Source organism: Streptomyces sp. NPDC025618 (assembly GCF_055558795.1).
In genome coordinates this window covers 1-104,299 of the sequence record NZ_JBVHLW010000024.1, presented here as the reverse complement: position 1 = coordinate 104,299, position 104,299 = coordinate 1, and the positions used below count along the sequence as shown (strand labels likewise).

The window sequence follows — 104,299 nt, the reverse complement described above, 5'->3', positions numbered from 1 at the left end:
GTTGTCCTCAAACTCCCCCAGCTACCTCCCCCAGACTCCGTCCGGGGGTGCCCCCAGAGGTGCCCCCAACGGGCTGGATATCCAGCCCGTCCGGCGCCGACCGCCCGTCCCGCCCAACCCCGACACCCGTCACCTTTTCGAGCGCGTACGTCAACTCACGTCCCGCGATAAACCTCGAATCATTCGCTCAAAAGGGTGACTAAATGTCGCCATATCATTACCCCTCGCTACCATCTGCGACATGAACCAGGCCGCCCGCCGCATCGGCAGAACTCTCGCCCTCGTCCTCCCCGTCGTGCTCGTGCTGTCCGGGACACTCGCGGTCACCCGCGTCCCGTGGGCCGCGCCGAGTGCCGACTCGCAGGTGCTGACCGCTTCGTCCGACACCGCCTCCACCCAGGCCAAGGCAGCCCGCGCGCCGTACGAGGTGCTGCGCGACCAGCTGCTGACCGAGCTCCAGGTGAAGAACCCGGGCACCGCGCTCACGCACCTCCAGGCCGCGACCAACGGCCGTCCGTCCCTCGCCCAGCACTGCGCCGAGCTGGCGCGTGCGCTCGGCCGCGCCGCGGTCGCCAAGTACGGCGCCAAGCAGGCCCAGAAGTTCTCCCGGCCCGTCTGCGACACCTCGTTCGCCTCCGGCGTCGCCCAGGCCCACTGAGCGCCACCCTCGGGCCCGGCCGCCGCACCACCCGTACGGCCCGCCGTACGGCAGCACCCCGCACGCCCGCGCGCACCGCCGCCCGCACCCCCGCCCGGGCCACGGCATATCGTGCGGAGCATGACAGGCACGCACGCGTACCCGTACCCCACCCAAGCCGTCGTCCTGGCCGGAGGCCAAGGGTCACGGCTTCGCCCGTACACCGACGACCGCCCCAAGCCGATGGTCGAGATCCCCGGCACCGGGACCCCGATCATCGGCCATCAGCTGGCGTGGCTCGCCGCCGAGGGAGTCACCGACGCCGTCGTCTCCTGCGGCCATCTGGCCGAGGTTCTCCAGGAGTGGCTCGTGTCGGCCGATCTGCCGCTCCGCGTGACCACCGTGGTGGAGCGGGAGCCCCTGGGCCGCGGTGGCGGCCTCAAGTTCGCGGCGGCGTCGCTGCCGCACCCCGACCGCCCCTGGTACGCCACCAACGGCGACATCTGGACCCGCTTCTCGCTCCGCGAGATGGCCGCCTTCCACCACGAGCGTGACGCGACGGCCACCCTGGCGCTGGCCCGGCCGCGGATCCCCTGGGGAGCCGTGGAGACGGACGAGTTCGGCAAGGTCCTCGACTTCATCGAGTCGCCGCCTTCGCCGTATCTGATCAACGCGGGCGTCTATGTCTTCTCCGCGGCCTTCACCGCCCTGCTGCCCGATCACGGCGACCACGAGCGCACGACCTTCCCCCGCCTCGCACGCGAGCGCAGGCTCGCGGGCTACCCGCTGCCGCACGGCGCGTACTGGCGGGCCATCGACACCGCGAAGGACCTGACCGAGGCCGCCAAGGAGCTCGCGGGCTGACGAGCGTACGAAGCCGACGAGCGCATGAAAGCGCCCCCGCACCCTGGCCGGGTGCGGGGGCGCGGTGCGCCGTGCCTCAGCCGAGGAGGCCGCCCAGGGCCCCTCCGCCGCCGGTCGAGCCGCCGGAGGAGGAGTTGCCGGAGGAGCCCGTACCGCCGCCCGTGGAGCCGTTCGCGGCGGACGATCCGGAGGGGCTGCGCGGCGCCGCGGGAGCGGCGGGCCGCTCGTGCGTCTGCGGCGTGGAGCGCGCGCCCTGGCTGGCGCCCGGGTGCCCGGCCGCGCCCGCCGTGCTCTCCGGGGCCCGCGCGGTGCCGGGGACGGCGGGCGCGGTGGCGGAGGGCGTGGCGGTCTTCTTGCCCGAGGGGGTCGGCCTGGGAGTGCCGGGGGTGGCCGACCCGCGGCCGCCGTGGGTCGGGGCGCCGGTGCCCGGGGTCTGCGGGAGCGGCGTGCCGGGGAGGTTGTTGACGGGCGGGTCGCTCGGCCCGGGGGTCCGCACCGTCTCCGAGGAGCGCACGGCGCCGCCCAGCGTCGAACCGACGATCAGGGACAGGCCGATGACGACGGTGGCCATGACCGTGCCCCGGCGCAGCACGCGCCGGCGCAGGTCCCACAGCTCGGCGCGGGGGCCGAGGCGCCGCCACGCCTCCCCGGCGAGGCGGCCGTCGATGGAGTAGAAGGGCGCTCCGGCGATGACCAGGGGGCTCCACGCGGCGAGGTAGACGATGTCGGGCGCGTTGTAGACGGGCACGGTGCGCCAGCTGACCGTCATGAGAAGGACCGCGGAGAGCAGGACGCCGATGCCCGCGGCGAGCCGCTGCCAGAGGCCGAGGATGGTGAGGACGCCGACGACGACCTGGAGGAAGGCGACGGTGAGCCCGGAGCCCACGGGATGGGCGAGGGCGAGGCTGCGCAGCGGCGCGGCCATGGGCCAGGGGTGCAGCGCGGTGAGCCAGGTGACCATGGAGCCCCGGCGGCCGCCGTCGAAGTAGACGGGGTCGCAGAGCTTGCCCATGCCCGCGTAGATGGAGATGAGGCCGAGGAAGATCCGCAACGGCAGGAGCACGACGCCGAGGTTCATCCGGCGCCCGGGGTAATAGGCGTGCCGGACGGCGTCGTTGCCGCCGCGCTCGCGCCTGCTCCCGGGGTCCTCGCCGTCGTCCTCGTCGAACTCCTGGTATTGGTACTGGTCTTCGTCGTACGCGCTGTCCGTGGGGCGCACCCCGCGCAGCAGTTGGGTCTGGGGGCCGACCGCGTCGACGAGCTCGCCGGGGCCGGTGTGCTCGCCGGAGCCGCGGGGGCCGACGACCGTCGGCGAGGGGCCGTCGACGCGGATCCGGGGCAGCACCTGGGTGGAGCCCGCGTCCTTGCCGGCCGCGGTGTCCACGGGCCCGGCCGCGGAGTCCCTTACGGCTTGCAGGAGTTCGGTGGGCGCCGCGTCGCCGGGCTGGGTCCGGCCGCTCCACACCACCGGGGCGCGGCGCCTGGCCGCGCCCTTGACGGTGGGCAGCTGTGCCGTGTCGGCGACCCCGGCGAACTGTCGGGCGACGCGCGGCGGCCGGGCGAGCTGCACGCGGAAACTCATATGGTTGACGACGATCTGCGCCGGGTCGGACGGCACTTTCACCGTACTCAGCGCGGGCTGGTCGTCGTACCCGGAAGAGCTTCCCCCCGTGGGTGTGCGGGGTGTTCTGGTGTCCACACTCATCTAACCGAGTGACTTCTGATTAGGACACTGCCTTGACCGGTTCGAACTGTCCGAGGCCCGTCAAGATCATGAGACGCCGAACGCCGGAAGGGCTGGTTTAACCGGCCCTTCCGGCGTTCGATGTCATTTAGTGACCGCGAGCGGTCACAAAGGGTCAGGCGCGGCGGCGCGACGCCTCGTAGAGCACCACACCCGCCGCGACACCGGCGTTGAGGGACTCCGCGCCACCCGGCATCGGGATCCGCACGCGGAAGTCGCAGGTCTCGCCGACGAGGCGGGACAGACCCTTGCCCTCGCTGCCGACGACGATGACGACCGGGCCGCCCAGCGCCTCCAGCTCGTGCAGCTCGACATCGCCGTCGGCGGCCAGGCCGACGACCACGAGCCCGGCCTTCTGGTACGACTCCAGCAGCCGCGTCATGTTGGTGGCGCGCGCCACCGGCGTACGGGCGGCCGTGCCCGCGGAGGTCTTCCAGGCGCTGGCGGTCATGCCGGCCGCGCGGCGCTCGGGGACGACCACGCCGTGGCCGCCGAACGCGGAGACGGAGCGGACGACGGCGCCGAGGTTGCGCGGGTCGGTGATGCCGTCGAGGGCGACGATCAGCGGGTCCTCGCCGTCGTCGAACGCGGCGGCGGTGAGGTCGTCGGGGTGGGCGTACTCGTAGGGCGGCACCGACAGGACGAGGCCCTGGTGGTTGAGGCCGTTCGTCATCCGGTCGAGCTCGGGACGGGGGGCCTCCATGAGGTTGAGGCCCTTGTCCGTGGCGAGCTGGAGCGCCTCGCGGACGCGCTCGTCGTTGTCCAGGTACTGCTGGATGTAGAGCGTGTTCGCGGGGACGCCCTCGCGCAGCGCCTCGACGACGGAGTTACGGCCGACGACGAGCTCGTTGGCGCCCTTGGGGCCGCCGCGGCGCGGGGCGGGCCGCTTGGACTCGTGCCGGACCTTGGCGTTGGCGAGACGGTTCTTCTTGTGGCCCTTGCGCTCGGAAGCGGGCGGGGTCGGCCCCTTGCCCTCCAGGGCACGGCGCCGCTTGCCGCCGCTGCCGACCGTCGCGCCCTTCTTGTTGGACGTGCGGCGGTTCCTGCGCTGGCTGTTGCCGGCCATGGGTGCACCTGTTTCTTCACTGCTCAGAGCCACCGGGGCGGCTCTTGTAAACGTACGTACGAAAAGTGTCTCTCAGGACGGGCGGCGTCGCTCGGGTGCCAGGCCCGCTACGACAGGGACCAGCGGGGCCCGGACGGGGTGTCCTCGATGGCGAGGCCCGCCTGCTGGAGCTGGTCGCGGATGGCGTCGGCGGTGGCGTAGTCCTTGCGGCCGCGGGCGGCCTGGCGCTGTTCGAGCACCAGCCTGACCAGCGAGTCCACCACGCCGTGCAGATCGTCACCGCGGCCGCTCGCGGCACCGGCCCACTGCGCGTCGAGCGGGTCGAGGCCGAGCACGCCGAGCATGGCGCGGACCTCCGCCAGCCGGGCGACGGCGGATTCCTTGTCGTCGGCGGTCAGCGCGGAATTGCCCTGGCGCACGGTGGTGTGGACGATCGCGAGGGCCTGCGGGACGCCCAGGTCGTCGTCCATCGCCTCGGCGAAGGCGGGCGGCACCTCGGCGGCGGGCTCGACCGGACCGGCCTTCTCCACGACCCGCTGGATGAAGCCCTCGATCCGCGCGAAGGCGGCCTCCGCCTCGCGCAGGGCCTCCTCGCTGTACTCGATCATCGAGCGGTAGTGCGGGGTGCCGAGGTAGTAGCGCAGGACGATCGGGCGCCAGTGCTTGACCATCTCGGAGACGAGCACGGAGTTGCCGAGCGACTTCGACATCTTCTCGCCGCTCATGGTCACCCAGGCGTTGTGCACCCAGTAGGAGGCGAAGTCGTCACCGAACGCCTTGGCCTGGGCGATCTCGTTCTCGTGGTGCGGGAAGATCAGGTCCAGGCCGCCGCCGTGGATGTCGAACGCCGCGCCCAGGTACTTGTGCGCCATGGCCGAGCACTCCAGGTGCCAGCCCGGCCGGCCGCGGCCCCACGGGGTCTCCCAGGAGGGCTCGCCGGGCTTGGCGGCCTTCCACATCGCGAAGTCGCGGGGGTCGCGCTTGCCGGTCTCGCCCTCGCCGGACGGCTGGAGGAGGTTGTCCAGCTCCTGGTTGGAGAGCTCGAGGTAGCCGGGGAAGGAGCGCACGTCGAAATAGACGTTGCCCTCCGCCTCATAGGCGTGGCCGCGCTCGATGAGACCGCGCATCATCTCGACCATCTCGGTGACATGGCCGGTGGCGCGCGGTTCGTACGTGGGGGGCAGGCAGCCGAGCACGTCGTAACCGCTGTTGAAGGCGCGCTCGTTCTCATAGCCGATCGACCACCAGGGGCGGCCCTGCTCGGCGGACTTCTTGATGATCTTGTCGTCGATGTCCGTGACGTTGCGTACGAAGGTCACGTCATAGCCGCGGTGGGTGAACCAGCGGCGCATGATGTCGAAGTTGAGACCGGAGCGGATATGTCCGATGTGCGGAGCGGCCTGCACGGTCGCGCCACAGAGGTAGATCGAGACGCAGCCCGGCGTGAGCGGGGAGAAGTCACGGATCTGCCGGGCGCTGGTGTCGTACAGGCGAATGGTCACGGAACCAGGGTAGTGGGCTCCGGGCAGTGCCCCGGGCAAACGGCCGGTTCGTTCGTCGGACGGAACGTTTTGCCCCTTATTTGCTTATTGCGCCAAAAATATAACTTCGCGTGGTAACTTCCGCGGCACGAAGCCAACTTCTCGGTGACGACTTCTCGTGGGACGCCGCGGAAACCTGGAGGGGTGTTGCACTCCACTCTGCCGGTACAACAGGAGCACCCCGAACGGCCGGGCCCGCCCGCCGGGCCGCTGGAGACGGCGCGCAGACCGGCGGGCGGTGAGCGGCGCGGGCGGCTGGCCGCGCTGGACGGGCTGCGGCTGTTCGCCGCGCTGATGGTGGTGGCCTATCACTACGTGGCCTTCGGCAGCGGGATCTGGGAGCGGCCGTCCGCGGCGGTCTTCCCGACGGCCTTCCTGCCCGCGTCCTACGGCTGGCTGGGCGTGCAGCTGTTCTTCCTGATCAGCGGCTTCGTGATCTGCATGAGCGGCTGGGGCAAGAGCGTCGGGCAGTTCGCCGTGTCGCGCGTCACGCGGCTCTTCCCCGCGTACTGGTTCGGGGTGCTCCTCGTCACCGTCGCCGTCTATTTGTGGCCCGCGGTGGACGAAACCCTCCGTTTGAGGGATGTCGCTGTCAACCTGACGATGCTGCAATCGCCTCTGGGGGTGGACTCGGTCGACGGCGTCTATTGGACGCTCTGGGTCGAGATGCGCTTTTACCTGCTCTTCGCGCTGATCGCCTGGCGTGGACTGACCTATCGGCGGGCCGTCGGTTTCTGCGTGGCCTGGGGATTCGCCGGGGTCATCGCCGCCGCCGTGCACAACCCGGTGCTCGACCAGATCCTCATGCCGGAGGACTGCTGGTATTTCATCGCCGGTATCGCCTTCTACCTGATGTACCGCTTCCGCCCGAACATGGCGCTCTGGCTGATCGTGGGCGGCTGTTTCCTGATTGCCCAGCACGCCCTTGTCGACGCCCAGGCGCGTGCGGAAGGCCACATGGGCCGGCACGTGCCGCACTGGCCGACGACGGCCCTGCTGACCTTGTTCTTCGTCGCGGTCGGGGCGGTGGCGCTCGGCCGGACCCGGCGGCTGGACCGGGGGTGGCTGACCACGGCCGGAGCGCTGACCTACCCGCTCTATCTGATCCACGAACGCGTCGGCTGGCTGGTCGTCCGGCACACCGCCGGCCTGGTGCCGCGCTACGTCCTGCTCCCCGCCCTCGTCCTCGGGATGCTCCAGGCCGCGTGGCTGGTGCACCGGTACGTGGAACGCCCGCTGGCGGGGGTTCTCGGGCGCGGTCTGCGCCGCGCGGCAACGGATATCCGGGCGGGGTGACCTGCCTTGTACGGATATCCGTGGACCCTTGTGAAGATCACGTCAGGCCGGGGCTTGGAAATACGCGAGAGACAGGAGATAACTGTCACGGCAGCACGGGGGCTTCCTATGTCAGCATGCCTACGAATGGGCCTGCGTAGGATGAGCCGACTTCAGCCAATCGGAGAGGACGACATGCGTTTCGCCAGACGAGGTGAACTCGATGGCGGCCGGGCAGCCGTCCCGCAGTCAGCACCGCGGCTCTATGTCCTGGACGGGCTCCGCATCATCGCGGCCCTGATGGTCGTGACGTTCCACTACGTCGCCCTGCGCGGCGGCTGGGGCCGTGACACCCGGGAGATCTTCCCCCATCTGCAGATGTTCGCCCGCTATGGGTGGACAGGTGTCGAGATCTTCTTCCTGATCAGCGGGTTCGTCATCTGCATGAGCACCTGGGGCCGCTCCCTGGGCGACTTCGTGGTCTCCCGGGCGTCCCGGATCTATCCGGCCTACTGGGTGGCGATCTTCCTGACCGCGACGGTGGTCACCCTGTGGCCGCAGGTGCGCCAGGTCCAGAACTGGGACGCGGTCCTCACCAATCTGACCATGCTCCAGACGGGCGTCGGAGTCTGGGATGTCGACGGTGTCTACTGGACGCTCTTCATCGAGCTGAAGTTCTACGTGCTCTTCGCGATCGTCGTCGCCACCGGTGTGACGTACCGCAAGTGCGTGCTCTTCTGCGGCATCTGGACGGTGGCCGCGGTCACCTCGTCCAGCGTCGACAGCAAGATCCTCGACATGTGGACGATGCCGCTCTACGCGCCGTACTTCATCGCGGGCATCGCCTTCTACCTGATGTACCGCTACAAGCCCACGGCGCTGCTCTGGGGCATCGTGGCCATGTCGCTGCTGCTCGCCCTGCACCACGTGCCGCGGCGGGTGGCGGACAACGCCAGCCACGCGGTCCCGACCTGGCCGGCCTCGCTGATCATCGTCGTGGCCTTCGCGCTGATGGCGCTGATCGCGCTGGGCAAGCTCAACCGCGTGCAGTGGCGCTGGCTGTCGACGGCGGGCGCGCTCACCTATCCGGTGTATCTGATCCACCAGTACATCGGCATGACCGTCATCTACGCCCTGCGCGACCGCATCCCTCCGCACGTGCTCGTACCGAGCCTGGTCGTGGTGATGCTGGGCGCGGCGTGGCTGCTGCACAAATATGTGGAGCGGCCGCTGGGCAAGAGGCTGCGCAAGGGCCTGCTGAAGGGGATGGACGAGATGCGCCGCCATTCGGCGCCGCCCGCTCCCGCCCAGCCGGCCGCGCAGACCCGGGAGGGCCTGCCGATGCCGAAGCGGGTCCGGCTGTACGAACCCGCGGAGCCGGACCGCGTGGGCGTGGGCAAGTCCGACCTCGTCTGACCCGCGCGCCCCGCCTTCCGATCGCACGCCCCGCCGAGCGGACCGGTCCACCCGGCCCGCCCCCGGCGGGGCGTCGTCAGATCGAGCCGACGACCTTGCGCGGGCTCACCCGCACGACCACGCGCTGCGCGTCCTCGGCAGCCGCCGGGTTGAAGTCCGCGTAATCCTTCCCGGTGTATTTCCGGGACAGCGTGTTGATCAGCTCCTGGGCGCCCTCGGTGGTCAGCGTGGCCGTCCCCCGCACCTCGGCGTAGGTGTAGGGCGCGTTGTGCGGGTTGATCAGCACGGTCACCCGCGGGTCCCGCCGGATGTTCTTCTCCTTGCGGCGGCCGACGGTCGTGGAGATCAGCAGGTCGTCCCCGTCGCGCGCGATCCAGGTGACGGACAGCTGGGGGCTGCCGTCGGGCTGGACGGTGCCCACGGTGGCGAAGACGGGGGTGTCGTCGAGGAGCTTCTTCAGGTCGTCGGAGAGTGCGGCGGACACGGCGCGGATCCTTCCCTCGGGGGACGGCTGGGACGAGCCTCACGCACAGCGACCGGCTGTCACCGTGCGTCGCCCACCGTATGCCCCCGAGGGCCGGGCCGGTCAGATCCTGGGAAAGACCAGCGCCGTGGCGACGGCAGCGAGGCCCTCGGCGCGGCCCGTGAGGCCCAGACCGTCGCTCGTGGTGCCGGAGACCGACACGGGGGCCCCGATCGCCGCGGAGAGGACCTTCTGGGCCTCCGCGCGCCGCTTGCCGATCTTCGGGCGCACGCCGATCACCTGGACCGAGACATTGCCGATCTCGAAGCCCTCCGCGCGGACGATCCGCGCCGCTTCGGCCAGCAGGGTGACGCCGGACGCGCCGGACCACTCCGGGCGGTCCGTGCCGAAGTGCTCGCCGAGGTCACCGACGCCCGCGGCGGAGAACAGCGCGTCGCACGCGGCGTGCGCGGCGACGTCGCCGTCGGAGTGGCCCGCGAGGCCGTGCGTGGCGCCCTCCCAGAGCAGGCCCGCGCACCACAGCTCGCGGCCCTCCTCGAAGGCGTGCACGTCGGTGCCGATGCCCACGAGCGGGATGATCTGCGCGGAGTGATTAATACCCATCATTGGCCCTCCTGCGGGCGAGTACGGCCTCGGCCAGGACGAGGTCCAGCGGCCGGGTCACCTTGAACGCCTCCTCGTGGCCGGGCACCACGACGACGGGCCTGCCGAGCCGCTCCACGAGCCCGGCGTCATCCGTGGCGCCCTCACCCTCCGTGGCGATCTGCTCGTGCGCCTCGTCGAGGGTGCGCCGGTCGAAGCCCTGCGGGGTCTGCACGGCCCGCAGCAGCGCCCGCTCGGGCGTCCCGACGACGGGCTCGGGCTCGCCCGCGACGTCACCCGTGCGGGGCTCGACCTGCTTGACCGTGTCGGCCAGCGGCAGCGCCGGCACGACGGCGGGGGCGCCGTCCCGTACGGCGGAGATCACGGCGTCGACGGTGTCGACGGGCACCAGGGGGCGCGCGGCGTCGTGCACCAGGACGATCTCGATGTCACCGGGGAGGGCCTTGAGGCCGAGGCGGACGGACTCCTGCCGGGTCTCGCCACCGGGGACGACCAGGATCTCGGCCGCGCCGTGGCCGGTCAGCGGATGGTCGTCGAGGAGGTTACGGACCTCGGGGGCGCCGTCCGGCGGGGCGACCACGACGACGAGGCCCACGGCGCGGGAGGCGGCCATCGCCCGTACGGCGTGGACCAGCATCGGGGTGCCGCTCAGCGTGCGCAGGGCCTTGGGGGCACCCGGGCCGAGGCGGACGCCGCGCCCGGCCGCGGGGATCACCGCGGCGGTACGCGAAGGAGTGACGGCGGGGGCTCGATCAGACATTGCGTTGGCGTTCAGGTTTGCTTCCTCGGCCGAATTGGGTATGGCCTCAGCGTGCCGGGCACGACGCCCCGACCAGCCCCTTCCGTGACAATGGTCGGGTCGGCTGCCCGGGCCCGGCACTCCAGGCACGGCGTGGAACCCCGGCGCCGGAGCAGAGATGCCGCAGCGCCCGGCGGATGACAGCCGTCATCGCGCGGGCACCGCGGCACTTCTTTCGTCCGGCACCTGCTGCATTGCGCGCAGCGCTGCTGTGCTCCCTCAATGACGAGTGGAGCGCTGCGTCAGGACGCGAGAACCTCGTCGAGCAGGGCCTCGGCCTTGTCCTCGTTCGTGTTCTCCGCGAGAGCGAGCTCGCTGACCAGGATCTGGCGCGCCTTCGCGAGCATGCGCTTCTCACCGGCGGAGAGGCCGCGCTCGCGCTCGCGACGCCACAGGTCGCGCACGACCTCGGCGACCTTGATCACGTCACCGGACGCGAGCTTCTCGAGATTTGCCTTGTAGCGACGGGACCAGTTCGTCGGCTCTTCCGCATACGGTGCGCGCAGCACCTCGAAGACCCGGTCCAGCCCATCCTGGCCGACCACATCGCGCACACCGACGAACTCCGCATTGTCCGCCGGCACCCGAACCGTCAGGTCACCCTGGGCGACCTTCAGCACCAAGTAGGTCTTGTCCACGCCTTTGATCTGGCGAGTTTCGATGGCCTCGATCAGCGCGGCCCCGTGATGGGGATAGACCACGGTGTCGCCAACCTTGAACGTCATGTGACAGGTACCCCTTCCGTGGCTATCCAGTCTAACACGGGAACTGCCCGTTCTGAATGGCGTTTCCGCAGGTCAGGGCATATCTCGGGGCTTGACAACAGCAACCGGAACGTGCTGCGGGAGGGTTCCGGAAGCGGGTATTCGCAGGTCGGAGCCGTTCTTCGGGCAAGGCGAAACGGGCACGTTACACGCGTGCGGAGTGGCTCGCGAGCGGTCGAACGTCCCGTTTTGCCGGGGTCCGGTCGGCGGACTTCCGCTACTCCGTTCGGGGCCTGACTCACTTCCGCGGCCGGATTCCGGAATTGATCACGGGCGTCTTGATCAATTCCGGGACATCTTCCCGGGCCTCCCGCATTCCTTGCCGATAATCCCCCGCATCACCCGTCACTCGGCTCCGCGTGCGTTCGGGGCGGATATTCGGCCATGCCGCCGACGGGGGCCGAGTTGACCATGGGGGCGGGTCGGGTGCGAGGGCCCGGACGGGGCTCGGTAACCTAAGCGCGCTGACACACCTCTTACTTCGTCCAAGGAGATGCCGCCGCCGTGAGCAGCAGCCTTCGACGCGGCACCCTCGCCGCTTCCGCCCTCGTGCTCTCGATCGCCTCGCTCTCCGCCTGCGCGGCGGGCAACAGTGCGCAGACGCTTGAGGTCAAGCCGGACAACGCCGCCACCTCGGTCGGCGACATCAAGCTCCAGAACATGAACGTGATCACCCAGCCGGACCTGGACGCCAAGGGCCCGGCCGTGATCACCGGCAAGCTCTTCAACAACGGCCGCAAGGACCAGACGCTGCGCGGGATCTCCCTGGTCGGCAAGAACGCGACCGTGAAGATCACCCCCGCGGGTGGTTCCGGCCAGCTCGTGGTGCCCGCGGGCGGCTCCGTCGTCCTCGGCGGCAAGGGCAACGCCTCCGCGGTCCTGCCGAACGGCCGTGAGGCGCTCAAGGACGGCGAGCAGCAGAAGCTGAGCTTCGACTTCAGCGACACCGGCGCGGTGAACATCGGCGCCTTCGTCGTGCCCGCGAAGAGCTTCTTCAAGGAGTGGGGCCCCGAGGCGCCCTCCTCCGCCCCGGCGCAGTCGGGCTCCCCGGCGCAGTCGGGCAAGCCCGGCAAGCCCGGCGCCGAGGGCTCCACGGGTACCCCGGGCGGCCAGCAGGGCGCCGAGAAGCCGGGTGCCGGTGAGCCGTCGCAGGGCGGCCAGCAGCACGCCGGTCACTGATCCCGGCCGACTGATCCACGCCGAGGGGCCCGGAAGCGCGCGCTTCCGGGCCCCTCGGCGTCGGTACCGGCGCGCGGGCGGCCGTGCGGCCCCCGTACGCCCGCCTGTCTACGGCTCGAACTTGTAGCCCAGGCCGCGGACCGTCACCAGATAGCGCGGCGCGCCCGGGTCGGGCTCGATCTTGGCGCGCAGCCGCTTGACGTGCACGTCGAGGGTCTTGGTGTCGCCGACGTAGTCCGCGCCCCAGACCCGGTCGATGAGCTGCATGCGGGTGAGCACCCGGCCCGCGTTGCGCAGCAGCATCTCCAGGAGGTCGAACTCCTTCAGCGGCAGGTCGACCTTGCCGCCGGAGACGGTGACGACGTGCCGGTCGACGTCCATCCGGACGGGGCCGGCCTCCAGGGCCGCGGGGGTGACCTCCTCGGGCTCGCCCCGGCGGCGCAGGACGGCCCTGATGCGGGCCACCAGCTCACGGGAGGAGAAGGGCTTGGTCACATAGTCGTCGGCTCCTATTTCCAGGCCGACGACCTTGTCGATCTCGCTGTCCTTGGCGGTCACCATGATGACCGGGACGTTGGAGCGCCCCCGCAGCTGGCGGCAGACCTCGGTGCCGGGCAGGCCGGGGAGCATCAGGTCGAGCAGAACCAGGTCGGCGCCGTTGCGCTCGAACTCGTCCAGCCCGTCGGGCCCGGTGGCGGCTACGGCGACCTCGAACCCTTCCTTGCGGAGCATGTAGGACAAAGCGTCGCTGAAGGATTCCTCGTCCTCGACGACGAGCACACGGGTCACGGGTGGACCTCCGGTCGGGTCTCTGTGGGGGCAACGGGGGTCGTTCCCCGAACACGGGTCACGGAAGCACCTCCGGAGTGGGAAGGTGCTCGCTGATGAGGGAGTCGTCGGTGCGGCGGGGGCCGCGGCGGTCGCGGTCGCGGACCGAGCCGGCCTCCGGGAGCCGCAGGGTGAAGGTGGAGCCCTGGCCCTCGGCGCTCCAGACCGTGACCTCCCCGCCGTGCGAGGCGGCCACGTGCTTGACGATGGCGAGGCCGAGGCCGGTGCCGCCGGTGGCGCGCGAGCGCGCCGGGTCGACGCGGTAGAAGCGCTCGAAGATCCGCTCGCGGTCCTTCTCCGAGATGCCGATGCCCTGGTCGGTGACGGCGATCTCGATGAGGTCGCCGCCGGGTGCGGCGATGTGGCGGGCGGCGATGCCGACGCGCGTACGGGCGGGGCTGTAGTTGACCGCGTTCTCCACGAGGTTGCCGAGCGCGGCGGCGAGCTGGCCGCGGTTGCCCCACACGTGCAGATCGGCGGTGCCTCCCGCGGCCATGGTGATCTGCTTGGTGCCGGCCTGGTGGCGGCAGCGGTCGATGGCCTCGGCGACCAGCTCGTCGACCCGGACGGGCTCGGAGTCCTCCAGCGGGTCGTCGTTCTGCACGCGGGAGAGGTCGATGAGCTCCTGGACGAGGTTGGTGAGCCGGGTGGCCTCGATCTGCATCCGGCCCGCGAAGCGGTTGACGGCCTCGGGGTCCTCGGCGGCGTCCATGACGGCCTCGGACAGCAGGGAGAGCGCGCCGACCGGCGTCTTGAGCTCGTGGCTGACGTTGGCGACGAAGTCCCGGCGGACGGCCTCGATGCGGCGCGCCTCGGTGAGGTCCTCGACCAGCAGCAGCACCAGCCGGGAGCCGAGCGGAGCCACTCTGGCCGAGACGGCGAGGGCGTCGCCGCGACCCGTGCCGCGCCGCGGCAGGTCGAGCTCGACCTGGCGTATCTCGCCGTCGCGGCGGGTGTCGCGCGCCATCTGGAGCATCGGCTCGACGGCCAGCTTCCCGCCGCGGACCAGCCCCAGGGCGTACGCCGCGGAGCTGGCCTTGACCACGGTGTCGGCCTCGTCGAGGACGACGGCCGAGGAGCGCAGCACCGACAGCACGGTGTCGACGCCGGGAGGGAGCACGGCGTCGGTGTGCAGGGAGCTGCGGGTGGGCCTCGCCTGGTCGCGCTCGCTCCAGCGGAACGCCAGCATGGCGATCACTCCGGTGCACAGACCGGCGATCGCAGCCGCTGCGGCGACTGCCGCGTTCACGTTCATGAGTCAAGGTTATGCGGGGTCCAGGAGGCATCCACAGCCAAACGAGTGCCATCTCGAACATACGTTGCCGAGAGTTCACCTTCAGGACAGCGCGGATTCACTCCGGAGGCCGCGGGCCGTAGCGTTCCGGCCGGAACGTGGGATCCGCCGGCGGAAGCGGTGCGGGAAGGCGCCGTGCCGCACATCTCCGCACGGCGTTCCATCGAGCAGGAGAGAAGGTCAAGGATGCGGGACGCGTACCACGAGGAGCTCGACTCGATCGGCGAGGGCCTCGTCGAGATGGCCCGGCTCGTCGGCTCCGCGATCGGGCGCGCCACCACGGCGATCCTGGACGCGGACCTCAAGCTGGCGGAGTCCGTGATCGCCGCCGACGCCAAGGTGGACGACCTCCAGCGGGACCTGGAGGCGCGGGCGATCGCCCTGCTGGCCCGCCAGCAGCCGGTCGCCACCGATCTGCGGATCGTGGTGACGTCGCTGCGCATGAGCGCCGACCTGGAGCGCTCCGGCGACCTCGCGCAGCACGTGGCCAAGCTGGCCCGGCTGCGCTTCCCGGACACGGCGGTCCCGCGCGACCTGCACGCCACGATCCTGGAGATGGGGCAGCTGGCGCAGCGCCTGATGGCCAAGGCGGGCGAGGTGATCATCACCAAGGACGTCGACCTGGCGCTCCAGCTGGAGCAGGACGACGACGCGATGGACCTGCTGCACCGCGCGCTCTTCCAGCACCTGATGGACGACCGCTGGCAGCACGGCATCGAGACGGCCGTCGACGTGACGCTGCTGGGCCGCTACTACGAGCGGTTCGCCGACCACGCGGTCTCGGTCGCCAAGCGGGTGGTCTATCTGGTGACGGGTGAGCACGCCGACGAGCTGACCCAGGGCGAGGGGCGCACAGGAGCAGTGGACGGCGCGTGATCGCGGAGAGTGCGCCGTCATGCCCTCCGTGCGCCCGGACATGCGTACGTCAGGGGCATTGACGGGCGAAGCGGACCGTCCTTGACTGAGGGTCAGGCAGACCACCCTTCGAGGAGGTACCGCATATGACTCACACCCCTCCGACTCCGGCCTCAGGCTGCCAGTGCGGGCCCGGTTGTTCGTGCGGCTGCCAGTCCGGCGGTCCGTGCCAGTGCGGTGGCGGCTGCGGCTAGCCGCGCACGCGCACGTCACTCACGGAAGCGGGCCCCCGGCCGGATTCTCTCCGGCCGGGGGCCCCTTTCCGCGCTGCCCCTGTCTTACGTGTCCGGTGCGGGAGCGGGCGGCGGGGGCGGCGGGGGTGCCGGCGGGACCTTGGGCTCCGTGCTGCCGGTGAGATAGGCGTAGACGACGATGTTCGCCAGGTAGGTGTGCTTGTTGCGGTCGTAGTCACCGCCGCACGTGAGCAGCCGGAGCTCGGGGCGGTCCGGGTCGTCCTTGTAGCGCGGGCCGTAGACCTTCTCGTCGTCCCAGTGGTCGTTGGGGACGACGGAGACGTCCTCGACGGTGAACTCCGCGGTGGAGCCGTCCGAGCGGGAGACATTGATCTTCGTGCCGGGCTTGGTGTTGCTCAGTTCGTAGAAGACGGCCGGGGCCTGTTTGGTGTCCACGTGGCCGACGAGGACGGCGACGCCGGGGGTGCCGGGCTGGGGGCCGTCCCGGTACCAGGCCACGGTGTTGGCCCGCTCGTAGGGGGGCGCTTCGACACCGCCCTGTGCGTCGAGGCCGTGGGCCTCGATGGGGGCCTTGATCCCCAGCGGCTTGATGACCAGTCCTTGGGGGCCCGCCCCCGGCAACGGTTCGTGTACCGGGGGCAGGCCGCGCGCGGGAGGGTGGCTCTTGGCCGCGGCTCCACCGGTCTTCCGAGCCTTGACGATCGCCGGCTCGTCGGTGTCACCGCCGCCCACCAGGCACAGGGCGAGCGCGACGGCCGCCCAGGCCACCCCTGTCAGCAGGCGCTTCGTGAAGCCGCCTGTGCGCGGTTCTGACATGTCACCTGTTTCTTCCCGTCACATCACTGCTTGGCCGAGGCGGCCCGGCGGCGGTACCAGAACATGCCACCGGCTATGCCGGCGGTGGCTCCCGCGGCGAGGATGAGGACGGGGGTGTCGCTGGACGACTCCGTGGAGGAGGCCATCAGCGCGGTGGCTCCACCACCCGCGTGGGCGTGCCCGTGCGGACGGTGCTCATCGTGCCGGCCCTCGTGGTCGTGACGGCCCTCGTGACGGCCCTCGTCGTGACGCCCGTCGTGGCGGCCCTCGTGGTCGTCACGGCCGTCGTGCCGGCCGTCGTGACGGCCCTCGTCGTGACGCCCGTCGTGCCGGCCGTCGTGGTCGTCACGGCCGTCGTGGTCGTGCCGCCCGTCGTGGCGACCGTCGTGGTCGTCACGGCCGTCGTGCCGGCCGTCGTGGTCGTGACGCCCGCCGTCGTCGTCGCAGTCGTCGTCGTCCCAGCGGCCGTCGTGACGCCCGTCGTGGTCATGACGGTCGTGGCGGCCGTCGTGGTCCCAGCGGCCGTCGTGGTCGTCGTCGCAGTCGTCCCGGTCGTGACCGTGGCCGGTGGCGGGGACCGTGGTCTTCTCGACCGGGGTCGCCAGGTTGCCGAGGTGGCCGAAGGCGTAGGCGGGGGCTGCGGGCACCGCGCAGGCCGCGACGACCGCGGCGCCGCACAGAGCGGTACGGATTGAATCCATGGTGTTACCTCCTTGACAAGAGGCTCACCCCGCTACTCACGCGCCGCATCCGCACCGTGGTTCTCTTGCTCCATTCGGTGACCAACTCGCTCTCCGTGACCACGCGCACCATCGCGAAAAGGCCCCCTGCCGACGGTGAAACCGCAGGCAGGGGGCCTTTTCCGGACGCGCTCAGGGCACGGCGCGTCCGTGGTCGGGGAGGGTTACTTCTTCTTGCCCTGGTTCTTCACGGCCTCGATGGCGGCCTTGGCGGCCTCCGGGTCGAGGTAGGTGCCGCCGGGGACGACCGGGCGGAAGTCGGCGTCGAGCTCGTAGGAGAGCGGGATGCCGGTGGGGATGTTCAGGCCCGCGATGTCGGCGTCGGAGATGCCGTCGAGGTGCTTGACCAGGGCGCGCAGGGAGTTGCCGTGGGCGGCGACCAGGACGGTGCGGCCGGCCAGCAGGTCCGGGACGATGCCGTCGTACCAGTACGGCAGCATGCGCGTGACGACGTCCTTGAGGCACTCGGTGCGCGGGCGCAGCTCGCTCGGGATCGAGGCGTAGCGCGGGTCGTCGCTCTGCGAGAACTCGGTGCCGTCCTCGAGGGCCGGCGGCGGGGTGTCGTAGGAGCGGCGCCAGAGCATGAACTGCTCCTCGCCGAACTCGGCCAGGGTCTGGGCCTTGTCCTTGCCCTGGAGGGCGCCGTAGTGGCGCTCGTTCAGCCGCCAGGAGCGGTGGACGGGGATCCAGTGGCGGTCCGCGGACTCCAGCGCGAGCTGCGCGGTGCGGATGGCGCGCTTCTGGAGGGAGGTGTGGACCACGTCGGGGAGCAGACCGGCGTCCTTGAGCAGCTCGCCGCCCCGGACAGCCTCCTTCTCGCCCTTCTCGTTCAGGTTGACGTCCACCCAGCCGGTGAACAGGTTCTTCGCGTTCCACTCGCTCTCGCCGTGGCGGAGGAGGATCAGCTTGTACGGTGCGTCGGCCATGCCCATGAGCGTAATCGACGGCAGGGGTGGTGCCGCCCGCCCCTGCCGTGGTACGGACGATTGACCGCCGCCGTCAATTCAGTGGCGCGCGATGATCCCCCCTCTGTAAGTTGCGGGTTTCGCAGGAGACACTTACATATCGGGGGTTGGGGAATGGCCGTAGCGAGCGTCGGGCGCGCCGCGAGGGAGAGCGTTTCGGGGCTGCCCCGGGAGTTCTGGTGGCTGTGGACGTCCACCCTGATCAATCGCCTGGGAGCGTTCGTCTCCGTCTTCCTCGCCCTCTATCTCACCGTCGACCGGGGCTATTCCGCCTCGTACGCGGGGCTGGTGGCCGCGCTGCACGGTCTCGGCAGCGTCGTGTCCTCGATCGGCGGGGGCGTGATGACCGACCGGCTGGGCCGCAGACCGACGCTGCTGATCGCCCAGACCTCGACCGCGGTGTCGGTGGCCGCGCTCGGGTTCGCGCAGAGCCCGGTGGCCATCGCCGCGGTCGCCTTCGTGGTGGGCATGGCCTCCAACGCCTCGCGGCCCGCGGTGCAGGCGATGATGGCGGACATCGTGGCGCCCGAGGACCGCGTGCGGGCCTTCGCCCTCAACTACTGGGCCATCAACCTCGGCTTCGCGATCTCGTCGGCCGCGGCCGGGTTCATCGCGCAGTACAGCTATCTCGCCGGCTTCCTCGGCGAGGCGCTCATGACGCTGGTGTGCGCGGTCCTCGTCTTCGTCAAGCTCCCCGAGTCCCGCCCGGCCGCCGCGAAGGCGGCCACCGGCGAGGAGGGGCCCGCGGTCAGCATGGGCACGGTGCTGCGCGACGGGCGCTACATGAGCGTGGTCGGGCTGTCCTTCCTGCTCGCGCTGATCTTCCTGCAGTCCTCGGTGGCGCTGCCCGTGGCCATGGCGAAGGACGGCTTCTCGACCACTGACTACGGCATGGCCATCGCCGTCAACGGCGTCCTGATCGTGGCGCTGCAGATCCCGGTGACCCGCTTCATCGAGCACCGCGACCCGGGCCGGCTGCTGGTGATCTCCGCGCTGCTCGGGGGCTACGGATTCGGGCTCACCGCCTTCGCCGGCGGGTCGCTCGCGGCCTACATGCTGACCGTCTGCGTCTGGTCCCTGGCCGAGATCGTCAACTCCCCCACGCAGATGGGCCTCGTCGTGCGCCTCTCCCCCGTCCACGGCCGCGGCCGCTACCAGGGTGTCTACGCCCTGTCCTGGTCCGGCGCCGCGCTCGTCGCCCCGCTGGCGGGCGGCACGGTGCTCGACCACTACGGGGCGGACGCGCTGTGGGCGGGCTGCGCCGTCGTGGGGACGGTGGCGGCCGCGGGTTACTGGGCGCTGACACGCACGCTCTCCCGGGGCTCCGCGCCGGAGCCGGACCTCCGGGTGGAAAGCGCGCCCGCGCCCGAGGGAGCGAGCATGTCAGGGGCGTGAGGGGCGCGGGGCTCAGCCCCGCTCCTCCCGCGTCAGCCCCGCTCCTCCTGCGTCAGGCGCGCGAACGCCTCCAGGTTGCGCGTCGACTCGCCGCGCGAGGTGCGCCACGCGTACTCCTTGCGGATCGCGCTCGCGAAGCCCATCTCCAGCAGGGTGTTGAAGCTGCCGTCCGCGTTCTCCAGCACCGTGCCCAGGATGCGGTCGATCTCGTCCGGGGTGACCGCGGCGAGCGGCAGGCGGCCGACGAGGTAGATGTCCCCGAGCCGGTCCGTCGCGTACGCCACCCCGTACAGCCGGGTGTTGCGCTCCAGCAGCCAGCGGTGCACCGCCTCGTGGTTCTCGTCGGGGCGGCGTACGACGAAGGCGTTGACCGACAGCGAGTGCTTGCCGACGATCAGGGACACGGTCGTCGACAGCTTGCGGGTGCCGGGGAGTTTGACCACATACGTACCGTCAGCGGGGCTCTCCCATTCGAGGCCCGCCTCGTGGAACGTCTGCTCGATGACGGATTTCGCGTCAGACATGCGACGAGCGTAGGCGACGCCGCCGGTCCGAGACCGCGGCGGAGTACACGTCCGCCGTGGCGGCGGCGGCCGTGTCCCAGCCGAAGGACCGCGCGTGCCGGGCCGCGGCCGCGCCCATCGCGTCCGCCAGCGAGGGCTGGTCGGCGAAGCGGCGCAGCGCCCGCGCGTAGTCGGCGGGGTCGTGGCCGTCGACGAGGAAGCCGCTGACGCCGTCCCGCACGGCCACCGGCAGCCCGCCCACGGCCGCCGCGACGACCGGCGTGCCGCACGCCTGCGCCTCGGCGGCCACCAGGCCGAAGGATTCGCTGTACGACGGCATGACCAGCACGGACGCCGCGCGGTACCAGTCCGCGAGCTGCTCCTGGCCGACCGGCGGCCGGAACCGTACGACATCGGTGATGCCCAGCCGGGCGGCCAGCTTGTGCAGTTCCTCCGGCTTGGCCAGGCCGCTGCCGCTGGGCCCGCCCACCACCGGGACGACCAGCCGCCGGCGCAGGCCGGGGTCCTGGTCGAGGAGCTCGGCGACCGCGCGCAGCAGGATGTCCGGCGCCTTCAGCGGCTGGATGCGCCCGGCGAAGAGCGGGATCAGGGCGTCGGCCGGGAGCCCGAGCCGCTCGCGCGCCGCCGCGCGGCCGCCGCTCGGGGTGAAGCGGTCGAGGTTCACACCGGGGTGGACGACGGCGACCTTGCCGGGCTCGGCGTCGTAGTGCCGCACGAGTTCCTCGGCCTCGCCGTCCGTATTGGCGATCAGCCGGTCCGCCGCCCGGACGATCTGCGTCTCGCCGATCACGCGCGCGGCGGGCTCGGGGGTGTCCCCGGCGGCGAGCGCGGCGTTCTTGACCTTCGCCATGGTGTGCATGGCGTGCACCAGCGGCACGCCCCAGCGCTCCGCGGCGAGCCAGCCCACGTGGCCGGAGAGCCAGTAGTGCGAGTGCACCAGGTCGTAGTGGCCCGGCCGGTGGCCCGCCCACGCCTGCATCACGCCGTGCGTGAACGCGCACAGCTGCGCGGGCAGCTCCTCCTTGGCCAGCCCCTCGTACGGGCCCGCGTCGATGTGCCGCACCAGCACGCCCGGGGCCAGCTCCACGGCGGGCGGGAGGGCTCCGGTGGTGGCCCGGGTGAAGATCTCGACCTCGATGTCGAGCGTGGCCAGGCGCTTGGCGAGCTCGACGATGTAGACATTCATGCCGCCCGCGTCGCCCGTGCCCGGCTGGTGCAGCGGGGACGTGTGGACGCTCAGCATCGCTATGCGGCGGGGCCGCCGAGGGGTGCCGATGCGCCGCAGGGGGCTCTGGGCGAAGGTGCCGAGCGCGCGGCCGCGGCGTGCGCCGAGCCTGGATGCGTACTGGCTCACCGGGTGAGTCCTCCGTCCGCTTCGTGAGGGGCATGCAGCGCGTTACACGGGGGCAACGTCGCGGAGGTCGCCTCCCATTTCCCCTTTACCAAAGTGTGACCCGGGAACGGAGGGCTGACCTACAGTTGAGCGCATGGCCAGCCGTACCGCCCCCGCCCGCCGTCCCATAGGGACGGCCACCCGGGGCACCACCAACCCCAACCGGCTGCGCCGCATGGACCGCTGGATCGCCCACACCCACGGCCCCGCCCTGCGCCGGAGCGGTGACCCCGTCGCCGTCGACCTCGGCTACGGAGCGGCCCCCTGGACCGCCGTCGAGCTGCTCACCCGGCTGCGCACCGCCTGCCCGGGGGCGGAGGTCGTCGGCGTGGAGATAGACCCCGAGCGGGTCGCCGCCGCGAAGCCGTACGAACGCGACGGGCTGGCCTTCGCCCACGGCGGCTTCGAGGTCCCCCTCGGCGGCGGCCCGGGCCGCGCGCCCGCGCTGATCCGGGCGGCGAACGTGCTCCGGCAGTACGACGAGGACGAGGTCGCCGCCGTCTGGTCCCGCCTCTGCGCGCGCCTCGCGCCGGGCGGCCTGCTCGTGGAAGGCACCTGCGACGAGATCGGCCGCCGCCACGTCTGGGTCGCCCTCGGCCCCGAGGGCCCCCGCACGGTCACCTTCGCGGCCCGCCTCGGCTCCCTGGACACCCCCTCCGACCTGGCGGAACGCCTGCCGAAGGCGCTCATCCACCGCAATGTCCCCGGCGAGCCGGTGCACGCGTTCCTGCGGGACTTCGACCGGGCGTGGGCGGCGGCCGCGCCGTATTCCGCGCTTTCCGCCCGGCAGCGGTGGATGCGCACGGCGGCTTCTCTGGCCGGGTCGTGGCCGCTGACGGATGGGCCGGGGCGGTGGCGTCAGGGGGAACTCTCGCTTCGCTGGGACGCGATTGCTCCGCGATAGCGGGTGTTTTTCCGGCCTTCGGTCGCGTCCTCAAACGCCGGACGGGCTGGATTGCGCACTCAGATCAGCCAAATCAGCCCGTCCGGCGATTGAGGACAACGCGCGAAGCGTGTTGCTGGGGGTCCGGGGTCTCCCTGGTTTCGGGCAGGAGCGGGGCTGGGGAAAAAGCCCGCCGCAGGCGCAACCCCCCTCACCCCACCCGCAGTACCCCCAGCAGCGCGTCCACCAACCCCCGGTCCCGCGCCTCCGTGAGCCGTCCCCGAGCCACCTCCGGCGCAAGCCAAAGAAGCTCATCCACCTCCCGGTTGGGGACAAACACCCCGGAAACCGCCTGCGCCCCCCAATACCGCACTTCCTTCTCCCGCCCGTCCACCTCATAACAAACCGTCGGCAACGGCGCCCCCAGGACGCACACCATCCCCGTCTCCTCCAGCACCTCCCGCACCGCGCAGCCCGCCGCGTCCTCGCCCCGTTTGAGCTTGCCTTTCGGGTGCGACCAGTCGTCGTAGCGCGGGCGGTGGACGAGGGCGATCTCCAGGCCGGCACCGTGCCGCCACAGCACGCACCCCGCCGCGCGGATGACGTCGTCGCTCACAGCGCCGCTCCCCCCATGCGCTGCCAGACCCGGCCGAAGGTGAAGCGGGCGGCTTCGACCTCGTGGCGCTGGTCGGCGTGGAGGACGCCGAGGGCGTAGGCGGTGGCCGGGGCGATGCGCGGGGTGCGGGCCGCGGCGGCGGCCGCGGCGGCCGCTTCGGCGGCGTCGCGGTGGCGGTCCAGGGCCTGACCGGCGTTCAGCAAGCTGACGGAGAGGGAGGGTTCGGCCTCGCCCTGCCGGTGCTCGTCCAGCACCTCCTGCGCGTACCGCCGCAGCCGTACGAGCTTGCGCACCTGGTGCCACGGGGCGTCCTGGCGCGCCTCGGCCGGCGGCGCGTCGGAGGACGGCAGGGCGGCGAGGCCGTGGGTGAGGGCCTCGGCGTTGTACGGGTGCCCGGCGACGGACAGCGGCAGCTGCTCGACGGCCTCCACCAGCCGCCGCTGGGTCTGCTCCACGAGCCGGGGCAGCGCCTCGCGGGCGAGGAGGTCGTGCGCGGCCGGGTCGAGCGGCACCTCGGAGGCGAGCACGGCGGCCGCGTCGGCGACGGCGTGGAACCGCGAGGAGCCGAAGGTCTGCAGCGCGGCCGAGTGCGCCCGGGTCCGGGCCAGCGTCAACTGCCGCTCCAGCAGCGCCCCGGCCCGCGCGGCACCGACCGTCAGCCCGCTCCAGGCCCGCTCCTCGCAGGGCGTCGCCCCGGACAGCCGGTGCAGCGCCCCGCGCAGCCGGGCCAGCCGTGCCGCGTAGGCGTGTTCGCGACCCAGCGTCTCCGACAGCCAGACCAGTTCGGAGCTGAGGTGGTCGGTCCAGGCCGCGTCGGTGAGCGGGCGGTAGGCGCCCAGGACACCGGCGATGCGGCGGGCCGAGCGGCGCAGCAGCCGGGCGGCCTCCGTCGCGTCCTCGGCGCCCGCGCCGCTCTCGGCGTGCAGCCGCAGGCTGCGCAGGAACTCCACGGCCTGGCCGTGCAGATAGGCCGCGAGCACCTCTCCGGAGGTCGCCGTGTCCACGGCCGGGTCCGGCGCGGCCGGCCGCCGCGTCGTCGTCATGTCCCCTCCCCCGGCCACGGTGACCGTAAGCGGCTGGTCATGCGGTCGCTGAGCCACGCCGGCGCCTCCGGGCGTCAATGAGCATCTCCTGTACGTTGCGCAGCGGCTGCCCGTCGGCGTCCGTCGCGTGCCGCCGCCAGCCGCCGTCCGGGCCGAGGTGCCAGGAGGCGGTGGAGTCGGACATCCCGGTCTCCAGCAGCCGGCCGAGCGAGGCCCGGTGCGCGGGGTCGGTGACCCGCACCAGCGTCTCGATGCGCCGGTCGAGGTTACGGTGCATCATGTCGGCGCTGCCGAGCCAGACTTCGGGGTCGCCACCGTTCCCGAACGCGAAGACTCGCGAGTGTTCGAGGAACCGGCCGAGGATGCTGCGCACCCGGATGTTCTCCGAGAGCCCGGTCACCCCGGGCCGCAGCGCGCAGATGCCGCGCACCCAGATGTCCACCGGCACGCCCTCGCGCGCCGCGCGGTAGAGGGCGTCGATGACGGCTTCGTCGACCATCGAGTTGACCTTGATGCGGATGTACGCGGGCCGCCCGGCCCGGTGGTGCCCGACCTCCTTGGCGATCCGGGCGATCAGCCCGTCGCGCAGCGACCGGGGGGCGACCAGCAGCCTCCGGTAGGTCTCGCGCCGGGAGTAGCCGGACAGCCGGTTGAAGAGGTCGGAGAGGTCCGCGCCGACCTGCGGGTCGGCGGTGAGCAGCCCGAGGTCCTCGTAGAGGCGGGCGGTCTTGGGGTGGTAGTTCCCGGTGCCCACGTGGGAGTAGCGGCGCAGGGTGTCGCCCTCCTGCCGCACCACCAGCGACAGCTTGCAGTGCGTCTTCAGGCCGACCAGGCCGTAGACGACGTGGCAGCCCGCCTCCTCCAGCTTGCGCGCCCACTTGATGTTGGCCTGCTCGTCGAAGCGGGCCTTGATCTCGACGAGGACGAGCACCTGCTTGCCGGATTCCGCGGCGTCTATCAAGGCGTCCACGATGGGCGACTCGCCCGAGGTCCGGTAGATCGTCTGCTTGATCGCGAGGACGTCCGGGTCGGCCGCCGCCTGCTCCAGGAACGCCTGCACGGAGGTGGAGAAGGAGTCGTACGGGTGGTGCAGCAGCACGTCCCGCTCACGCAGCGCCGCGAAGATGTCGGGCGCGGACGCGGACTCGACCTCGGCGAGGTCCCGGTGGGTGCCGGCCACGAACTTCGGGTACTTCAGCTCGGGCCGGTCCAGGGACGCTATGCGGAAGAGCGCGGTCAGGTCGAGCGGACCGGGCAGCGGGTAGACCTCGGCGTCGGAGATCTTCAGCTCGCGCACCAGCAGGTCGAGGACGTACGGGTCGATGGTCTCCTCGACCTCCAGCCGCACGGGCGGGCCGAAGCGGCGCCGCATGAGCTCCTTCTCCAGCGCCTGGAGCAGGTTCTCCGCGTCGTCCTCCTCGACCTCCAGGTCCTCGTTCCGCGTCACCCGGAACATGTGGTGCGCGAGCACCTCCATCCCCGGGAACAGGTCCTCCAGGTGCGCCGCTATGACGTCCTCCAGCGGGACGTACCGCTCCGGGGACGCCTCCAGGAAGCGCGACAGCAGCGGCGGGACCTTCACACGTGCGAAGTGGTCATGGCCGCTCACGGGGTTGCGCACGACGACCGCGAGGTTGAGCGAGAGCCCCGAGATGTACGGGAAGGGGTGCGCCGGGTCGACCGCCAGCGGCGTCAGCACCGGGAAGATCTGCTGCCGGAAGAGGGTGAACAGGCGGCCCTGCTCCTTCTCGGTCAGCTCAGGCCAGCGGATCAGGTGGATGCCGTGCTCGGCGAGCTCGGGCGCGACGTCCTGCTGATAGCAGGCGGCGTGCCGGGCCATGAGCTCCCGGGAGCGGGTCCAGATCTGCTCCAGCACCTCTCTCGGCTGGAGCCCGGACGCCGAGCGCGTGGCCACCCCGGTGGCGATCCTGCGCTTCAGCCCCGCCACGCGCACCATGAAGAACTCGTCGAGGTTGCTCGCGAAGATCGCGAGGAAGTTGGCCCGCTCCAGCAGCGGCGTCGCCGGGTCCTCGGCCAGCTCCAGCACCCGCTCGTTGAACGCCAGCCAGCTGCGCTCCCGGTCCAGGAACCGTCCGTGCGGCAGCGGCTCCTCTCCGTACGCGCCCTCGAGCCCCTCGTCGCCGTACGCCGGGTCCCCGTACGTCCCCAGATCCGAAGCGTCCAGATCCGGCTCCAGCCCCGGAGAGGCCGGTGCCGCCACCGCGTAGGGCCTGTGCGCCGCGATGGAGCCGACGGAAGGCTGCGGATTACCGAAACCGTGTGCCTGAGCGCTGCTCGACGAGGTCATGTCTTCATTGTTCCGCGCGGACGCGCCGGCGGCGCGTAGCCGGCGGTCTGGTGCGTGGGGCACGGCGGGCTGCATTCGGCAAGAGTCGCAACCGGTGTTGAATTGGGGGTAACGGTCACATGACGTGCCGGTGCGGTTGCGCTGGCGCTGGCTTGTGGCGGGGTGGTGGGGGCGGGTCGTTTGTCGGGTGCGGGTTGCTTGCGCCTTGCGGTTCGGGTGGCCTCAAGCGCCGGCCGGGCTGGGGTTGTGGTGGGTGCCGGGGGTGGGACTTCCGGGCTGAGGACCTGGAACGCGGTGCGGGCACCGTGCTTCGTATGGAGTGCCGTACCGACGCACCGCGTTCCAGAACCCCACCCTCCAGCCCCACCCCCTCCCACCGGAGAGCACGTGCGGGACGTATCCACTTCAGGGTTCCCAATCAGCCCGTCCGGCGATTGAGGACAACGCGCGAAGCGCGTTGCTGGGGGTCTGGGAGCTTGCCCCCAGTTTCGGGAAGGGGCGGGGCTGGGGAACAAACAGCCCGTCCGGCGTTTGAGGACGCGGCCGCAGGCCGCTCCCGCCGCAGGCGGCGAACCGGCCCGCAGCCGGGAAGGGGCGGGGCTGGGGAAAAAGCCCGCCGCAGGCGGCGACCGGCCCGCAGGCTTAGGTGCGATCAGGAAGGGGCGGGGCAGGGGAAAGACCCGCCCCGCGGCTCCGCACTGGGCGTCAAAAGCGAAGGCACCCCAGGCGAGCGAAGATGAGCCAGGAGAAGTTCCTCCAGAGACGGCTCCGCACTCTGCCAAGAGCCGAGGACCGGACGACCCTCCGGCCGGATGAGAGCGGTCAGTTGACGACCCGTCCGCCGCGCCTCCACCACCGTATGCGCGGCGAACGGATCGTCAGAACCCTCGCACCGCCCCACAAGCACCGAATGAGCCGCCACCAGATCCTCGACCTCGCCCGCCAGCCGCACCCGCCCGTCCGCGATCAGCAGCAGGTAGTCACAGATCCCGTCGAGCTCGGCGAGGACGTGCGAAGCCATGACGACCGTCACGGAACGTTCGGCGGCGGCCGTCATCAGGGCGGTGGTCGTGCGATGGCGTGAGAGAGGGTCGAGGTCGGCCATCGGCTCGTCCAGGAGCAGCAGTTCGGGCCGCTTGCCCAGAGCGAGGGCCAGGGCGACGCGGGTGCGCTGGCCGCCGGAGAGGTCGGCGACGCGGGCGCCCATCGGCGGGCCGTCGTCCGCCAGGAGCGCCTCGGCGGTGGCCTGGTCCCAGCTGACGGGGTTGAGCTCGCGGCCCATGCGGAGGGTCTCGGCGACGGTGAAGCGGGGATAGAGCGGCTTGTCCTGGGAGAGGTACGCGACGCGGGGCCGCACCCCTTCCTCGCCGGGGCCGCCGCCGAGGACGGTCAGCGAACCCTCGGTGGGCCTGCGCAGCCCGGCGGCCAGGGACAGCAGCGTGGACTTGCCCGCGCCGTTGGGCCCGACCAGCGCGCAGACGCGGCCCGCGGGCAGCCGGAAGGAACAGTCGCGCAGCGCCCAGCCGCGCCGGTGTCTCAGCCCGAGCCCGACCGCTTCCAGGGCGGTCAGGCCGGGACGGAAGGTGAAGTCGGTCATGGGGCCTCGAAGCGCTCTTCCAGGACGGAGCCGACCAGCGCGGCGACGTCCTCCCGGGCGAGCCCGGCCGCGCGGGCGCGCTCCATCCACTCGGCGAGCTCCGCGCGCAGCGGCGAATCGGCACCGGCCTGCGGGCGGGCGAGCGACCGCCGTACGAACGTCCCGAGCCCGGGGCGCGCCTCGACGAGGCCGTCGCGGGTGAGCTCGCGGTAGGCCTTCAGCACGGTGTTGGGGTTGATGGCCGTGGCCGCGACGACCTCTTTGGCCGTGGGCAGCTTGTCGCCCGGCGCGAGGAGGCCGAGCCGGAGGGCCTGCTCCACTTGCTGGACGATCTGGAGGTAGGTGGCGACCCCGCTGCGGCGGTCGATGCGGAACTCGACCACGAGCACCCTTTCACTATTTGACTAGTGAAAGGGTGGGGTACGGGGCTGGTGCGTGTCAAATGGGCGGGCTGCCGCCTGCGGCGGCTTGCCCCCCCGGCTGCGGGTCCGTGGCGCCTGCGGCGGGCTTGTTCCCCAGCCCCGCCCCTTCCCGGAACCGGGGAGACCCCCGGGCCCCCAGCAACACGCTTCGCGCGTTGCCCTCAATCGCCGGACGGGCTGAAAGAAAAGACGGGCGCACCTCCGGCACCCACCACAAACCAGCCCGGCCGGCACTTGAGGCCACCCGAACCCCAACCACGAACAACCCGCAGACAAAGATCAGCTCTCAGTCCGATACATCAGATCCGTCTCATGCACCCCGAACCCCAACCCCTCATAAACCGCCACAGCCGCCAAATTGTCCGCGTCAACATAAAGCATCGCCGTAGCCAACCCCCGCCCCTCCAGATGCCGCAGGCCGATCGTCGTCAGTGACTTCCCCAGGCCACCCCCCTGGAAGCCGGGGCGGACCCCCAGCACATAGACCTCGCCCAGGCCCTCCGCCGCATGGACCTTCGTCCAGTGGAAGCCGACGATCTCGCCGGCGCGCTCCGCGAGGAAGAAGCCCTCGGGGTCGAACCACTCAGCCGCCTTGCGGTCGTCGAGGTCCCGCTGCGTGAGGGAGCCCTGTTCAGGGTGGTGGGCGAAGGCGGCGGCGTTCAGGGAGAGCCAAGCCGCGTCGTCCTCGCCAGGACGGAAGGTGCGCACGACCACGCCCTCCGGCAGGACAGGGTCGGGAAGGTCCAGACCCGCCAGCGGACGTCGCATCTGGCGGAGCTCACGGAAGAGGCTCAGGCCCAGCACCTGCGCGAGGTGGCGCGCGGCGGGGTGGCCGCCGTGGGCCCAGATGCGCAGCCGCTTGCCGGACTCCGCGAGGAGGGCGCTGCCCAGCGCCCGCCCGTGCCCACGGCCGCGCCGTGAGGGGTGCACGACGAGCTCGCCGGCGGGCGCCTCCACCGGGTCGCTGTCCTCCAGCTGGCCGTAGCCGATGAGCTCGCCCTCCTCGTCGCGCAGCAGTACGTGCCGTACGCCCGCGCGGCGCCCGTGGAGCTGGAGGCGGCCCTGTTCCGAGACGGCCGGCTGGCCGTCGACGGCGGCGGCCTCCTCGATCAGCACCAGCACCTCCCGCGCCACCTCGGGCGCGAGTTCCTCCGTCACCTCGACCGACCGCTGGCCGCCTGTGTTGTTCACGACGTCACTCATGGGTCGAGCCTACGACCTCGGCCATCAGGAGCTACGGAATCGTCACCTCAACCCTCCTGACGCGCTACGCGCGTTGACTCTAAGCTTCCGGCGACCAGTAACAACCGCATATGCACAAAGGGGAACAAATGCACGCGACGCCGCCACGGAAGCGCCGCTCCAGACGGCTGACCACGACCGTCGCCGTACTCGCGGCCACCGCCGGTGTCCTGGCGACGGCCGGCCCGGCGAGCGCCCACCACTCCCGTACGGTCGACGTACAGCTGCTCTCCTTCAACGACTTCCACGGCAACCTGGAGCCCCCGCAGGGCTCCTCGGGCACCGTCACGGAGTTGCAGCCCGACGGCAAGAAGAAGGCCATACCGGCGGGCGGCGTGGAATACCTCGCCAACTCGCTGCGCACGGCCCGCAAGGGCCACCCCTACTCCGTGACCGCGGCGGCCGGTGACCTGATCGGGGCCAGCCCGCTGGTCTCGGGGCTCTTCCACGACGAGCCGAGCATCGAGGCGATGAACAAGCTCGGGCTGGACGTCACTTCCGTCGGCAACCACGAGTTCGACGAGGGCCGCGCCGAGCTGACACGGATGCAGAAGGGCGGCTGTCACCCGAAGGACGGCTGCTTCGAGAAGGGCAAGAAGTTCCAGGGCGCCGACTTCCCCTACCTCGCGGCGAACGTCACGGACGAGAAGACCGGCAAGCCCATCCTCAAGCCGTACACCGTGTGGAAGCACAACGGCGTGAAGATCGGCTTCATCGGCGTCACGCTCAAGGGCACGCCGGACGTCGTCACCGCGGAAGGCGTGAAGGGCCTGAAGTTCGGTGACGAGGTCGAGACGATCAACAAGTACGCCAAGGAGCTCGACCGCCAGGGCGTGAAGTCGATCGTCGCCCTCATCCACGAGGGCGGCCTGCCGGCCTCCGGGGCGTACAACTTCGACTGCGACACCCCGGGCGCGGGCGCCGGGATCTCCGGCCCGATCGTGGACATCGCGAAGAAGATCACGCCGAAGGTCGACGCCCTCGTCACCGGCCACACGCACGCGGCGTACACCTGCACCATCCCCGACCCGTCGGGCGCGCCCCGCACGGTCACCTCGGCGGCGTCCTTCGGGCGGCTGTACACCGACACCACGCTGACGTACGACCGGCGGACCAAGGACATCGTCCGCACCCCGGTGAAGCACCCCCGCGCGGCCAACCACGTCGTGGACCGCGACCAGCCGAAAGCCCCGGACATGACGGCCCTCGTCGACCGCTGGCGGAAGCTGTCCGCGCCGGTGGCGAACAAGCCGGTGGGCTACATCTCCGCCGACATCAACGGCCGCGGCTCGCAGGACTACGAGAAGCCGCTCGGTGACGTCATCGCCGACGCCCAGCTGGAGGCCCTGGCCCCGGCCGACAAGGGCGGCGCCCAGATCGCGTTCATGAACCCCGGCGGCATCCGCTCCGACCTCGCCTACAAGGCGTCGGGGGCGGAAGGGGACGGCGTCGTCACCTACGGCGAGTCCTTCACCGTGCAGCCCTTCACCAACATGATGGCCACGGCCGACCTCACCGGCGCCCAGCTCATCTCCCTGCTCCAGCAGCAGGTCAGCGGCGTGAACGAGGCCGAGCCGATCATCCTCCAGGTCAGCAAGGGCCTCACCTACACCCTCGACATGACGAAGAAGGGCGCGGCCCGCGTCGACGTCTCCTCGGTGAAGCTCGACGGCGCGGCGATCGACCCGGCGAAGACCTACCGCGTCGCGGCGAACGCGTTCCTCGCGGGCGGCGGCGACGGCTTCCCGGCGTTCAAGGAGAGCAAGAACCCGCGCATCGGGGCGTCGGACCTCGACGTCTTCAACGCGTACCTGACGGCACACTCATCGAAGACGACCCCGCTGGCACCGCCGAAGGCGGACAGGATCACGGTGGTGAAGTAACGCTCTGACCTTTAGCGGTCAGGCAGCCTTCAAACCAACGGACGGGCTGGATATGCGACTACGGTCCGCATATCCAGCCCGTTGGGGGCACCTCCCAGCGTTAGCTGGGGGAGCTTGAGGACAACGCGCGAAGCGTGTTGCGGGGTCTGGGGCGCGGCCCCCACGCGGCGGAGCCGCACATCAGACGCAGCCGGGAAGGGGCGGGGTAGGGGAACGAAGCGCCGCAGGCGCCACCGGCCCGCACCCACCCCACCACCTCAAAGATTCTGAACCTCAGCCCCCGCCTTCACCAACAACTGCTGCCCGATATCGAGCAAGGCCCGCCCCCCGGCAAGCTCCTCCCCGATCCGCCGCTCGTCGGGATCCCGGGGATCCCGCGTGGCCTGCCCCCGCCCCCTCAACTCCGTGCCGTCGCGCAGCCGCAGCAGCGCAGCCGCGCGCGTGTGCGTCTCGTCCTCGTCGAACTCGACCTCGACGTGCCAGCCGGCCACCTGCATGATCACTACCTCCGCGACGTCGTCCGGGAAGCCCCGGCCGGCCGGAAGCGCCCGCCCGCGGCTACCAGTCAGTACCCTCGACGGGACCGCCTCCCCGCCCCAGCGGCCGAAGATCACCCATCCGGTCGCCGACCGGTCCTTACACCGGGCATACCCGCTTCTGTCGGGCTTCTCAGAGCCCACTCAGACTGTTTTCATCTAGCCGGAGCACAGTCATATCCATGACGGACAACGACCGCCGCAACGGCGCACAGGAACCTGACTTCCAGCAGCAGCCCTTCGCGTACCCGGCGCCGCCGTCGTACGCCCCTCAGCAGCCGGTCACCACGGCGTCCGGCGTCACCGTCTGGCCCGGCGACGGCAGCGCCGCACACGGCAACGCCATGCACGGCAACGCCGCCCACGGCAGCGGCGGCACAGGCGGCCCCGGCGACGGCGGCTACGCCGGCTTCGACACCCCCGGCACCCCCGGCAACGGCACCCCCGGCAGCGGCAGCGCCCACGCCTCGCCCCGCGCCCGCCGCCCCGTCGCGCTCATCGCCGCCTGCGCGCTCGTCGCGGCCGTCGTCGGCGGCGGCTCGGCCGCCCTGGTCGGCGAGCTCGCCTCGCGCTCCGGCACCAGCAGCCACTCGACGCCCGTGCAGAACGCGTCCTCCAAGACCAGCGGCGTCTCCGCCGTGGCCAAGGCGGTCAGCCCGAGCATCGTGGAGATCAAGGCGCAGACCACCTCCGGCGAGTCCACCGGCTCCGGCGTGATCGTCACGAGCGGCGGCGAGATCGTCACCAACAACCACGTGGTCGCCGGTGCCGACAGCGTGAAGGTCTCCTTCAGCGACGGCAGCAGCAAGACCGCCAAGGTCGTCGGCACGGACCCCGACAAGGACCTCGCCCTGATCAAGGTGGACGGCGCGAGCGGCCTCAAGGCGGCGACCCTGGGCGACTCCGGCAAGATCCGGGTCGGTGACGACGTCGTCGCGATCGGCTCCCCCGAGGGCCTCACCGGCACGGTGACCAGCGGCATCGTCTCCGCCCTCAACCGCGACGTCACGGTCGCCAAGGAGCAGGGCCAGGACCAGGGGCAGCGGCAGGGGCGCGGCGGCTTCCCGCAGTGGCCGTTCGAGTTCGGCGGCAACCAGTACAACGGCGACACCGGCTCCTCCAAGACCACCTACAAGGCCATCCAGACGGACGCCTCGCTCAACCCCGGCAACTCCGGCGGCGCGCTCATCAACATGAGCGGCGAGATCATCGGCATCAACTCCGCGATGTACTCCTCCGCTTCCTCGGCCGGCCAGGGCGACTCCGCGGGCAGCGTCGGCCTCGGCTTCGCGATCCCGATCAACACCGTCAAGGCCGACCTGGCGAAGCTCCGGGCGGGCGGCAGCTGAGTTATCCACAGGGCAGGAAACCCGCCCCCGCCCGGCGTGCGACGCTGAGAGGGACAGGAGACGCCACCCGTAGACCCGTGAGGTAAGCCGATGAGCCCCGCCGAGCACGGCGACCAGCCCGCCCGCATCCTGATCGTGGACGACGAGCCCGCCGTCCGCGAGGCACTGCGCCGCAGTCTCGCCTTCGAGGGGTACGGCACGGAGCTGGCCGTCGACGGGCTCGACGCGCTGGAGAAGGTCACGGCGTACGACCCGGAGCTGATCGTGCTCGATGTGCTGATGCCCCGGATGGACGGCCTGACCGCCGCCCGCCGGCTGCGCGCCTCCGGGGTCACCGTGCCCATCCTGATGCTCACCGCCCGGGACACCGTCGGCGACCGCGTCACCGGCCTCGACGCCGGGGCGGACGACTATCTGGTCAAGCCCTTCGAGCTGGACGAGCTGCTGGCCCGGATCCGCGCCCTGCTGCGCCGCAGCTCCTACGCGGCGGCGGCCGTGGAGGCGGTCTCCCACACGCTCGCCTTCGCCGATCTCCACATGGACCTCACCACGCGCGAGGTGACCCGCGGCGACCGGCCGGTCGAGCTGACCCGCACGGAGTTCACGCTGCTGGAGCTGTTCCTCGCGCACCCGCGGCAGGTCCTCACCCGGGAGCAGATCCTGAAGTCGGTCTGGGGCTTCGAGTTCGAGCCGTCCTCCAACTCCCTTGATGTGTATGTGATGTATCTGCGCCGCAAGACGGAGGCCGGTGGCGAGCCGCGGCTCGTCCACACGGTGCGGGGCGTCGGATATGTCCTGCGGGCGGACGGCGGCGGGTCCGAATGATCGGCCGTTTCCGTCGGCTGCCCCTGCGCTCACGGCTCGCGCTGCTCTCGGCGGCGGCGGTCGCCGTCGCGGTCGCGGCGGTCGCGGGGGTGTCCTGGGTGGTCCTCAAGCAGCAGCTCGAACAGCAGCGGGACACCACCCTGACCAACGTCCGGCCGACGGACGAGACCGTCGTCGACCTCCAGCGCACGTGCGGCGCCGGGCAGCGGGCGACCCCCAGCCAGTACACCTTCCAGATCATCACGACGCGGGGCGCGATCTGCACGACGCCCGGGAAGTCACCCGTCGAGGTCTCCCCGGAGGATCTGGCCGTCGGGCAGAACGGCCCGGATCCGGTGCTGCACGACGGGCGGGCGAAGAACGGCCAGGAGATGCGGGTCGCCACCTCGTCGAGCACCGTGCCCGGCGTCTACGCGGTCTCGATCGCCCAGCCCTTGAGCGACATCGACAAGCCGCTCAACAAGCTCGCGCTCGTCCTCGCCTTCACCGCCGGGGTCGGCGTCCTCGGCGCCGCCACCGCGGGCCTGGGCATCGCCCGCGCCGGCCTGCGGCCCGTGGACCGGCTGACGGACACGGTCGAGCACATCGCCCGCACGGAGGATCTCGCCGTGCGCATCCCCGTCGAAGGCGAGGACGAGATCGCCCGGCTGTCCCGCTCCTTCAACTCCATGACGGCCGCCCTCGCCTCCTCCCGCGACCGCCAGCAGCAACTGATCGCGGACGCCGGGCACGAGCTGCGGACGCCGCTGACGTCGCTGCGCACCAACATCGACCTGCTCGTGCGGAGCGAGGAGACCGGCCGGGCGATCCCCCCGGAGGACCGCAAGGCGCTCCTCGCCTCCGTCAAGGCGCAGATGACCGAGCTCGCGGCGCTGATCGGCGACCTCCAGGAGCTCTCCCGCCCGGACGCCGCGCCGGACGGCGGCCCGGTGCAGGTGATAGCCCTCCACGAGGCGGTCGGGCGCGCGGTGGAGCGGGCCCGGCTGCGCGGCTCGGGTCTGAGGTTCGCGGTGCGGATGGACCCCTGGTTCGTACGGGCCGAACCGGCCGCCATGGAGCGTGCCCTGGTCAACCTCCTGGACAACGCGGTGAAGTTCAGCCCGCCCGGCGGCACGGTCGAGGTCACCCTGACCGGCGGCGAGCTGACCGTGCGCGACCACGGCCCCGGCATCCCCGCCGATGAACTCCCGCATGTCTTCGAGCGCTTCTGGCGCTCCCCCTCGGCCCGCAGCCTCCCCGGCAGCGGCCTGGGCCTCTCGATCGTGGCCCGCACGGTCCGCCAGGCCGGCGGCGAGGTGTCCCTCGGCCCGGCGGAAGGCGGTGGCGCGGTGGCGTCCGTACGGCTGCCGGGCGCACCGGTGGCGCCGCCCGGTCTCTGACGGGGGGTTTGCGCCGGGCGCGTATTGCCTAGGTATGCGCCATGGCTGAGGACAATGTGGCACGTACGTATTACGACACCAGTGACGTCGACGGCTTCTACGCGCAGGCGTGGGGCGGCGAGAACATCCACGTCGGGATCTACGACAACGCGCACGAAGCGGTGGCCGTGGCGGCCCGCCGGACCGTCGAGCGGATGGCCGCGAAGACGGCCGGCACGCTCGGGTCCGGCAGCACCGTCCTGGACATGGGCTCCGGTTACGGCGGCGCCGCCCGGCAGCTCGCCGAGACGTACGGCTGTCGCGTCACCGCGCTCAACATCAGCGAGGTGCAGAACCGCCGGAACCGCGAGCTCAACCTCGCGCGCGGGCTCGACGGCCTGATCGACGTCGTGACCGGCTCCTTCCACGACGTCCCCGCGCCCGACGGCTCGTTCGACGTCGTCTGGTCGCAGGACGCCCTGTGCCACAGCGGCGACCGCCCCACCGCGCTGCGCGAGGCCGTGCGCCTCCTCGGGCCCGGCGGGCAGCTCGTCTTCACCGACTTCATGGCCGCCGTGGACGCCCCCGCCGAGGAACTGCGCCCGCTCACCGAGCGGCTGGCCATCGAGGAGTTCGCCACTCTCGGCTTCTACCAGGACCAGCTGCGTGAGCTGCCGCTGGCCGATGTGACGTTCGAGGATCTGAGCGACCACCTCCAGACCCACTACGACCGCCTCACCGAGGAGGTCCTCTCCCCCTCCCCCACCCTCGCGGCCTCCGTCGACGCCGCCTACCTCGACGGCCTGCGCCGGAGCCTGCCCCAGGTGGCGGCGGCCTGCCGCAAGGGGCTCATCGTGTGGGGCATCTTCCACGCGAAGCGGGTCTGAGCAGCCGGTTCGTCTCGAACACCCGGCCGGATCGCCACCAATTCGCGTGCAGTCAGGGGCACTTGCCGAGCGTCGTGCGGATGGGTCGTCGTGATCCGCCTAGCTTGCCGACATGCAATGGGCACACGATCACGACGACCACGCCACGCTGACTTCTCAGACCGCTACCACGTTCACCGCCGACGGGCCCTTCTGGCCGTCCTGGATCTCGAACTCCACATCCTGCCCCTCGGCCAGCGTCTTGAAGCCGTTGCCCTGAATCGCGGAGAAATGGACGAACACATCCTTGCTCCCGTCCGCCGGGCTGATGAAGCCGAAACCCTTCGACTCGTTGAACCACTTGACCTGACCCTTGAGCTTCGCCATTACGGATCCTCACTGTCGGCGGACTGGAGATCACCGTCTCACGTGCCACTGACAAGAGGGGTCACTTTGGCCCGACCGGCGCTTTCGGCACCCCGCTTCGCCCCGAGTTCGCACCACAGCCACTTCCCACGGAACCCCGTCCCGTACCAGCGGTGCCCATAGGAGGTGCTCCCCCAGTTGTCCGCGCAGCGCCGGACGATCAACAGCCCCCTGCCGTACGTCGTGTCGGTGCGCCGGGGCTCGACGGGACGCAGCACTGGCTGCTCGAACGGCTCGGGCACTTCGGGGTTGGTGTCCCACACGCTGATGCGGATGCCGGGGGTGGCGAGTTCACGGATCCGCAGCTCGACGGCGCCGTCGGAGTAGCGGTACGCGTTGGTGACGAGCTCCGAGGTCAACAGCTCGGCGTCGTCCCGGAGTTCGTTGAGCTCGTGACTGCTGAGCACGCCGCGCAGGGTGATGCGGGCGATCCACGCGGAGCGGGGGTCGTTCGGCAGGTTGAGCGTGTACGACCAGGGGTTCTCCGGGGATACGGTTGCCATGACGGCTCCTTGGAGGAGGTGGTTGGCGATTGCCGCACGGTGTCTTGCCGCGTGCTTTCGGGCACGGCGGTGCGCTTCCGCTTCCGCGGCGGGCCGGTTGGTGGCTTGGGTCACAAGCTAGCCTCGGCGATGGCCTATATTCCACTCGTCCAGCGAAATAAGGGCCAACTGACCCCGTGTGGGTGACGCTTGAGTCAGGAGAGCAGCAATGGGATCGTCAAGTAGCCCCACTCTGCGCCAGCAGCGCTTGGGAGCGGAGCTGAGGAAGCTTCGCGAGCGAGCGGGGCTGTCCACGACGGCTGCGGCGGCTGGTCTTGGCGTCAACCAGTCGCGGATCAGCAACATCGAGGCCGGTCGGTATCCAGTGGGAGCCGACCGCGTGCGGACCATGGCCCGCACCTACAGCTGCCCGGACCACGAGCTGATCGACGCCTTGGCAGGCATGACCGGCGGCCGCACCCGAGGCTGGTGGGACGAATACCGCGAACATCTACCCGCCTGCTTCGCAGACTTGGCCGAGCTCGAGCATCACGCGACAGGCTTGCGTGTGGCCTTGGTCATCCACATTCCGGCACTGCTCCAGACCCACGAGTACACCCGCGCAGTGATGCGGGACGCCATGCCGCCCATGCGGGCGTACGAAGTGGAACATCGCTTGTCTCACCGGATGAAGAGGCAGGCGATCCTCCACGGCGACCACCGGATCCCGTATTCGGCTGTCATCCATGAAGCCGCGCTGCGGATGCAGTTCGGTGGACCTGCAACGGTCCGCGCACAGCTCCGCCATCTCATCGAGATGAGCGAGCTGGACAACGTGACGATCCGAGTGATCCCATTCAGCCTCGGCATTTTTCCAGGAGCGGGACAATCCGCTGACCTCGTCCTCGGTGCCGTCCCTGGGCTCGATACCGTTCAGCTTGACGTAGTGCGCGGCATCCACTTCCTGGACTCCGAGGCGGAGTTGGTCAATTACCGGGCGATCATGGACGCAATGGAATCCATCGCTCTGGAGCCGACCAAATCAAGGGAATTCATCGACAGCATCGCGCGCACCATCTGAAGGGACGGAAGCGTGTCCGCTTACCACTGGCAGAAATCCTCCTACAGCGCGACCTCTTCGAACTGCCTGGAGATATCCGCGGCCCCGCAAGGAACCCTCCTCCTCCGCGAGAGCGAAAACCCCGGCACCGTCCTCACCCTCACCGTCACCCAATTCCGCACCCTCATCCGGATGCTCAAGGGACAGATCCGTTGACCGGCCTCAGCCGCCGCAGCCGCAGGACCGGCGGACCACCAGCGCCGAAGGGAACTGCTTGAGCCGCTCCCGGCGCGAGCCGGCCACGCGGAGGCCGTCGTCGAGCACCAAGTCCACCGCCGCGCGCGCCATGGCGATGCGGTCGGAGGCGACGGTCGTCAGGGGCGGGTCCGTCAGGGCCGCCTCCTTGACGTCGTCGAAGCCCGCCACAGCCAGGTCGCGCGGCACGTCGATGCGGAGCTCGCGCGCGGCGCGCAGGACACCGATGGCCTGGTCGTCCGTGGCACAGAGGAGCGCGGGCGGCCGGTCCGGGCCGGAGAGCAGCTTCAGGGCGACCTGATAGGCGTCGTAGCGGTTGTAGGGAGCCTGGAAGAGCCGGCCCTCCAGGGACTTCCCGGCCTCCCGCATGGCCCGGCGCCAGCCCTCGACGTGGTCGGTGACGGGGTCGCCGACGGTGGGCGTCTCCTCCGTACCGCCGAGGCAGGCGACGTACGGATGGCCGTGCTCCAGGAGGTGCCGGGTGGCGAGCTGCGCGCCGCCGACGTCATCCGTCACGACGGCCACGTCGTCGATCGCGTCGGGGCGCCGGTGCATCAGGACCACCCGGGCGTCCCAGGCGTCGATCTCGGCGGCGGCGTGCTCGCTGGGCCCCTGGCTGATCAGGATCAGGCCGGAGACCCGCATGCCCAGGAACGCGCGCAGATAGTGCACTTCGCGCTCGTCGAGATAGTCGGAGTTCCCGACGAGGACCATCTTCCCGCGCTCGGCCGCCGCCTGCTCGACGGCGTGTGCCATCTCCGCGAAGAACGGCTGCCGGGCGTCCGGGACGATCAGACCTATGAGATCCGTCCGTCGCGAGGCCATGGCCTGGGCGACCCGGTCGGGGCGGTAGCCGAGCTCCTTGATCGCGGCGAGGACACGCTCGCGCGTGGCCGGGGCCACGGGCCTCGGACCGTTGTTGATGACATAGCTGACCACCGCGGTCGACGTCCCCGCCAGTCTCGCCACATCGTCCCGCGTCACCTTGGCCACGCGCGGCAGTCTACGCGGGTCCACCTAGCGTTTGGCCGGTCGAGCACCCTGGGATTCGGGGGCCGTGGACTCTATCGCGGCCCCGTCCTCCGGCTTGCGGTCGTCGGGGCGCTCGGCGGCCTTCTCCGGCTTCTCGGGGAGCACGAAGCGATACCCGACATTCCGGACGGTTCCGATCAGGGACTCGTGCTCGGGCCCGAGCTTGGCGCGCAGCCGTCGCACGTGGACGTCCACCGTCCGGGTGCCGCCGAAGTAGTCGTAGCCCCAGACCTCCTGGAGCAGCTGGGCCCGGGTGAAGACCCGGCCGGGGTGCTGGGCGAGATACTTCAGGAGCTCGAACTCCTTGAAGGTCAGATCCAGCACCCGCCCCTTGAGCTTGGCGCTGTAGGTGGCCTCGTCCACGGAGAGGTCGCCGGTGCGGATCTCCATCGGGCTGTCGTCCATGGAGATCTGCTGGCGGCCCATCGCGAGCCGCAGCCGCGCCTCGACCTCGGCGGGCCCCGCGGTGTCCAGCAGGACGTCGTCGACGCCCCAGTCCGCGGTGACGGCGGCCAGGCCGCCCTCGGTGACCACGAGGATCAGCGGGCAGCCGGGGCCGGTGGAACGCAGCAGCTGGCAGAGGCTGCGTACGTGCGGAAGGTCGCGGCGGCCGTCGATCAGTATGACGTCGGCCCCGGGGGTGTCCACCAGCGCCGGCCCCTCGGCCGGGGCCACCCGCACGCTGTGCAGGAGCAGGCCCAGGGCGGGCAGCACCTCCGTCGACGGCTGGAGGGCGTTGGTAAGGAGCAGCAGAGAGCTCATCGGCCGCCCCCTGTCGGGGTCGTCGTACGTTTCCGGGTGTCGCGCGCGCTTCGCTCGCCCATGACGTCGGTCCTCCTCGGTCCCTGCAAAGGGGATACCACCCAGGCTGACGCACTGGGGGAGTGTGCGGCTCTGCTTCGTACGGTTTTGTGCTGGCAGTCTTCGGGGTGCGCGCCCTGGAGCGCGCTTGCGCTCATCCGCGCGGGAGCGCGTCTGAATGCACAAAAGGACCCGGGGGCTGCTCTGCCCGGATCCTCTCTGCGCAGCAGGATAGCCCACGGGGCTTTGCGGTGGCCGGACGATTTTGCATGACCTTGTGTTTCGTCGGTCACTTCGGGTGGTCGTGGGGGGTGGGGCTTGACGTGGCGGCATGGGGGGCGCGTTGAGGCATGGGGGCGCGTGGCGCTTCGGCGGGCTTTCTTCCCCAGTCCCGCCCCTTCCCGGCTGTATCTGATGTGCGGCTACGCCGCGTGGGGGGCGCGTGCCCCAGACCCCCGACTGCCGGTCCGTTGCCGCCTGCGGCGGGAGCGGCCTGCGGCCGCGTCCTCAAACGCCGGACGGGCTGAAATACAACCCGGATGTCGCCCCCGGCACCCGCCACAACCCAAGCCCGGCCGGCGCTTGAGGCCGCGCCCGAAGGGCGCTCCCGCCGCAGGCGGCAACGCACCCGCAGAAGAAACCCGCTCAGCCCCCCGCAACCGCCTCCGCGAACTGCGCCGCATAAAGCCGCGCATACGCCCCATCCGCCTCCAGCAGAGACTCGTGCGTCCCCTGCTCCACGATGTGCCCCGACTCCATCACCAGGATCACGTCCGCGTCCCGGATCGTGGAGAGCCGGTGGGCGATCACGAAGCTCGTGCGGCCCGTCCGCAGCTGGGCCATCGCGTGCTGGATCAGCACCTCCGTGCGGGTGTCGACGGAGCTGGTGGCCTCGTCGAGGACGAGGATCTCCGGCTCGGCGAGGAACGCGCGGGCGATGGTGATGAGCTGCTTCTCGCCGACGCTGACGTTGGAGCCCTCCTCGTCGATGACGGTGTCGTAGCCGTCGGGGAGGGTGCGGACGAAGCGGTCGACGTGGGTGGCCTTCGCGGCCTCGACGATCTTCTCCATGGAGGCGCCCTCGGCACCGTAGGCGATGTTCTCGGCGATGGTGCCGCCGAAGAGCCAGGTGTCCTGGAGGACCATGCCGATGTGGGAGCGCAGCTCCTCGCGCGGCATGGCGGCGATGTCGGCGCCGTCGAGGGTGATGCGGCCGCCGCTCACCTCGTAGAACCGCATGAGCAGATTGACCAGGGTGGTCTTGCCCGCGCCGGTGGGGCCGACGATGGCGACCGTCTGGCCGGGGCTCACGGTCAGGGAGAGGCCGTCGATGAGCGGCTTGTCGGCCTCGTAGCGGAAGGAGACCTCCTCGAAGGCGACCTCACCGCGCACCGGGCGCGGCTCCGCCGGGGCGGCCGCGTCGGCGGACTGCTCCTCGGCGTCGAGCAGTTCGAAGACGCGCTCGGCGGAGGCGACGCCGGACTGCACGAGGTTGGCCATGGAGGCGACCTGGGTGAGCGGCTGGCTGAACTGCCGGGAGTACTGGATGAACGCCTGGACGTCACCGATGGACAGCGAGCCGGAGGCGACGCGCAGGCCGCCGACGACGGCGACGAGCACGTAGTTGATGTTGCCGATGAACATCATCGCGGGCTGGATGATCCCGGAGATGAACTGCGCCTTGAAGCCGGCCGCGTAGAGGTCCTCGTTCTCCTTGCGGAAGGTCTCGGCGGACTCCTTCTGCCGGCCGAAGACCTTGACCAGGGAGTGGCCGGTGTACATCTCCTCGATGTGGGCGTTGAGCTTGCCCGTGCTCTTCCACTGCGCGACGAACTGCGGCTGCGCCCGCTTGCCGATGCGGGTCGCGACGATCACGGAGACCGGGACGGTGACCAGCGCGATCAGGGCCAGCAGCCAGGAGATCCAGAACATCATCGCCAGCACGCCGACGATGGTGAGCACGGAGGTGACGATCTGGCTCAGGGTCTGCTGGAAGGTCTGCTGGATGTTGTCGATGTCGTTGGTGGCCCGGGAGAGGACCTCGCCGCGCTGCTGCTTGTCGAAGTAGCTCAGCGGCAGCCGGCCCAGCTTGTCCTCGACCTGCTGGCGCAGCCGGAAGACCGAGCGCTGGACGACGACGGTGGCGATGCGGGCCTGGACGAGCGCGAAGACGGAGGCGGCGACGTAGATCAGCAGCACCCAGAGCAGGACGTTGCCGACGGCGTCGAAGTCGATGCCCTTGCCGGGGGTGAAGTCGACGGAGGAGAGCAGGTCGGCGACCTTGCCGTCGCCCTTCTGCCGCATGGCGTCGATGGCCTGGGCCTTGGTCACGTGCTCGGGGAAGCCCCGGCCGACGACGCCGGCGAAGATCAGGTCGGTGGCCCGGCCGAGGATCTTGGGGCCGAGCACGGACAGCGTGACGCTGCCCAGGGTGAGCAGCAGGGCCACGGTGATCAGGGCCCGCTCGGGCCGGAGCACGGCCAGCAGCCGCTTGCTGGAGCCCGCGAAGTCCATGGACTTCTCGGTGGGCTGGCCGCCCATGAAGCGGCCTATGCCGGCCGCCGGGGCGGGGCCTCTGCGCGGCGTCCCGCCGGACGCTTCGCCGGGCTGCCCGCCCTCCTGGCCCGGCCGCGCCGGCTTTTCCGGGGACGTCACGCCGCCTCCTCCTCGGTGAGCTGGGAGAGCACGATCTCCCGGTAGGTCTCGTTCGACGCCATCAGTTCGGTGTGGGTGCCGGTGCCGACGACCCGGCCCTCGTCAAGGACGACGATGCGGTCGGCGTCGCGGATGGTGGACACCCGCTGGGCGACGATGACGACGGTCGCGTCCCCGGTCTCGCGGGCCAGCGCGGCGCGCAGCCGCGCGTCGGTGGCGTAGTCGAGGGCGGAGAAGGAGTCGTCGAAGAGATAGATCTCCGGGCGGCGGACCAGGGCGCGGGCGATGGCCAGGCGCTGGCGCTGGCCGCCGGAGACGTTGGAGCCGCCCTGGGCGATGGACGCCTCCAGGCCGAGGTCCATGCTCTCGACGAAGTCGCGGGCCTGCGCGGTCTCCAGCGCGTGCCACAGCTCCTCGTCGGTCGCGTCGGGCTTGCCGTAGCGGAGGTTGGAGGCGATGGTGCCGGAGAAGAGATAGGGCTTCTGCGGGACGAGGCCGACGGTCTCGGAGATCAGCACGGGGTCGATCTCGCGGACATCCTCGCCGTTGACCAGGACCGTGCCCGCCGTGGCGTCGAAGAGCCGGGGCACCAGGCCGAGCAGCGTGGACTTGCCGCTGCCGGTGGAGCCGATCACGGCGGTGATCTCGCCGGGCCGGGCGACCAGCGAGACGTCCTTGAGGACGGGCTCCTCGGCGCCGGGGAAGCGGAACTCCACGCCGGTGAGCTCCAGATGGCCCGAGCGGCGCAGCCGGGTGACGGGCGCGGCCGGGGGCACGACGCTGGAGTCGGTGGAGAGGACCTCCTGGACGCGCTCGGCACAGACCTCGGCGCGCGGCACCATCATGAACATGAAGGTGGCCATCATGACCGACATCAGGATCTGCATCAGATAGCTGAGGAAGGCCGTCAGCGCGCCGATCTCCATGTGGCCGCCGTCGATGCGGTGGCCGCCGAACCACAGGACGGCGATCGAGGAGAGGTTCACGACCAGCATCACCGACGGGAACATCAGCGACATCAGCCGGCCGGCCTTGAGCGAGACGTCCATCAGCTCGGTGTTGGCACCCCCGAAGCGCCGCCGCTCGTGGGTGTCGCGGACGAAGGCGCGGATGACGCGGATGCCGGTGATCTGCTCGCGCAGCACGCGGTTGACCGTGTCGATGCGCTCCTGGACGCCCCGGAAGACCGGGCGCATCCGCCAGATGATCAGCGACACGATGATGCCGAGGATCGGGACGATCACCAGGAGCAGCGCGGAGAGCGGCACGTCCTGGTTGAGCGCCATCACGATGCCGCCGACGCACATGATCGGGGCGGACACCATCAGCGTGAACGCCATCAGGACCAGCATCTGGACCTGCTGGACGTCATTGGTCGTCCGGGTGATCAGCGAGGGCGCGCCGAACTGGCCCACCTCGCGGGCCGAGAAGGACTGCACCCGGTCGAAGACGGCGGCGCGCAGGTCGCGCCCCAGCGCCATGGACGTCCGCGCGCCGAAGTACACGGCGCCCACGGCGCACACGACTTGGACGAGGGTCACCCCGAGCATCCAGCCGCCATAGCGGAGGATGTATCCCGTGTCACCCTTGACGACACCGCCGTCGATGATGTCCGCGTTCAGGGTGGGCAGGTAGAGCGTGGCGAGCGTCTGGACGAGCTGCAGGAGCACGATCAGCGCGATGGGTTTGGAGTAGGGCCTCAGATACGCCCGCGTAAGTCGTACCAACACACATGCAGCCTATGTGAGGCCCCCGCCACACGGCTTCCCGTTTTGCAGGTGGGCGTCGTGACTCCGCATACACCCGTCATCATGGGAGCCGCACATGAAGGAAAGGGGTCGCCGTGGCGACGACACAACCGGCACGGCCGGTGGAGCTGCCGAGGCAGCCGGGGCCGGCGGGCACGATCCGCTACTGGGCCGCGGCGAAGGCCGCCGCGGGCACGGCCGAGGAGCCGTACGCGGCGCGCACCCTCGCGGACGCGCTGGACGCGGCCCGGCGGCGCCACTCCGAGCGCCCCGAATTCGCCCGGGTGCTCCAGCGCTGCTCGTTCCTCGTGGACGGCGACCCGGTCGGCACGCGCGACCACACGACCGTCCAACTGGCCGAGGGCGGCACCGTCGAGGTGCTCCCGCCCTTCGCAGGAGGGTGACCCCGGCACGATGAGCAATCAGCCGCACAACGGATACGGGCACCGAGAGCCCTACGAACCGTACGAACCACGTGAACCGTACGGTCCCTACGACCAGCAGGGCGTACAGCCTCCGGCCCAGCCGGGCTACGACGCCTATCAGCCGTACGACCCGTACGCGCAGCCGCAGCCGCAGCCGCAGCAGCAACAGCCCCAGCAGCCGCAGAACCCCTCGGCGTGGCCCACGACGCAGGGCGGGCAGCAGGGCTACGGGCAGCAGGAGCCCGTGACGCAGACCTGGCAGACCCCGACCTGGGACACGCAGACGTGGCAGCAGCCGGTCGCGCCCTCGGCGGCGGATCAGGGCTACGGCGCTTCGTGGGCCGGCGAGCCCGCGCAGGACGGCGCGTTCGCGGGCCACGGCCGCGCGGCGGTGCCGGAGGCGGACGGCTTCGGGCAGATGCCGGCCGAGCAGCCCTCCGCCCAGCCTGAGGCGCAGCCCGCCGCTTCCCCGCGGGTGCCGGCGGCGCCCGCCGCTCCGGAGCGGCCGATGACCGCCGCCGAGAAGGCCAAGGCGGAGGGCCGTCCGCAGATCCTCGCGCCGGGCTTCCAGCCCGCCGTGCTGACCACCGTGCTCGCGGGTCTGCTCGCGGCGGCCGCGCCGCTCGGGCATGTCGCGCTGGCCGTGCCGGTGGCGCTGCTCCAGGCGGTGACGGCGGCGGGCTGGTTCCGGCTCAACGGCATGTGGCCGGCCCGGCAGGGCATCGCGCTCGCCTTCCTCGGCGGTCTGGCCGCGGACATCGGGCTGCTGGCCACGGACGCCGACCAGGCGCCGACCGTGCTCATGGGCACGCTCGGCGTGTGGGTGCTGCTGACGCTGGTGCTCCAGCTGCGCAGCAACGCCGCGCCCGACGAGCGGCTGTACGGCCTGATGGTCGCCGGCGCCTCGGCCGCCCTCACGGTGGTCGCGGCCGGGCACCTGGCCGCCACGACCTCCGACGCCGTCGTGATCGGCGCGGTCGCGGTGGCGGTGACGGCACTGGCCCGCGCGCTGCCCCTGCCGTCGGTCGCCTCACCCGTCGTCGCCCTGATCGCGGCCGCGGGCTCGGGCGTCGCGACCGGTCAGCTGACCGGCTTCGGGACCTCCGCGGCGCTGCTCGCCCTGGCCGCGGGCGTCTGCGCGCTGGCCGGCCTGCGCGCGGCGAGCTACGACTACCCGTCCCGCTTCGTGCACATGACGGCGGGCGTCGCGCTCCCGCTGGCGGCGGCCGCCCCGGCCGTCTACGTGCTGGGCCGGGCCCTCGGCTGATCGTCCGCTGATCAGCGGATTCGCCGGTTTTCCGCACCGTCCGGTTAGGCTCCCTGCACAGGCAGGGGGCCTGACCTTTTACCAGGGGGAGCGAGAGAAACCGATGCGCGCGCTACGAATAACCCTGATCATCGCCGTCGTCCTGGGGGCCCTGTTCGTGGGCGCCGACCGCGTCGCGGTCTATTTCGCCGAGGACCAGGCCGCCGAGAAGATACGCAGCTCGCAGAATCTCTCGGGCACCCCCGACGTATCCATCAAGGGCTTCCCCTTCCTCACCCAGATCGCGAGCTCCTCCCTCGACGAGGTCGACGTCAAGCTCGACGGCGTGACCGCCGGGGACGGCGAGAAGTCGGTCCGCGTCACCGGCTTCAACGCGAAGCTCCAGGACGTGAAGATCAACAGCAGCTTCTCCTCCGCCGTCGCCGACCGCGCGACGGGCACCGCCCACATCTCGTACGCCGACCTCACCAAGGCCGTGAACGACCCGGCCGTGACGGTCGGCTACGGCGGCACGAACGCGGCGGGCAAGAGCCAGGTGAAGGTCACCGGCAAGATCTCGGCCATGGGCCAGAGCATCGAGCGCAGCGTCGAATCAACGGTCTCGGTGTCCGGGGGCGACACGATCAGTGTGCGGGCGGAGTCGATTCCGGCTCAGGGGTTTCCTGGCCTGGAGCAGCTGATTCGGCAGAAGATCGATTTTGATCGGAAGATCAGTGGGCTGCCGCGGGGGATCAAGTTGGACAAGGTCGTGACGACTCAGGACGGCGTGGACATCACGTTGACGGGGTCGCATGTGAACTTGGCGGGCTGACCGGGGGGCGCCTGCGGCGGGCTTTTCCCCTACCCGCCCCTTCCCGAAACTGGGGCGCGTGCCCCAGGCCCCCGAGCGCGGGTCCGCTGCCGCCTGCGGCGGGAGCGGCCTGCGGCCGCGTCCTCAAACGCCGGACGGGCTGAAAAGAAACGACGGGCGTGCCCCGAAAACGACCCGCCCCGGGAAATCCACCCTGCGAGACAGCCGCGTCCGTACGCCAGGATTCCCCGCACCCTCAATCCCACCTGCCCCCTTCCAAGCGCTCAACCGAAGAGCGCCATCCCACATCGCGGAAGAATCTGTCTCAGTATTCAACACACCGGTGACACGCCCACCCACCCCTCCCTACGATCGACCCATGAAGCGACAGGCGGACCTCACGAAGCGGCGGGCAGTCGACCTGTGCCGCGTCGCCGCCATGCTCTGTCGCGATGTCTGACGGGGGCGCGCGCCCGGCACACTCCAACGCCGCCGCCCGCCCCGCGCTCGTTCCCCCTCGGCCCGTCGAGGCCACCGCACCAACCGCTGCGCGGCACCGCACGCTCCCCTCGCCGAAGCCGGGAGCTCACCGCGCACACTTGCAACTGCCCCGGAGGAGAACAGCATGAGCCGCAGTGACGTCCTGGTGGACGCCGACTGGGTACAGGCCCGGATCGACGACCCGAAGACCGTCATCGTCGAGGTCGACGAGGACACCTCGGCCTACGACAAGAACCACATCAGGAACGCGGTCCGGATCGACTGGAAGACCGACCTCCAGGACCCCGTGCGCCGCGACTTCGTCGACCAGGCCGGCTTCGAGAAGCTGCTGTCGGAGAAGGGCATCGCGGTCGACGACACCGTCGTCCTCTACGGCGGCAACAACAACTGGTTCGCGGCGTACGCGTATTGGTACTTCAAGCTCTACGGCCACCAGGACGTGAAGCTCCTCGACGGCGGCCGCAAGAAGTGGGAGCTCGACTCCCGCGACCTCGTGGCCGAGGTGCCGCAGCGGGCGCGTACGGAGTACCGGGCGCAGCCGCAGGACACCTCGATCCGCGCGTTCCGCGACGACGCGGTGGCGGCCATCGGCACGCTCAACCTCGTCGACGTCCGCTCCCCCGACGAGTTCAGCGGCAAGCTGCTCGCCCCGGCGCACCTCCCGCAGGAACAGTCGCAGCGCCCCGGCCACATCCCGACCGCGCGCAACATCCCGTGGTCGAAGTCCGCCAACGACGACGGCACGTTCAAGTCGGACGACGAGCTCAAGGCGATCTACGAGGCCGCCGGCGTCGATCTGTCCAAGGACACCATCGCCTACTGCCGCATCGGTGAGCGCTCCGCGCACACGTGGTTCGTGCTGCACGAGCTGCTGGGCCAGCGGAACGTCCGTAACTACGACGGTTCCTGGACCGAGTACGGCTCCCTCGTCGGCGTGCCGATCGAGCTCGGCGCCAACTGACCCTTCCCCTCCCTCCCCTCAAGGAACGCTTATGTGTGGAGCAAAGGCCGGCGGCCCCGACGCGTCGACCGCCAAGCCCGGTGAGACCACCATCCAGGGCTCCGTGACCCGCGACGGACAGCCCGTCACCGGCTACGTCCGACTCCTGGACAGCAACGGCGAGTTCACCGCCGAGGTCCCGACGTCCGCGACCGGTCAGTTCCGGTTCTACGCCGCCGAGGGCACGTGGACGCTGCGCGCGCTGGTGCCCGGGGCGACCGCCGACCGCAAGGTCGTCGTCGCCGAGAAGGGCGCCCTCGCGGAGGTCGCCATCGCCGTCTGACGGCTCGCGATCGGCCGGAGGGCCGCACCCCGGGGTTGGACGCCATGATGGGGGGTGCGGCCCTTCGCGCCGTGCGGGGTCCGGTCGTACGGTGGGGGTATGTACGCGCGGCGCCGGCACTGGTACTTCGCCATGATGGGGACGTGCATCGGCATGTTCGTCCTGGCCTGGGGCGTGGTGCGGCTGTGGTCCGTACCGGCCGCGGTGGGCATGTGCCTCTTCGCCATGGTCATCCCCCCGGTCGCGGCGATCGTCGCGAACCGGCACGGGCCGGATGATCGCTGGTGGGACGATCCGTCGGGCGACCCGAAGTCTGATGAGTGGTGGGACGAGCTGGACGGCAAGCGGCGTCGTTAGGCGGGGTTTTCTTCTCCCCGGCCCCGCCCCTTCCCGAACTGGGGCGCGTGCCCCAGGCCCCCGAGCGCGGGTTTCGTTCCCGCCTGCGGCGGGAGCGGCCTGCGGCCGCGTCCTCAGACTCCCCCAGCTACCTCCCCCAGACTCCGTCCGGGGGCACCTCCCAGCGGTAGCTGGGGGAGTTTGAGGACAACGCGCGAAGCGTGTTGCGGGGCCTGGCGGCAGGGGAAAAAGCCCCCCGCCCTCACAACAACTCAGTACACCAACGCCTGCACGTCATCCCCCAGCGCCTCCGCCACGAAGACCTGAGCCCCCGCGATCCGCGCCCCCTCGATCAGATCCCCCTCTTCGATGTCGCGGCGCGCCGCGCACTGCGTGCACACCGTGATGAGGCCACCGCCCACCCGGATCCCCTCGATCAGTTCCGGCAGCGGCGCCGCGTGCGGCAGGGAGAACTCCGCCGCCCGGCCGGGGAGCGCGAACCACGACGCCTCGCCGGTGAGCCACAGGGAGACCTCGACACCACTGGCCACGGCGACGGCCGCGACCGTGAACGCCTGGGAGCAGCGCTCGGGCGCGTCCGCGCCCGCCGTGACCTTGAGGACAAGCTTCTTCTTCGCCATGCGATCACTGTAGGCGGGTCCCACCGCGTGCCACCCACCTCACAGAGCCGCTCCCGACGCGTCCGACTAGACTCGGGGGCGGTCCGTACCCCCTCTCTCCGACCGAGGAGCACGCTCGTGCTTGAGGCAGTCTTCACCACCCTGCTCGTGCTGGTCGCCGTCGGCGTGCTCGCCTTCGCCGGGCTGACCTGGAAGAAGCTCTACCAGGGCCAGCGCTGACCCACGGCCGCTGACCGCTCTCCCTCACCGTCTCCTACAGATCGTCTGAGCCCATGATCGAGATTCCGTCCGACCTCCACCCGGACCTCGTGCCCCTCGTCTTCCTCCTCGGCAAGTGGGAGGGTGCCGGCGTCGCCGACTTCCCCGGCTCCGAGAAGTGCAACTTCGGGCAGGAAGTCACCTTCACGCACGACGGCCGTGACTTCCTGGAGTACACGTCGCACAGCTGGGTGCTCGACGGTGAGGGCAAGATGGTCCGCCCGCTGGAGACCGAGAGCGGCTACTGGCGGATCGACAAGGACCGCAAGGTCGAGATCGTCATGATCCGCGACCAGGGCGTCGCCGAGGTCTGGTACGGCGAGCTGGCCGACCAGAAGCCGCAGATCGACCTGGCGACGGACGCCGTCGCCCGCACCGCGGCCGCCGGTCCGTACACGGGCGGCAAGCGTCTCTACGGCTACGTCAAGGGCGACCTGATGTGGGTCGGCGAGAAGGCCACCCCCGAGGTGCCGCTGCGCCCCTACATGTCGGCGCACCTGAAGAAGGTCGCCGACCTCAAGGAGTGGGCCGCGAGCCTGCCCGACGACATGCCGGACGGCGTCGCCTTCTTCAACCAGGACGGCACGCCCTACACCGGCTGAGCACCACCCGTACGACTCGAAGAAGCGCCCCGCGGGGGAAGTCCGGTCGAAGTCCGGCGCTGACCCGCAACGGTAGGCGGAAGGTCCCCCTGGGGCCTTCCGCGAGCCCGATCACCCGCGGCGGCGTCAGCTCCTGACAACTCGCCGTGGACTGCGAGGGGACACCCGGGCGCACCCCTCGCCCCGGGCCGCTCCTTGGTACGTACGACGCGGCCCGAGCCGAAGGCGTACCCCCGTGGCGACCACGCTCCAGCCCACCGTGACCACCGGCGCACCGCCGCCACCCCGGCGGCCACCGCTGCCGCCCCTGCTGGCCGGGCTGGGCGTGGCCCTGCTGGTCTCCCTCGTGTGCGCGGTCGGCCTCGGCGCGGCCGGGATCACCTGGGGCGAGACGTTCCGCTTCCTGCGGGCCGGGCTGACCGGCGGGACCATCGCGCCGGACGAGGTCTCCGCCTACACCATCGTGTGGGAGCTGCGCTTCCCGCGCGCCCTGCTGGCCGCCGTCGTCGGCGCGGGTCTGGCCTCCGTGGGCGTGGCCGTGCAGGCCATGGTCCGCAACGCGCTCGCCGATCCCTTCGTCCTCGGCATCTCCTCGGGCGCGGCCGTCGGCGCCAACGCCGTGCTGCTCTTCGGGGCGCTGGGCTCCCTGGGCGTCTGGGCGCTGTCGAGCGCCGCCTTCGCCTCGGCGCTCGCCGCGATGGTGCTCGTCTATCTCGCCGCCCGCACCCCGCAGGGCCTGACGCCGCTGAGGCTGGTGCTGACCGGCTCCGCGATGTACTACGGCTTCTCGGCCGTCACCACCCTGATGGTCTTCAGCGCCGACCGCGGCGAGGCCGCCCGCTCGGCCATGATGTGGCTGCTCGGCAGCCTGGCGGGGGCCACCTGGGCGTCCGTGCCGATCGCGGCCGCGGTCGTGCTGGCCGGGCTCGGGTATCTGCTGTGGACGGCGCGCGGCCTCAACGCCCTGGCCATGGGCGACGAGACGGCCGCCGCGCTCGGCGTCGCCCCCGACCGGCTGCGCCGCGAGCTGTTCGTCGTGGCGGCCGCCGTCACCGGCGCCGTCGTCGCCGTCAGTGGGGCGATCGGTTTCGTCGGCCTGATGGTCCCGCACATCACCCGCATGCTCGTCGGCGCCGACCACCGCCGGGTGCTGGCCGTGGCCCCGCTGCTGGGCGCGGTGCTGCTGGTGTGGGTCGACATCGTCTCCCGGCTGCTGCTGGCGCCCGTGGAGCTGCCGGTCGGCGTCATCACCGCGATCATCGGCGTGCCCTGCTTCGTGCTGCTCATGCGCCGTCGCGGCTACAGCTTCGGAGGGGCCTGAGCATGCGCGTCGACATCGAGGACCTGTCGGTCGAGATCGCGGGCGCCCGCCTGGTGGCGGAGATCGCGCTGCGGGCGGGGACCGGGGAGTTCGTGGGCCTGATCGGCCCGAACGGCAGCGGCAAGTCCACCCTGCTGCGCTGCGTCTACCGCGCGCTGCGCCCGGCCACCGGCACCGTACGGCTGGACGGCGACGACCTGCACGCGCTGACCGCCCGCGAGGGCGCCCGGCGGCTGGCGGCGCTGCCGCAGGAGTCGGCGAGCGAGTTCGACTTCACCGTCGCGGAGATCGTCGCGATGGGCCGGCTGCCCCACCAGGGCGCCGCCGCGCGGGCCACCGCCGAGGACGGCGCGGTGTGCGCGGCGGCCCTGGAGCGGGTGGGCGCGAGCCACCTCGCCGCGCGCGCCTTCCCCACCCTGTCCGGCGGCGAGAAGCAGCGTGTGCTGATCGCCCGCGCCCTGGCCCAGCAGCCGGAGGTGCTGGTCCTGGACGAGCCCACCAACCACCTGGACATCGCCCAGCAGCTGGAGGTCCTCTCGCTCGTGCGCGGCGCGGGGCTGACGGTCCTGGCCGCGCTGCACGACCTGAACCTGGCCGCCACGCACTGCGACGCGCTGTACGTCATCGCGGGCGGCCGCATCGTCGCCTCCGGCCCGCCGGACGAGGTGCTCACCGCCGAGCTGCTCGCCGACGTCTTCGGCGTACGGGCCCACCGCGTGCCGCACCCCGAGTCCGGCGCCACGCGCCTGCTCTTCGACCGCCTCCCGACCCCGTAAGGACCCGCCCCATGCGTGCTCTGCGCACCGCCGTCGCCCTGCTCGCCGCACTGGCCCTCGCGGGCTGCGGAGCGAAGGTGCCGGATTCCCCGGACTCCCCCGCCGGGGCGAAGGCCTCCGGCCACTACCCCGTGACCGTGGAGAACTGCGGGGTGAGGACGACGTACGACAAGGCCCCGCAGCGGGTGGTCACCAACGACGTCGGCATCGCGGAGATCATGTTCGCCCTCGGCCTGGAGGACCACATGGCGGGCTATGTGGCGCCCGACTACAAGGGCGACCGCCAGTCCGTACCGTGGAAGGACGGCTACGAGAAGGTGAAGTGGCTGTCCAAGAAAGAGATCACCAAGGAACTCGTCCTGGACGCCAAGGCCGATCTCGTCTTCGCGGGCTGGAACTACGGCTTCGGCGAGGGCAACGGCTTCACCCCGGCCGCCCTGAAGAAGCTCGGCGTCGGCTCGTATGTCCTGACCGAGTCCTGCCACAACGGCACGGGCAGCTCGCGCGGCGTGATGCCACCGCTGGAGGCGCTCTACGCCGACCTGGCGGCGCTGGGCAAGATCTTCGACGTGGAGGACCGGGCCCGCGAGCTGACCGCCGGCTTCAGGAAGCAGGTCGCCGACGCGCAGGCGCGGGTCGCGGCGGACGCCCCGAAGCCCAAGGTCTTCCTCTACGACAGCGGCCAGGACAAGCCCACCACCGCGGGCGCCTACGCCGGCCCGCACGACATCATCACCAAGGCCGGCGGCGACCATGTGATGAAGGACCTCAAGGACTCCTGGACCCAGGTCAGCTGGGAGACGGTCGTGGACCGCGACCCCGACGTCATCGTGATCAACAACTACGGGGACGTGAGCGCGGAGCAGAAGAAGCGCTTCCTGAAGTCCTACGGCCCGCTGGCGAACGTCTCCGCCGTCAAGAACGACCGCATCTTCGTCCTCGACTACGTCGACCTCGTCGAGAGCCCCCGCAACCCCGCGGCCATCGCGGCGCTCGCCGGCTTCCTCAAGGGGGTCCGCGGCGTCTGACGCTGCCTAGACTGGTGGCGTGGTGGACACCGACTGGCAGAGCAACCTCCGTAAGCGCGGCTACCGGCTGACGCCGCAGCGCCAGCTCGTCCTGGAGGCGGTCGACCGGCTGGAGCACGCGACGCCGGACGACATCCTCACCGAGGTGCGGCGCACGGCGGGCGGGGTCAACATCTCCACGGTCTACCGGACCCTGGAGCTGCTGGAGGAGCTGGGTCTGGTCAGCCACGCCCACCTCGGGCACGGCGCCCCGACCTACCACCTCGCCGACCGGCACCACCACATACACCTCGTCTGCCGCGACTGCACGACCGTGATCGAGGCCGACCTCGCGGTGGCCGAGCCGTTCACGGCGCGACTGCGCGAGACCTTCGGCTTCGAGACCGACATGAAGCACTTCGCGATCTTCGGCCGGTGCGCCGACTGCTCCTCGAAGGCGCCCGCCGACGGGTCGTAGGCTTGTGCGCATGCTGCGTCATTCGAAAGCCAGCCCGCTGCTCTCGCTGCCCGGCGCCGTCGCCGCCGAGGCTCCCGACGAGGGCGTCGCCGCGCACTACGGCGACCTCTTCCGCGAGCAGCGCGCGCTCGCCGGAGGGTCCGGTCTCGTCGACCTCTCGCACCGCGGCGTCGTCACCGTCACCGGCGCCGACCGGCTGAGCTGGCTGCACCTGCTCATCACCCAGCACGTGACCGACCTCCCGGCCGGGCAGGCCACGGAGGCGCTCGTCCTCTCCGCCAACGGCCACATCGAGCACGCGCTCTATCTGGTGGACGACGGCGAGACGACCTGGGCGCACGTCGAGCCCGGCACCCAGGGCGACCTGATCGCCTATCTGGAGAGCATGAAGTTCTTCTACCGCGTCGAGGTCGCCGACCGCACGGACGACTTCGCCGTCGTCCACCTCCCCGCGGGCTCGATCACCGAGGTCCCCGAGGGCGTACGGGTGCGCGAGACGGCGCACGGCCGTGATCTCTTCCTGCCGCGCGCGCGCCTGGCGGAATTCGCCGCCGCGCACGGCCCGGTGGCGGGCGTGCTCGCGTACGAAGCGCTGCGCGTCGAGGGCCACCGCCCCCGCCTGGGCCTGGAGACCGACCACCGCACCATCCCGCACGAGCTGGGCTGGATCGGCACGGCCGTCCACCTCCAGAAGGGCTGCTACCGCGGCCAGGAGACGGTCGCCCGCGTCCACAACCTGGGGAAGCCGCCGCGCCGCCTGGTCTTCCTGCACCTGGACGGCAGCGAGGTCTCCCTCCCGGCACACGGCGCGCCCGTCCGCCTGGCCTCGGACGGCCCCGAGGGGCGCCAGCTCGGCTTCATCACGACGGCGGCGCGCCATCATGAGCTGGGGCCGATCGCTCTGGCACTGGTGAAGCGGAACGTCGCGACGGACGCGGGGCTGCTCGTGGGCGAGGCGACGGCTGCTTCGCAGGAGGTGGTGGTGGAGCCTTAGGGTTCGCCGTGGGGTGGGGGTGCGGGTGCGCTTCCGGGTGCGGGTTCCGTTGCCGCCTGCGGCGGGAGCGGCCTGCGGCCGCGTCCTCAAACGCCGGACGGGCTGATTTGGCTGATGCAGGTGCGCAATTCAGCCCGTCCGGCGATTGAGGGAAAAGACCCCTACACCTCCACAAGCACCGTGAACGGGCCGTCGTTCGTCAACGACACCTTCATGTCCGCCCCGAAGCGCCCCGTCTCCACCCGCGCCCCCAGCGCCCGGAGCTCGGAAACGACCGCCTCCACGAGCGGCTCGGCCACAGAACCCGGCGCCGCCGCGTTCCACGTAGGACGCCGCCCCTTCCGCGCGTCACCGTAGAGAGTGAACTGGGAGATCACCAGCAGCGGCGCCCCCACGTCCGAACAGGACTTCTCGTCGGACAGGATCCGCAGCGACCACAGCTTGCGGGCGAGCTGCGCCGCCTTCTGCTCCGTGTCCTCATGCGTCACTCCGACAAGCACGCACAGGCCCTGTCCGATGATCTCGCCTACGGTCTCGCCGTCGACGACGACGCTCGCCCCGTCCACCCTCTGCACCACTGCACGCATACGGACCATGATGCCCTGCGTCCATCCAGGGCCGTTCGGGTGGAGAGACCCTGCGCCCGGGCATCACACAGTGGCACGATGCGTGCAGGCGGTGTTCGTACGGGCGACGTGCCCCGGACGCGCGCCGCCCCAGGGGAACGGAAAGCGCATGACCACACCCACCGAGGACGGTCCCATGCTCAAGACAGCGGACAGCCTGCACCCGAGGCCGCCGAGCCAGCGCGCCGGCCGGCTGGCGGACGTCCCCGCGCGGGAGCTGCGCGAGCTGAGCCTGGCGGAGCTGCGCGTGCTGCGCAGGGACGCGCAGCGGGACGAGGCGGATCTCAGCTACGTACGGCGCCTCCTCCAGGGCCGCGTCGACATCCTGCGGGCCGAGCTGGCGCGGCGCGCCTCGCCGGGTGCCCCGGTCATGGCGCGGCTCGTCGTGGAGCGGCTGTCGGAGATCCTCGCGGACGGGCCCTCCACCCAGCGCTCCTCCGCCCGCCATGTGACGCTGGGAACCCCGCACAGCGAGGAGTCCCGGCGGCTCGTCGAGGACATGCTGGCCGAGGTGGAGCTCTCCGATCTGGGCGCCCGCACCGACGCCGAGCTGCTGAGCGGCATGCGCCGCCTGGAGACGTACGAGCGCCAGGTGTCCGTACGCCGCCAGGCCCTCCAGCGCACGGCCGACGATTGCAGTGCGGAGATCGCCCGCAGGTACCGTGAAGGAGAAGCGCAAGTCGACGACCTCCTCTCGTGACCCACCGGGGGCGGTCCGCACCACCTCCCCCGGAAGGCCGACGATGACCTCCTCGACTGACTCCCCCGCCACGGCCGTCGTCCCCGGCATATCCCCGGTCCTCGCCGAGGTCGTACGTTCCGGCTTCGTCGAGGGCCACCACCGCGGCTCGCTGGTGGTGCTGGCGGCCGACGGCAGCGTCGAGCTGGCGCTGGGCGACGTGACCGCGCCCGTCTACCCGCGCTCCGCGAACAAGCCGATGCAGGCGGCCGCCGTGCTGCGGGCCGGTCTCGAGCTCTCCGGTGAGCGGCTGGCGCTGGCCGCGGCCAGCCACTCCGGAGAACCGTTCCACCTTGAGCTGGCGCGGACGATGCTCAAGGAGTTCGGCCTCGCCGAGGACGTCCTGCAGACCCCGCCCGACCTGCCCCTCGACCCCGTCGAGGCGGAGGCGTACCTCGCGGCCGGGCACGTCCGCGACCGCGTCACCATGAACTGCTCCGGCAAGCACGCCGCCATGATCGCGGCGTGCGCCGTCAACGGCTGGGACACCGCCTCCTACCTCGCCGCCGACCACCCGCTCCAGCGGCTCGCCCTCCAGGTCGTGGAGGAGACGAGCGGCGAGCGCGTCGCCCACGTCGGTACGGACGGCTGCGGCGCGCCCCTGATGGCGATCTCCCTCACCGGCCTCGCGCGGGCCTTCCGCACCTTCGTCCTCGCCGAGCCGGGCACCCCGGAACGCCGGGTCGCGGACGCGATGCGCGCCCACCCCGAGTACGTCGCCGGCACGCGCCGCGCCGACACGTGGCTGATGCGCGAGGTCCCCGGCGCCCTCTCCAAGATGGGCGCCGAAGCGGTCCAGGCCGTGGCCCTCCCCGACGGCCGCGCCCTCGCCTTCAAAATCGACGACGGCGCGCTGCGGGCGACGGGGCCGGTGCTCGGTCGTGCGCTGTCCTTGCTGGGCGTGTCCGTGCCGGCGGTCGCCCGGATGTCTTCGGTGCCTCTCCTTGGCGGGGCGGTGCGGGTGGGCGAGATCCGCGCGGCGTTCTGATCCCACGGGTCGCTACGGGGGGTTCGTGGCGGGGTACGTCTGATGTGCGGCTCCGCCGCGGGGGGGCTCGCGCCTCAGGCCCCGGCGGCGGGTGGGTGGGCGCCTGCGGCGGGCTTTTTCCCCTACCCGCCCCTTCCCGGCTGCGTCTGATGTGCGGCTCCGCCGCGTGGGGGGGCAAGCCCCCAGACCCCCAGCAACACGCTTCGCGCGTTGTCCTCGAACTCCCCCAGCTACCTCCCCCAGAGGTGCCCCCAACGGGCTGAAAGCGAACCCCGAAGCGGACACGTCCCGCACTCGCCCCCCGGCACCCACCACAACCCAAGCCCGGCCGGCGATTGAGGCCACCCCACAGAAAGCCACAACCAACCCGCACCCAGCAACGGCCAACCCGAAACCGGAAGATCACGCTTGACCTCAAGCAAACTTGAGGTACCAAGCTTCTGGTCATCAGCCAGAGCCGGTCATCCCACCGGCACAAATCCTCCGGGGGACCCCATGTCCGAGAACACCTACCGCCTCGCCGTCGTCATCGCCTCCACCCGGGAGGGCCGCTTCGCGACCACCATCTCGAAGTGGTTCGAGGCACGGCTCGCGGAGCGCGGCGATGTCGAGGTCGACATCATCGACCTCGCCGAGCACCCGCTGCCGATGCACCTCTCCAGGGAGCTGTCCCCGGAGGACGCCGCGGCGCTGGGCGCGGTGACCCCGCGGCTGGAGCGGGCCGACGCCTTCGTGATCCTCACGCCGGAGTACAACCACAGCTACCCCGCGCCCCTGAAGAACCTCATCGACTGGCACTACTCGCAGTGGCGCGCCAAGCCGGTGGCGTTCATCTCCTACGGCGGCCTCTCCGGCGGCCTGCGCTCCGTCGCGCACCTGCGCCCGGTCTTCGCGGAACTGCACGCGGTGACCATCCGCGAGACGGTCAGCTTCCACAGCCCCTGGGGCAAGTTCGACGAGAACGGCGCGCACATGGACGTGGAGGCGGGCAATGCGGCGGCGGGGGCGGCGAAGGTCATGCTCGATCAGCTGGCGTGGTGGGCGCTTTCGCTCCGCGAGGCGCGGGCGGCTCGGCCGTATGGGGCGTGAATTTGTCTGCGGGTCGCTAACGCCTCGCGGTTCGGGTGGCCTCAATCGCCGGCCGGGCTTGGTTCGTGGGGTTCGCCGTTGCCTGGTGCGGCTTGTGTGAGCCTGCGGCGGGTGCGCCCGTCTTTTGCATTCAGCCCGTCCGGCGATTGAGGACAACGCGCGAAGCGTGTCGGGGGGTCCGGGGTCTCCCCGGTTTCGGGAAGGGGCGGGTAGGGGAAAAGCGCCGCAGGCCAACGAACCGCAGCCGGGGGGCCTGGGGCACGCGCTCCCACGCGGCGGAGCCGCACATGAGATGAGACGCAGCCGGGAAGGGGCGGGGTAGGGGAACAAAGCCCGCCGCAGGCGCCGGCCCACCCGTGTAACTTGGCGAGCACCCCGTCCCACCAGGAGAAACCCATGCCCGCCCACCCCCACCGCCGCCGCCTGCTCTACGTCACCGACCTCGCCTACGAGGCCAAAGGACGCCGCTACTGCGACGAGGACATCTTTCTCTCCTCCCGGCTGCGCCAGGAATTCGACATCGCCCTCTGCCACCCCCTGGACGCCGCCGCGCTGATGGCGGACTTCGACGCGGTCGTGGTCCGCAACAGCGGCCCCGTGCTGCACTACCAGGCCGCGTACGACGATTTCCGCGCGCTCGCCGAGAAGCACGGGGTGCGGGTCTACAACCAGCTGTCCGGCAAGGCCGACATGGTCGGCAAGCAGTATCTCCTCGACCTGACCGCCGCCGGTTTCCCCGTCATCCCGACCATCGACGAAGCGCGGGACGTCGACCGCCTGCCGGAGGCGGACGAATACGTGGTCAAGCCGAAGCTCGGCGCGGATTCCATAGGTCTGGAATTCGTCTCCGGGGACCGGCTCGCGGAACTGCCTTACGGGGACGTCCTCGTGCAGCCGCGCATTCCCTTCGCCTACGAGGTGTCGTTCTACTTCGTCGACCGGGATTTCCAGTACGCCCTCTACGCGCCGCGCCCCGACCGGCGCTGGGAGCTGGAGGCGTACGAACCCACCGCCGCGGACCTGGAATTCGCGCAGCGGTTCGTCGACTGGAACGGCATCGACCACGGCATCCAGCGCGTGGACGCCTGCCGGGCGCCCGGCGGTGAACTCCTCCTGGTGGAACTGGAAGACCTCAATCCGTATCTCTCCCTGGACCTGCTGGAGCCCGCGGCCCGGGACGCGTTCGCCGCGAGCATGGCGGCCTCGCTCCACAGGCTGATCGCCGCGGACTGACAGCCACGGACCGATCGCCGCGGGATGGACCGCGGACGAACTCCCGTCCGGGCCCGTCGGGTAGTGTGGGCGACTCAGGCAGTACGCGACCGAGGAGGTGAGACCCATTACCGCAGTTCAGGTAGGGCGCTCTCCCCTCGTGGCCGTACGGCCCGCCCCGCGCGGGTGAGCCGCGAGAGCGCCCTTCGGATTCCCGGAAGGCCCTCATGTCCGCTCTTGCTCCCCTCGTTTCCCCCTCCTCCGTCGTCACCCGGCTGCGTGCCGCGGGCTGTGTCTTCGCCGAGGACGAGGCCCGGCTGATCCTCGCCACGGCCCGCACGCCCGACGACGCCGCCCGCATGGTCGACCAGCGGGTCGCCGGTCTGCCGCTGGAACACGTCCTCGGCTGGGCCGAGTTCTGCGGCCTGCGCATAGCCGTGGATCCGGGCGTCTTCGTGCCCCGGCGGCGTACGGAACACCTCGTCCGGCGGGCCGCCGCCCTGTCCGGCGGCCACTCCCCCGTGATCGTCGACCTGTGCTGCGGCTCCGGCGCGGTCGGCGCCGCGCTCCTCGCGGCCCTGCCCGGCGCCCGGTTGCACGCCGCCGACATCGACCCGGCCGCCGTGCGCTGCGCCCGCCGCAATCTCGCGGCGGGCGTCCCGGTCCACGAGGGCGATCTCTACGCCCCGTTGCCCGCCGCGCTGAGGGGCCGCGTCGACGTCCTGGTGGCCAACGCGCCGTATGTACCCACCGAACAGATCGAGTTCCTGCCGCCCGAGGCGCGCGTCCACGAGCCCCACGTCGCGCTCGACGGCGGCTCGGACGGCCTCGCGGTCCAGCGCCGCGTGGCCGCGGAGGCCCTCGCCTGGCTGGCGCCCGGCGGCCATCTCCTGGTCGAGACGAGCCGCCGCCAGGCCGCCGCCACGGCCGCCTGGTTCACCCGCGCGGGCCTGCTCACCGAGGTGAGCCACGACGAGGACCTCCACGCCACGGTGGTCTCGGGCCGGCGCCCCTGAAGCCGACGCCCGCCCCGTCAGGCCACCCGCTGGCCACCGCGCATGAGGTGACTGCCTGCCAGTCACCAGACGCGCCAGTACGCCGGCTCCGCGCCGTTCCGGGCCGCGGGGCGGGTCCGTGATCTTCAAGGCCGGTGCCGCGGCCCGCGCCGCGCACCGGAGCGAGGGCGTGGGCCGTGCGGAGGCGTGGGCCGTGCGGAGGCGTCAGCCGACCCGCTCCGCCAGGAAGTCCTCCCATGTCCGCCTGCCCACGAGGGCCCCTTCGAGCGTCAGGTTCGCCCCGGCGCGATAGGCGCGGCCGACCTTTCCCGGCATGCGGACCGGCAGCGTCAGCCGCCGCTTGCCGCGCGCCCGCAGATATCCGTGGGTCAGCTCGGCGAACCCGTACACCGCCGGCCCGGCCAGGTCCGGCACCAGGCCCGCCGGCTCGCCGAGGGCCAGCTCCACGAGCCGGGCGGCCACCTCGCGGGAGTCGACCGGCTGCCACCGGAGCCCGCCCGGCGCGGGGACGACCGGCATCTTCGCCATCTTCCCCGCCACGGTCAGGGCCAGGTCGTGGAACTGGGCCGCGCGCAGCGTGGTCCACGGCAGGCCCGATCCGGCCACGGCCCGCTCCGCGCCCAGCTTGGAGCGGAAGTAGCCCAGCGGGATCGTGTCCGCGCCGATGACCGAGATGTAGACCAGATGCCGCACCCCGGCACCCACCGCGGCCCGCACCAGATTCCGGGTCGCCTCGTCGTCACCCTTGGCGCCGCCCGCGAGGTGCAGCACGACCGAGGCTCCGGCCACCGCGGCGTCGACGCCCTCGTCCTTGAGCAGGTCGCCGGTCACGTACTCGACGCCGTCCACGGACGCGTGGACGCCTCTGCTGAGTACCCGCACCTCGCGGCCCGCCGCCCGCAGCAGGGGGACGACATGGCTCCCCAACGTGCCCGTGCCGCCGGTGACCAGGATGGTCGATGTCATGGCTGCTCCCCATCTCGTCGCGTTCCGCGGATCCACAGCGATGACTCCTGGCGGGACGGGAATGTGACGGGACGGTCCGGAGCGGACCCCTTGGGGCCTGTGACGTGAACCACATCCCCGACGTGTCACGGTTCGCCGGTGCGCTGTGTCTGATGGGCGTACGAGGAGAGGAACGGGATCAGCCATGAGCGAGGACGCCTTCAGCGAGCACCGGCCGCTGCTGTTCACCATCGCCTACGAGATGCTGGGCAGCGCGGCCGACGCCGAGGACGTGCTCCAGGAGAGCTATCTGCGCTGGAGCGCGGTCGACCCGGCCACGGTCGAGCACCCGCGGGCCTACCTCGTCCGCGTGGTGACCCGGCAGGCGCTCAACCACCTGCGGACGGTGAAGGCGCGGCGCGAGGAGTACGTCGGCAGCTGGCTGCCCGAGCCGATCCGCACCGCGCCCGAGGTGAGCGAGGACGCGATCCTGGCCGAGTCGGTGTCGATGGCCATGATGCTCGTCCTGGAGACGCTGGGCCCGGCCGAGCGCGCGGTGTTCGTGCTGCACGACGTGTTCGGCTACACCCACGGCGAGATCGCCGCCTCGATCGGCAAGACCGAGGTCACCGTCCGGCAGATCGCCCACCGGGCCCGCCGGCACGTGCACGCGCGGCGGCGCCGCTTCGAGCCCGACTCCGCCGCGAGCCGGGAGGTCGTCCAGCGCTTCCTGCTCGCGGCGACGACCGGTGAGGTGCAGGCGCTGATGGACCTGTTGGCGCCCGACGTCGTGCAGATCTCCGACGGCGGCGGAAAGGTCGTCGCCGCCCGCCGCCCGATCACCGGCAGCGCCGATGTCGCCCGCTTCGTCATCGGCGTGCTCCGTACGACGACCGCGGCGACGCGCGTCGAGCACGCCACGTACAACGGCATGCCCGCGGCACGGTTCGTCACCGGCGGCGAGCTCGACTGGCTCGTCGCGTTCGAGATCCACGACGGGCGGATCACGGGCCTCTACGGCATGCGCAACCCGGACAAGCTGCACCGCGCCGAAGCGGTGCTCCCACTCGACAGAGGAGACCACCAGCCGTGGAAACCATGACTGTTGAACGTGTCATCGACGCCCCGATCGAGGACGTCTTCGCCTGGCTGACCACGACGACCAACTACACGAAGTCGCCCCTGGTGGTCCGCTGCCGGCTGACCCGGCGGGGCGAGTCCGCGCCGTACGGCCTCGGCGCGGTGCGCAGCCACCTCTGGCTGATCGGCTGGTTCCGGGAGCGCATCACCCTCTACGAAGCGCCGTACGCCACGGAGTACGTCGTCGACCGCTGCTTCCCGCCGGCGAGGCACGAACTCGGCCGCATGACCTTCACCGAGACCGACGCGGGCACCCACGTCCGCTGGACCACGCGCGCCGAACTCCCCATCCCCCTGATCGGCCCCGCCCTCACGCGCCGCGCGGTACGCCCGATCCTGACGCGCACGTTCACGAACATCCTCGAAGCGGCGGAAAAGGCCCTGACCCGCCCCGCCGGCCGGCCGGCTCAGGTCTGACACCGCCGCCCCGTCGAGGAAGGCACGGCGACAGCGGATTGTTCGGAGGATGTGGGCGTGCTTCCGCGCCCTCGCGAACAACGTCAAAAGACAGAGAACGGGGCGAAGATGACGCGCAGTCGCGCTCAGGATCCGAACGTCTGCGGAGTGACCGCCGCGATCGCCGTGATCGACGGCAAGTGGAAGAGCGTCCTGCTCTGGCTGCTGGAGTCCGGTCCGCAGCGGCCCGGCGAGCTGCGGCGGCAGCTGCCGGGCCTCAGCGAGAAGGTGCTGACCCAGGCGCTCCGTGAAATGGAGGCGGACGGTCTGGTGCACCGGGAGGTGCACGACGTGCTGCCGCTGAAGACCGTCTACTCCCTGACCGGTTTCGGCAGAGATCTCTCCGAGGCCCTCGCCCCGCTCTCCGACTGGGGCCACCGCCGGCTGGAGAAGCTCGCCGGGGCCCGTTCGGCCTCCTGACGCGCGTCCCTTGAGCCGGCACGGGACAAAACCGGAGTCACGCGCGGTGTTCGACGCCGAGTTCCGTCAGCAGCCCGCGGACACGGCGTTCGATCTCGTCGCGGATCGGGCGTACGGCCTCCACGCCCTGACCGGCGGGGTCGTCGAGCTTCCAGTCGACGTAGCGCTTGCCGGGGAAGTTCGGGCAGGCGTCCCCGCAGCCCATGGTGATCACTACGTCGGAGCGCTCGACCGCCTCCTTTGTGAGGACCTTCGGGGATTCGGCGGAGATGTCGATGCCGACCTCCCGCATGGCCCGCACGACGGCCGGGTTGACGGTCTCGGCGGGGGCGGATCCGGCGGAGCGGACCTCGACGCGGCCGGCGCCGAGGCGGGCGAGGAAGGCGGCTCCCATCTGGGAGCGTCCGGCGTTGTGGACGCAGACGAACAGCACTGACGGCTTGGTCTCAGGCACGGAGAGAACCTTCCGGGGCGGCGGCCGGCAGGCCGGGGGCGGGCGAGGGGAAGAAGCGCCGCGCGGCGAGTGCGACGTGGACGAGGCCGATGAGGACGGGGACCTCGATCAGCGGCCCGACGACTCCGGCGAGGGCCTGCCCGGAGGAGGCGCCGAAGGTGGCGATGGCGACCGCGATGGCCAGCTCGAAGTTGTTGCCCGCCGCGGTGAACGCCAGCGTCGTCGCCCGTGGGTGGTCCAGCCCGGCGGCGCGGCCCAGCGCCATCGAGCCGGTCCACATGAGGGCGAAGTAGGCCAGCAGCGGCAGCGCGATCCGCACGACGTCCCACGGCCGGGAGGTGATCGCGTCACCCTGGAGCGCGAAGAGCACCACGATGGTGAACAGCAGCCCGTAGAGCGCGAACGGACCGAGGCGGGGGATCAGCTTTGTCTCGTACCAGGTGCGGCCGCGCGCCTTCTCGCCGAGGCGGCGGGTGAGGAACCCGGCGGCGAGCGGAATGCCCAGGAAGATCAGCACGCTGCGGGCGATCTCCCACACCGAGACGTGCAGTCCGGCGGTCTCCAGGCCGAGCAGGCCGGGCAGGACCGAGATAGAACCAGCCCAGCGCGGAGAACGCGAGCACCTGGAAGACCGAGTTCAGGGCGACGAGGACGGCGGCGGCCTCGCGGTCCCCACGGGCCAGGTCGTTCCAGATGATCACCATGGCGATGCACCGGGCCAGGCCGACGATGATCAGCCCCGTGCGGTACGCGGGCAGGTCCGGCAGGAACAGCCAGGCCAGGGCGAACATCACGGCAGGGCCGACCACCCAGTTCAGCACCAGCGACGGGATCAGGAGGCGGCGGTCACGGGTGACGGTGTCGAGGCGGTCGTAGCGGACCTTGGCCAGCACCGGGTACATCATCACCAGCAGGCCGAGCGCGATCGGCAGCGAGACCCCGGTGACCGTGACCTTCGCCAGCGCCTCCCCCAGCCCCGGGACGGCGCGGCCCAGGCCGAGACCGGCGCCCATCGCGGCGAGGATCCACACGGCCAGACAGCGGTCGACGAAGGACAGCCGGGCCGCGACCGGCGCCGGCGCGGTCACGAGGAGACCTCGACCGGACCGGGCAGGGACTCGCCTGCGGGGCGGGTGAGGATCCCGGCGAGCCGGTCGGTCATCTCCGGCAGCAGCCGGTAGTACACCCATGTGCCCCGGCGCTCGGAGGTGATCAGCCCGGCCTCGCGCAGGAGCTTGAGGTGGTGGGAGATCGTCGGCTGCGACAGGTCGAACGCCGGGGTCAGGTCGCACACGCACACCTCACCGCCCGCGCGCGAGGCGATCATCGACAGCAGCCGCAGCCGGACCGGGTCCCCCAGGGCCTTGAAGACCCTCGCGAGCTCCACCGCCTGGTCCTCGGCGAGCGGCGCGGTCAGCAGACCGGGACAGCAGCCGTCGGGGCCCTCCTGTCCGAGCGCCACGAACTCTTGATTCGACATACTTCTATGTTGATGTTCTTCGATCCAAGGCGCAACCTTGCATTGAAATCGATCGATACAGGCCCGGAGCGGTGACAGCCGCCGCACCGAGGATCAGCCCGCGGCGTGCGCCTTGGTGTCGTCGACCGGCCCCTGCGCGACGGGCCGGACCGGACCCTGACGGCACGAGCGATCCCCCCCTCCGGCGGGGCCGTCCTTCCGCAGGCGGGCGCTCAGGCGAGGAGTCCGGCGAGTCGGGCCATCTCGGCGGGCGGGTCGACCACCGGTTGGATGAGGAGCTCATCGACGCCTGCCTCTTCCAGGGCGGCGACGCGGGTGCGGAGGTCGTCGCGGGTGCCGACGAGGGCCACGCTGTCCATCAGCGACGGCAGGACCAGGTCCCGGTCCTGCGGCGCGATGCGTCCGAGGTAGTTGGGGTAGAGCTTGGTGTACCGGTCCGGCGCGGTGGCGGTGGTGCCACGCCGGTCGAGGAGTTCCCGCACCGCCTCGCGTGGGCCGGGGCCGAGCCGTCCGGCGAAGGCCGGCGTGTCGGCGGCGAAGTCCAGCAGCGACAGGACGAGATGACCCGTCGCGTCCCGGGCCGCGTCGCTGTCGGGGGCCTCGTCGCCGCGCAGCAGGTGGAGCGCGGTGACCACATAGGAGTACACGCGGAAGCCGGGGTCGCGGAGCGTGCCGTGGGCGGCTCGGTGGCGGGCTTCGTGCAGCGCGTGCCAGGCGGTGGGGTCGAGCAGGCCGAAGGAGATGAGACCGGCGCCGCGGCGGCCGGCGACGGCGGCGGCTTCGGGCCCGTGCAGCGCGGCCACGACGAACTCGATCGGATCGGTGGTGTTCACGTGCGCCCCGGCGTGCAGGAACCGGATGTCGCGGACCCGGTCCCCTTCGCGGTACCCGGTCGAGCGCCCGGCACACAGATCCTGCAGCGCCGCGGTGAAGTCCTCCAGCGCGGCCGCCGTGCTCGGCCGCATGCCCAGAGCGCGCCGGGCGGTGTTCCCGGTGCCGACCCCGCAGATGATCCGGCCCGGCGCCAGGGCGTTGAGACTGGCGAAGGCGCTCGCCGCGGCCGGTGCCGAGCGCAGCGCCGGTGAGGTCACGCCGACGCCGAGCCGGATGCGACGGGTGGCCTTCGCACACAGACTCAAGGCGACGAAGGGGTCACCGTGGACCATCGGGGTGTCATTGACCCAGAAGCTGCGCAAGCCCAACTCCTCGGCCCGCACGGCGAGATCCTCCACACCGGGGCGCGCGGCGACCACGACACCTGCACGCATCGAACCTCCCAAGCACGAGGACCGGACCGGGCCTCCTCATGCTGGCAGCTCCCAGGGCCGAAGCCCATGACCCTGACACGGTCGGCGGAAGCACCAGGACAGCTCGACGGGCGGCCCTCATACCGCCGCCCACTCCTCCTCCGCGCACACCCCCCGGAAAATCGCGATGCGTGTGGCGACGGACCTTGATACGGTCCCCGACATGTTCATGTGCACCGCCCAGAGCTGGTTCTTCAAGCCCCGCAGCGCCGCCTAGCGGCAAGCTGCGACCAGCGTTCCGACAGCTTCGCCGCATTCCGCTTCCCCGCCGGTGCGGTGCTTGACGCTGCCCGGCTCCGATGATGATGCACACCGCGGAGCACGTTTCATGAACGACCAGAACCACCACGACCACCCCAGCGATCTGCGCGATCTCCTCCCTCCGGTCGAGCCGACCCTGACGGCCGCCCCCGTCGAACTGACGCGGTGGGTCACCCGGCACGCCTCCCGGCTGTCCGGTCTCGGTCCCGGAGCGAACCTGGAGGCCCCGCTCGACGACCTGGAGCCGCTGCGCGACCTCGTCGGCGGCGCCCGCGTCGTCGCGCTCGGCGAGAACTCCCACCAGATCCGCGAGTTCGCCCTGCTGCGCCACCGCGTCCTGCGTTTCCTCGTCGAGGAACTGGGCTTCACCGTCCACGCCATGGAGTACGGAGCCGCCGAGGGCCGCGCCGTGGACGCCTGGCTCCAGGGCGGGCCCGGTGACATCGACGACCTCCTGGCACCCGGGAGCAGCGGAGACCAGGGCGACAGCGCCGAGGGCGAAGGCAAGCGCGTCATCAAGGGCTTGGGCCTGCCCGTCGAGTGCCGGGACACCCTGCGGTGGCTACGCCGCCACAACGCCGACGCCGCGCACCCGGTCCGCTTCGTCGGCTGCGACATCCCCATGGCCGGCGGCTCGCTCGCGCCCGTACTGGAGCCGGTCGCCGCCTACCTGACCACCGTGGACCCCGGCGCGCTGCGCTTCCTGGACACCGCGTTGGAGATCTCCGAGCCGATCGCGGGCGGGACGGTCATGGTGCCCGCCTATGCCAGGCTCGACCTGGACCCGGCGGTGCAGGACCGCCTCACCACCGCGCTCGCCCGGCTGCTGGGCCGCTTCACGGACCTGCGCGAGATCTACACCGAGCGCGGCGGCCTCACGGCCTACGAAACCGCGCTGTCGGACGTCCGCGCGGCGGTGACCACCGACCGGGCCCAGCGCGCCATGGCCGAGGCGCTCGCGGGCGCGCCCGACGGCCCGAACTTCGCCGCCCGGGAACGCTGTCTGGCCGACACGCTGCTTGAATTCCTGGAGCGGTCCGGGCCCGGTACGCGCGTCGTCCTCGTCGGGCACAACGCCCATATCCAGCGGTCGGCCAACCAGCCCGGCCCACTGGCGGTGACGCCCATGGGCAATCTGCTCTCCAGGGCGCTCGGCGCGGACTACGTTCCCCTGGCGCTGACGAGCAACGGCGGCGAGACGGTGGAGAACCTGCCCGACCGGGACAACCCGCTCGGGATGCGCTGGGGCAGGGCCGCGACCCCTGAGGCCGCGCCGGACAGCGTCGAAGCGCTCTTCGCGGGTGTCCCCGGGCAACCGGCCCTGGTGGACGCGCGGGCGTTGCGCGCGTACGCGCGTCGCCACTCGCTGCCGGAGCCCGTCCGCACCCGAGTGGACACCGCGTTCATCGAGATCCCCGTCCTGGAGGCGTTCGACGGGATCATCTGCGTCCCTGACACCACCCTCAGCGCCGACACCCCGCAGTAAGCGGCAGGAGCACGGGCAGGGCGGGCCGTTCCGTACGCGTCACGGACGGCCCGCCGCGCCTGCCATGTGCTGTGCGGCCGGCCCCTTCCCGCGTGAGCTGTTGAGGGGCGCGGCATCTTGCGGAAGCATGCGGCCGTAGCCGGCCGCGGTGGTACCGGAGGCGCAGGCGCCGGCGATGCCCATGGAGGGGCCCCGAGCGCCGGTGTCGAGGCAGACGCTCGCCGCGGCGGCGTTGGCCGCAGGCGGCGGACTGCCAGGTGGACTTGGCGCCGATGCCACCGGCGCTGATGATGCCCAGGCCGGTGACCGCCGCCGCGAAGGGGGTACGGGTGGCCGTGCTCACCGCACACCCGCCGCCGCGTCGAGTCTGGCCGCGTCGATCGCCGTGACCAGGCCGGCCACGGTGTCGCTGGTGCTGAGGGCCACCTGTTCCAGATCGACGCCGAAGTGCTCCTCGGCCACCGTCCGCAGCTCCTCCAGCGCCACAGAATCCAGGGACAGGTCCCGCGAGGCGCGGTCGGCCTCGACGCGGCCGGCCGTCAGCGGCGGGTCTCGATCCGTAGGTCGCCGGTGGTCACCCGGCGGATGGGCTCGCTCGCCAGCAGCTCGTGCGGCTGGCCGAGGTCGATCGCGCCCGCCGCGTCGAGCCGGGCCAGCTGGGTGTCCGTCAGCTCGACCGTCAGAGCGCCCAGGTTGTCCTCCAGCTGGGCGGGGGTGCGGGCGCCGAGCAGCGTGCTCGTCACGCCCGGCTTCCGCAGCGTCCAGGCCAGCGCCACCTGGGCCGGGGTGTGCCCCAGCTCCCCGGCCAGCTCCCGGACCACTCCGGCCACGCCGAGGCTTCGTTCGGTGAGGGTGCCCAGGGCGAGGTTGTGGCTCCGGCGGGTGCTCCCGTCGGGGCCGGCGCCCGTCGCGCCCACGTCCCGCCGGCCGTACTTGCCGCTGAGCACCCCGCCGCCGAGCGGCGAGTACGGGACCACGCCCAGGCCCAGCTCCCGGGCCATCGGGATCAAGTCGCGCTCCGCGGTGCGTTCGATCAGGCTGTACTCGACCTGCAGCGCGACCAGCGGCGACCAGCCGCGCAGGTCCGCGATCGCCTGCATCCGGGACACCTGCCAGGCCGGGGTGTTGGAGATCGCCACGTACAGCACCTTGCCCTGCCGGACCAGGTCGTCCAGGCCGCGCAGCACCTCCTCGACCGGCGTCCGGAAGTCCCAGACGTGCAGATACAACAGGTCGAGGTAGTCGGTGCCCAGCCGCCGCAGGCTGCCCTCCACCGAGCCGAACAGCGCCTTGCGGTGCCCGCCCCCGGAGTTCGGGTCGCCGGGGCGGCGCAGGGTCGAGTACTTGGTGGCCAGCACCAGACGTTCGCGCTCCTCGTGGGCGAACTCGCCGAGCAGGCGCTCGGAGCTGCCCTCGGTGTAGGTGTCGGCGGTGTCGAGGAGGTTGCCGCCGAGCCCGACGTAGCGGTCGAACAGCTTGCGGGCCTCGGCCCGTTCGGCGCCCCAGCCCCATTCGGTGCCGAAGGTCGCCGTGCCCAGGGCCAGCGGTGAGACCCGCAGTCCCGAGCGGCCCAGCAGCCGGTAGTCGTCCAATGCCAGTGCCATCAGGTTCTCCTGTGCTCGCGTGTGCTCGCGTTCCGTTGCCGGACCGAGTCTGCGGCGGCGGCCGCCCCCGGATAAGGGAGGGAACTTCCTGGGAAGGCCGGTCCCACCCTGGCGGTTGGAGCGGTCATGACGACATCAACCGTGGACACCACCGAGGAACTGGCCGCCTTCCTGCGCGGCAGGCGCGAACGGCTGGACCCGGAGCGGCTGGGCCTGCCCGCGCACCGGCGGGCCCGGCGGACGCCCGGACTGCGCCGCGAGGAGGTCGCGGAGCTGGCCGGGGTCAGCACCGACTACGTGGTCCGGCTGGAGCAGGGCCGGGGGCTGCGGCCCTCCGCGGAGGTGCTGGCGGCGCTGGCCCTGGCCCTGCGGCTGGCGCCCGGCGAACGCGACTACCTCTTCGACCTGGCCGGCCGCCGCCGCCCCGGCGGCACCGGCGGCGGGGCGGCCGCTGGCCCGGCGCCGTCGCTGGCCCGCCTGGTCGACGACCTCTCCCCGCTGCCCGCCGTACTGATGGACCACCGCTACGACCTGCTGGCATGGAACCCCGAAATGGCCCGGCTGCTACCGGACTTCGACGCCGTGCCGCCGGAGCGGCGCAATGCCATGTGGCTCTGCCTGCTGCACCCGCCGATGCGCGGCTTCTACGCCGACCGCGAGTCAACGCTGCGCGACGGTGTCGCCCACCTGCGCGCGGCCTGGGCCGCCCACCCGCAGGACCGGGCACTGGCCGGCCTGATCGCCGAATTCATCGCACAGGACGAGGATTTCGCGCGCCTGTGGGCCGAGCGGGAGGTCCGCGTGAACGGCCGCGGCCGCAAGCTGCTGCGGCACCCGGCTGTCGGGGCGATCGCCGTCGATTTCGAGGTCCTGCTCCCGCTGGAGGACCCGGAGCTGCGGCTGCTGGTCTACCGCGCCGCGGACCAGGAGAGCCGCGCGTCCCTGGACCGGCTGTGCGCGCGGTGACGGTCGCCCGGGACCGGGGCCGCCCGGCGCTTCGGCGAACACAGACACCACCGACACTTTTGCAAGCAGGCGCTTGCAAAAGTTAGCAACATGCGGCAGCATCGACCGCATGGGATCACTCAACGTCGGCAATCTCGGTGAGTATCTGCGGGAGCAGCGGCGCAACGCGCAGCTGACGCTGCGGCAGCTCGCCGATGCCGCGGGGGTGTCCAATCCGTATCTCAGCCAGATCGAGCGCGGCCTGCGCAAGCCGAGTGCCGAGATCCTCCAGCAGCTCGCGAGGGCGCTGCGGATCTCCGCCGAGACCTTGTACGTGCAGGCCGGGATTCTCGACGAGCGGGAGAGGGGCGACGCGGAGGTCCGCAGTGTGATCCTCGCCGACCCCGCGATCAATGAGCAGCAGAAGCAGGTGCTGCTCCAGATCTACGAGTCCTTCCGTAAGGAGAACGGGCTCGCGACGGACGACGACAGCAAATCTTCGAGCTGACCGGGAGACCATCGCCATGGCCACCACCCAGGATTTCCGCAAGGCCGCGACCGACACCGCGTACGCGGCCGCCGGCGCCGCCGACCTCACCTTCGAGGTTGTCGGGCAGGTCATCGCCGAGGCCCCGCAGCGCTTCGAGCAGCTGCGGAACACCGACCCCAAGGCCCTTCAGCAGAAGGTGACCCAGCGGGCCAAGGAGACGCAGGCCACGGTGACCGCCAAGTTCACCGAGATCGTCAACACCTTCGACACCGACGCGAAGAAGTTCGGCCAGTCCGCCCAGGACCTGCTGCTCCAGGGCGTCGGCCAGGCCGTGGGCTACGCGGCGAAGGCCGGCGAGCAGTACGAGAAGCTGGCCGAGCGCGGCCGCGTCGCCGTGAAGACCTGGCGCGGCGAGGCCGCCGACGAGGTCGCCGACATCGCCGTCGCCATCGAGCCGGAGAGCGAGCCCAAGCCCGCCGCCGACGCGCAGGACGCCGACGCCAAGCCCGCCGCGGCACGGAAGCCCGCCGGCGCCCGCAAGACCGCGGCGGCCCCCAAGAAGACGGACGCCAAGTCCGACGACCAGTAGGCAAGGGCGGGCCGGGGAGCGGTCCGGGCGGTGTGTCACGTGCCCGGACCGTTCTCCCGGTACCGTGGCGGGCGCAAGCGCCCGTAATGGAACGACCTTGAGGTGAGCCACGTGTTGGTTGACGGGTTCGGCAGCGCCATCGGCTGGCTCGCGGAATGGCTCCCCAGGGTGCTGTGCCTGTTCGCGCTCGCGGCGATCGTCGACGCGGCCACCACCCGCGAGGACGCCTTCCGCGCGGCGGACAAGCAGACGAAGCGCTTCTGGATCACGGTCATGGCCCTGGCCGCGCTTGTCTCCGGGCTGCCGTCGGCGCGCTATCTGGGCGGCGGCTGGGCCGCGCTCGCGGGCATCTTCGGCGGCCTCGGCTTCCTCCTGATCCTCGCTGCCCTCATCGCCACCATCGTCTACTACGTGGAGGTACGGGCGACGCTCAAGCGGATCAACGGCCGGCGGAGCTGGCCGAAGCGCGGCCCCCGCGGGGGCGGCAGGTATTGATCCGCGGACGGCCCGGTGCCCCGCGCCACCGCCGCGCGCCGCTGCCCTCAGGGCGCCCCGCCGCGGGCGGCGGTCCGGGCTCGGCCGCACCGGCCCAGCGGGCCCCGCTCAGCCGCGGTCCAGCAGGAGCACCGCCAGATCGTCCGTCAACTCGCCGCCGTTCAGCGCCCGTACCTCCGTCACCGCCGCGTCGAGCAGCGCCTCACCGGCCAGCCCGTCCTTGACCTGACGGGTGACCAGCTCGACGATGCCCTCCTGGCCCAGGCGCCGCGCGCCCTCGCCGATCCGGCCCTCGATCAGGCCGTCGGTGTACATCATCAGGCTCCAGCGGCCGCCCAGTTCGATCTGCCGGCGCGGCCAGCGGGCGCGCCGGAGCAGGCCGAGCGCGGGGCCGCCGCTGTCCTGCGGCAGCAGGCGCGGGGCCTGGCCGGGGCGTACGAGCAGGGGCGCCGGGTGACCCGCCAGGCTCAGTCCGGCGCGGCGCCCGTCAGGCGATATGTCGACGGCGCACAGCGTCGCGAACGTCTCCTCGTCCGCGCGCTCGTGCTCCAGCACCTCCTGGAGGGTGGACAGCAGCTCGTCGCCGCACAGCCCGGCGAGCGTCAAGGCCCGCCACGCTATGCGGAGTTCGACGCCGAGCGCGGCCTCGTCCGGGCCGTGGCCGCTGACGTCGCCGATCATCGCGTGGACGGTGCCGTCGGGCGTCCGCACGGTGTCGTAGAAGTCGCCGCCGAGCAGCGCGCGGCTGCGGCCCGGCCGGTAGCGGGCGGCGAACCGCAGGTCCGAACCGGCCAGCAGCGGCGTCGGCAGCAGGCCGCGCTCCAGCCGGGCGTTCTCCTGGGCACGCAGCCGGGACTCGGTCAGCTGGTGCTGGGCGAGGTCCGCGCGTTTGCGCTCGACGGCGTAGCGGATGGCCCGGCTGAGCACCCGCCCGTCGAGCTCGTCCCGGAAGAGATAGTCCTGCGCCCCCACGCGTACGGCCTCGGCGGCCCGCTCGGCGTCCGTCTCCGCGGTGAGCGCGAGGACGGCGTGCCGGGGCGCGAGGCGCAGCACCTGGCGCAGGGTGTCCAGCTCGTCCCGGGGCTCGGGCACGTGCGCCTCGCCGTCGCCCGCGCAGCCGGCGGTGACACAGGCCGGCTCGCAGACCCGGTCGGGGGCGGGCAGGGCGAGGTCGAGAAGGATGCAGTGCACGTCGTCGGTGAGCAGCCGCTCGGCCTCGGTGAGGTTGCGGGCGGTACGGATGCGGACCGGCTTGCCCGCCGGACCCGACATCTCGGCCATCTCGGGCATGGACAGCGAGCCGCCGGGGTCGCTCTCGATCACCAGCAGGGTCAGCCCGGCGTCGAGCGGGGTCGCCTCCGCAAGCCTCGGCGCGGGTACGGACATGGTGACGGCTTCCTTCCGTTCCCCCCGAGAACATGGCGCCCACCGATCGGTGAGCGCCGAACGCGACCCTAGCGGCCGTCGCGTTCGAACGGAATGGAACGGGGCCACTCGCCGCTGTCATATGCGCTTGTCTGGGCGGCATTTGGCGCGTGAGGGGAGAAACACGCAATGAGAAACGTCACCCCTGCGGGTGGTCGGGGTCACATTGCGGGGCTTTTGCCTGGCGGTGGCGGTGGCCGTGGGGCGGGGGCGCCTGCGGCGGGCTTTTCCCCTACCCGCCCCTTCCCGGAACTGGGGCTGCCGCCCCAGGCCCGCAACACGTTTCGCGCGACGCGGCCGCAGGGGGTCCGGGGGCTTGCCCCCAGTTCCGGGAAGGGGTGGGACTGGGGAAAAACCCACGATCACCCAGGCCGCACAACCCCCAGCACCGGCATCGTCCCCGCCCCGGCCAGCGTCACCTGCCGCCCAGGCCGCGGCGCATGCACGATCGTGCCGTCCCCCACGTACATCCCCACATGGCTCGCGTCCGCGAAATAGATGATCAGGTCGCCGGGCCGCATGTCCTTCACGTCCACCTTGGGGAGCTGCCGCCACTGCTCCTGCGAGGTCCGCGGAATGGCCCGGCCGGCCGCGGACCATGCCTTGAGGGTGAGGCCGGAGCAGTCGTAGGTGTCCGGGCCCTCCGCGCCCCAGACGTAGTTCTTGCCTATCTGGGCCGTCGCGAAGGCGACCGCGCGCTTGCCGTCGTCGGAGGCCGTGGCGCCGGCGCCGGCCACGCCCTTCACCGGCTGGGAGGCGAGCCATTTCCGCTGGTCCTCGCGGGCGCGGTCCTCCTCCAGTTTCCGCAGCCGTTCCTTCTCCTTCGCCTCCAGCCGCGATTCCAGCTCCTTGGCGGCGGCCAGCTTCGCCTCGATCTCCTTCTTCGCGGACTCCTTCTTCTTCCGCTCGCCGTCCAGCGTCTTCCAGCGCTCGCCGGCGGCCTTGGCGTAGCCGTCCAGGGCCTTCTGGGTCTCCGCCTGCTGGGCGATCACGCCGCGGGTCGCGGCCTCGCCCTTGTGGGCGAGCGCGATGCCGTCGAGGAAGGTCTTCGGTGAGGAGGAGAAGAAGAGCCGCGCCTGAGGCGGCATGCCGCCGTCGCGGTAGCGGGCCCGGGCCAGGGCGCCGGCCTGGTCCTTGAGCCGGTTCATCCGCTCCTGCGCGGCGGCCGAGGAGCGGGCGAGCTCGGCGATGGATTTCTCCTGGAGGCGCTGCTCCTCACCGGCCGCGTTGTAGGCGTCGGTGGCGGCCTCCGCCTGCCGGTAGAGGCCCTCCACCTCCTTGTGGACGTCTTCGAGGCCGCGCGGCGGAGGGCTGGGGTCCGCGTACGCCGCGCCTGGCAGGAACGCGACCCCGGTCACGGCCACCACACAGACCAGGGCCGTCGTCGCGATCAGGCGGCCGCCGCCCCCGGGCGTCCCCGTGCCCCCGCTGTCCGTACCCCTGCCGTGCCACCTCACAGGCCACCTCCGCGGCTTCCGCCCTCAGGGCTGACATAGCGTCACGCGAGAAACGGATGCTGTCACGGCGACCGGAAAACGGACAGAGACCTGCGTCACACTGGTCGCAAACCAGCCGTCCGACCGGCTACCACCCTGACCGGTGAGGTTCACCCTCCGTTCACCCTGCCCCATCGACCGCTTCACCTGTTCTGCCTAATTTCGGTCGTAGAGGGTGCGGGTCCCGGGCATGCGGGGCCGCAGCGGAACGGCTGAACCGCACCGACGACCTCTCGCACGCCGCCCCAGCGGCGGCTCCCGGAAGGAATTCCCGAAAAGTGAAGCTTCAGCGCAAGAACCGGCTCCGCGCCGTCGCCTTCGGCGCCATCGCCGTCTCCGGCGCCCTGGTCCTCACGGCGTGCGGTTCGGACAACAACAGCGGCGGCGACACCGGCAGCGGCGGCGCCACCAAGGCCGCCGGCAACATCAAGTGCGACGGCAAGGGCCAGCTGCTGGCCTCGGGCTCGACCGCGCAGAAGAACGCCATGGACCTCTGGGTCAAGAACTTCATGGCGGCCTGCAAGGACATCCAGATCAACTACAAGCCCACCGGTTCGGGCGCGGGCATCCAGGAGTTCCTCCAGGGCAAGACCGCCTTCGCCGGCTCCGACTCCGCGCTGAAGCCGGAGGAGGTCACCAAGTCCAAGAGCGTCCTCAAGGGCGGCCAGGGCATCTCCCTCCCGATGGTCGGCGGCCCCATCGCGATCGGTTACCACCTCTCGGGCGTGGACAACCTGGTCCTGGACGCGGACACCCTCGCCAAGATCTTCGACGGCAAGATCGAGAAGTGGAACGACCCGGCGATCGCCAAGCTCAACAAGGACGCCAAGCTGCCGGACACCAAGATCCAGGCGTTCCACCGCTCGGACGAGTCCGGCACCACGGAGAACTTCACGAAGTACCTCAAGGCCACCGCCGACAAGTCCTGGCCCTACGCTCCCGCCAAGGCGTGGGCGGCCAAGGGCGGCCAGTCCGCCGACGGCTCCGCCGGTGTCTCCTCGCAGGTCAAGCAGACCGAGGGCGCCATCTCCTACTTCGAGCTGTCCTACGCCACCGCCAACTCGATCAAGACGGTGAAGCTCAACACCGGCGCCGCCGCCCCGGTCGAGGCCACCTCGGACAACGCCTCCAAGGCCATCGCCGAGGCGAAGATCGTCGGCACCGGCCAGGACCTCGCGCTCCAGCTCAACTACAACACCAAGGCCGAGGGCGCCTACCCGATCACCCTGGTGACCTACGAGATCGCCGGTGACAAGGGCAACAAGGCCGACACCCTCGCCGCCACCAAGTCCTTCCTGACCTACATCGCGAGCGAGGACGGCCAGTCCGTCCTCAAGGGCATGGGCTACGCCCCGCTGCCCACCGAGATCGCGAAGAAGGTCCGCGAGAACATCGCGAACCTCTCCTGACCCCGTGTGCGGCCGGACCCTCAGCGGGCGTCCGGCCGCACCGTCCGGTGCACCGCCGCGCCAGGAGAGCGGCCGGCCTCGGCCGCCCTCCGCAGACCGGAGACAACCCCATGGACATACCCCGCACGACCGCAGCGGGCCCACCCGGCCCCGCGGCCCCCGCGGAGCGGCCGAAGTCCGCCGCCCGCGCCGGTGACCGCGTCTTCCTCGCCCTCTCCCGGGGCTCGGGAATCCTGCTGCTGGTGATCATGGCCGCCATCGCGGTCTTCCTCACCGTCCGGGCCGCAAGCGCCCTCTCGCACGACCACGGCAACTTCTTCACCACCTTCGAGTGGAACGCCAACGCCACCCCGCCGGTCTTCGGCATCGCGGTCCTGGCCTTCGGCACGATCGTCAGCTCGCTGATCGCGATGGTCATCGCGGTCCCCGTCGCCATCGGCGTCGCGCTCTTCATCTCCCACTACGCGCCGCGCAGGCTCGCCACCCCGGTCGCGTACGTGATCGACCTGCTCGCCGCCGTCCCGTCCATCGTGTACGGCCTGTGGGGCGCCCTCTTCCTGGTGCCGCACCTCGGCGGGCTCTACAGCTGGCTCGACGACTACTTCGGCTGGACCGGCGTCCTCGCCTACCACGACGGCGCCGCCCGCTCGCTCTTCACCATCGGCATCCTGCTGGCGATCATGATCCTGCCGATCGTCACCAGCGTCAGCCGCGAGGTCTTCCTCCAGGCCCCGAAGATGCACGAGGAGGCGGCGCTGGCGCTCGGCGCCACCCGCTGGGAAGTGATCCGGATGTCGGTGCTCCCCTTCGGCCGGTCCGGCGTCATCAGCGCCTCGATGCTCGGCCTGGGCCGCGCGCTCGGCGAGACCATGGCCGTCGCGACCGTCCTCTCCCCCAGCTTCGTCATCGGCAAGAGCCTGCTCGACCCGGGCGGCGGCACGTTCGCGCAGAACATCGCGAGCAGCTTCAAGGAGTCCGGCGAGATCGGCAAGGACGCCCTGATCGCGTCCGGCCTGGTCCTGTTCCTGCTGACCCTGCTGGTGAACGGCGCGGCACGGATGATCATCGCGCGTCGCAAGGAGTACTCGGAATGAGCGACGTGACGATCGACTCGCCGCGGGTCGCCGACCAGGCCCCGCTGCCCCGTACGAGCCTGCGCCAGCCGCGGCTGCCGCGCTGGGCACCGCCCGCCGTCGCCGCGGCCTCGGCCGCCATCGGCATCGCGATCGGCCTCGGCGCCGGTCTGAGCAGCCGGATCCAGTGGGGCCTGATCGCCGCGCTCCTCTTCGTCCTCGGGATGTACGGCCTCGCCGCCCGCGTCGAGGGCCGCCGGCAGGCCAAGGACCGCCTGGCCACCAGCCTGGTGTGGGTCTGCTTCCTGATCGCCGTCGTCCCGCTGGTCTCCCTGGGCTGGGAGACGATCAGCCGCGGCTCGAAGGTCCTCGACGGCACCTTCCTCAGCCACTCGATGGCCGGCGTGCTGACCATCCAGCCCGGCGGCGGCGTCTACCACGCGATCATCGGCACGCTGGAGCAGGTGGGCATCGCCACCGCCATCGCGGCGCCGGTCGGCCTGCTGACCGCGGTCTATCTCGTGGAGTACGGGCGCGGGCGGCTCGCCAAGGTGGTCACCTTCTTCGTGGACGTGATGACGGGCGTCCCGTCGATCGTCGCGGGCCTGTTCGTGCTGAGCTTCTGGATCCTCATGCTCGACTTCGGCTACTCCGGCTTCGCCGGGTCGATGGCGCTGGCGATCCTGATGATGCCGGTGGTCGTCCGCTCCACCGAGGAGATGCTCAAGCTCGTGCCGAACGAGCTGCGCGAGGCGTCCCTCGCCCTCGGCGTGCCGAAGTGGCGCACGATCCTCAAGGTCGTCCTGCCCACGGCCATCGGCGGCATCGCCACCGGTGTGACCCTCGCGATCGCCCGCATCGCGGGCGAGAGCGCCCCCATCGTCCTCCTGGTCTTCGGCTCCCAGGTGATCAACAACAACCCCTTCGACGGCGCGCAGTCCTCCCTGCCGTACTACATCTACGAGCAGTGGGCCGCGGGCAACGAGGCCAGCTACGACCGCGCCTGGGCCGCGGCCCTGGTGCTCATCGCCTTCGTCATGATCCTCAACCTGATGGCCCGCGGCATCGCCCGCTGGAAGGCCCCGAAGCGTTGATATGCGGCTCCGCCGCGTGTCCAGCCGCTGACGCGGTTACCGGTTTACGAAAGAAGCAGTGATTCCCATGGCCAAGCGCATCGACGTCGGCGGCCTCAACGCCTACTACGGCAACCACAAGGCCATCGAGGACATCTCGATGACCGTCGAGCCCCGCTCCGTGACCGCTTTCATCGGACCCTCCGGCTGCGGCAAGTCCACCTTCCTGCGCACCCTCAACCGGATGCACGAGGTCACCCCGGGCGGCCGCGTCGAGGGCAAGGTGATGCTCGACGACGAGAACCTCTACGGGCCCGGCGTCGACCCCGTCTCCGTACGCCGCACGGTCGGCATGGTCTTCCAGCGCCCGAACCCGTTCCCCACCATGTCGATCTACGAGAACGTGGCCGCGGGCATCCGCCTCAACGGCGGCCGGGTCCGCAAGGCCGACATGGACGCGATCGTGGAGAAGTCGCTCCGGGGCGCCAACCTCTGGGCGGAGGTCAAGGACCGGCTGAACAAGCCGGGGGCGGGCCTCTCCGGCGGTCAGCAGCAGCGCCTGTGCATCGCGCGGGCGATCGCGGTGGAGCCGCAGGTGCTGCTGATGGACGAGCCCTGCTCGGCGCTCGACCCGATCTCCACGCTCGCCATCGAGGACCTGATCGGCGAGCTGAAGGAACAGTTCACGATCGTCATCGTCACGCACAACATGCAGCAGGCGGCCCGCGTGTCGGACCGTACGGCCTTCTTCAACCTGGCCGGCGTGGGCCAGCCGGGCCGTCTCATCGAGATCGACGAGACGGCGCGTATCTTCTCGAACCCCTCCGTCCAGGCCACCGAGGACTACATCTCGGGCCGCTTCGGATAAGGACCGCCCTGCGGCGCTGCTTGGCGGTGCGAGCCCCTCGCCGGGCGGGCCGCTCCGCGTACGGGGCTTCCGGCCCGTCATCCGATTCCCGGGGGCCCCGCCCCCGACCCCGACCGCCTTACGGCGCTGCTTGGCGGTGCCGCCGCAAGGCGAAGGGCCCGCCCCCTGTCGGTAGCAGGGGGCGGGCCCGTCTGTTTGCGGGGGTCCGGGGGCGCAGCCCCCGAAACCAGCGGGTCCGGGGCGCGGCCCCGGGGGTCCCTCCACCCGGGTAACGGGCGGGCGGGAAGGTCAGCCGAAGGCCAGGAGCACGACCCAGTAGCTGAGCGCGGCCACGATCGCCGCGGCCGGCATGGTGATGAACCAGCCCATCACGATGTTCTTGGCGACGCCCCAGCGCACCGCGCGCGAGCCCTTCGTGGAGCCCACGCCCATGATCGCGGAGGTGATGACGTGCGTCGTGGAGATCGGCGCCTGGAACATGAACGAGGACGTGTACATCACGGACGCGGCCGTCGTCTCGGCGGCGAAGCCCTGCGGCGGGTCCAGCTCGATGATCCGGCGCCCGAGCGTCCGCATGATCCGCCAGCCACCGGCGTACGTACCCGCCGACAGCGTCAGCGCGCACGCGAGCTTGACCCACAGCGGGATCGCGTCGCCCTTGCCCTCGACATCGCCGATGACCAGGGCCATCACCACGATGCCCATGGTCTTCTGCGCGTCCTGCAGACCGTGGCCGAGGGCCATGCCGGCCGCCGAGACGGTCTGCGCGATACGGAAGCCGCGCTTGGCCTTGTGCGGGTTGGACTTACGGAACATCCACATGATCACGACCATCACGAGATAGCCGAGGATCAGGCCGACGAAGGGCGAGAGGAACATCGGGATGACGACCTTCTCGATCACACCCGACCAGATCACCGTGGTGCCGCCCGCGAGCGCCGCGCCCACCATGCCGCCGAACAGGGCGTGCGAGGAGGACGACGGAAGCCCGAAGTACCAGGTGATGAGGTTCCAGGCGATCGCGCCCACCAGCGCCGCGAAGAGGATGCCCATCCCCTTCTGGCCCTCCGGCGTGGCGATCAGGCCCTCGCTGACGGTCTTGGCGACGCCGCTGCCCAGGAAGGCACCGGCGAGGTTCATCACCGCCGCCATCGCGAGGGCCGCCCGCGGGGTCAGCGCCCGCGTGGAGACCGAGGTCGCGATGGCGTTCGCGGAGTCGTGGAAGCCGTTCGTATAGGTGAAGCCGAGCGCGACCCCGATGGTCACGACGAGAGCAAAGGTGTCCACCGGGGGTCAGGACTCCTTGACCGCGATGGTCTCGACCGTGTTGGCGACGTGCTCGAACGCGTCGGCGGCCTCCTCCAGCACGTCCACGATCTGCTTGAGCTTCAGCACCTCGATGGCGTCGTACTTGCCGTTGAAGAGCTGGGCCAGGAGCTTGCGGTGGATCTGGTCCGCCTGGTTCTCGAGGCGGTTCACCTCGATCCAGTACTCCGTGAGGTTTGTCATGGTCCGGAGGTTGGGCATGGCCTCGGCGGTGAGCTCGGCGGCCCGCGCGAGGACCTCGATCTGCTGCTCGACGCCCTTCGGAAGCTCCTCGACCTGGTAGAGCACGACCAGGTCGACGGCCTCCTCCATGAAGTCCATGATGTCGTCGAGCGAGCCGGCGAGGGTGTAGATGTCCTCGCGGTCGAACGGCGTGATGAAGGAGGAGTTCAGCTGGTGGAAGATCGCGTGCGTCGCGTCGTCCCCCGCGTGCTCCGCTGCCCGCATCCGCTCGGCGATCTCGGCTCGGGCGGACGCGTCCGCTCCGAGCAGTTCCATCAGGAGCTTGGAGCCCGTGACGATGTTGTCCGCGGACGCGGCGAACATGTCGTAGAAGCTCGTCTCCCTGGGGGTCAGACGAAAGCGCACGTGGGATCCTCGGGGTGCAGCGGATTCGGTCTCGTTGATGCTAGGCGCATCATCCGGCCACGGCTAACTGGCATTCCCTCAGTGTCGCCCATCGGGCAGAGTGCTCACGAAGGCAGGTACCGCCTCCGGCCACCGAATTCTGTACCATATACCTGCCGGGGGTATACGAGTGGGGTATACGCACCGACAGGGGCGACACCCTGGGCCCAGGACCGGACCAGCACCGGTGCACCCCGGACGCCGGCGCCGGGAAGGGACGACGGAGGACGCCATGACCACCACCGAAGCCGGGACCAGCACGACCGGTGCCGCGCCCTGCCACGGCGAGGCGCCCGGCGCGGACGCGCCGCCCGAGCAGGTCCAGGGGCACGGCCACGCCCACAACCACGGCCCGCACGGCTACAGCGACCAGAAGGACCAGCACCTCAAGCGCCTGCGCCGGATCGAGGGCCAGATCCGCGGCCTCCAGCGCATGGTCGAGGAAGACGTCTACTGCATCGACATACTCACCCAGGTGTCGGCGAGCACGAAGGCCCTCCAGTCCTTCGCCCTCCAGCTGCTCCAGGAGCACCTGCGGCACTGCGTGGCGGCCGCCGCGGTGAAGGGCGGCGACGAGATCGACGCGAAGGTGGCCGAGGCGAGCGCGGCGATCGCGCGGCTGCTCCGTACGTAGCGCCCGGCGCGCCATGCGTAGCGTCCGGTACGCCATGCCTGGGCGTCCGGCGCTCCGTGCGTAGCGCCCGGTGGCGGGCCGCGGACCGGCCGGACCGCTACTCGCCCCGCTTCTCCGCCGCCCGGACGACCTTCAGCACCTCGTCGATGCGGTCGGGGCTCAGGCGGTCCTCGTCCGCGCTCGAGGCCGCGATCATCAAATCGCCGTAGAGATCGATCTCGATGAGGGCCACGGGATCCGGCCCACCCGACGAACCGCGTCGCGAAACCACGTGATTCACCTCCTCGGGTTCTGGTTCCTCGGGTTATGGTTCTTCCGCTTACCAGCGTAGTGATCGGTACACATGGCGCGCATGGCACAGAAGGACCATTTCCATGGCCAAGCACACCGTGCCGCGTTATTTCCCCGGCGAACCCACGGTCCCCGCATAGATATCGGCGGAAGCCGGGAGCGCCACATCGAACTTGGTGCCGAAGTCGTAGAGATCGACGGTCGAGACGACCGTCATGGGCGCCGCCGACCCGCCCCGCGCGACGCCGAACCGGTGGGAGAGCCTGCGCGGCAGGCCCTGCCGGTCGAGGTAGGCGTCGAACCGCACCGTGCCGCTGGAGAACCCCCGCGCCGCCACGGCCAGCGGACCGCGGTCCCGCTCGGGCGCGGCGCGCGCGGCCTGGCCGAGGTCGATGGTGCCCCAGTAGTGCCGCACGCCGACCCCGCCCACCCGCTCGTCCCTCATATACGTCACCTCACGCGCCCCGCCCAGCAGTTCGGCCGCCGCGAGCGGGTCCGTGGCGCCGTTGGTCAGCAGATTGCCGTCGGCGAAGGCCGGCGTCGACAGCCGCACCCACTTGTCGGCGGGGACGCCCGCCCCGCGGTTCTTCATGAAGAGCGCGCCGGGGACGAACACCTCGGTGACGGCCCGGTGTTCGGTCGCGCCCGCCGCGTCCGCGGGCACCAGCACCGTCAACTCACCGGCGGGCCGGGCGAAGTCGTAGCCGCCCGTGCCGTGGATGGTCAGCCGGGTGCCGCCGCTGACCGTCTCCATCGACGTACGCACCTTCGCGCCGCCCGCCTCGGCGAGCGCCCGGGCGGCGTGGCGCAGCGCCTCGCGGGCCTGGCCGGGGTCGTCCGCCTGGCGGGCCTCGCCGCTCAGGCTCTTGAGATCACCCCGCAGCTCCGGCCGCTCCTGGGCGGCGCAGCCGGACACCAGCAGGCCGATGGCGATGCCGCCCGCCGTCACACGTCCGCTCCGCCGCACCACCATGACCGTCAGCCCCCTGCCAGCACGCTGTGGAACCCGTAACTGTCAACGACCTCCGGTGACCACCGTCACGGCCGGGTAGCGTGGTCACGTGTCCGACGCAGCCGCCGCGGGCCTCTCCGCGGCCCACTCCACCAGCACCAGCGAGACCGGTTCCTTCTGCAGTGCCCGCTGCACCTGCGGCTGGCGCGGCCCGGCCCGCAGAGCGCGCTCCCTCGCGCGCGAGGACGCCGTGGCCCACGTGTCGACGGCCTCACCGATGAGCCCGTCCGGCGATTGAGGACAACGCGCGAAGCGTGTTGCCGGGGGTCTGGGGGCTTGCCCCCAGTTCCGGGAAGGGGCGGGTAGGGGAAAGCGCCGCAGGCCAACGGACCCGCACCCCTACGAAAGCTACGCCGCCAAATCATTGTCCCGCGGCAACGGCCGCTCAGGCGCCGCAGCCACAACAGGAGCCACCGCCCCACCAGCCCGCACCAGCCACCCCGCCCGCGACGCCGCGAGCATCCGCACCGCCGGGGTGAGCAGCATCATCGCCAACGGGGCCAGCAGCAGCGCGACCGCCGTGCCGAGCGCGAGCCCGCCGACGACGTCCGTCGGATAGTGCACGCCCAGATAGACGCGGCAGAAACCTTCGAGGAAGGCGAGGCCGATGCCGATCAGGCCGTACTTCCGGTTGGCGACGAAGAGGCCCACGCCGATCGCCATGGTCAGCGTCGCGTGGTCGCTGACGAAGGAGTAGTCGGTCTTGCCCTTGACGAGGACGTCCAGCCCGGTGTGGTCGACGAAGGGTCTGGGACGCTTGACGAAGTCCCGGATCGGGATGTTGACCAGGAGCGCGATCCCGGCGGCGAGGGGTGCCCACAGCAGCCCCGCCACGGCGGCGGGCGCGTCGTCCCGCTTGCGGACGCTCCACCAGGCGCAGACCATCAGCACGGCGAGCCCCAGGACGATCCCGTACTCGCCGATGAACTCCACAGCGTGGTCCAGCCAGTTGGGGGCGGACTTGGCGATGCCGTTGATGTCGTAGAGCAAGCTGTTGTCGGGGCCCGGCCCGCCCCCGGCCTCCGACACGAGGTGCCCCACCGCGAGTCCAGCCATGTGTCGTGGCCCCTTATCTGTCGCCTCGTGCTACGTCCAGCTGCCGACCCCCGTGGTCCGTTGCGCCCGCCGATGGCGGCGCTGCTTTCCCACTCCCATGGAACGCGCCACTCCGGCCGGGCGTTCCACTCTCCACTCAAAGATCACCAGGACGTTATCGAAGGGTGACCCATCGTTGCAGTCCGGGGTCGGGACTTCAGACCCCCTTGACCTTGGGGAGCGCTTTCGCGCCATCTTCGGTGACCCGGGTCGCCCCGATGTAGTCCGGTGTGTCGATCTTGTCGAAGCGGATCAGCGCCCCGGTGTGCGGCGCGTTGATCATGTATCCGCCGCCCACGTAGAGCCCCACGTGGTGGATGCTGCGAGGGTCCGTCAGATCGTGCGCGAAGAAGACGAGATCCCCGGGGAGCAGCTCATTCCGCTTGGGGTGCGCGCCCGCGTTCCACTGGTCGTTGGCGACGCGCGGCAGGGTGATGCCCACCGATTCGTACGCGGCCTTGGTGAGCCCCGAGCAGTCGAAGCGCCCCCCGTCCGCGGCGGTGCCGTCGCCGCCCCACAGATAGGGCGTGCCGAGCTTGTCCTGCGCGTAGTAGATGGCGCCGGCCGCCTGCTGCGAGGGCGCGACCGGGCTGACGGGCCTGGCGAAGCTCTTCTCCAGGGTCCGGATGGACTTCACATAGCCCTGGGTCTCGTTGTACGGCGGCACGCCGCGGTGCTGGATGACCGCGTACGCGCCGGCGTTGTACGACGCCAGCATGTTGTCCGAGAGATCACCCGGGACGCTCTGGACGTCCTTGGAGAGCTCGCAGTCGTAGACGGCCGCCGAGGGGATGGCGTCCTGGGGGTCCCAGATGTCCCGCTTGCCGTCCTTGTTGGCGTCGATCGCGTGGCTCGCCCACGTCTCGGGGATGAACTGCGCTATCCCCTGGGCGTTCGCGGGGCTCACGGCCTTGGGGTCCCAGCCGCTCTCCGAATAGATCTGCGCGGCGAGGATCGCGGGGTTGAGGGCGGGACAGAGATTGCCCCAGTCCTTCACCAGCTGCTGGTACTGCGCGGGAACGGCACCGCTCGCCAGCCCCACGGTGCCTCCCCCGCCGCCGCCCACGAGGTTGGCGGCCGCCGTGTACACGCCGACGACGAGCAGCCCGATGAAACACAGGACCATCCCGGTCCCGACACCCACGCCCACCCAGACCTTCCGCACCCCGCAATCCTCCCCCAAGGGCCCGCCGTGTATCCGTCAAATCCCGTTGATGCGTGCCGCGTCACGGGGCCCGGTCGCCCACGAGGGGTCGAGCCGGCGACATCTCGCCTCCCACGCCACGCAGCGCCGCTCGCACAGCGGCCGCGCCACGCCGGGTCGCCGCCACCGCGCCCGACGCGTCAAGGGCGCGTGGATCGGGCGCCTCCGGCCGTACCGGCGACGCGGGCGCGTCCGGTCGCGCGGATGGCGCGAAGCGCCGTTCGAGGGCGCGTTGCTCGGCGAAGGTGGGCGCGTCCGGCATTTTTCGGAGCAGACGATTCCGGATGAGGCCGACGGCGGAGTGGACGTGAGCGGGCAGCCCGCCGGTCAGCGCTTCCCGGACCTCCGCCAGGCACGCGCCCCGCTGGAACCACTCCCCTGCGAGCGGAGCGAGGCGGGCGATGTCCATGCCGGACAGCCGCAGGCGGCGTTCGGTACGGGAGACGGAGGTGAGGGCGTGGGCGCCTTGCGTGACGTAGGGCGGGGGCACGGTCGCCGCCATGACTTCCGTCGCACTTCGGTTCCGAGAACCAGCAGCGTGGACGCCATCCCTCGCTGACATCAAGAGCGCGATGCCCTAGGTCCTTTGATGGGCGTAACCCGCCACTACGCCCCATCCGCCTCCCCCCACTCGACAACCCATCGAGCCTCGGCGAAGAATTGCCCCAAAGCATCTTCGTCTTCGACCCACGAATCACCTCCGGCTGTCAGGAAGTCGCTGTCCGCAGCTGTGAGAATAAGATAACTGGGCGGATCGTCCGGAAGCTCCTTGACGATCACGTACCTACCTTGCTCATCACCTGACGCGATGCGCCCTACGATGCCGATTTTGATCACCTATCCACCTTCCCTTGCACTACTCGACCAGTGGCACGTGGTTATTCACCATCGATTTCTTATCGCCAGGATTCTCGAATATCTCCAGGTGCACATGAGGTATATGCGGCCAATGACCTCCAACCAACGAGTCCTGATCCATCCTGAACTGGCGCAGGCCGTCTGCACTGCGGAACACACCGCGCCCCATCCCCCGCTCCTCATAGTCCTCACCAAGGAATTTGGCGCCCATCTCGATAGCTTCATCGGCGGTCACCGGGTGAGCGCTGACCATGCTGCCCTTGCCTGCCCGGGTCTCGGCAACAGCTGCGTGCTCGCACCCCATCAACCCCAGTGGATCCGCCCAAGTAACCGGATTGTGCACATACGCAACCGGATTCGGCGCCGGCGCCAACCCCAGCGGATCCGCTGACAGATACCGCCCCGTCTCCGGGTCGTAATGCCGGTGGAAGTTGTAGTGGAGACCAGTCTCCGGATCGAAGTACTGGCCCGGGAAGCGGAGCGGCGTATAGGCCGTGCTTCCCGTGGGCCAGGCCGTCGTTCCCCAGAGCGTCGCGCGGGATTGCCATGCCACCTCGCCCTCGGGCGAGATCAGTTCCGTCGGCGTGCCGATCAGGTCCGTGACGATGGCGAAGAAGCGGGAATCCACCTCTCGTTGGGACGCGTCGGCCGTCGATATTCGTTCCGTCTGGGCGATCGGGTGCAGGCCGTCGTGGTCCCACGTCAGCGTGACCGGGTTGGGGAACTCGGAAGAGGTCGTCGTCTGTTCGACCAGCTTCGCGCCGTCCCACGTGAAGCGGACCTCTTCGAGAACCCCGCCCGCCGCGTCGAGGCGCTGTTTCGCGATGCGGCGGCCCAGCGGGTCGTACAGATAGCGCCAGCACGTCCCGTCGGGGGTGGTCACCGACCGCAGGCGGTCCTCGGCGTCCCACTCGTACCGCCAGATGTCCGGCTTCCGGGAGAGTCGCGTCTTGCGGCGTACGACGACACGGCCCAGCGCGTCGTGTTCGTAACGGACGCCACCCGCACGGGTGATGCGAGTGCCCGCGTACGCGCGCGGCCCCACCGCCTCCTGCCCCGGGTGCGCCGAAGGCCAGTCGGCAGAGGTCTGGTTGCCCGCCTCGTCGTAGGCGTAGCGCTCGCTCCAGCCGGGAGCGTCCACCGCCGTGACCCGGCCGGCCGCGTCCAGGGTGAAGGAACGGTCGTCGATCGAGGCCACGGAGCCGTCACGGCGGTATTCGTAGCGGTGCGTCACGACACCCGGCACACTCTGCTCGCTCAGCCGGCCTGCCGGGTCCCAGACATGGGCCAGGGCCATCCCGGAGCCGAAGCGGCGGGCGATCTCCCGGCCCGCCGCGTCGTGTTCCATGGTGAAGGCGTGGCCCGACGCGGTCATGGCCGTGCGGCGGCCCGCCGCGTCGTACGCCCACGTGCTCACCGCGCCCGTCGGCGTGACCCGCTTCGTACGGCGTCCGAGCTCGTCGTAGGCGAAGGTGAGCGTCCGGCCGTCGCACGTCTCGGACTTGACGCGGCCGAGCCGGTCGCGGCCGTACGCGAGCGTCGCGTCCGGACCCGCCGCCTCCAGGAGCCGGCCCGCCGCGTCATGGGCGTACGTCGTCACCGCGCCGCCGGCGTTCTTCGCGACGACCCGCCCCAGCACGTCACGCTCGTACGCGACGGTCTGCTCCAGTGGGTCGGTGCGCGACACCAGGCGGCCCGTCGCATCATGCGCGTACCGCAGCGTCCGGCCGTCGAAGTCCGTCTCCGAGGCGAGCCGGCCCGCCGGGTCGAACTCGTAACTCCAGGTCAAGCCTTGCGGATTGGTGACGGCCGTCAGCTGAAGGCGCGAGTCATGGGTGAATTCGTACCGCACGCCGTCCGGACCGGTCCGCGCCGTGAGCAGGTCGAAGTGCGTGTATTCGGAGCGGGTGACGCCGCCGAGCGCGTCGGTGTGCGTGACGCAGTTGCCCTCACCGTCGTACGTCCACCTCTCCTCGGCACCGTCCGGGCCGAGACGGCGGGCGAGCTTGCCCTCCAGAGTCCATGACAGGCGGGTCGTCGCACCCATCGGATCGATGACGGTCGTCACGCGGCCGAAAGCATCACGGCAGTACGTGGTCACGCCGCCGAGCGGGTCCGTCACCTCAACGGGCAGCCCCTTCGCGTCGCAGGTGACGCGTGTGGTGGCGCCCAGAGCGTCCGTGACCGATGCCGGGTGACCGAGCGCGTCGTACGTGAAGCGGGTGACCGCGCCCGAGGGGTCCGTCGCGGAAGTACGGCGGCCGGCGGAGTCGAAGGTCTGGTGCCGGACGGAACCGTCCACGTCCGTCACGGTCACGGGATGACCCGCCGAGTCGTACGCCACCGTCGCGGCCCGGCCGTCAGGGCGGGTCACCGAGAGAAGCCGCCCCGCGTCGTCGTAGCGGAACTCGGTGGTCCGGCCGAGGGCGTCGGTGCGGGAGAGCAGCCGGTTGTGGCGGTCGCGGCGCGTGCGCGTGACGGCCCCGGTCGGGTCGATCTCCGCGACGACGTGCGAGGTGGCGTCCTCGACGACGTAGTGCGTCGTGTGCCCCAGCGAGTCGGTCATCGACGTGACCCGCAGGCCCGTGCCGGGGTCCGGCTCGCCGTACTCCAGCGCGAAGCGCATATGGCCTTCGGAGCCGGTCTGGAAGACGCAGCGGTCCCGGTCGTCGTACTCGTAGACGTACCGGCAGGCGTTGCGGTCGGTCCACGCTGTGATCCGCACGCGCTCGTCGTAGTCGAACCGCAGGGGCAGACCCGAGGAGTTGATGACGTCCGTCAGGTTTCCGTCGGTGTAGGCGTAGCGGATCAGTTCGGTCTCGGCGCCTTCGGTCACCAGGTGGAGCGCGGTGATCCGGCCTTCGCCCGTGGTGACACGGACGTGGTAGCCGCCGTCGTGCCTGATGCCGGTCGGGGTGCCGTCACCGTCGTACTCGAAGGTGATCCAGTGGCCCCCGGGCTCGGAGACCTGCTGGAGCAGGGCGAGCCCGTCACCGTACGGGGTGAAGTGCCGGGTGCGTCCGGACACCGGGTCCTCGATGACGTAGCCACCGCCGTCGGCGTCGGCCAGCGACCACCGGGGCCCTTCGACGGGGAGCGTCGTGACGCCGGGCACCGGGTGCGGGTAGCTGAGCAGCATGCCGTCCGCGCGTACGTACACCACGCCCGCGGAGTCGATCTCCAGCCGCTCGTCGGCGGTGCTCGACCACGAGGGTCCGAACCACCGGCCCGCCTGGTAACCGGACTCCGCCCGCCGCTCGAAGATCAGCGGCAGCCCGGCGGCGGGCAGGGAGACATCGGTCTGCGGCAGGAACATCCGGCCGGTGGCCATGTCGATGGGGTCACCGCCGGTGCACTTCTGGCCCGGTTCGATGCCGCCCTGCTTGGGGTTGGCGTCCACGGCCTCGCGGGCCGCGCCGCTCTTGATGCCTTGCTCCGCCCCCGCTTCGGCGGCGTCCGTCGCCCCGCGGCGTGCGGCGCCGACGGCCATCCGCTCGCCGGCGTTGGCTCCCGCGCTGCCGCCGCCCGTGGCGGCAGCGGTGAGGATGTTGCCGAAGAGGCGGCCGGTGGCTTCGGAGGGGTCGGAGCCCCAGCCGTCGCCGAGGAGGGTGGCGGGGATGCGGCCGGGGTGGGCGGCGAGGGTGACCATGCCGGCGCTGGTCTGGACGACGCCGTCGAGGTACGCGGCGGGGTGGGTGATGTTGTAGGGGTCGAGGGGGTTGAGGGTACGGGCGAACCGCGTCATATCGGTCACCGACCGCACAGCACCGCCCAGGAGGTGCATCGCCTCGACCTGGCCGCCGTCGAAGAGGTCCTTGGCGTCCCCGGCGAACCGGTCGGAGAACTTGGGCAGCTTCGGCGCGAGTTCGACGGCTTTCTCGATGGCCGAGCGGGCCGTCCCGGCGGCCGCGTTGCGCTGCTTACGGGCCTCGGTCAGGAGCCGCTGGGCCTCCTCGCGGTCGGCGATGCCGGGGTCGGTGCACGGGGGCGGCGGCGCACCGGGGTCCTTGCCCTCCTTCACCTTCGCGTTGTACGCGTCTACCGCCTTGTTGTAGGCGTCCCTGGCCGCCTTGGCGGCCTCCTTGCCCTGTTTGTACAGGCGTACCGCTTCCTTGGCCTGGGCCTGGGCCCAGGTGACGGTGTGCGCGTACGAGGACAAGGCGGCCGCCGCATCCTGACAGGAGTCGGCCGCGTGCGCCCACTTCGGGGCATGCTCGGCAAACTTCTGCGCGAAGTTGTCCGAACCTTCGCCCTTCCATCGACCGGGGTCGATCTTCTGCATGCCGGCGTGCGCGGTGTTGAACGCGGTACGGAAGCTCCGCAGGTGACCGGCGGTGGCCTCGATGCGCTTCGCGTCCCCATGGAGAAGCTGCTTGGGATCCTCGGTCTCCTCGAGCTGCTTCTCACCGATCTCCGCGCCCAGCTCGGCCGCCCGCTTGTCGGACCAGTCGTCCACGGAGTGGGCCGCGCCGTGCAGACCGACCGCGTCAAGACCGTCACCGAGCTTGTGCCCGCCCCATTCGACGGCCTCGCCGAGATTCTTCTTACCCGCGTCGACGGCGTGCTCGATCTTGTCGCCGATGCCGTCCCAGATGGCCATCAGTGACCCTTCCCGGCGGGCGGCGCCTGGCCCTTGATGTCCGCGATGGTCCGCGCGAGCGCCTCGTCGGTGTGGTGGCCGGCCTGCTTGAAGGAACCGGCGCTGTAGTCGGGGTGGGCGATGTCGTTGAACGGGTTGTCCTTCAGCGTCCGTCCCCAGGACTGCTGTTCCGCCTGCTCCTCGGTCAGGTGCGGGTTGCCCATCACGGCGTTGGCCGTCACCTTGAAGGTGTTCGAGATGTACGCGTCGCCCTCGTGGTAATAACCCGCGGCCAGGCCCACGCGCTCCGCGAACTGGCTGCCGTCGTGCACCAGGGCCCTTACGCCCCACTCCCATCGGTGACAGAACGACTTGAAGGCGTCCGTCAGGCCCTGGTGCCCGGTCTCCATGCCGGAGAGGGTGAGCTCGGAGAAGCCTCGGCCGGTGGCCGCCCCACCGGGTGAACCGCCCGATTTCTTGAGCTCGTCGATGGCGCCGTTGATCCCCTTGGTGATGTTGTCGAGAGCGTCCTTGGGGGCGTCTATGCCGTCGCTCACCGTGCCGCACCGCCCGCCGGCCGTATTCCGCCGTCGACGGCCGCGTGCTCGGGCACGATGCCCGCCACCGGCGGGAACATCATGGGCCGCTCGCCGCCCACGTCCAGCGCCACGCCTGTCGGCTCGTCGACGGCCGGAACGACGACGTCCACAAGCCGGGCACCGAGCACGGAGCGGTATTCCCAGTCGCGCGTCGCCCCACCACGGGCCGCGGCGAAGCGGGCCAGCGCGCTCTCGTCCGTGAAGGCGTGGATCCACTGCACTCCGCCGAACTCGGCGGTCCACAGGCCGCCCTGATCGTCCAGCGGTACCAGCACGGCGGTCCGCCGGAACTCGCCGATCAGCGAGGCCGGCCGTCCTCGCACCGCGTGAATCGCGCCAATCTCATCCGTCAACGCCACCGTGTCCCGCCCCTCCCCTTTCAGGGCAGCGTATACAGCGCGCGACAGAAATCGAACGGAGGGTCAGGCGGGGCACGCGGTGGTCCTCTATCGTGAACAACGACATTCAGCCGTACATCCCTTGAGGGGGAACCGTGGCAGAGCTCAACTGGATTCCGGCGACCGAGGGTGACGAAACGGAATATCTTGAGGTCGCTTTCGGTGACGACGGCAATGTCTACATCCGGGAGAACCACCGGCCGGACGAGGTGGTGGTGACCACCGACGCGAAGTGGGACGCCTTCGTCCTGGGCGTCAAGGCAGGCGAGTTCGACCACTTCGTGGAAGGCGTCGAGTAAGCCACGGTCCACACCCGGCCACCGGCGACGACGGCACCTCAGTCGTCGGATTCGCCGCCGTGGCGTGGCTTCTTCTTGCCGTGGCCACCCTTCCGCGCCTCGCCCGAAGGCGACGCTGTCACATCCGCCGGGAGAACCCGCTGAACCTCCGGGCCCGGCCCCTGCGGCTGTGCGCCCCCGCCGCCGGAACCGAACGCCCAAGCGCCGATCGCGGCCGCCACCACGAACGCCGCGGCCCCGGCCGACGCGATGACCAGCACCTTCGGCTTCCGTACGTCCTTGCGGCCACGCCGCGCCGGGGTGGCCGCCGGCGTGGGCACGGGAGCCGGTGTCCGCGTGGGAGCGGGAGCCTGGGGGCCTACGGGGGCGGCGGGCATCGGAGCCGGCGCCGACGCGGCGGCCGGTCCCCAGGGGCCGACGACCGGCCCCGGCGCGGCGCGCGGCGGCGCGGCCGGAGGGGCGCCCTGCCACGACGGCCCCGCGAACCACTCCGCCACCTCTTCCGCCGACGGCCGCTCCTCCGGCTGCTTGGCCAGCATGCGCAGGAGACAGGACTCGAAGGCGGGCGGCAGGTCGGCCCGATGGCGGCCCGGCGGCTCGGGCGCCGCGTCGACGTGGAGATAGAGCAGCGCCGTCGGGCTGTCCGCCCAGAACGGCGGCCGGCCCACGAGGAGCTGATAGAGCACGCAGCCCAGCGCGTACACATCGGAGGCCGGGCCCGCCATCCGCCCGAGCGCGCGCTCGGGCGCGAGATAGGTGCTCGTGCCGACGATCTGACCGACCCTGGTCAGCGCCGTGGACGTCTCGTCCACGAAGCGGGCGATGCCGAAGTCGCCGATCTTCAGCGTGCCGTCGGCGTCGAGCATCAGATTGCCGGGCTTGACGTCCCGGTGGACCACTCCCTGCCGGTGCGCGGCCGCCAGCCCGGAGGCCGCCTGGGCGGCGATGCGCGCGACGCGGGCGGGGTCCAGGGTGCCGCGCGCGGCGAGCTCCTGGGCCAGGCTCGGGCCCCGGACCAGCTCCATGACCAGATAGAAACGCCCGTCCCAGGCCCCGAAGTCGTAGACACCGACCACTTGGGGGTGATTCAGGCGGGCGGCCGTCTGCGCCTCCAGCCGGAACCGCGACGCCGCCGACTCGTCGGCCTCGTCGCCCAGCAGCAGCTTCACCGCGACCTGACGGCCGAGCACCTCGTCCCGGGCTTCCCAGACTTCGCCCATGCCGCCGCGGCCGAGGAGCTCTCCCAGCCGGTACCGATCGGCTACCAGCACCCGTACCACCCTTGTTCTCGACGCCCCCGGAGCGCCGGACACAGGCGGTGAGGGCGACGCACACGGCGATCAGGCCCCACGGCCACGAGGCCCGGTGATCAACCAGGCGGCGCAGGCTCCAGCGTACCGACCGAACACACCGCCACTCGAACATCCGCATGGGCCCCCACCTCGCCGATCATTGCTCGCCGTCCATACGCGTGATACATAGAGTCACCATAGGACTCCCCACTGACAGCGCCTCGCGACGCAGGCCGCACCGGCATCGGTGAAAGGCGTACGGGTTCCGGCAAAAAATGGCGCCAAGTCGACATGCCGGAGCGGCATCGTCGGCGAAGATAGGTCCTGACCTTTGCCAGGCGGCGGAGGGGATGACAACTACCCATAAGGGGCGGTGAGTTACAAATGTTTTTGGCGGCCGGCGACAAGGGTGACATCAACACCATCATTGGCGGAATTGCCCCGAAATGGGGGCCGTTCGGCAGCCTGGGCAACGAGGCACGTGTTCTGGTCGAGGTCGTGATGGCGGCGGCCATCCTGCTCTGCCTCGCTATCGCGATCTGGGGTGCGGCGAAACAGCGCATCGGGGCGACGGCCTTGCGGGACACTTTCAGCGCCGAACAGGGCAAGGGCCTGATCGTGGCCGGACTCACCGGTGTATTCATCATCGGCTCGCTCGGCACTCTCTTCACCATTGTCTACGGCATGGCCATCTGACCCACGCGATCCGGCCGTACCGCGCGGCCCTCTTGACGAACCGGCCCCACCCTCCGGCCACCTCCTCATCGTCAGCCCCAACCGCCCCACCGACCCCATGAGTCCCGCCGCGCATCACCCCCGCGCAGACCCTCTCGTCCCCGAGTCCCCCCGCACCGAGGCTGCCACCTGATGCCCCCTCACACCCCCTCGTACTCCTCCCCCCAGAACCGCTCCGCGCCGCTACCGTCATATGCGGGTGCCACAGCGGCGAAGACGTATGAGGGGACGTGCGCGCGATGAGTCTCGGTGACGACGGCTACGGCCAGGACCCCGGCCGCCCGGGCGGCGACTACGGCGAACCCGCCGGCTTCGACCGCCACCTGACGCGCACCCGCCTGCCGGAGGGCGAGGGCGAGCTGTACGGCCCGAACCGGCGCCCACACGGCGGCCGCCCGGGCCGCGGCAGCGGCCTGTCCAGCCGGAACCTCATCACCGTCGTCGGCGTCGTCGTGCTCCTCATCGCGGCGATCGCCTTCGCGAACAGAGGCGGCGGCGGCTCGTCGGACGACTCGGATGCGGCCGGCGGAAAGGCGAGCGCGCAGCCGACCGCTCCCACGGGCGTGAAGCCGGTGACAGGCAAGGACGGTGCGACGGGGATCGCGTCGGGGTTCGCGCATACGGAGCAGGGGGCGCAGTCGGCGGCTTCGAATTATGCGGTTGCGCTCGGCTCGGTCGAGATGTTCAACACGGCCAAGCGGCACGACATCGTGAAGGCAGTGATCGCGCCTTCGGCAGTGGAGAAGTTCCAGGGCAACCTGGACCAGGCGTACTCGTCGACCTTTTTCAAGAACGTCGGCCTCAACGGAGACGGATCGGCCCCCAAAGGGCTCACGTTCGTGTCGCGGACCATTCCGATCGGCACCAAGACCACGCAGTTCAGCCAGGACAGCGCCACGGTCGAGGTCTGGTGCACGGGCCTGCTGGGGCTGGCCGGCGAAGGCTCGACCAAACCGGTCACCACGGGCTGGTTCACCATCACCATGCACCTGACCTGGACCGACAACGACTGGAAGGCCGTCGATCACTCCCAGAAGGAGGGTCCCGCCCCGGTCAGTGGCGATGTCCCGGCTTCGAGCGCCAGCGCCATCGCCGACGCGGTCAACGGGTACGGAGGGTTCACGTATGCCAGGTAGTCTCCGCCAGCGCGCCCTCACCGTGTCGGGGGTTCTGGCCGCCGCGCAGGTATCCGTGATCCTCCTGGCAAGCCGGGCGTTCGCCGTACCGTCACCTCCCCCGAGCTCACCGCCGGGCTCCGCACCGCCCTCCACGCCCACTCCGGGTGCGAGCGCGGGCCCGAGTGCGAGCGCGAGCCCGGGCCCGGGCAAGAACCCGTGCGACCTCATCCACGGCCCGGCACACGACTACTGCCAAAGCGGCAACACCGGCTCCACCCCCACCACCCCCGACCCCCAATCCTCCACAGACCCCCTCAGCTCCCTCGCCAAAGGCTGTGCCGACGCCGCCTCCTGGATCATCAAGAAGCTCTCCCAAGCCGTGCACGCCACCGGCAACGTCGACTTCACCAACGCCACCTTCCTCCAGCAGTACGCCGTCGTCTTCGCCGCGTCCAGCATCCTCACGCTCGTCCTCTGGCTGCTGGCCGTCGCCAAGCGGGCCGTGCGCGGCGTGCCGTTCACGGAGGCGTTCACGGAGGCCGTGGGGTTCCTGTGGCTGACGGTGCTCGCTTCCGCGTTCACCCCGCTGATCCTCTACACCCTCGTGTCGGCCACCGACGCCGTCACCGATGTCATCGCCACCGGCAGTGGTTCGAACAACGACACCTTCTTCGGCGCCTTCGCCGACGCCCTCCAGAAGGGCGACCACATCGGCGGCGGCCCGATCATGCTGATCGTGGTCTCGCTCGTGTCCGTGCTCGCCGCCGGCGTGCTGTGGCTGGAGCTGGTGATCCGGGCCGCCCTGCTCTACGTCGGCGCCCTCCTCGGCACCGCCGTCTACGCGGGTCTGGTCGACAAGAACATGTGGGGCCACGTGCGCCGCTGGGCGGGCGTCATGATCGCGGTGATCCTGGTGAAACCGATCATCGTCGTGGTGCTGGGACTTGCCGGAGCCCTGTCCTCCGGAAAGGGCCCGAACTCCTTCTCCGCCGTCGTGTCCGGGCTCGCCATCATCATCCTCGCCATCTTCGCCAGCGCGATGATCTACCGCTTCGTCCCCGGGTTCGGCGACGAGATCGTCCACACGCGCAACGCCAGCAAGGACGCGGCCTCCCGGCAGGCGGCCGCCGTGATCTCCTCGCCCGCCGCCCTGGTCAAGCAGGGCATCACCACCCACAGCGCCCGCGGCAACGGCGGGAACGGCGGCGGCGCCCAGGCCCGTCCCGGCAACTCCGTGTCCGGCGGCGTCGCCGCCCACAGCACCCGCGCGCCCGCCCGCCCGGAAGGCGGCAAGGCCGGCAACGGAAGCGCCCCCTCCGCCGTACCGGCGCCTCGCGCACAGAACCGCAGCAATACGCCAGGAGGTGAGCGGAGTTGACGATCCAGGCCCAGTCCCAGCCGATCGCGGCCCGCCGTACGTATCTGATCGGCCGCGCCCGTCCCAACGCGGTCGTCGGCAAGAACCGGGAGACCGGCGAGATCGCCCTGATCATCGCCGGCGCCTTCCTCGGCATGATGTGCGGCCTCCTGGTGCCGATCCTCCCGCTGCGGATCCTGACGCTCAGCGGCTTCCCGGCGCTCGCGCTGTCGGCCGTGTACGTCCCGTACAAACAGCGCACGTTCTACAAGTGGTTCGAGATCAACCGCACGTACAAGCGCACGCTGCGCCGCGGCGCCACCTACCGCTCCTCCGCCGCCGAGGCCGGCACGAGCCTGGACGGGCGCGAGGTCGAGGTCGGGCCGCCGCCGGGGATCGGCCGGATCAGCTGGCTCGCGGCGCCCTTCGGACCGGACGAGATCGCCGTCCTGCTGCACGCCGACCGCCGTACGGTCACGGCCGCGATCGAGATCGAGGGGCCGGGTGTCGGGCTGCGCGACTCGGAGGACCAGGAGGCGCTCGTCGACCGGTTCGGCACACTGCTCAAGCACGTCGCCAACGGCGACGGCTATGTGACGCGCATCCAGATGCTGGCCCGCACGCTCCCCGCCGACCCCGACGCGCACGCCAAGGATGTCGAGCGCCGGGGCGACGAGAAGTCTCCCCAGTGGCTCAAGGACTCCTACGACCAGCTGCAGTCCATGGTCTCGACCTCATCCGAGCAGCACCGCGCCTACCTCGTCGCCTGCATGCACTACACCCGCGACCTGGCCGCCGAGGCGCAGACCATCGCGCGCGCCTCCCGGCACGAGGGTGGCGCGCGGCGGCTCGACCGGGACGGCGGGCTCGCCGTCGTCATGGCACGCGAACTCACCGACATCTGCGCCCGGCTCGCCGAGGCCGACATCCGGGTGCGCCAGCCGCTCGGGCAGGGGCGGCTGGCGTCGCTCGTGCACTCGATGTACGACCCGGACCACCCCATCGACCACATCCAGGCGATGACGCAGCGCAACGCGTGGCCCGCCGAACTGGACGCCATGGAGCCGACGTACCTCCAGGCGAAGACGCGCGAGTCGTCAACACGCGCACCCTGGTGTCACTCCACCGCCTGGGTGAAGGAATGGCCGATGACGCCGGTGGGCGTCAACTTCCTCGCGCCCCTGCTCGTGCACACCCCGGACGTCATCCGGACGGTCGCCGTCTGCATGGATCTGGAGCCGACGGACGTCGCCATCGAGCGGATGCTGACGGAGAAGACGAACGACGACGCGGACGCCTCGCGCGCCGCCAAGATGAACCGGGTCGTGGACCCGCGCGACGTGGCCCACCACTCCCGCGTCGACCAGCGCGGCGAGGACCTCGCGAGCGGTGCGGCCGGCGTCAACCTCGTCGGATACATCACCGTGTCGTCGCGTTCACCGGAGGCACTGGCACGCGACAAGCGCACGATAAGAGCGTCGGCCGGCAAGAGCTACCTCAAGCTGGAGTGGTGCGACCGCGAGCACCACCGGGCCTTCGTCAACACGCTGCCGTTCGCGACCGGCATCCGACGATAGGGGCAACCGCCGTGCTCGACCCACTGGCCGTACTCACCGAGGCGTTCACCAGCTTCCTGTTCGGGAAGGTGGAGACCACCCGACTGCCCGTGCGGACCTCCACCGGGCAGGCCCAGGCCGTCTATCTGCCGACCGCGGCACCGGGCCTCGGCGACTCCGGCGTCGTCATCGGGCGCGAGGTGTATTCCGGCAAGGGCTACATCTACGACCCCTTCCAGCTGTACGGCCAGCAGCTGCCGGCCCCGCACTGGCTGGTGCTGGGTGAGTCCGGCAACGGCAAGTCGGCGCTGGAGAAGACGTACGTCCTGCGCCAGCTGCGCTTCCGCGACCGGCAGGTGGTCGTCCTCGACGCACAGGGCGAGGACGGTGTCGGCGAGTGGAATCTCATCGCCCAGCAGCTGGGGATAACGCCCATCCGGCTCGACCCGACGGCCGCGCTCAACGGTGGCATCCGGCTGAACCCGCTGGACCCCTCGATCACCACCACCGGACAGCTCGCGCTGCTGCGCACGATCATCGAAGTGGCCCTGGGCCGCGGCCTGGACGAGCGGTCCGGTTTCGCGCTCAAGGTGGCGCACGCGTACGTCAACGAGACGATCCTCGACCGACAACCCGTGCTGACCGACATCGTCGAGCAACTGCGCCATCCGGAAGCCGAGTCCGCGGAGTCGATGAATGTCGACATAGACGATGTGCGCGCGTGGGGCCTGGATGTCGCTCTCGTGCTCGACCGGCTGGTCGACGGTGACCTGCGGGGCATGTTCGACGGGCCGACGACGGCGGGCATCGACCTCGACGCGCCGCTGATCGTCTTCGACCTCTCCCACATCGACCGCAACTCGATCGCCATGCCCATCCTGATGGCCATCGTGGGCGTGTGGCTGGAGCACACCTGGATCCGCCCGGACCGCAAGAAGCGCATCTTCCTGGTGGAAGAAGCCTGGCACATCATCAACTCGCCCTTCGTCGCGCAACTCTTCCAGCGCCTGCTGAAGTTCGGACGCCGGCTCGGCCTGTCGTTCGTGGCGGTGGTGCACCACCTGTCGGACGTGGTCGACGGCGCGGCCGCGCGGGAGGCGGCCGCGATCCTGAAGATGGCCTCGACGCGCACGATCTACGCGCAGAAGGCCGACGAGGCCCGCGCCACCGGCAGGGTCCTCGGCCTGCCGCGGTGGGCCGTCGAGATCATCCCCACGCTGACGCCCGGCATCGCCGTGTGGGACGTCAACGGCAACGTCCAAGTGGTCAAGCACCTGATCACCGACGCCGAGCGGCCGCTGGTCTTCACCGACCGCGCGATGACCGAGAACGGCGAGGACTACCTGGCCCGCGAACTCGCGGCGGAGGCGGCAGCCGCCGAACGCGCGGCCGCGGCCATGGAGGCACAGCTGGCCGACGGGGCGTACGGCTCCGAGTCGACGGTGGCCTGACCGATGAGCGGTTCCCACCCCGCCGGGGAGCGCCGACCCGAACGTGGCATTCCGGATGGCCTGTTGGTCGGCGTCATCGCGTTATTGCTGGGCCTGACCCTGCTGGTGTGGGTGACGACCGGCCTCGCCGGCCTGGCCGCGCACGGCGACTGGCCGGACGGCGTCAGCCTGGACCGTACGCCCGTGGCCCTGCGCCACCTGGCCACCGAACCGCACGACCTCGCGGCCGCCTGGCCGGACACCCCTCCGGCCGCGCTCTCCGGATACGGGCTCTTCTGGGGCCTGCTCATCGGCGAGTTGCTGGCGCTCGTCGTGCTGGGCGTCTTCGTCCTGGGCACGTGGACCCGCTGGCGGGCCGTACGGGCGCGACGGCGCGCGGAGGTGACCACGGGGACGCCGGTGGCCACTCAGGCCCCGGCAGAGGCCCCTGCGAGCTCCCAGGCCGCCTCCCCGGCGACCGAGCCCCCGGCGGTCACGGCCGCCGTGCCACCCCAGCCCAGGGAGCGGCAACAGCCCACCACGGCGTCCCCCGCCGCGGACGCCCCGCCGCCGCGCGTCGTCCACAGCACCGACCGGCGCGGTGCGGCGGCGCGCGCGATCCTCGAAGCGGCCGGGCCCGTGCTGGTGACCACCAGCGACCCCGAGCTGTGGGCCGACACCAAGGACTCCCGCGCCAAGCTCGGCCCGGTGCACGTCTTCGACCCGAGCCACCTCCTCGACACCCCCAGCCGCCTCCGTTGGTCCCCCACGGCCGGCTGCGAGGTCCGCGACACGGCGGCCACGCGCGCGGCAGCGCTGCTCGCGCCCGTGCGCCCGCTGAGCGCCCTTGACTCGGCGACGGCCGACACCGCGGAGACCCTGCTGCGCTGCTGGCTGCACGCGGCGGCCGTGGACGGCCGCCCGTTCCGCCAAGTGCACCGCTGGGCCCAGGGAACGGGGGCGCACGAGCCCGTACGGATCCTCCGCACGCACCCCAAGGCGGCGGGCGGCGCGGCGGGTGAGCTGGAGTCGGCCTTGACTGGTCATCCGGAACGCCGGGATATGGCACAAGAATTGACGAGTCGGGCGCTCAATTCCCTTTCGTCCATCCATATTCGGGACGCCTGCAATCCCAATCGAGCCGATGCTCTCGCGTGGGAATCATTCATCGCAGAAGGGGGAACCCTGTACGTGGTGGGTGAGGCGATTGAGGATCCTCGCACCCGCCCGGGTGCGATGCCTCTGCTGACCGCACTCGTCGCAAGCGTGGTCGAGCTCGGCCGGGGCATGGCCGGAGGGTCATCTGCCGGTCGGCTCGACCCACCACTGACGTTCGTCCTGGACGACGTCGCGGCGGTGGCGCCGGTGCCCGCCCTGCCCGGCCTCCTGGCGGACGGCGAGTCCTTGGGCCTGCCGACGTTCGCCCTCCTGCGCTCGGAGGAACAGGCACGCGCCCGCTGGGGCCGCCCTCTGCAGGCGAGCCCCTGACACGGCCGCGCACCCTTCCGCCCGTACGGATCAGACAGCCGGCCGGGCGAGCGCCATCTCGTATTCCAGCGACGACGGATCGCCCTGCATCGGCACGGTGACGCCCGTCCGCTCGAAACCGAGCTTCCGGTACAGCCCCTCGGCCCGGGCGTTCCGCTCGTGCACATAGAGCCGCGCCCGAGCCATACGGGGCTCGGCAAGGCCCCATGACCAGTCGAGCGCCGCCCGGAAGAGGGCCTCCGTCAGGCCCGTGCCGCGGTGCTCAGGGCGTACGAAGACCGCGACCAGATGCGTCTGCGGCACGACCGCCGGACCGCCGAAAACGCCCTCGGTGCCGGGCAGTTCCACCAGGACGGTCACATTTCCCGCCCAAGCGCCGTCGGGCCCTTCGGCGACGAAGGACGTGGAAAGCGCCCGGTCCTGCCAGAACTCGTCGGGCTGGGCGACAGCTTCGTCATAGGTGCTGAGAAAGGCGATCGGCGCGGCCGGATCGGAGAGTGCGATCAGGCGCAACTCCTTGGCCTTCCGCCACTCGTCGGGCCGCACGGTTCTGATCAGATGCTCCATCTACCGATGGTCAACCTGCGTCCATGGCCTGGGCAAATCAGTTTTCCCGCTGTGCCACGGGGGCATGGGAGAGCGCGTGAACGGTATACGGGGGATGGTCGTAGTCATAGCCATGGGGGCGGACGAAGCCGCGGCGGTCCTGCCCCCGGATCTACGGGCCAGGCTCGCGGGGCTCGCCGCTCCGGTGCTCGGCACACTCGTCGGACCACTCACCACTCCGGAGGCCCGTGCGGCTCTGGAAGGCGCCGACATACTCATCACCGGGTGGGGATGCCCGCCCCTGACGGAGGCCGTGCTGGAAAGCGCGCCCCGGCTGCGGGCCGTCGTCCACGCGGCGGGTTCGATAAAGGAGTTGGTGACGGCGGGGGTATGGGAGCGCGGCATAGCGGTCTCCTCCGCCGCCGGGGCCAATGCCGGCCCGGTCGTCGACTTCAGCCTCGCCGCCATCACCTTGGCCACGAAGAAGGCCCTGTCGACCGCGGCGGCCTATGAGTCCGGCTGGCCCGCCTTCCGGGACCGGCAGGGCTCCGACGGCCGCACCATCGGCATCATCGGCGCTTCTCGTATAGGCCGCCGCGTCATGGGCCGCCTGCGCGCTTCCTGCGTCGGATATCGGCTCCTCCTGCACGACCCGTATGTCTCCGAGACCGAAGCGGCGAGCCTGGGGGCGGAATCCGTCGCTCTGGCGGGCCTCTGCCGGGCGGCCGACATCGTCAGCGTGCACGCCCCGCAATTGCCCGAAACACACCACCTGTTGGACGCGGAGCACCTCGCGCTCATCCCCGACGGCGGCACGGTCGTCAATACGGCACGCGGCTCGCTGATCGACACGGAAGCCCTCACCCGCGAATGCGCCTCGGGCCGCCTCGACGCCTTCCTCGACGTCACGGACCCCGAACCACTGCCTGCCGGGCACCGATTGCTCCAGCTGCGGAACGTGCTGGTCACCCCGCACATCGCCGGCGCACAGGGCAGCGAGGCCCGCCGGCTCGGGGTCTACGCGGTGGACGAGGTGGCACGGCTGGTACGGGGAGCGCCGCTGCTGGGGCGGGTGACGCCCGACCAATTGGAGCGGCTCGCGTGAGACAGAAGTGCCCGGGAACGCAGAAATGCCCTGGCAGGAACCGGAGTTCCCACCAGGGCATTTCATCAAAATTTGTTCGGCGGCGTCCTACTCTCCCACACGGTCCCCCATGCAGTACCATCGGCGCTGAAAGGCTTAGCTTCCGGGTTCGGAATGTAACCG

At 71.1% G+C, this 104,299-nt stretch carries 104 protein-coding genes, 1 rRNA gene and 1 pseudogene; 54 read left to right on the top strand and 52 right to left on the bottom strand.

Annotated elements, in window-relative coordinates:
• Positions 1 to 241 precede the first annotated feature (241 nt).
• Both ACZ4A5_RS20810 and ACZ4A5_RS20805 read left to right on the top strand, forming a co-directional pair.
• Entirely contained in the window at positions 242 to 658 is a 417-nt protein-coding gene (locus ACZ4A5_RS20810; RefSeq protein ID WP_398868181.1) for a hypothetical protein, read from the top strand.
• A gap of 120 nt (positions 659 to 778) precedes the next feature.
• Entirely contained in the window at positions 779 to 1,501 is a 723-nt protein-coding gene (locus ACZ4A5_RS20805) for an NDP-sugar synthase (protein ID WP_398868182.1), read from the top strand.
• Between the two features lie 76 nt (positions 1,502 to 1,577).
• Here ACZ4A5_RS20805 and ACZ4A5_RS20800 read toward each other — a convergent pair whose 3' ends face one another.
• The 3 genes from ACZ4A5_RS20800 to cysS form a co-directional block, all read right to left on the bottom strand.
• Entirely contained in the window at positions 1,578 to 3,206 is a 1,629-nt protein-coding gene (locus ACZ4A5_RS20800; protein WP_467585899.1) for a DoxX family protein, read from the bottom strand.
• A 154-nt stretch (positions 3,207 to 3,360) separates the two neighbouring features.
• Complete coding sequence (rlmB, locus tag ACZ4A5_RS20795) at positions 3,361 to 4,311, bottom strand: 23S rRNA (guanosine(2251)-2'-O)-methyltransferase RlmB (protein ID WP_398868184.1); 951 nt, start codon at positions 4,309 to 4,311, stop codon at positions 3,361 to 3,363.
• Positions 4,312 to 4,418: 107 nt separating this feature from the next.
• A complete protein-coding gene (gene cysS / locus ACZ4A5_RS20790; RefSeq protein WP_467585896.1) occupies positions 4,419 to 5,813 on the bottom strand; it encodes a cysteine--tRNA ligase in 1,395 nt (464 codons plus the stop codon).
• A 183-nt stretch (positions 5,814 to 5,996) separates the two neighbouring features.
• Between cysS and ACZ4A5_RS20785 the strand changes: the two genes are divergently transcribed.
• Together ACZ4A5_RS20785 and ACZ4A5_RS20780 are read left to right on the top strand one after the other, a co-directional pair.
• Complete coding sequence (locus ACZ4A5_RS20785) at positions 5,997 to 7,148, top strand: acyltransferase family protein (protein ID WP_467585894.1); 1,152 nt, start codon at positions 5,997 to 5,999, stop codon at positions 7,146 to 7,148.
• Positions 7,149 to 7,322: 174 nt separating this feature from the next.
• Positions 7,323 to 8,543: an acyltransferase family protein gene (locus ACZ4A5_RS20780; RefSeq protein WP_467585891.1), complete on the top strand. Its 1,221-nt coding sequence runs from the start codon at positions 7,323 to 7,325 to the stop codon at positions 8,541 to 8,543.
• Positions 8,544 to 8,619: 76 nt separating this feature from the next.
• Here the strand turns inward: ACZ4A5_RS20780 and ACZ4A5_RS20775 are convergent, their stop codons facing one another.
• The 4 genes from ACZ4A5_RS20775 to ACZ4A5_RS20760 all read right to left on the bottom strand — a co-directional run bounded on the left by ACZ4A5_RS20775 (position 8,620) and on the right by ACZ4A5_RS20760 (position 11,154).
• Positions 8,620 to 9,027, bottom strand: a complete 408-nt coding sequence (locus ACZ4A5_RS20775; RefSeq protein WP_467585887.1) for a PPOX class F420-dependent oxidoreductase — start codon at positions 9,025 to 9,027, stop codon at positions 8,620 to 8,622.
• Positions 9,028 to 9,129: 102 nt separating this feature from the next.
• Complete coding sequence (ispF, locus tag ACZ4A5_RS20770; RefSeq protein WP_467585884.1) at positions 9,130 to 9,633, bottom strand: 2-C-methyl-D-erythritol 2,4-cyclodiphosphate synthase; 504 nt, start codon at positions 9,631 to 9,633, stop codon at positions 9,130 to 9,132.
• Complete coding sequence (gene ispD, locus ACZ4A5_RS20765; protein WP_467585881.1) at positions 9,620 to 10,390, bottom strand: 2-C-methyl-D-erythritol 4-phosphate cytidylyltransferase; 771 nt, start codon at positions 10,388 to 10,390, stop codon at positions 9,620 to 9,622. The genes ispF and ispD overlap by 14 nt, the downstream gene beginning before the upstream one ends.
• 281 nt (positions 10,391 to 10,671) lie before the next feature.
• A complete protein-coding gene (locus ACZ4A5_RS20760) occupies positions 10,672 to 11,154 on the bottom strand; it encodes a CarD family transcriptional regulator (protein ID WP_003953493.1) in 483 nt (160 codons plus the stop codon).
• 543 nt (positions 11,155 to 11,697) lie between these two features.
• Between ACZ4A5_RS20760 and ACZ4A5_RS20755 the strand changes: the two genes are divergently transcribed.
• A complete protein-coding gene (locus ACZ4A5_RS20755; protein ID WP_467585878.1) occupies positions 11,698 to 12,372 on the top strand; it encodes a copper chaperone PCu(A)C domain-containing protein in 675 nt (224 codons plus the stop codon).
• 108 nt (positions 12,373 to 12,480) lie between these two features.
• On the opposite strand, the gene phoP is transcribed toward ACZ4A5_RS20755, so the two are convergent.
• Together phoP and phoR are read right to left on the bottom strand one after the other, a co-directional pair.
• Positions 12,481 to 13,152, bottom strand: a complete 672-nt coding sequence (gene phoP / locus ACZ4A5_RS20750; protein WP_465270246.1) for a two-component system response regulator PhoP — start codon at positions 13,150 to 13,152, stop codon at positions 12,481 to 12,483.
• A gap of 67 nt (positions 13,153 to 13,219) precedes the next feature.
• Positions 13,220 to 14,455: a two-component system sensor histidine kinase PhoR gene (phoR, locus tag ACZ4A5_RS20745; RefSeq protein ID WP_467585875.1), complete on the bottom strand. Its 1,236-nt coding sequence runs from the start codon at positions 14,453 to 14,455 to the stop codon at positions 13,220 to 13,222.
• A 225-nt stretch (positions 14,456 to 14,680) separates the two neighbouring features.
• Here phoR and phoU point away from each other — a divergent pair, with 225 nt between their 5' ends.
• Complete coding sequence (gene phoU, locus ACZ4A5_RS20740; RefSeq protein WP_467585872.1) at positions 14,681 to 15,370, top strand: phosphate signaling complex protein PhoU; 690 nt, start codon at positions 14,681 to 14,683, stop codon at positions 15,368 to 15,370.
• A gap of 317 nt (positions 15,371 to 15,687) precedes the next feature.
• On the opposite strand, the gene ACZ4A5_RS20735 is transcribed toward phoU, so the two are convergent.
• The 3 genes from ACZ4A5_RS20735 to ACZ4A5_RS20725 all read right to left on the bottom strand — a co-directional run bounded on the left by ACZ4A5_RS20735 (position 15,688) and on the right by ACZ4A5_RS20725 (position 18,085).
• The gene (locus ACZ4A5_RS20735) at positions 15,688 to 16,419 is read right to left on the bottom strand and encodes a class F sortase (protein WP_467585869.1); all 732 of its coding nucleotides are present in this window, start codon (positions 16,417 to 16,419) and stop codon (positions 15,688 to 15,690) included.
• Positions 16,420 to 16,442: 23 nt separating this feature from the next.
• On the bottom strand, positions 16,443 to 17,120 hold the full coding sequence (locus ACZ4A5_RS20730; protein ID WP_467585866.1) for a hypothetical protein: 678 nt from the start codon (positions 17,118 to 17,120) through the stop codon (positions 16,443 to 16,445).
• Positions 17,121 to 17,323: 203 nt separating this feature from the next.
• Positions 17,324 to 18,085 carry a phosphoglyceromutase gene (locus ACZ4A5_RS20725; RefSeq protein WP_398868198.1) on the bottom strand — a complete coding sequence of 254 codons (762 nt, stop codon included), beginning with the start codon at positions 18,083 to 18,085 and terminating at the stop codon, positions 17,324 to 17,326.
• Between the two features lie 153 nt (positions 18,086 to 18,238).
• Between ACZ4A5_RS20725 and ACZ4A5_RS20720 the strand changes: the two genes are divergently transcribed.
• The gene (locus ACZ4A5_RS20720; protein WP_467585863.1) at positions 18,239 to 19,519 is read left to right on the top strand and encodes an MDR family MFS transporter; all 1,281 of its coding nucleotides are present in this window, start codon (positions 18,239 to 18,241) and stop codon (positions 19,517 to 19,519) included.
• 32 nt (positions 19,520 to 19,551) lie between these two features.
• On the opposite strand, the gene ACZ4A5_RS20715 is transcribed toward ACZ4A5_RS20720, so the two are convergent.
• Positions 19,552 to 20,043: a YbjN domain-containing protein gene (locus ACZ4A5_RS20715; RefSeq protein WP_398868200.1), complete on the bottom strand. Its 492-nt coding sequence runs from the start codon at positions 20,041 to 20,043 to the stop codon at positions 19,552 to 19,554.
• Positions 20,036 to 21,397, bottom strand: coding sequence for a D-inositol-3-phosphate glycosyltransferase (gene mshA / locus ACZ4A5_RS20710; protein WP_467585860.1), 1,362 nt, complete (start codon positions 21,395 to 21,397; stop codon positions 20,036 to 20,038). Before mshA ends, ACZ4A5_RS20715 begins: the two co-directional genes overlap by 8 nt.
• A gap of 133 nt (positions 21,398 to 21,530) precedes the next feature.
• Here mshA and ACZ4A5_RS20705 point away from each other — a divergent pair, with 133 nt between their 5' ends.
• Positions 21,531 to 22,340 (top strand): class I SAM-dependent methyltransferase, encoded by an 810-nt coding sequence (locus tag ACZ4A5_RS20705; RefSeq protein WP_467585857.1) that lies wholly within the window; start codon positions 21,531 to 21,533, stop codon positions 22,338 to 22,340.
• Positions 22,341 to 22,530: 190 nt separating this feature from the next.
• Here ACZ4A5_RS20705 and ACZ4A5_RS20700 read toward each other — a convergent pair whose 3' ends face one another.
• The 6 genes from ACZ4A5_RS20700 to mshD form a co-directional block, all read right to left on the bottom strand.
• The gene (locus ACZ4A5_RS20700; RefSeq protein ID WP_467585854.1) at positions 22,531 to 22,935 is read right to left on the bottom strand and encodes an NUDIX hydrolase; all 405 of its coding nucleotides are present in this window, start codon (positions 22,933 to 22,935) and stop codon (positions 22,531 to 22,533) included.
• Entirely contained in the window at positions 22,932 to 23,978 is a 1,047-nt protein-coding gene (locus ACZ4A5_RS20695) for a CHAD domain-containing protein (RefSeq protein WP_467585851.1), read from the bottom strand. Before ACZ4A5_RS20695 ends, ACZ4A5_RS20700 begins: the two co-directional genes overlap by 4 nt.
• 37 nt (positions 23,979 to 24,015) lie before the next feature.
• On the bottom strand, positions 24,016 to 26,286 hold the full coding sequence (locus tag ACZ4A5_RS20690; RefSeq protein WP_467585848.1) for an RNA degradosome polyphosphate kinase: 2,271 nt from the start codon (positions 26,284 to 26,286) through the stop codon (positions 24,016 to 24,018).
• Positions 26,287 to 26,938: 652 nt separating this feature from the next.
• On the bottom strand, positions 26,939 to 27,883 hold the full coding sequence (locus ACZ4A5_RS20685) for an ABC transporter ATP-binding protein (RefSeq protein WP_467585845.1): 945 nt from the start codon (positions 27,881 to 27,883) through the stop codon (positions 26,939 to 26,941).
• The gene (locus tag ACZ4A5_RS20680; protein ID WP_398868295.1) at positions 27,880 to 28,266 is read right to left on the bottom strand and encodes a GntR family transcriptional regulator; all 387 of its coding nucleotides are present in this window, start codon (positions 28,264 to 28,266) and stop codon (positions 27,880 to 27,882) included. Before ACZ4A5_RS20680 ends, ACZ4A5_RS20685 begins: the two co-directional genes overlap by 4 nt.
• Positions 28,267 to 28,584: 318 nt before the next feature.
• Positions 28,585 to 29,508 carry a mycothiol synthase gene (mshD, locus tag ACZ4A5_RS20675; protein WP_467585843.1) on the bottom strand — a complete coding sequence of 308 codons (924 nt, stop codon included), beginning with the start codon at positions 29,506 to 29,508 and terminating at the stop codon, positions 28,585 to 28,587.
• 128 nt (positions 29,509 to 29,636) lie between these two features.
• Here mshD and ACZ4A5_RS20670 point away from each other — a divergent pair, with 128 nt between their 5' ends.
• Positions 29,637 to 31,430, top strand: a complete 1,794-nt coding sequence (locus tag ACZ4A5_RS20670) for a bifunctional metallophosphatase/5'-nucleotidase (RefSeq protein WP_467585840.1) — start codon at positions 29,637 to 29,639, stop codon at positions 31,428 to 31,430.
• A 257-nt stretch (positions 31,431 to 31,687) separates the two neighbouring features.
• Here the strand turns inward: ACZ4A5_RS20670 and ACZ4A5_RS20665 are convergent, their stop codons facing one another.
• Positions 31,688 to 32,110: a DUF1876 domain-containing protein gene (locus ACZ4A5_RS20665; RefSeq protein ID WP_467585837.1), complete on the bottom strand. Its 423-nt coding sequence runs from the start codon at positions 32,108 to 32,110 to the stop codon at positions 31,688 to 31,690.
• Positions 32,111 to 32,148: 38 nt separating this feature from the next.
• Between ACZ4A5_RS20665 and ACZ4A5_RS20660 the strand changes: the two genes are divergently transcribed.
• From ACZ4A5_RS20660 to ACZ4A5_RS20645, 4 genes are all read left to right on the top strand, one after another.
• Positions 32,149 to 33,315 carry a S1C family serine protease gene (locus ACZ4A5_RS20660; protein WP_467585834.1) on the top strand — a complete coding sequence of 389 codons (1,167 nt, stop codon included), beginning with the start codon at positions 32,149 to 32,151 and terminating at the stop codon, positions 33,313 to 33,315.
• A gap of 90 nt (positions 33,316 to 33,405) precedes the next feature.
• Complete coding sequence (locus ACZ4A5_RS20655) at positions 33,406 to 34,140, top strand: response regulator transcription factor (protein ID WP_398868211.1); 735 nt, start codon at positions 33,406 to 33,408, stop codon at positions 34,138 to 34,140.
• A complete protein-coding gene (locus ACZ4A5_RS20650; protein ID WP_467585830.1) occupies positions 34,137 to 35,519 on the top strand; it encodes a sensor histidine kinase in 1,383 nt (460 codons plus the stop codon). Before ACZ4A5_RS20655 ends, ACZ4A5_RS20650 begins: the two co-directional genes overlap by 4 nt.
• A gap of 41 nt (positions 35,520 to 35,560) precedes the next feature.
• Complete coding sequence (locus ACZ4A5_RS20645; protein WP_467585827.1) at positions 35,561 to 36,385, top strand: class I SAM-dependent methyltransferase; 825 nt, start codon at positions 35,561 to 35,563, stop codon at positions 36,383 to 36,385.
• Positions 36,386 to 36,541: 156 nt separating this feature from the next.
• On the opposite strand, the gene cspE is transcribed toward ACZ4A5_RS20645, so the two are convergent.
• Positions 36,542 to 36,751, bottom strand: coding sequence for a transcription antiterminator/RNA stability regulator CspE (cspE, locus tag ACZ4A5_RS20640; RefSeq protein ID WP_467585824.1), 210 nt, complete (start codon positions 36,749 to 36,751; stop codon positions 36,542 to 36,544).
• Positions 36,752 to 36,789: 38 nt separating this feature from the next.
• A complete protein-coding gene (locus ACZ4A5_RS20635; RefSeq protein WP_467585821.1) occupies positions 36,790 to 37,293 on the bottom strand; it encodes an ATP-binding protein in 504 nt (167 codons plus the stop codon).
• Between the two features lie 208 nt (positions 37,294 to 37,501).
• On the opposite strand from ACZ4A5_RS20635, the gene ACZ4A5_RS20630 reads away from it, so the two are divergent.
• Positions 37,502 to 38,353 carry a helix-turn-helix domain-containing protein gene (locus tag ACZ4A5_RS20630; RefSeq protein WP_467585817.1) on the top strand — a complete coding sequence of 284 codons (852 nt, stop codon included), beginning with the start codon at positions 37,502 to 37,504 and terminating at the stop codon, positions 38,351 to 38,353.
• Between the two features lie 12 nt (positions 38,354 to 38,365).
• A complete protein-coding gene (locus ACZ4A5_RS20625; RefSeq protein WP_467585812.1) occupies positions 38,366 to 38,548 on the top strand; it encodes a DUF397 domain-containing protein in 183 nt (60 codons plus the stop codon).
• Positions 38,549 to 38,554: 6 nt separating this feature from the next.
• Here the strand turns inward: ACZ4A5_RS20625 and ACZ4A5_RS20620 are convergent, their stop codons facing one another.
• The 4 genes from ACZ4A5_RS20620 to ACZ4A5_RS20605 all read right to left on the bottom strand — a co-directional run bounded on the left by ACZ4A5_RS20620 (position 38,555) and on the right by ACZ4A5_RS20605 (position 44,805).
• Complete coding sequence (locus ACZ4A5_RS20620) at positions 38,555 to 39,580, bottom strand: LacI family DNA-binding transcriptional regulator (protein WP_366008233.1); 1,026 nt, start codon at positions 39,578 to 39,580, stop codon at positions 38,555 to 38,557.
• A 24-nt stretch (positions 39,581 to 39,604) separates the two neighbouring features.
• The gene (locus ACZ4A5_RS20615) at positions 39,605 to 40,381 is read right to left on the bottom strand and encodes a response regulator transcription factor (RefSeq protein WP_467585807.1); all 777 of its coding nucleotides are present in this window, start codon (positions 40,379 to 40,381) and stop codon (positions 39,605 to 39,607) included.
• 684 nt (positions 40,382 to 41,065) lie between these two features.
• Positions 41,066 to 42,961: an ABC transporter ATP-binding protein gene (locus tag ACZ4A5_RS20610; RefSeq protein ID WP_467585909.1), complete on the bottom strand. Its 1,896-nt coding sequence runs from the start codon at positions 42,959 to 42,961 to the stop codon at positions 41,066 to 41,068.
• A gap of 110 nt (positions 42,962 to 43,071) precedes the next feature.
• Positions 43,072 to 44,805 (bottom strand): ABC transporter ATP-binding protein, encoded by a 1,734-nt coding sequence (locus tag ACZ4A5_RS20605; protein ID WP_467585803.1) that lies wholly within the window; start codon positions 44,803 to 44,805, stop codon positions 43,072 to 43,074.
• Positions 44,806 to 44,951: 146 nt separating this feature from the next.
• Between ACZ4A5_RS20605 and ACZ4A5_RS20600 the strand changes: the two genes are divergently transcribed.
• The 6 genes from ACZ4A5_RS20600 (at position 44,952) to ACZ4A5_RS20575 (ending at position 49,446) form a co-directional block, all read left to right on the top strand.
• Entirely contained in the window at positions 44,952 to 45,227 is a 276-nt protein-coding gene (locus tag ACZ4A5_RS20600; protein ID WP_467585905.1) for a MoaD/ThiS family protein, read from the top strand.
• Positions 45,228 to 45,237: 10 nt separating this feature from the next.
• Positions 45,238 to 46,515: a hypothetical protein gene (locus ACZ4A5_RS20595; protein ID WP_467585798.1), complete on the top strand. Its 1,278-nt coding sequence runs from the start codon at positions 45,238 to 45,240 to the stop codon at positions 46,513 to 46,515.
• Positions 46,516 to 46,618: 103 nt separating this feature from the next.
• Entirely contained in the window at positions 46,619 to 47,326 is a 708-nt protein-coding gene (locus ACZ4A5_RS20590; RefSeq protein ID WP_467585795.1) for an LmeA family phospholipid-binding protein, read from the top strand.
• Between the two features lie 604 nt (positions 47,327 to 47,930).
• Positions 47,931 to 48,767: a sulfurtransferase gene (locus tag ACZ4A5_RS20585; RefSeq protein WP_467585792.1), complete on the top strand. Its 837-nt coding sequence runs from the start codon at positions 47,931 to 47,933 to the stop codon at positions 48,765 to 48,767.
• Between the two features lie 31 nt (positions 48,768 to 48,798).
• Positions 48,799 to 49,089, top strand: coding sequence for a DUF1416 domain-containing protein (locus ACZ4A5_RS20580; protein WP_398868224.1), 291 nt, complete (start codon positions 48,799 to 48,801; stop codon positions 49,087 to 49,089).
• Positions 49,090 to 49,188: 99 nt separating this feature from the next.
• Positions 49,189 to 49,446, top strand: coding sequence for a DUF3099 domain-containing protein (locus ACZ4A5_RS20575; RefSeq protein ID WP_398868225.1), 258 nt, complete (start codon positions 49,189 to 49,191; stop codon positions 49,444 to 49,446).
• Positions 49,447 to 49,697: 251 nt separating this feature from the next.
• On the opposite strand, the gene ACZ4A5_RS20570 is transcribed toward ACZ4A5_RS20575, so the two are convergent.
• Positions 49,698 to 50,066, bottom strand: coding sequence for a DsrE family protein (locus ACZ4A5_RS20570; protein WP_467585788.1), 369 nt, complete (start codon positions 50,064 to 50,066; stop codon positions 49,698 to 49,700).
• Between the two features lie 272 nt (positions 50,067 to 50,338).
• On the opposite strand from ACZ4A5_RS20570, the gene ACZ4A5_RS20565 reads away from it, so the two are divergent.
• The 6 genes from ACZ4A5_RS20565 (at position 50,339) to ygfZ (ending at position 55,502) form a co-directional block, all read left to right on the top strand.
• Positions 50,339 to 50,926 carry a heme-binding beta-barrel domain-containing protein gene (locus ACZ4A5_RS20565; RefSeq protein WP_361532540.1) on the top strand — a complete coding sequence of 196 codons (588 nt, stop codon included), beginning with the start codon at positions 50,339 to 50,341 and terminating at the stop codon, positions 50,924 to 50,926.
• A gap of 235 nt (positions 50,927 to 51,161) precedes the next feature.
• Positions 51,162 to 52,247 carry a FecCD family ABC transporter permease gene (locus ACZ4A5_RS20560; protein ID WP_467585784.1) on the top strand — a complete coding sequence of 362 codons (1,086 nt, stop codon included), beginning with the start codon at positions 51,162 to 51,164 and terminating at the stop codon, positions 52,245 to 52,247.
• 2 nt (positions 52,248 to 52,249) lie between these two features.
• A complete protein-coding gene (locus ACZ4A5_RS20555) occupies positions 52,250 to 53,023 on the top strand; it encodes an ABC transporter ATP-binding protein (protein WP_467585781.1) in 774 nt (257 codons plus the stop codon).
• Positions 53,024 to 53,034: 11 nt separating this feature from the next.
• Positions 53,035 to 54,051, top strand: coding sequence for an ABC transporter substrate-binding protein (locus tag ACZ4A5_RS20550; RefSeq protein ID WP_467585778.1), 1,017 nt, complete (start codon positions 53,035 to 53,037; stop codon positions 54,049 to 54,051).
• A gap of 19 nt (positions 54,052 to 54,070) precedes the next feature.
• Positions 54,071 to 54,508, top strand: a complete 438-nt coding sequence (locus ACZ4A5_RS20545) for a Fur family transcriptional regulator (RefSeq protein ID WP_467585775.1) — start codon at positions 54,071 to 54,073, stop codon at positions 54,506 to 54,508.
• A gap of 10 nt (positions 54,509 to 54,518) precedes the next feature.
• A complete protein-coding gene (ygfZ, locus tag ACZ4A5_RS20540; RefSeq protein ID WP_467585772.1) occupies positions 54,519 to 55,502 on the top strand; it encodes a CAF17-like 4Fe-4S cluster assembly/insertion protein YgfZ in 984 nt (327 codons plus the stop codon).
• A gap of 161 nt (positions 55,503 to 55,663) precedes the next feature.
• Here the strand turns inward: ygfZ and dtd are convergent, their stop codons facing one another.
• Entirely contained in the window at positions 55,664 to 56,089 is a 426-nt protein-coding gene (gene dtd / locus ACZ4A5_RS20535) for a D-aminoacyl-tRNA deacylase (RefSeq protein WP_467585769.1), read from the bottom strand.
• A 148-nt stretch (positions 56,090 to 56,237) separates the two neighbouring features.
• On the opposite strand from dtd, the gene ACZ4A5_RS20530 reads away from it, so the two are divergent.
• The 5 genes from ACZ4A5_RS20530 (at position 56,238) to ACZ4A5_RS20510 (ending at position 61,172) form a co-directional block, all read left to right on the top strand.
• Positions 56,238 to 56,828, top strand: coding sequence for an RsiG family protein (locus ACZ4A5_RS20530; protein ID WP_467585766.1), 591 nt, complete (start codon positions 56,238 to 56,240; stop codon positions 56,826 to 56,828).
• A gap of 43 nt (positions 56,829 to 56,871) precedes the next feature.
• Positions 56,872 to 57,855 carry an asparaginase gene (locus ACZ4A5_RS20525; protein WP_467585763.1) on the top strand — a complete coding sequence of 328 codons (984 nt, stop codon included), beginning with the start codon at positions 56,872 to 56,874 and terminating at the stop codon, positions 57,853 to 57,855.
• Positions 57,856 to 58,350: 495 nt separating this feature from the next.
• A complete protein-coding gene (locus tag ACZ4A5_RS20520) occupies positions 58,351 to 58,944 on the top strand; it encodes an NADPH-dependent FMN reductase (RefSeq protein WP_467585759.1) in 594 nt (197 codons plus the stop codon).
• A 396-nt stretch (positions 58,945 to 59,340) separates the two neighbouring features.
• Complete coding sequence (locus tag ACZ4A5_RS20515) at positions 59,341 to 60,177, top strand: ATP-grasp domain-containing protein (protein WP_467585756.1); 837 nt, start codon at positions 59,341 to 59,343, stop codon at positions 60,175 to 60,177.
• A gap of 206 nt (positions 60,178 to 60,383) precedes the next feature.
• Positions 60,384 to 61,172, top strand: coding sequence for a putative protein N(5)-glutamine methyltransferase (locus ACZ4A5_RS20510; RefSeq protein ID WP_467585752.1), 789 nt, complete (start codon positions 60,384 to 60,386; stop codon positions 61,170 to 61,172).
• A gap of 204 nt (positions 61,173 to 61,376) precedes the next feature.
• Here the strand turns inward: ACZ4A5_RS20510 and ACZ4A5_RS20505 are convergent, their stop codons facing one another.
• Positions 61,377 to 62,138: an SDR family oxidoreductase gene (locus ACZ4A5_RS20505; protein WP_467585747.1), complete on the bottom strand. Its 762-nt coding sequence runs from the start codon at positions 62,136 to 62,138 to the stop codon at positions 61,377 to 61,379.
• Between the two features lie 184 nt (positions 62,139 to 62,322).
• Between ACZ4A5_RS20505 and ACZ4A5_RS20500 the strand changes: the two genes are divergently transcribed.
• From ACZ4A5_RS20500 to ACZ4A5_RS20490, 3 genes are all read left to right on the top strand, one after another.
• Positions 62,323 to 63,219: an RNA polymerase sigma-70 factor gene (locus tag ACZ4A5_RS20500; RefSeq protein WP_467585744.1), complete on the top strand. Its 897-nt coding sequence runs from the start codon at positions 62,323 to 62,325 to the stop codon at positions 63,217 to 63,219.
• Positions 63,207 to 63,674: an SRPBCC family protein gene (locus ACZ4A5_RS20495; protein ID WP_467585741.1), complete on the top strand. Its 468-nt coding sequence runs from the start codon at positions 63,207 to 63,209 to the stop codon at positions 63,672 to 63,674. The genes ACZ4A5_RS20500 and ACZ4A5_RS20495 overlap by 13 nt, the downstream gene beginning before the upstream one ends.
• Before the next feature lie 108 nt (positions 63,675 to 63,782).
• A complete protein-coding gene (locus ACZ4A5_RS20490) occupies positions 63,783 to 64,133 on the top strand; it encodes a winged helix-turn-helix transcriptional regulator (protein WP_467585737.1) in 351 nt (116 codons plus the stop codon).
• A 37-nt stretch (positions 64,134 to 64,170) separates the two neighbouring features.
• On the opposite strand, the gene ACZ4A5_RS20485 is transcribed toward ACZ4A5_RS20490, so the two are convergent.
• The 4 genes and pseudogenes from ACZ4A5_RS20485 to ACZ4A5_RS20470 form a co-directional block, all read right to left on the bottom strand.
• A complete protein-coding gene (locus tag ACZ4A5_RS20485) occupies positions 64,171 to 64,587 on the bottom strand; it encodes an arsenate reductase ArsC (RefSeq protein WP_467585734.1) in 417 nt (138 codons plus the stop codon).
• Positions 64,580 to 65,600: pseudogene (gene arsB, locus ACZ4A5_RS20480) on the bottom strand (ACR3 family arsenite efflux transporter). Before arsB ends, ACZ4A5_RS20485 begins: the two are co-directional and overlap by 8 nt.
• A gap of 71 nt (positions 65,601 to 65,671) precedes the next feature.
• On the bottom strand, positions 65,672 to 66,067 hold the full coding sequence (locus ACZ4A5_RS20475) for an ArsR/SmtB family transcription factor (protein ID WP_467585731.1): 396 nt from the start codon (positions 66,065 to 66,067) through the stop codon (positions 65,672 to 65,674).
• 212 nt (positions 66,068 to 66,279) lie between these two features.
• Positions 66,280 to 67,335: an LLM class flavin-dependent oxidoreductase gene (locus ACZ4A5_RS20470; protein ID WP_467585727.1), complete on the bottom strand. Its 1,056-nt coding sequence runs from the start codon at positions 67,333 to 67,335 to the stop codon at positions 66,280 to 66,282.
• 367 nt (positions 67,336 to 67,702) lie between these two features.
• Here ACZ4A5_RS20470 and ACZ4A5_RS20465 point away from each other — a divergent pair, with 367 nt between their 5' ends.
• On the top strand, positions 67,703 to 69,121 hold the full coding sequence (locus ACZ4A5_RS20465; protein ID WP_467585724.1) for an erythromycin esterase family protein: 1,419 nt from the start codon (positions 67,703 to 67,705) through the stop codon (positions 69,119 to 69,121).
• Positions 69,122 to 69,460: 339 nt separating this feature from the next.
• Here the strand turns inward: ACZ4A5_RS20465 and ACZ4A5_RS20460 are convergent, their stop codons facing one another.
• Together ACZ4A5_RS20460 and ACZ4A5_RS20455 are read right to left on the bottom strand one after the other, a co-directional pair.
• On the bottom strand, positions 69,461 to 69,607 hold the full coding sequence (locus tag ACZ4A5_RS20460) for a hypothetical protein (RefSeq protein ID WP_467585721.1): 147 nt from the start codon (positions 69,605 to 69,607) through the stop codon (positions 69,461 to 69,463).
• A gap of 53 nt (positions 69,608 to 69,660) precedes the next feature.
• On the bottom strand, positions 69,661 to 70,725 hold the full coding sequence (locus ACZ4A5_RS20455) for an aldo/keto reductase (protein ID WP_467585718.1): 1,065 nt from the start codon (positions 70,723 to 70,725) through the stop codon (positions 69,661 to 69,663).
• Positions 70,726 to 70,851: 126 nt separating this feature from the next.
• Here ACZ4A5_RS20455 and ACZ4A5_RS20450 point away from each other — a divergent pair, with 126 nt between their 5' ends.
• From ACZ4A5_RS20450 to ACZ4A5_RS20435, 4 genes are all read left to right on the top strand, one after another.
• Positions 70,852 to 71,691, top strand: coding sequence for a helix-turn-helix domain-containing protein (locus tag ACZ4A5_RS20450; RefSeq protein WP_467585715.1), 840 nt, complete (start codon positions 70,852 to 70,854; stop codon positions 71,689 to 71,691).
• Between the two features lie 109 nt (positions 71,692 to 71,800).
• A complete protein-coding gene (locus ACZ4A5_RS20445; RefSeq protein WP_398868247.1) occupies positions 71,801 to 72,178 on the top strand; it encodes a helix-turn-helix domain-containing protein in 378 nt (125 codons plus the stop codon).
• Between the two features lie 16 nt (positions 72,179 to 72,194).
• The gene (locus ACZ4A5_RS20440) at positions 72,195 to 72,749 is read left to right on the top strand and encodes a hypothetical protein (protein ID WP_467585712.1); all 555 of its coding nucleotides are present in this window, start codon (positions 72,195 to 72,197) and stop codon (positions 72,747 to 72,749) included.
• A 111-nt stretch (positions 72,750 to 72,860) separates the two neighbouring features.
• The gene (locus tag ACZ4A5_RS20435) at positions 72,861 to 73,244 is read left to right on the top strand and encodes a DUF2516 family protein (RefSeq protein WP_398868249.1); all 384 of its coding nucleotides are present in this window, start codon (positions 72,861 to 72,863) and stop codon (positions 73,242 to 73,244) included.
• Between the two features lie 108 nt (positions 73,245 to 73,352).
• Here the strand turns inward: ACZ4A5_RS20435 and ACZ4A5_RS20430 are convergent, their stop codons facing one another.
• Positions 73,353 to 74,630 (bottom strand): SpoIIE family protein phosphatase, encoded by a 1,278-nt coding sequence (locus ACZ4A5_RS20430; protein ID WP_467585709.1) that lies wholly within the window; start codon positions 74,628 to 74,630, stop codon positions 73,353 to 73,355.
• A gap of 401 nt (positions 74,631 to 75,031) precedes the next feature.
• Entirely contained in the window at positions 75,032 to 76,126 is a 1,095-nt protein-coding gene (locus tag ACZ4A5_RS20425; protein ID WP_467585706.1) for a C40 family peptidase, read from the bottom strand.
• 317 nt (positions 76,127 to 76,443) lie between these two features.
• On the opposite strand from ACZ4A5_RS20425, the gene pstS reads away from it, so the two are divergent.
• The 4 genes from pstS (at position 76,444) to pstB (ending at position 80,588) form a co-directional block, all read left to right on the top strand.
• A complete protein-coding gene (gene pstS, locus ACZ4A5_RS20420; protein WP_467585702.1) occupies positions 76,444 to 77,574 on the top strand; it encodes a phosphate ABC transporter substrate-binding protein PstS in 1,131 nt (376 codons plus the stop codon).
• 110 nt (positions 77,575 to 77,684) lie between these two features.
• A complete protein-coding gene (gene pstC, locus ACZ4A5_RS20415) occupies positions 77,685 to 78,668 on the top strand; it encodes a phosphate ABC transporter permease subunit PstC (protein ID WP_467585699.1) in 984 nt (327 codons plus the stop codon).
• Complete coding sequence (pstA, locus tag ACZ4A5_RS20410) at positions 78,665 to 79,741, top strand: phosphate ABC transporter permease PstA (RefSeq protein WP_467585695.1); 1,077 nt, start codon at positions 78,665 to 78,667, stop codon at positions 79,739 to 79,741. Before pstC ends, pstA begins: the two co-directional genes overlap by 4 nt.
• 67 nt (positions 79,742 to 79,808) lie before the next feature.
• Positions 79,809 to 80,588 (top strand): phosphate ABC transporter ATP-binding protein PstB, encoded by a 780-nt coding sequence (gene pstB / locus ACZ4A5_RS20405; protein WP_467585692.1) that lies wholly within the window; start codon positions 79,809 to 79,811, stop codon positions 80,586 to 80,588.
• A 288-nt stretch (positions 80,589 to 80,876) separates the two neighbouring features.
• On the opposite strand, the gene ACZ4A5_RS20400 is transcribed toward pstB, so the two are convergent.
• Complete coding sequence (locus tag ACZ4A5_RS20400) at positions 80,877 to 81,875, bottom strand: anion permease (RefSeq protein WP_398868256.1); 999 nt, start codon at positions 81,873 to 81,875, stop codon at positions 80,877 to 80,879.
• 6 nt (positions 81,876 to 81,881) lie between these two features.
• The gene (locus ACZ4A5_RS20395) at positions 81,882 to 82,502 is read right to left on the bottom strand and encodes a DUF47 domain-containing protein (RefSeq protein ID WP_311613856.1); all 621 of its coding nucleotides are present in this window, start codon (positions 82,500 to 82,502) and stop codon (positions 81,882 to 81,884) included.
• 271 nt (positions 82,503 to 82,773) lie between these two features.
• On the opposite strand from ACZ4A5_RS20395, the gene ACZ4A5_RS20390 reads away from it, so the two are divergent.
• Complete coding sequence (locus ACZ4A5_RS20390; protein ID WP_467585682.1) at positions 82,774 to 83,175, top strand: metal-sensitive transcriptional regulator; 402 nt, start codon at positions 82,774 to 82,776, stop codon at positions 83,173 to 83,175.
• Positions 83,176 to 83,272: 97 nt separating this feature from the next.
• Here ACZ4A5_RS20390 and ACZ4A5_RS20385 read toward each other — a convergent pair whose 3' ends face one another.
• Positions 83,273 to 83,446, bottom strand: a complete 174-nt coding sequence (locus ACZ4A5_RS20385) for a hypothetical protein (RefSeq protein ID WP_467585676.1) — start codon at positions 83,444 to 83,446, stop codon at positions 83,273 to 83,275.
• Positions 83,447 to 83,572: 126 nt separating this feature from the next.
• Positions 83,573 to 84,439 (bottom strand): SCO4651 family lipoprotein, encoded by an 867-nt coding sequence (locus ACZ4A5_RS20380; protein WP_467585672.1) that lies wholly within the window; start codon positions 84,437 to 84,439, stop codon positions 83,573 to 83,575.
• Between the two features lie 88 nt (positions 84,440 to 84,527).
• Here ACZ4A5_RS20380 and ACZ4A5_RS20375 point away from each other — a divergent pair, with 88 nt between their 5' ends.
• Positions 84,528 to 84,716: a hypothetical protein gene (locus tag ACZ4A5_RS20375; protein ID WP_467585668.1), complete on the top strand. Its 189-nt coding sequence runs from the start codon at positions 84,528 to 84,530 to the stop codon at positions 84,714 to 84,716.
• Between the two features lie 110 nt (positions 84,717 to 84,826).
• Here the strand turns inward: ACZ4A5_RS20375 and ACZ4A5_RS20370 are convergent, their stop codons facing one another.
• From ACZ4A5_RS20370 to ACZ4A5_RS20340, 7 genes are all read right to left on the bottom strand, one after another.
• Positions 84,827 to 85,534, bottom strand: a complete 708-nt coding sequence (locus ACZ4A5_RS20370; protein WP_467585665.1) for a phosphatase PAP2 family protein — start codon at positions 85,532 to 85,534, stop codon at positions 84,827 to 84,829.
• Between the two features lie 196 nt (positions 85,535 to 85,730).
• Entirely contained in the window at positions 85,731 to 86,738 is a 1,008-nt protein-coding gene (locus ACZ4A5_RS20365; RefSeq protein WP_467585661.1) for a C40 family peptidase, read from the bottom strand.
• Positions 86,739 to 86,799: 61 nt separating this feature from the next.
• Positions 86,800 to 87,279 carry a hypothetical protein gene (locus ACZ4A5_RS20360; RefSeq protein ID WP_467585658.1) on the bottom strand — a complete coding sequence of 160 codons (480 nt, stop codon included), beginning with the start codon at positions 87,277 to 87,279 and terminating at the stop codon, positions 86,800 to 86,802.
• Positions 87,280 to 87,383: 104 nt separating this feature from the next.
• Entirely contained in the window at positions 87,384 to 87,614 is a 231-nt protein-coding gene (locus ACZ4A5_RS20355) for a hypothetical protein (RefSeq protein ID WP_467585655.1), read from the bottom strand.
• Between the two features lie 19 nt (positions 87,615 to 87,633).
• Positions 87,634 to 92,235 (bottom strand): putative T7SS-secreted protein, encoded by a 4,602-nt coding sequence (locus ACZ4A5_RS20350; protein WP_467585652.1) that lies wholly within the window; start codon positions 92,233 to 92,235, stop codon positions 87,634 to 87,636.
• Positions 92,235 to 92,771 (bottom strand): hypothetical protein, encoded by a 537-nt coding sequence (locus tag ACZ4A5_RS20345; RefSeq protein WP_398868264.1) that lies wholly within the window; start codon positions 92,769 to 92,771, stop codon positions 92,235 to 92,237. The genes ACZ4A5_RS20350 and ACZ4A5_RS20345 overlap by 1 nt, the downstream gene beginning before the upstream one ends.
• Positions 92,768 to 93,136, bottom strand: a complete 369-nt coding sequence (locus ACZ4A5_RS20340; RefSeq protein ID WP_467585649.1) for an SseB family protein — start codon at positions 93,134 to 93,136, stop codon at positions 92,768 to 92,770. The genes ACZ4A5_RS20345 and ACZ4A5_RS20340 overlap by 4 nt, the downstream gene beginning before the upstream one ends.
• Positions 93,137 to 93,306: 170 nt before the next feature.
• Here ACZ4A5_RS20340 and ACZ4A5_RS20335 point away from each other — a divergent pair, with 170 nt between their 5' ends.
• Positions 93,307 to 93,510 carry a DUF397 domain-containing protein gene (locus ACZ4A5_RS20335; RefSeq protein WP_361525583.1) on the top strand — a complete coding sequence of 68 codons (204 nt, stop codon included), beginning with the start codon at positions 93,307 to 93,309 and terminating at the stop codon, positions 93,508 to 93,510.
• A gap of 38 nt (positions 93,511 to 93,548) precedes the next feature.
• Here ACZ4A5_RS20335 and ACZ4A5_RS20330 read toward each other — a convergent pair whose 3' ends face one another.
• The gene (locus tag ACZ4A5_RS20330) at positions 93,549 to 94,781 is read right to left on the bottom strand and encodes a serine/threonine-protein kinase (RefSeq protein WP_467585646.1); all 1,233 of its coding nucleotides are present in this window, start codon (positions 94,779 to 94,781) and stop codon (positions 93,549 to 93,551) included.
• Positions 94,782 to 95,186: 405 nt separating this feature from the next.
• Between ACZ4A5_RS20330 and ACZ4A5_RS20325 the strand changes: the two genes are divergently transcribed.
• The 6 genes from ACZ4A5_RS20325 (at position 95,187) to ACZ4A5_RS20300 (ending at position 102,486) form a co-directional block, all read left to right on the top strand.
• Positions 95,187 to 95,498: a hypothetical protein gene (locus ACZ4A5_RS20325; RefSeq protein WP_116213239.1), complete on the top strand. Its 312-nt coding sequence runs from the start codon at positions 95,187 to 95,189 to the stop codon at positions 95,496 to 95,498.
• Positions 95,499 to 95,776: 278 nt separating this feature from the next.
• Positions 95,777 to 96,673, top strand: a complete 897-nt coding sequence (locus ACZ4A5_RS20320) for a DUF8175 domain-containg protein (protein ID WP_467585643.1) — start codon at positions 95,777 to 95,779, stop codon at positions 96,671 to 96,673.
• Entirely contained in the window at positions 96,663 to 98,033 is a 1,371-nt protein-coding gene (locus tag ACZ4A5_RS20315) for a hypothetical protein (protein ID WP_467585640.1), read from the top strand. The genes ACZ4A5_RS20320 and ACZ4A5_RS20315 overlap by 11 nt, the downstream gene beginning before the upstream one ends.
• Positions 98,034 to 98,035: 2 nt before the next feature.
• A complete protein-coding gene (locus ACZ4A5_RS20310) occupies positions 98,036 to 99,589 on the top strand; it encodes an SCO6880 family protein (RefSeq protein ID WP_467585902.1) in 1,554 nt (517 codons plus the stop codon).
• Between the two features lie 11 nt (positions 99,590 to 99,600).
• Positions 99,601 to 101,019 carry an ATP-binding protein gene (locus ACZ4A5_RS20305; protein ID WP_467585637.1) on the top strand — a complete coding sequence of 473 codons (1,419 nt, stop codon included), beginning with the start codon at positions 99,601 to 99,603 and terminating at the stop codon, positions 101,017 to 101,019.
• Between the two features lie 3 nt (positions 101,020 to 101,022).
• A complete protein-coding gene (locus tag ACZ4A5_RS20300; RefSeq protein ID WP_467585635.1) occupies positions 101,023 to 102,486 on the top strand; it encodes a DEAD/DEAH box helicase family protein in 1,464 nt (487 codons plus the stop codon).
• Between the two features lie 30 nt (positions 102,487 to 102,516).
• On the opposite strand, the gene ACZ4A5_RS20295 is transcribed toward ACZ4A5_RS20300, so the two are convergent.
• Positions 102,517 to 103,053: a GNAT family N-acetyltransferase gene (locus tag ACZ4A5_RS20295; protein WP_467585632.1), complete on the bottom strand. Its 537-nt coding sequence runs from the start codon at positions 103,051 to 103,053 to the stop codon at positions 102,517 to 102,519.
• A gap of 94 nt (positions 103,054 to 103,147) precedes the next feature.
• Between ACZ4A5_RS20295 and ACZ4A5_RS20290 the strand changes: the two genes are divergently transcribed.
• Positions 103,148 to 104,137: a hydroxyacid dehydrogenase gene (locus ACZ4A5_RS20290; RefSeq protein ID WP_467585629.1), complete on the top strand. Its 990-nt coding sequence runs from the start codon at positions 103,148 to 103,150 to the stop codon at positions 104,135 to 104,137.
• 74 nt (positions 104,138 to 104,211) lie between these two features.
• Here ACZ4A5_RS20290 and rrf read toward each other — a convergent pair.
• Positions 104,212 to 104,299: ribosomal RNA gene (rrf, locus tag ACZ4A5_RS20285) — 5S ribosomal RNA — on the bottom strand; the annotation flags it as partial.

Excerpts from the sequence above, each read along its gene's own strand:
- ACZ4A5_RS20360 (WP_467585658.1), bottom strand. The coding sequence starts at position 87,279 with ATGGCGGCGACCGTGCCCCCGCCCTACGTCACGCAAGGCGCCCACGCC.
- pstA (WP_467585695.1), top strand. The coding sequence starts at position 78,665 with ATGAGCGACGTGACGATCGACTCGCCGCGGGTCGCCGACCAGGCCCCG.
- ispD (WP_467585881.1), bottom strand. The coding sequence starts at position 10,390 with ATGTCTGATCGAGCCCCCGCCGTCACTCCTTCGCGTACCGCCGCGGTG.
- ACZ4A5_RS20810 (WP_398868181.1), top strand. The coding sequence starts at position 242 with ATGAACCAGGCCGCCCGCCGCATCGGCAGAACTCTCGCCCTCGTCCTC.
- ACZ4A5_RS20530 (WP_467585766.1), top strand. The coding sequence starts at position 56,238 with ATGACCACACCCACCGAGGACGGTCCCATGCTCAAGACAGCGGACAGC.
- ACZ4A5_RS20575 (WP_398868225.1), top strand. The coding sequence starts at position 49,189 with ATGTACGCGCGGCGCCGGCACTGGTACTTCGCCATGATGGGGACGTGC.
- ACZ4A5_RS20505 (WP_467585747.1), bottom strand. The coding sequence starts at position 62,138 with ATGACATCGACCATCCTGGTCACCGGCGGCACGGGCACGTTGGGGAGC.
- ACZ4A5_RS20595 (WP_467585798.1), top strand. The coding sequence starts at position 45,238 with ATGAGCAATCAGCCGCACAACGGATACGGGCACCGAGAGCCCTACGAA.
- ACZ4A5_RS20570 (WP_467585788.1), bottom strand. The coding sequence starts at position 50,066 with ATGGCGAAGAAGAAGCTTGTCCTCAAGGTCACGGCGGGCGCGGACGCG.
- ygfZ (WP_467585772.1), top strand. The coding sequence starts at position 54,519 with ATGCTGCGTCATTCGAAAGCCAGCCCGCTGCTCTCGCTGCCCGGCGCC.
- ACZ4A5_RS20670 (WP_467585840.1), top strand. The coding sequence starts at position 29,637 with ATGCACGCGACGCCGCCACGGAAGCGCCGCTCCAGACGGCTGACCACG.
- ACZ4A5_RS20760 (WP_003953493.1), bottom strand. The coding sequence starts at position 11,154 with ATGACGTTCAAGGTTGGCGACACCGTGGTCTATCCCCATCACGGGGCC.
- phoU (WP_467585872.1), top strand. The coding sequence starts at position 14,681 with ATGCGGGACGCGTACCACGAGGAGCTCGACTCGATCGGCGAGGGCCTC.
- ACZ4A5_RS20470 (WP_467585727.1), bottom strand. The coding sequence starts at position 67,335 with ATGCGTGCAGGTGTCGTGGTCGCCGCGCGCCCCGGTGTGGAGGATCTC.
- phoR (WP_467585875.1), bottom strand. The coding sequence starts at position 14,455 with ATGAACGTGAACGCGGCAGTCGCCGCAGCGGCTGCGATCGCCGGTCTG.
- ACZ4A5_RS20525 (WP_467585763.1), top strand. The coding sequence starts at position 56,872 with ATGACCTCCTCGACTGACTCCCCCGCCACGGCCGTCGTCCCCGGCATA.
- rlmB (WP_398868184.1), bottom strand. The coding sequence starts at position 4,311 with ATGGCCGGCAACAGCCAGCGCAGGAACCGCCGCACGTCCAACAAGAAG.
- ACZ4A5_RS20295 (WP_467585632.1), bottom strand. The coding sequence starts at position 103,053 with ATGGAGCATCTGATCAGAACCGTGCGGCCCGACGAGTGGCGGAAGGCC.
- ACZ4A5_RS20735 (WP_467585869.1), bottom strand. The coding sequence starts at position 16,419 with ATGTCAGAACCGCGCACAGGCGGCTTCACGAAGCGCCTGCTGACAGGG.
- ACZ4A5_RS20690 (WP_467585848.1), bottom strand. The coding sequence starts at position 26,286 with ATGACCTCGTCGAGCAGCGCTCAGGCACACGGTTTCGGTAATCCGCAG.
- ACZ4A5_RS20780 (WP_467585891.1), top strand. The coding sequence starts at position 7,323 with ATGCGTTTCGCCAGACGAGGTGAACTCGATGGCGGCCGGGCAGCCGTC.
- ACZ4A5_RS20455 (WP_467585718.1), bottom strand. The coding sequence starts at position 70,725 with ATGGCACTGGCATTGGACGACTACCGGCTGCTGGGCCGCTCGGGACTG.
- ACZ4A5_RS20380 (WP_467585672.1), bottom strand. The coding sequence starts at position 84,439 with ATGGTGGTGCGGCGGAGCGGACGTGTGACGGCGGGCGGCATCGCCATC.
- ACZ4A5_RS20550 (WP_467585778.1), top strand. The coding sequence starts at position 53,035 with ATGCGTGCTCTGCGCACCGCCGTCGCCCTGCTCGCCGCACTGGCCCTC.
- ACZ4A5_RS20555 (WP_467585781.1), top strand. The coding sequence starts at position 52,250 with ATGCGCGTCGACATCGAGGACCTGTCGGTCGAGATCGCGGGCGCCCGC.
- ACZ4A5_RS20370 (WP_467585665.1), bottom strand. The coding sequence starts at position 85,534 with ATGGCTGGACTCGCGGTGGGGCACCTCGTGTCGGAGGCCGGGGGCGGG.
- ACZ4A5_RS20315 (WP_467585640.1), top strand. The coding sequence starts at position 96,663 with ATGCCAGGTAGTCTCCGCCAGCGCGCCCTCACCGTGTCGGGGGTTCTG.
- ACZ4A5_RS20720 (WP_467585863.1), top strand. The coding sequence starts at position 18,239 with ATGGCCGTAGCGAGCGTCGGGCGCGCCGCGAGGGAGAGCGTTTCGGGG.
- ACZ4A5_RS20800 (WP_467585899.1), bottom strand. The coding sequence starts at position 3,206 with ATGAGTGTGGACACCAGAACACCCCGCACACCCACGGGGGGAAGCTCT.
- ACZ4A5_RS20585 (WP_467585792.1), top strand. The coding sequence starts at position 47,931 with ATGAGCCGCAGTGACGTCCTGGTGGACGCCGACTGGGTACAGGCCCGG.
- ACZ4A5_RS20390 (WP_467585682.1), top strand. The coding sequence starts at position 82,774 with ATGACCACCACCGAAGCCGGGACCAGCACGACCGGTGCCGCGCCCTGC.
- ACZ4A5_RS20520 (WP_467585759.1), top strand. The coding sequence starts at position 58,351 with ATGTCCGAGAACACCTACCGCCTCGCCGTCGTCATCGCCTCCACCCGG.
- ispF (WP_467585884.1), bottom strand. The coding sequence starts at position 9,633 with ATGATGGGTATTAATCACTCCGCGCAGATCATCCCGCTCGTGGGCATC.
- ACZ4A5_RS20445 (WP_398868247.1), top strand. The coding sequence starts at position 71,801 with ATGGGATCACTCAACGTCGGCAATCTCGGTGAGTATCTGCGGGAGCAG.
- mshD (WP_467585843.1), bottom strand. The coding sequence starts at position 29,508 with ATGAGTGACGTCGTGAACAACACAGGCGGCCAGCGGTCGGTCGAGGTG.
- ACZ4A5_RS20635 (WP_467585821.1), bottom strand. The coding sequence starts at position 37,293 with ATGGCAACCGTATCCCCGGAGAACCCCTGGTCGTACACGCTCAACCTG.
- ACZ4A5_RS20430 (WP_467585709.1), bottom strand. The coding sequence starts at position 74,630 with ATGTCCGTACCCGCGCCGAGGCTTGCGGAGGCGACCCCGCTCGACGCC.
- ACZ4A5_RS20450 (WP_467585715.1), top strand. The coding sequence starts at position 70,852 with ATGACGACATCAACCGTGGACACCACCGAGGAACTGGCCGCCTTCCTG.
- ACZ4A5_RS20615 (WP_467585807.1), bottom strand. The coding sequence starts at position 40,381 with ATGAGCTCTCTGCTGCTCCTTACCAACGCCCTCCAGCCGTCGACGGAG.
- ACZ4A5_RS20705 (WP_467585857.1), top strand. The coding sequence starts at position 21,531 with ATGGCCAGCCGTACCGCCCCCGCCCGCCGTCCCATAGGGACGGCCACC.
- ACZ4A5_RS20725 (WP_398868198.1), bottom strand. The coding sequence starts at position 18,085 with ATGGCCGACGCACCGTACAAGCTGATCCTCCTCCGCCACGGCGAGAGC.
- ACZ4A5_RS20650 (WP_467585830.1), top strand. The coding sequence starts at position 34,137 with ATGATCGGCCGTTTCCGTCGGCTGCCCCTGCGCTCACGGCTCGCGCTG.
- ACZ4A5_RS20290 (WP_467585629.1), top strand. The coding sequence starts at position 103,148 with ATGGTCGTAGTCATAGCCATGGGGGCGGACGAAGCCGCGGCGGTCCTG.
- ACZ4A5_RS20730 (WP_467585866.1), bottom strand. The coding sequence starts at position 17,120 with ATGGATTCAATCCGTACCGCTCTGTGCGGCGCCGCGGTCGTCGCGGCC.
- ACZ4A5_RS20465 (WP_467585724.1), top strand. The coding sequence starts at position 67,703 with ATGAACGACCAGAACCACCACGACCACCCCAGCGATCTGCGCGATCTC.
- ACZ4A5_RS20325 (WP_116213239.1), top strand. The coding sequence starts at position 95,187 with ATGTTTTTGGCGGCCGGCGACAAGGGTGACATCAACACCATCATTGGC.
- ACZ4A5_RS20500 (WP_467585744.1), top strand. The coding sequence starts at position 62,323 with ATGAGCGAGGACGCCTTCAGCGAGCACCGGCCGCTGCTGTTCACCATC.
- ACZ4A5_RS20320 (WP_467585643.1), top strand. The coding sequence starts at position 95,777 with ATGAGTCTCGGTGACGACGGCTACGGCCAGGACCCCGGCCGCCCGGGC.
- ACZ4A5_RS20580 (WP_398868224.1), top strand. The coding sequence starts at position 48,799 with ATGTGTGGAGCAAAGGCCGGCGGCCCCGACGCGTCGACCGCCAAGCCC.
- dtd (WP_467585769.1), bottom strand. The coding sequence starts at position 56,089 with ATGCGTGCAGTGGTGCAGAGGGTGGACGGGGCGAGCGTCGTCGTCGAC.
- pstB (WP_467585692.1), top strand. The coding sequence starts at position 79,809 with ATGGCCAAGCGCATCGACGTCGGCGGCCTCAACGCCTACTACGGCAAC.
- ACZ4A5_RS20300 (WP_467585635.1), top strand. The coding sequence starts at position 101,023 with ATGAGCGGTTCCCACCCCGCCGGGGAGCGCCGACCCGAACGTGGCATT.
- ACZ4A5_RS20590 (WP_467585795.1), top strand. The coding sequence starts at position 46,619 with ATGCGCGCGCTACGAATAACCCTGATCATCGCCGTCGTCCTGGGGGCC.
- ACZ4A5_RS20510 (WP_467585752.1), top strand. The coding sequence starts at position 60,384 with ATGTCCGCTCTTGCTCCCCTCGTTTCCCCCTCCTCCGTCGTCACCCGG.
- ACZ4A5_RS20350 (WP_467585652.1), bottom strand. The coding sequence starts at position 92,235 with ATGGCCATCTGGGACGGCATCGGCGACAAGATCGAGCACGCCGTCGAC.
- pstC (WP_467585699.1), top strand. The coding sequence starts at position 77,685 with ATGGACATACCCCGCACGACCGCAGCGGGCCCACCCGGCCCCGCGGCC.
- ACZ4A5_RS20440 (WP_467585712.1), top strand. The coding sequence starts at position 72,195 with ATGGCCACCACCCAGGATTTCCGCAAGGCCGCGACCGACACCGCGTAC.
- ACZ4A5_RS20645 (WP_467585827.1), top strand. The coding sequence starts at position 35,561 with ATGGCTGAGGACAATGTGGCACGTACGTATTACGACACCAGTGACGTC.
- ACZ4A5_RS20805 (WP_398868182.1), top strand. The coding sequence starts at position 779 with ATGACAGGCACGCACGCGTACCCGTACCCCACCCAAGCCGTCGTCCTG.
- ACZ4A5_RS20515 (WP_467585756.1), top strand. The coding sequence starts at position 59,341 with ATGCCCGCCCACCCCCACCGCCGCCGCCTGCTCTACGTCACCGACCTC.
- ACZ4A5_RS20685 (WP_467585845.1), bottom strand. The coding sequence starts at position 27,883 with ATGACCGACTTCACCTTCCGTCCCGGCCTGACCGCCCTGGAAGCGGTC.
- ACZ4A5_RS20655 (WP_398868211.1), top strand. The coding sequence starts at position 33,406 with ATGAGCCCCGCCGAGCACGGCGACCAGCCCGCCCGCATCCTGATCGTG.
- cspE (WP_467585824.1), bottom strand. The coding sequence starts at position 36,751 with ATGGCGAAGCTCAAGGGTCAGGTCAAGTGGTTCAACGAGTCGAAGGGT.
- ACZ4A5_RS20610 (WP_467585909.1), bottom strand. The coding sequence starts at position 42,961 with ATGGGCGGCCAGCCCACCGAGAAGTCCATGGACTTCGCGGGCTCCAGC.
- ACZ4A5_RS20490 (WP_467585737.1), top strand. The coding sequence starts at position 63,783 with ATGACGCGCAGTCGCGCTCAGGATCCGAACGTCTGCGGAGTGACCGCC.
- ACZ4A5_RS20565 (WP_361532540.1), top strand. The coding sequence starts at position 50,339 with ATGATCGAGATTCCGTCCGACCTCCACCCGGACCTCGTGCCCCTCGTC.
- ACZ4A5_RS20660 (WP_467585834.1), top strand. The coding sequence starts at position 32,149 with ATGACGGACAACGACCGCCGCAACGGCGCACAGGAACCTGACTTCCAG.
- ACZ4A5_RS20695 (WP_467585851.1), bottom strand. The coding sequence starts at position 23,978 with ATGACGACGACGCGGCGGCCGGCCGCGCCGGACCCGGCCGTGGACACG.
- ACZ4A5_RS20715 (WP_398868200.1), bottom strand. The coding sequence starts at position 20,043 with ATGTCTGACGCGAAATCCGTCATCGAGCAGACGTTCCACGAGGCGGGC.
- ACZ4A5_RS20630 (WP_467585817.1), top strand. The coding sequence starts at position 37,502 with ATGGGATCGTCAAGTAGCCCCACTCTGCGCCAGCAGCGCTTGGGAGCG.
- ACZ4A5_RS20475 (WP_467585731.1), bottom strand. The coding sequence starts at position 66,067 with ATGTCGAATCAAGAGTTCGTGGCGCTCGGACAGGAGGGCCCCGACGGC.